Source organism: Paraburkholderia phenazinium (assembly GCF_900100735.1).
GTDB lineage: Bacteria > Pseudomonadota > Gammaproteobacteria > Burkholderiales > Burkholderiaceae > Paraburkholderia > Paraburkholderia phenazinia.
The window spans coordinates 342705-457035 of record NZ_FNCJ01000004.1 but is presented as its reverse complement, the minus strand read 5'-3'; the positions used below and the strand labels follow the sequence as shown (position 1 = coordinate 457035).

The following is a 114331-nucleotide window of genomic DNA, read 5'->3' as shown; positions in this document are numbered from 1 at the left end:
TCGAACTTGATGATACGGCTGCGATTGGTGAAGCCGCGCGCGAGACGCAGCGCGCTCATGGTGGCTTCCGTGCCGCTCGAGACCATGCGGACCTGTTCGATCGACGGCACCAGCTTGCAGATTTCCTCGGCGATCTCGACTTCGGATTCGGTCGGCGCGCCGAACGAGAAACCGTTGCCGAGCACCTTCTGCACGGCTTCGAGCACTTCCGGATGGACGTGACCGAGGATCATCGGACCCCAGGAGCCGATGTAGTCGATATAGCGCTGGCCGTCCGCGTCCCAGAAGTATGCGCCCTGCGCGCGCTCGATGAAGCGCGGCGTGCCGCCGACCGAGCGGAAGGCGCGCACGGGCGAGTTGACGCCGCCGGGGATGGTGAGCTGGGCGCGTTCGAAAAGAGCTTCGTTCCGGGAATTGCTGGACATGGACGTTGGACCTGCCTGATAGGAGTGCACAGAGGCGCGCGGAACCGGCCGGCGGCCGGGGTTGCGCCCGGCCTGTCCGCCCGCTGCGCGGCGGCTGAATGGTTATCTGAAATTGTACCGGACTCGCGCGGAGTCGGCCCGCGGCGGGCGCAGAAGGGATTGCGGTGAATTGTCCCGGTGCCGCGGGCTTGCGGGGCGGCAGTGGGGACGGCCCGGCACGGGCGGTCCTCGCATGGCCCCCAATGGACGGCCCCCCGCACGGGCGACCCCCGCACGGGCGACCCCTGCACGGGCGGCCCCCGCAAACGGCGCGGCGGGTACGGGCGGGTCTACGACGCGAGTTTGGTCTACGGCGCGGGCTTGTTCTTTGACGCGGCTCGCTTTGCCCCGGCTCGCTTTGCCGCGGCATGGGCCGAAACCTTGGAAGAGTGCGTTGGCCCCGTTGGCGCGGTGAGCGGGGGCGGCTTGCGCTTGCCGGTCAGCTCGGCCCAGCGCTTCTCCAGCGGTCCCTCGGCCATGGGCTTGATGGAGGTGCCGGAGGATTGTGCGTCCCAGGTCTGCACGGAGAAGGGATGCACGCGCAACGCGTCGCGGGAGATGACGACCTCCTGATGCGCGTCGACCAGCCAGTCATAGACGAAGTCGATGCATAAGCGGAAACCGCGCTTGGAGTTCGCGTCGGGCACTTCGTAGGGTGCCCGGGTGACGTAGCCGGAGCCGAACACGCCCTTGGGTTCCTGGGTGACCCGATGAAGAAAGACGCGGTCGCCCGGCAGGATGCTGCGGGCGACGCCGCAGCCCCACACATCCGTCACCGCCTCACCTGCGGCGACGCGTTTGGCCACCTCGGGCAGTTCCGGCCAAGGCCATTTCTTGGGGCTCCAGATCAGCAGGAAGGCGGTCATGACGGTGTAGGGGCAGGTGCGTTGGGATGGCCGGTGGGGATTAAGGCGGGAGCTTAACCGATTGTCCGGCGTCCCGGGTTTGTCGCCCGCCCAGGCTTGGCGATGGACGTACCGGTTGAGCAAGCGCACGACGTATGGTTGACCCGTCAAGTAGAATTACGGTTGCAAATGCATTCGCTTTCACCGTTTCCCGCGGTCCGACACATGTGTGGACGGGCTGCTTCTTCTGGATTCCCATGTCTCACGTCACCCGACGCCGGCCCGATGGCCGGCTGATCCTGTTGCTTGGTGCGCTGGCCGCGTGCGGGCCGATTTCCATCGACATGTACCTGCCGAGCCTGCCGTCGATCGCGCAGGCGTTTATGGTCAGCACCGGCGCCGCGCAGACGACGTTGACGAGTTTCATGCTGGGCTTTTCGGTCGGGATGTTGCTGTACGGCCCGCTGTCCGATTCTTTCGGCCGCCGGCCCGTGCTGCTGGGCGGGATCATCATGTACGCGCTGGCGAGCATTGCCTGCGGCCTGTCGTTTTCGATTGGCTCGCTGGTGACATTCCGCTTCGTGCAGGCGCTCGGCGCGGGCGCCGCGTCGGTGCTCGCGCGGGCGATTGCACGCGACGCGCACGAGCCGGCCGATGCGGCGCGAGTGTTATCGATGCTGGCAATTGTGACGTCGATTGGGCCGCTGCTGGCGCCGCTGATTGGCGGGCAACTGTTGTTGCTGGGTGGCTGGCGGGTGGTGTTCGTGGCATTGACGCTATTCGGCACGGTGTGCGCGGTGACGGCTTACCTGAAGGTACCGGAGACGTGGCCACCCGAGAAGCGCAAGCATTCGGCGGTGCTGCAATCGTTTGGAGCGTATGGAAAGTTGCTGCGCGACCCGGTGGCGTGGGGGCACATGTTGTGTGGCGGGATGGCGTTTGCATCGATGTTTGCGTACATCACGGCGACGCCGTTTGTGTACATCGAGTATTTCCACGTTTCAGCGCAGCATTATGGGTTTTTGTTTGCGTTGAATATTGTCGGCATCATGTTCGGGAATTTCATGAACACGCGGTTGATTGGGCGGTTGGGGTCGTTGCCGATCATTTCGTTTTCGGCGACGGTCAGTTGTGTGGCGTCGTTGTTTGTTGCGTTGGTTTGCCTGACCGGCTGGGGTGGGTTGTGGTCGATCGTGGCTGGGTTGTTCTTTGTGGTTGGGGTGGTGGGGTTGTTGTCGGCGAATTGCACGACTGATTTGATGCATCGGTATCCGCATAATGCGGGGGCCGCTGCGGCGGTGTTTGGGGCAGTCCAACTTGCGTTGGGGGCTGGGGCTAGTCTTGCTGTTGGGCTTTGGGGAGGGGCTTCACCTACAGGTATGGGCGTTACTATTGGTGTTGCCGGGGTGCTTTGTTATTGCGGGCGGATTCTTGTTGTGCGGTGGCATGGGAGGGGGGTTCCTGGGGGTATTGCTTAGGGTTCTGTTTTTGCCTGTGCGGCGTTTGTCGTTGTTCTTAGGGCGTTGGCCTTTCCTTGTGTTCTTCGTGGTCTATTAGGTTCGCCCCTGTGCGGGGCGGCACCTACTTTCTTTGCCGCCGCAAAGAAAGTAGGCAAAGAAAGCGGGCTCACCCCGCTAGCGAATAGCGAGCCATCTCGGCCCACTACCGGGAACGGCCCAAGACGAGACCTGCTCTCGCACATTCCCACTCAGTGACACAGCAGTCATCCGTTCCAGCGTCGCGCTGCGCGCTCCGCCGTCGGGTATAACGCTTTCTGTATAACGTATAGGTATGCTAATTATGTTGGTTTGGCTTACTTGTAAAAGATGTGGCCCTTGAGTGTTTCGTGTCCTGGTGTCCGGCGCCGCTCGATCTACGGCGTCAACCGCGAAACCGGTTTCCCGAGCAGACCCATCCGCAACGCACGGAGTGCGGAGTGGGGTGGATGAGCGCTGTGTCACTAACGTGAGAAATGCGACGGCAGGTCTCGTTTAGGGCCGTTCCCGGATCAAGTACGAAGACGGCTCACTACGAGCTGGCGGTGTGAGCCCGCTTTCTTTGCCTACTTTCTTTGCGGCGGCAAAGAAAGTAGGTGCCGCCCCGCACAGGGGCGAAGCTAATAGACCACTAAGAATACAAGGAAAGGCCAACGCCCTAAGAACAACGCCAAGCGCCGCAGGCAAAAAAACCACTTAATCCCGCGCCGAAGAAGCGGCCCCATGACTTAACCAATCAAGCACCGCAGTAGCATCATCATCCGCGCCACCACGCACCTTAGCGACGGCTTCAGCCACATCCTCACTAGGCAAAGCCCGCCGAATGGCGACCCCAACGGCAAGAATATCTATCATCACCAGATGCAAAATCCGCGAAATCATAGAAAGCTGCGACTCACGAATCTCAATGTGATCAGTCTCCAGCGCCACCGTAGCGCGCTTAGCCAACGGCGTATTGCTAGAAGTAATCGCAATCACCTGCGCCCCAGCCTGCATCGCTACATCCAGCACCCGCAGCAACTCAGGCGCACGCCCTGACTTCGACACCGCAACAATCACATCCCCCTTGCCAAGCAGCGCCGCCGACGCCGCCTGCATGTACAGATCGCCATAAGCAATCGTAGGAATGCCAAACCGGAAGAACTTGTAATGCGCATCCTGCGCGACGATGTTCGAATTGCCGAGCCCATAAAACTCGATCCGCCGCGCGCCGTTCAACAAATCGATCGCCCGCTCGACATGCTCGAAATTCAAATGCTCACGCAACTGCAAAATCGCAGAGATCGTGTTGTCCAGCACCTTCGCGCCGAAGTCCGTCGCCGTATCACCCAGATGAACCTGGCTGTGGCTTACCGGAATCGTTCCCGTCAACCCCGTCGCCAGTTTCAGCTTGAAATCGGACAACCCTTGGCAGCCCAGCGAGCGGCAAAAACGGATCACCGTCGGCTGGCTCACGTCCGCTTTGCGCGCAATGTCCACAATCGGATCGTTAATGATCGATCGCGGATGATTCAAGGCCAGATCCGCCACGCGGCGCTCGGCCGGCGTCAACGCGTCACGCATCTGGCGGATCCGCTCGAACACCGCGGAAGAGCTTCCGCCCGCGCGATTCGACAGTTGCTCCGCCAGGATCGCCGAGACGCCGAGGAATGCCGGGTACTCCGCCGTGATCACGTAGGTCGGCACGTTCTGCAGATAGGTCTCGAAGCGCCCCTTCGCCTCAAAGCGCTTACGGAACGACGAGCGCGCAAAGACTTCGCCAAGGCGCGGCACGACGCCACCGCCAATGTAGATGCCGCCCAATGAACCCAGCGTCACCGCAATGTTGCCGGCGAATGTGCCGAGAATGCCGCAGAACACATCCACCGATTCCGCCGCCAGCGGCTCGCCGTCGAGCGCACGCTTGACCACTTCGGACGTGTCGAAGTTGGCCGGTACGCGCTTCTTGTCGCGCGCTGCCAGTGCCCGGTAAATCACCTCGATGCCTGGGCCCGCGCAAACGCGTTCGAACGACACGTGCGACCACTTTTTACGGGCGTACTGCAGCACCAGATCTTCGCGCTCGTCAGCCGGCGCGAAAGTGGCGTGGCCGCCTTCGCTGCCCAGCGCAATCCAGCGGTCGTCAGCCGGAATCAGGCCGGAAACGCCGAGGCCCGTGCCCGGACCCAGCAGACCGATCACGCTGTTGGGCCGGCGTGCACCGCCGCCCACCTGCACGCGCTGCGAGTCGGTCAGGCCCGGCAATGCCATCGCCAGCGCCGTGAAGTCGTTGACGACCAGCAGTGTGTCGAAGCCCAGCGCGCGGCGCGTGGCTTCGATCGAAAAGGTCCAGTCGTGGTTGGTCATGCTGACCTGGTCGCCGTCGACCGGGTTCGCAATCGCAATCGCCGCGTGGTTCACGCGGCCGATCTTCGTGTCCTTCAGGTACTTCTTGATGACTTCGGCGACGCCCGGGTAGTCGGCGCACGGATACACCTGTACCTGGCCAATCTCGCCTGGTCCGGTCTCCAGTGCAAAACGCGCATTGGTGCCGCCGATGTCGGCCAGGAGCCGCGGTCCGTCGGCGTGCTGACCCGCACCCGGGACAGCGTTACTTTTCACACCAGTAGACATCGAGTCTCACTCCCTTGTCGTTTGCCAGCTTTGAGATGGCATTTTTTTGTGGCGCAGCGGCGGCGGCATTCAGCACGTCCAGCTTGCGCGGTCCTGCAATCAACAGAAACAGGCGGCCCATCTGCTTCAACGCGGACATCGACCAGCTCACCCGTGCATGCGGCGCGCTGCCCGGATGTACCGCGACAAAGCGCTCGGGTGTCGTGATGGCGAAGTCCCACTCCGGCGCGTCCGCGAAGATCGACGCCGTGTGGCCGTCCTCGCCCATGCCGAGCACGGCGACATCCGGCAGCGTGCGGCGTGGGTCGGCGTTCAGCGCGGCAACGTGCGCTTCGAGCGATTGGGTCGTATCCACCAGCGGCCAGAAAGCGGCGCCCTGCGCGGCGTTCTGCAGCAGCGTCTCGTGCGCAAAACGCGAATTGCTCGCGCTGTCCGTTTCGGGAACCCAACGGTCGTCGACCAGCGTCACGGCAATGCGCGCCCAGTCGAACGGTTGCGTAGACAAGGTCTGCAGGAACGGACGCGGACTGCTGCCGCCCGACACTGCAAGCGTGACGTGGTCCGCGCCAGTGGCGGCGGTTGCCTTAGCGGCAAGGGACGCTTGTAATGCGTCGCCCACCGCTTTCGCCAGCGCGTCCGATTGGGCGCGCGGGTCGTCGAAAGCGTGAAGCTCGATCACTTCTCCTCCGTACTGCTTTTTTGTTGGGTCTGCGGAATATGCCGTCACGTTTGGCAAAGGCTGCCCGCGGAACACCAATCCCGCTCGCTGCCATTGCCTTTGCCGTTACGGCGCCACCCCGTTCAGTCCATCGGTGTCATGCACACGGCGGACGCGGCGCGGTCTTCCTGTCGCGCTGCGCCGCCGCATTTCAGTTTTCTTCTTCCAGCCAGTACGTGCCGTGCTGCGCCAGCATCGCGCTGGAGGCCGCCGGCCCCCACGTGCCTGCTGCGTATGGCTTGGGCGGCTTGTTAGCGGCTGCCCATTCGTTCAGGATCGGTTCTACCCAGCGCCATGCGGCCTCCTGCTCGTCGCGCCGCACAAACAGCGCGAGGCGCCCGTTGATCACGTCGAGCAACAGGCGCTGATAAGCCTCCATCTGCCCTTCGCGGAAGAACTGGTCGAACGCGAGGTCGAGGTGGACGCTGGCGAGATTCATGCCCTCGCCGGGTTGCTTGGCGAGGCAATACAGACGAATCGTTTCATTCGGTTGCAGCCGGATCACCAGCCGGTTCGCGCCCGGACGCAAGGCCGTCGGCCCAAGCGCCGAATGCGGCACCGCACGGAAATTCACCACGATCTCGGCGACGCGGTCGGCCAGGCGCTTGCCGGTGCGCAGGAAAAACGGCACGCCGGCCCAACGCCAGTTTTCGATTTCCACCTTCAGTGCGACGAAGGTCTCGGTGTTGGAGTTCGCCTTGACGCCAGGCTCGGTCGCGTAAGCCGGCACCGACGTGCCGCGGATTACGCCCGAATGATACTGGCCGCGCACAGCGACCTTGCCGATGTCGCGCGGATCGATGGGTTTCAGTGCCCGCAGCACGCGCAGCTTTTCGTCGCGCACGGAATCCGAATCCATCGAATGCGGCGGTTCCATCGCCACAATCGAGAGCAACTGCAGCAAATGGTTCTGCACCATGTCGCGCAGCGCGCCGGTATTGTCGTAGAAGTCGCCGCGCGCTTCTACGCCCAGTTCTTCCGCGATCGTGATCTGGATACTTTCCACCCACTCGCGGCGCCACAGCGGTTCGAACAGGGCATTGCCGAAGCGCAGCGCCAGCAGGTTCTGCACCGGCTCTTTGCCGAGGTAGTGGTCGATCCGGTAGATCTGTTCTTCGGCGAAGATTTCGCCCACTGCGTCGTTGATCGCGTTGGACGACTTCAGGTCGTAGCCGAGCGGCTTTTCCAGCACGATGCGCGAATTCGTATTGAGGCCGACAGCGGCGAGCGCGCGGCAGATCGGCACGAACAGCGAAGGGCCCGTGGCGAGATAAAACACGCGGATGCCAGGCAGGCCGGCGACCGCATCGCGCAGCAGCGCGAAGTCTTCGGGTTTGCCCAGGTCGAGCTTGACGAACTGGATGCGTTCAAGGAAACCGGCCCAGGCGCTTTCGTCGAGACCGTTCTTCGAGACGTACGGCTTGACGTGTTCAATGACCCACTCAAGATAGTCCGCGCGATCTTCCATGTGACGCGCTACAGCGACGATCTTGCCGCTTTCCGCCAGCATGCCTGCACGGTGTGCTTCATACAGTGCCGGGAGGATCTTGCGCATCGACAGATCGCCAGTTCCGCCGAAGAGAACGAAGGTGAAGCTTGAGTCCGTAAACATGAGTCTCCGTCGATGTCCAGGGGCCGCCCGGAGCGACCGTAGTCCGATAAAATTTTTTTTGACACTGAATTGTAGTTTAACTACAATCCAAATCAAGAGGTAGCGCTAATTCGATGAAAAAAGCGTGCGCAGCGAAGCAAGATGCGCGTTTTCCCGAATCGGCAGGCGTCCCCTTCATGTTAATGGACATTGCGTTTTTGCATGTGCTGGCTGCCTTGGCGGCGGCTCACAGCGGCGCGGTATCAGGGTTAACGTGTGAGGCACCTCGAGTCTGCCGCGCGCGACGCGGGCAGGCAAAAATCAAAAGAGGAGACAGTCAGTTGCATCCCGAACCACTCATCTTCTGAGCTTCCAGCGGCCGAACGACGGCTCGCCGGCACATGCACGCGCATGCGCTTGCCCGAAGCTCGATCGCCCAGTGTTTTGCCTGTTTGAACCAACCACAGCACCCTGGAGAATCAGGGGCCATTCGTTTTTTGTTCAGGTGTCTGGAGGAGATAAGCAATGAAATTCCGCGCGATCATGGGCGCTCTGTGCGCCGCAGGTCTGATGTGTGGCGTATCCGCAGTGCAAGCTGCCGAGTCGATCGAAGTGCTGCACTGGTGGACGTCAGGCGGCGAATCGAAGGCCGTCGGCGTGCTGAAAGATGACATGCAGAAGCAGGGCTACACCTGGAAGGACTTCGCGGTTGCGGGCGGCGCAGGTGCGGCGGCCATGACGGCACTCAAGACGCAGGTGATCTCGGGCAATGCGCCGAGCGCTGCGCAGATCAAGGGTCCGCTGATCCAGGAATGGGCGGAGCAGGGCGTGCTGGTGCCGATCGATTCGGTCGCGGGTGACTGGAAGAAGAACCTGCCGCCGCAGATCGACAAGATCATGCACGCTGACGGCCACTACGTCGCAGCACCGTTCTCGGTGCACCGCGTGAACTGGATCTGGATCAACAAGGCAGCCCTGGACAAGGTTGGCGCAAAGCCGCCTACCACGTGGCCGGAATTCTTCGCCGTGGCTGACAAGCTGAAGGCTGCCGGCATCCAGCCGGTCGCAGCTGGCGGACAACCGTGGCAAGACCTGACGCTGTGGGAAGACGTGGTGCTGTCGCAAGGCGCTGACTTCTACAAGAAGGCGCTGGTCGACCTCGACCAGAAGACCCTGACGTCGCAACAGATGGTCGGCGTGTTCGACACGGTCCGCAAGATCGAGTCGTACATGGACAACGGCCGTACCGGCCGCGACTGGAACCTCGCAACGGCCATGGTCATCAACGGCAAGGCCGGCATGCAGTTCATGGGCGACTGGGCGAAGGGCGAGTTCGCGAACGCGAACAAGCAGCCGGGTACGGACTATATCTGCGCACCGGTGCCGGGCACCTCGAAGTCGTACACGTTCAACGTCGACTCGTTCGTGTTCTTCCAGCAGAAGGGCGCGAAGGATGCAACGCCGGGTCAACTGGCGCTGGCCAAGACGATCATGAGCCCGGACTTCCAGGAGCAGTTCAGCCTGTACAAGGGTTCGATTCCGGTTCGTCTGGGTGTGAACATGGACAAGTTCGACGCTTGCGGCAAGCAGTCGTACGCGGATGAGCAAACGGCCATCAAGGCTGGCGGTTATGTTCCGTCGCTCGCGCACGGCATGGCTCAGCCGGACGCAACGGCGGGCGCCATCACCGACGTCGTGACGAAGTTCATGAACTCGGATCAGGATTCGAAGACCGCAGTTGCAGCGCTCGCGAAGGCTGCGAAGACGAAGTAAGTCCAGTAGCAAAGCGCCCGGTTGCGACTCCACGCGTTGCCGGGCGCCCCCTTGAGCATGAAGGTTTACCCAGAGTCACAGCCTATGCCGGTCCAGCGTTGCGCATTGCTTGCGCAGTGGCGGGCAGCACAGTTTCAGGAGTCGAGTAGTGACTGCTTCTCTTAGCGGAAACGGGAAATCCACGGCCTCCGTGACCCGCCGCACGTCGCCCATGGCGGCGCTCGCCGACCGCTGGATTCCGAAGCTGGTGCTTTCTCCCAGCATCGTGATCAGCCTGGTCTTCGTTTACGGCTTCATCTTTCTAACCGGTTATCTGTCGCTGTCGAATTCGCGGCTGATGCCACGCTACGATTTTGTCGGCCTCGACCGTTATCGCGAGCTGTTCGATAACGATGTGTGGTGGACCTCGGCAGCTAACCTCGGCTGGTTCGGCATTCCGTTCATCGCGATCTGCGTGGGCCTGGGCCTCTTCCTCGCCATCCTGCTCGATCAGCAGATCCGCAACGAAGGCGCTTTGCGTGCGGTGTTCCTGTATCCGATGGCACTGTCGTTCATCGTGACCGGCACGGCATGGCAATGGATTCTCAACCCCAATCTCGGCATGCAAAAGGTGTTGCACGACTGGGGCTGGACGAGCTTCCAGTTCGACTGGCTCGACAATCCGGATCGCGCGATTTTCTGTATCGTGATCGCGGCCGTCTGGCAATCGACGGGCTTCGTGATGGCGCTGTTCCTCGCCGGCCTGCGCGGTGTGGATGCGGAAATTTTCAAGGCGGCACAAGTGGATGGCGCAACGCTGCCCACTATTTACCGCCGGATCGTGATTCCAAGCATGCGGCCGGTGTTTTTCTCGGTACTGCTGATTCTCTGCCACATCACGATCAAGACCTTTGACCTCGTCGTCGCGTTGACGGCGGGTGGCCCGGGTACCTCGTCGTCGCTGCCCGCGATGTTCATGTACACGTTTTCGTTTAACCGCGGGCAACTGGGCGTCGGCGCAGCGTCGTCGATGATGATGCTCGCAACCGTCGTGGCCGTGCTCGTGCCGCTGATGTATATGGAATCGAGGAGCACGCGTAATGCAGCCTAAGATGACGATCAGCCGTGCCGTCATTTATGCGGCCTTGATTCTGTTTGCGTTGTACTTCCTGTTCCCGCTGTACGTGATGCTGTCGACGTCCTTCAAGGACATCGATCAACTGCGCACCGGCAACCTGCTGACGCCGCCCTCGCACCCGACGTTCGCGCCGTGGATCAAGGCATGGAGCCAGGCGTGTACCGGCGTGCGTTGCGACGGTATGGAACCGTTCTTCATGAACTCGGTGCGCATGGTGATTCCGGCCGTGCTCATCTCGTCGATCATCGGCGCGTTCAATGGTTACGTGCTGACGCACTGGCGCTTCCGTGGCGCCGACATCGTGTTCACGATGCTGCTGGTGGGCTGTTTCATTCCGTTCCAGGCAATCCTGTTGCCGATGGCGCGTTTTGAAGGCTTCCTCGGCCTGTCGAATACGGTAGGCGGACTGGTGCTGGTGCACGTGGTGTACGGCATTGCGTTCACAACGATGTTCTTCCGCAACTTCTACGTCAGCATTCCGGCGGAGCTGGTGAAAGCGGCGCGTATCGATGGTGCTGGCTTCTTCCTGATCTTCACGAAGATTCTGCTGCCGGTGTCGCTGCCGATTTTCATGGTCTGCCTGATCTGGCAATTCACGCAGATCTGGAATGACTTCCTGTTCGGTATCGTGTTCTCGGGTGTCGATTCGATGCCGATCACGGTGGCGTTGAACAACCTCGTGAATACGTCGACCGGTGTGAAGGAATACAACGTCGACATGGCAGGCGCAATTATCGCGGCGCTGCCTACGTTGCTCGTCTACATCATCGCCGGCCGATACTTCGTGCGCGGCCTGACGGCAGGCGCAGTGAAGGGCTAACCCAAAACGATTGCCGCAGCGCGCCGGGTGGCCGCTGCGGTGCGAACCGGCATCCGGCCAGCGCCGCCTGAGTGCGACGCACCTGAAGCTGTACCAGAGACAAGAGGATTCACAGCATGGCAAGCCTTTCCATCCGTGACGTGTACAAGACCTACCCGAACGGGGTGCCGGTCCTGAAGGGTGTCAACATCGACATCGAAGACGGCCAGTTCCTGATTCTGGTGGGCGGCTCGGGCTGCGGTAAGTCGACGCTGCTCAACATGATCGCCGGTCTCGAGACCGTGACGAAGGGCGAGATCCAGATCGACGGCAAGACGGTGAACAACCTGTCGCCGAAGGATCGCGATATCGCGATGGTGTTCCAGTCGTACGCGCTGTATCCGTCCATGACGGTGCGGGACAATATTTCGTTTGGCTTGGGTATCCGCAAGGTGCCTAAGGATGAGCAGGCGCAGATTGTCGATCGCGTATCGAGCATGCTGCAGATTCAGCATTTGCTGGATCGCAAGCCGGGGCAGCTCTCCGGTGGTCAGCGGCAGCGCGTGGCAATGGGCCGTGCGCTGGCACGCGATCCGGTGATGTTCCTGTTCGATGAGCCGTTGTCGAACCTGGATGCGAAGCTGCGGATCGAGATGCGCTCTGAGATCAAGTTGCTGCATCAGCGTCTTGGGACCACCATCGTTTATGTGACGCACGATCAGATCGAAGCGATGACGCTGGGCGATCGGATTGCGGTGATGAAGGATGGCGTCGTGCAGCAGTTCGGCGCACCGCAGGAGATTTATGATTCGCCTGCGAACCTCTTCGTGGCTGGGTTTATTGGCGCGCCGCCGATGAACTTCATCCAGGGCAAGCTGGTTGAGCAGGGTTCGGGTGTTGGCGTCGAGATCGATACGGGGATCAAGCGTTCGGTTCTCAATCTGCCTTTTACCTCGGCCAAGGTTAAGGGGCATGTGGGCAAGGAAGTTATCCTGGGCCTGCGGCCTGAGCGCATCACCGACGCTCGTAGCGCGCATAACGTTGAAGACGCGCAGTTGCAGCCGATCGAAGTCAAGATTGATGTGATCGAGCCTACTGGGCCGGATACTTTGGTGTTTGCTGAGGTTAATGGCAAGCGCGTGGTGAGCCGCGTGCACCCGGCTTCGAATCCGCAGCCGCTGAGCAATATGACGCTGTTGTTTGATGTGTCGAAGGCGGTGTTGTTTGATCCGGCTAATGAAGAGCGGATTGCGTAGGCACTAGCTGTCACCTCGACCAAAGCGACAAAGCCCCATGCGTTGTGAGATGCATGGGGCTTTGCCTTTCTCTGTGGCTTGCTCCGCTACGAACCCCGGCCGCAAAAATCCACGATGGCACTCGCAACTTCATCCGGCGCTTCTCTCTGCGGAAAATGACCGATGTGCTTGAGCAGTTCGCGCTGATAGGGTCCGGTGAAAAAGCGCTCCTTGCCGGCAGAGCTATCCGGATGATTGCAGGCGTCTGCATCGCCATGCAGAACCAAGGTGGGAACCGACAACACGGGAGCCGGATTCAAGCGGGCCTCGTCCTGCGCAGATGAAGGATCACCAGGCACAAAGCCCCATCTATGTCGATAGGAGTGCAACACAACGTTAGCCCAGTCTGGATTGTCGAACGCTGCCGCTGCCTGCTCGTAATCGTCTTCCGTGTACCAGTTGGCAGGAGACCACGTATCCCACATCAGTCGCGTGAAACCGCGTCTATCCTCTTCGACGGCGCGTTGCCCTCGCGGGGTGGCCATGAACCAGTGATACCAGTAGTTGCGCGCCTGCAAGAAAGTCAGCGGCTGTTGCGGATCGTTTGTGCCATAGCCAACCGAAAGCATCACCAGATGGGATCCTGCTCCCTCACGCAAGCCGCTGGCGTTGGCTACGGCGCGTGCTCCCCAGTCATGCCCGACCAGAATGGGCCGATGCAAATCCAGGGCGTCGATAAATTCCAGCAGATCGCGCCCAAGCGCCGCGAGTTGACCGCTGCGCGGCGTGTCCGCGCTATGAAAGCGTGTCGGTCCGAAGCCGCGCAAAGCAGGGCATAAGACCCGATAACCGGCCTTCGCCAGATGCCCTGCAACTTGTTGCCACCCTTCCGGACTGTCTGGCCAGCCGTGGACCAGTACCGCGGTGCGTTCTCCGGCGGGGTTCCATTCCAGGTAACCCACCTCCAGCAGCGGCGTGCTGACGAACGAGTATTCCATCATCGTGTTCTCCCGCGACCAACGTCGAAGCTCAGTGTCGAAGCGTTCAGATTAGGTTATTTTTGCTAGCGAATTCGTGAAGAGTGTGGTGATATTGTTCACGTTTTAAAATAAATTCTGGTGCCACAGTGAACATCGAATCGCGCGCCGCCGGGTTGGAACTGGTCCTGTTGCGGACCTTTCTTGAGGTCGTCGACACGGGCGGCTTTGCGCTCGCTGCAGACCAACTGGCCTTGACTGCGCCTGCGGTCAGCGGCCATATCAAGCGCCTTGAACAGGCGGCGGGAACGCCTTTGCTGTTGCGAACGACCCGCAGCTTTCGGCTGACGCCGGCGGGTGAAATGCTGTACACCTACGCACGCAACATCGTCAATCTGGAGCGGGAAGTACGTGCTCGCCTTCGCGATGCGCATACGGCCGAGCGTCTGCGAATCGGCGCATCGGAGGACTTCACCGGGGCGTGGCTACCTGGCATTTTGCAGATGTTCCGGCGCACGCACCCTGGCGCATCTGTAGAACTGAAAGTGGGGGTGACCGCCGATCTGGTGAACGAGCTTCAGCGAGGTCATTTCGATGTTGTGTTTGGCAAGCAATGCGCGCGGATGCCAGGCAACGGAATGCTGCTCTGGGGGGAGGAACTGGTGTGGGCATTCGATGCTGGAACTGCCTTCGACCCCGACGACGAAATACCCATCGCGGTCTTCCCCGAGCCCTGCGCCTATCGTGAGGCGGCTATTGCCGCACTGACCCATGTTGGGAAGTCATGGCGAGTAGTATTCGAGAGCGGCAGCATGGCGGGCTGCCTGTCCGCGGCGCACGCTGGTTTGGCTGTGACACCCGTTGCACGCAGTCAGCTACGCGACGGGCTGCGTGTATTGACCGTGTCCGATGGAATGCCTGCCCTGCCCGACGTGCAGTTCTATGCGTTCGCGAATACGACTTCGCGTGCGACTCGCGAGCTGATCGCTGCGGTGGAGAAATCTGGCAGGCACGCGAGGTTTCATATGCCGGCAGTTGGTAGGAGGTAAAAATGGGTGCCGCTCAATGCGGCAGACGTATGTTGAATTTGAACGTGACAAGCCGCGTGAGCAGGATGAACCCTGTGGAGATAAGCACGCTATAAACGCTATCGAAGTTGAAGTAATCAAGCAGCAGATACAACCAGCACCCAACAAACGCGCAGGTCGCATACGGCCGCGAATCCTTCAAAATCAGCGGCACTTCGTTGCAAAGCACGTCGCGAATCACACCGCCAAATACCCCGGTCAACACACCGAGAATCACCGACGTGAACCAAGGCATCTGCGCATCGAGCGCCAGCGAAGTACCGGAAATGCTAAAGAGCCCCAACCCAATCGCATCCGCTACCAGCAACACGCGCTCCGACAACAGCCTCGACGTCATCCTCAGCAACATCGGCGCAAACAGCGACATCACAAAGATCGCGATCACATATTCCTGATGCTCGACCCAATAAAACGGCCGTCTCTCCAGTAACACATCGCGCACGGTCCCACCACCAAACGCCGTCGCCATCGCCACCAGAAAAGTCCCCACCGCATCAAGCTGCCGCGTGCGTGCTTCAATAAAACCCGAGATCGCATAGGCGAAGATCGCTAGCGCCTCCATGATGGTGAGCGCCAGCGTGAGCCTCGGATGCATTAACGACACCCCTTCAAGGCTTGGTATGGGGCGCCTGCGCCCCCGGCTGCAACAACACGAGCACCGCCCCCGCACCGCCGTCATGCGCTCTTGCCTGGCAGAACGCGATGACCTCGTTTTTCTGCACCAGCCAGGCCCGCACCTTGCCCTTCAGTACCGGCTCCTTGCCGATCGACCCCAGCCCCTTGCCATGAATCACCCGCAGGCAACGCAACCCGCGCTTGACCGACTCGCGAATAAACTCGGCCAGCGCCTCACGCGCCTCTTCACGGCGCATCCCATGCAGATCCAGCTGAGCCTGCACAATCCAGGCCCCGCGCCGCAACTTACGCACGACCTCCTGGCTGATGCCAGGCCGGCAATACGAAAGCGTCTCATCCGTCTCAAGCAAAACCTCCGGATCAAACTCATCCGAAATCGCCTCGTGCAACACAGCCTCTTCGTCAAGCTTGGTCTGCGCCGGCACGGGCGAGGGCGGGGTCCGCGCGGGCGGCACCCTTGGGGGCACCACTAGCGGCGCGACAGCGCCAATCTCACGCCGGAATAGATCGGCATCCGCCGACGCTTCACGCTGAGCCTGAGCAGCAGCCGCGCGTTCGCGCTCGCGCCGCTCGGCGTCGCCTTTCAGAGCGGCCCGCAACGCACCCAAACCCGCAAGGCCGGCGGCAGGCTCGATCTGCGGTTTGGTTGGCGTGACAGGCACGGGCGTTGGCTTAACGGCCGTCGAGCGAGGGCGTTTCGGTTCGCCAGGGTGAGGCAGGTTCTTCGCCATAACGGTGACAAGCGGTAGAGAAGTCAATCGTCGCGCGCCCTGATCGCGGGTCGCGCCATGTATCCACCCGTGCGTCGAATCCGGCGGACGGATCGGATGGATGCGCATCAAAGCACAAAGGGCCGCCAGCTTTCCAGCCGCGGCCCTTTCCAGAGTGTTGCGTGCGGTAACCGGTAAGTGCTCAGGCCGAAGCCCGAGCGTCATTTTACCGTTCCCGCTTCACGAAACCGGCCTGCTTGCGCCGATCAACGCTCAGCTTCAGCGCTCATCACGCGCTCGCCGATCATCTCATCGATGGTTTCGAGGTAACGCTGAGCATCCAGTGCAGCCATACAGCCCGTGCCGGCGCTGGTAATCGCCTGACGATAGACGTGGTCCTGCACATCGCCGGCGGCAAACACGCCCGGCACACTGGTGCCCGTTGCGTTGCCCGACAGCCCGCCGTTGGTGATGATGTAGCCGTTCTTCATCTCCAGCTGGCCTTCGAAGATGTCCGTATTCGGCTTGTGGCCAATCGCGACAAACAGGCCCTGCAGCGCGATGTCCGTCGTTTCGTCGGTCTTCGTATTCTTGATGCGCAGCCCGGTCACGCCCGACTGGTCGCCCGTCACTTCATCCAGTACATGATTCCACTTGATCTCGACGACGCCTTCCTTTTCCTTCGCCAGCAGACGGTCGATCAGGATCGGCTCGGCGCGGAACTTGTCGCGGCGGTGGATCACCGTCACTTTCTTGGCGATGCCGGCGAGGTAGAGGGCTTCCTCGACCGCCGTATTGCCGCCGCCGATCACCGCCACGTGCTGCTGCTTGTAGAAGAAGCCGTCGCAGGTTGCGCAGGCGGACACGCCCTTGCCCATGAACGCTTCTTCCGACGGCAGGCCGAGGTATTGCGCCGACGCGCCGGTCGCGATGATCAGCGAGTCGCAGGTGTATTCGCCCGAGTCGCCAATCAGGCGGATCGGCTTCTCGTTGAGCTTCGCCGTGTGGATGTGGTCGAAAATGATTTCGGTGTTGAAGCGCTCAGCGTGTTCCAGAAAGCGCTGCATCAGTTCCGGGCCTTGCACGCCGTTGCCATCGGCCGGCCAGTTTTCGACGTCCGTCGTGGTCATCAGCTGACCGCCCTGGGCCAGACCCGTGACGAGTACCGGGTTCAGGTTGGCGCGCGCCGCGTAGACGGCGGCGGTATAGCCTGCGGGGCCGGAACCGAGAATCAGGACTTTGGCGTGTTTCGTGGTGGATGCGGGCATGATCGAAATCCGTAAAAAGCGCCCGGCTCGCCCATGCGAGGCCGCGCGGCTACAGCTGAACGTGAACTGAATCTGTAGATGGGTATCAGACCGGCATTATAAAGGTCGGCAAGCGGGGCTGCTTCATGAAGCTTCCTGATCGTCCCGATAGCCTGTTGCCGCCGTTTGGCCCGAAAACCACGCCGGCTGGCTCCAGTTACCGTCATTTACAGCCTTGCGCACGACACTGCGTTTACAATAGGCCGGATCGAACGACCCGGCGGCCACGACCGGGCGCCCAGCACCGCTTGGGGCCGCGCATTTGGCCGCTGATTGGCCACACCCGCAACAGGATCAATGGCAAAAGCTCCTTATTCCGCGAGCGCGCAGGCATTGCCGCACCGCATGTCGCGCCTCTTCACCGAAATCCGCTGGATCCTGCAGGTCGCGCTCGGCGTTTTCCTGCTGATGGCGCTTGTCAGCTACAGCCGGCACGATCCGAGCTGGACGCACGCCGCGCAGGTCGACCGCATCGCCAACTGGGCCGGCCGCGTCGGCGCCTGGACCTCCGACATCCTGCTGCTCCTGTTCGGCCTGTCCGCCTACTGGTGGGTGGTGCTGCTCGGCCGCAGCATTTCGGCCAACTATCGGCGCATTAGCCGTCACGAGGAGCCTCCCGAGGACAAGCCGCGCGACGCAAGCTGGCTCGCCGAGATTTTCGCCTTCGTGCTGGTGCTGCTGGCAAGCGACGGCATCGAGGCGCTGCGGATGTGGTCCCTCAAAGTGCAATTGCCGCGCGCGCCGGGCGGCGTGATCGGCGAGGCCGTGGCGCGCGGCGTTTCGCACGCGCTCGGCTTCACGGGCGGCACGCTCGCGCTCCTGCTGGCGCTCGGCATCGGCTTGTCGCTGTATTTCCGTTTTTCCTGGCTTTCCGTGGCTGAACGGGTCGGCGAATCGATCATTTCCGCCGTCACCTTTGCCCGCCTGCGCCGCGAAGCCGGGCGCGACCGCAAACTGGGTGAGGCCGCCGCCGTCAAGCGCGAAGGCAAAGTGGAGCAGGGCCGCGTGCGGATCGAAGAGCACGAACCCGTCATGATCGTGCCGCCGGTGGTCACCCCGGCCAAGTCCGAACGCGTCGAGAAAGAGCGCCAGGTGCCGCTCTTTACCGATCTGCCGGGCGATTCCACGCTGCCGCCCATTTCGCTGCTCGACGCCGCGCCGGCCGCGCAGGAAACCATCTCGCCCGATACGCTCGAGTTCACCTCGCGTCTGATCGAAAAGAAGCTGAAGGACTTCGGCGTCGAAGTGAGCGTGGTCGCAGCCTACCCGGGCCCGGTCGTCACGCGCTACGAAATCGAACCCGCCACTGGCGTGAAGGGCAGCCAGATTGTCGGTCTGGCGAAGGATCTGGCGCGCTCGCTGTCGCTGGTGTCGATCCGCGTGGTCGAAACCATCCCCGGCAAGAATTTCATGGCGCTGGAGTTGCCGAACCAGCGTCGTCAGACCGTGAGCCTCTCCGAGATTCTCGGCTCGGCCGTGTATGCCGACGCCGCCTCGCCGCTCACCATGGGCCTCGGCAAGGACATCGGCGGCAAGCCGGTGTGCGCCGATCTCGCCAAGATGCCTCACCTGCTGGTGGCCGGCACGACCGGTTCGGGCAAGTCGGTGGGGATCAACGCCATGATCCTGTCGCTGCTCTACAAGGCGAGCGCCGAGCAGGTCCGGATGATCCTGATCGACCCGAAGATGCTCGAAATGAGCGTCTACGAAGGTATTCCTCACTTGCTGTGTCCGGTCGTCACGGACATGCGCCAGGCCGGACATGCGCTGAACTGGGCGGTCGCCGAAATGGAGCGCCGCTACAAGCTGATGAGCAAGCTCGGCGTGCGTAACCTTGCCGGCTACAACAACAAGATCGACGAAGCCGCCAAGCGCGAAGAAAAGCTGCCGAATCCGTTCAGCCTGACGCCGGACGATCCGGAGCCGCTCACGCGCCTGCCGAACATCGTGGTCGTGATCGACGAACTGGCCGACCTGATGATGGTGGTCGGCAAGAAGGTCGAAGAGCTGATCGCGCGGATCGCGCAGAAAGCGCGTGCGGCTGGCATCCACCTGATCCTGGCGACGCAGCGTCCGTCCGTCGACGTCATTACTGGCCTGATCAAGGCCAACGTGCCGACGCGGATGGCCTTCCAGGTGTCGTCGAAGATCGACTCGCGCACCATTCTCGACCAGCAGGGCGCGGAATCGCTGCTCGGCATGGGCGACATGCTCTATCTGCCGCCCGGCAGCGGCTTGCCCGTGCGGGTGCACGGCGCGTTCGTCTCTGACGAGGAAGTGCACCGCGTCGTCGAGAAGCTCAGGGAGCAGGGCGAGCCGAACTATATCGAGGGCATTCTCGAAGGCGGCGTGACCAGCGCTGGCGACGAAGGTTCTGCAGGCGCCGAGGGAACTGGCGCAGGTGGTGGCGAGTCGGACCCTCTATACGATCAGGCGGTGGAAGTCGTCATCAAGAATCGTCGTGCGTCGATTTCGCTGGTGCAGCGGCATTTGCGGATCGGCTATAACCGCGCCGCCCGCCTGCTCGAGCAAATGGAACAATCCGGGCTGGTGTCGGCGATGTCGTCGAACGGCAATCGCGAGATTCTGGCGCCCGCGCGGGAAGCCGAGTAGGCGGCCGGCAGTGAAGCCAGTGGCGCCCGCTGTGCGAGCGCCCCGGCCGGCCCGTGGCTCCGAAGCCGGGCCTTTCCCGGCAGCCGCTACGGCAGCCCACCCAACATAGACCGGCGGCGACGCTTACCCAGCGTTGCGCCGCCTCAGACCTCGGTCCGATTCAATTCAGGGAGAAAAATATGCAGCAATACGCCGGGCCCCGCGCCCATTCTGGCCGCTTGGGTCATCTGGTCCGAACGCTTGCGCGCAGCGTGGGCAGCGTGGCGATCGGTGCATCGCTGCTGGTCGCGCAGCAGGCGTTCGCAAGCGGCACCGAGCAGTTGAAGGCGTTTGTCGCGCAGGTTCATTCGGCACGCGGCGATTTCGTGCAGCAGGAAGTTCGCGCGCCGAGCAAGGCACAAGGCGCAAGCGATGCCGCACAGGTCATGCCGAAAAACACCACGTCGAGCGGCACATTCGTGTTCGCGCGTCCGGGCAAGTTCATCTGGTCGTATGAGAAGCCGTATGAACAGATCCTGCAGGCCGATGGCGACAAGCTCTACGTCTACGACAAGGACCTGAACCAGGTGACGGTGCGCGCGCTCGGCGGCGCGCTGGGCGCAAGCCCGGCGGCGATCCTGTTCGGCAGCAACGATCTGGACAAGAACTTCACGCTGCGCGACGCGGGCGTGAAGGCTGGCATCGACTGGCTCGAGCTGATTCCGAAGGCGAAAGACACACAGTTCCAAAGCGTTGGCATTGGCTTTCGCGACGGCAATTTGCAAGCCATGGAACTGCACGATGTGTTCGGCAACGTGACCTTGCTGACGTTCTCGAACATCCAGAAGAATCCGCCGCTGCCCGCGGATGCGTTCAAGTTCACGGTGCCTAAGGGCGCGGATGTGATCAACGGCTAAGCGTCCTATTCGTCAGCTTCATCGCCGCGCGGCGGATGCGCGGCTTTCATATCGTCGATAAACGCTTCGACGATATCGCTGCGATGCTGGCGCGCTCGCGTGACCATATGGAACGCCACGCGGTACTTCATCTGCGCCGGGTTTAGCGCGGCCAGCAAGCCCTCCTTCACGTATGGCGCCGCGAAATGCCCCGGCAGATAGCCGAGGTGATGGCCCGACAGCACCAGCATCGCGACTGCCTCCATGTTGTCGGCCACGGCCGTTACGTTGTGCGGTGTCGTCGAACTTTCGGCCTCGGGCAGCGGATAGCTGCGCCACGCCCACTCATGCTGGGCGGCTTCCGCTGGCGCCACCTCGCCGGCGCGCGCGAACAGGGGATGGCCGTTTGCGCAATAGGCGAACTGATCCTCGGCAAACACCTCCGTGTATTCGAGCGACGGCACCCGGTGCCAGAAATAGCCAATTCCCACCTGTATTCGCCCATTCAACAGCAGTTCCTCCAACTCGCCGGGTGAGCGCACCAGAATCGAAAACCGCACGGACTGATCGCGCGTGCGAAACCGCCCGATCGCATTGCTGATGCGTGCGCTCGCCGACACCGGCGTGTGCCCGATCATGCCGATGTCGAGCGTGCCGACCAGCTTGCGGCCGACATTGCGCGCCTGCATGCCGAAGGTATCGACGGCGGCGAGCAGCGCTCGCGCCGCCTCGATGAACTGCTCGCCGCGCGCCGTCAGGCTGAAACCGCTGCGGCCGCGCTCGCACAGCCGGTAGCCGAGGCGCGTCTCCAGCGTCGCAAGCTGGGTGCTGATGGTCGATTGACCAACGTTCAGCGTTGCCTGGGCCGGCGAGACGCCGCCGGCGTCGACGATTGCGAGGAAAACGCGGATCAGGCGCAGGTCGAGATCGGTGAGTTGCGAGAACATGGGCGTGGATACATCGCTATCAATCGATGTGAGGTTTATTCCGTGAGCATTTTATATTGATGTGAAGTGCTCAAAAATGAGAATTCATCCAGCCAATTGGCCGATTTGACGCGGTCTTTGCTGGCGAGCTTTCTCATTGCCGAAGCACGATGAATATGATGAATACCTCCTCCTTTATTTCTCCCGACCTCACCGAACGTCCCCAGCCGCTGTCCGGCAATGTCATGCCCCGCTGCGGCGGCATTGCAACGATGATGCGCTTGCCGAATGTCGGTTCGGCGGAAGGGCTGGATGCATGTTTCGTGGGCGTGCCGTTCGACCTCGGCACCTCGAACCGTACCGGTGCGCGTTTCGGGCCGCGCCAGATCCGCAGCGAATCGGTGCTGCTGCGACCGTACAACATGGCCACGCGCGCCGCGCCGTTCGATTCGCTGCGCGTGGCGGATCTGGGCGACGTGGCCATCAACCCATACAACCTGCTCGATTCGATCACGCGTATCGAAACCGCCTACGACGAGATCCTCCAGCACGGCACGAAGCCGATCACGCTCGGCGGCGACCACACCATCGCACTGCCGATCCTGCGTGCGATCCACCGCAAGCACGGCAAGGTGGGGCTGATTCACGTCGACGCGCATGCGGACGTCAACGATACGATGATGGGCGAGAAGATCACCCACGGCACACCGTTCCGCCGGGCGGTGGAAGAGGGCTTGCTGGATTGCGAGCGTGTGGTGCAGATCGGGCTGCGCGGCACTGGCTACGAAGCGGAGGACTTCGACTGGTGCCGCGACCAGGGTTTCGAGGTGGTGCAGGCCGAAGCGTGCTGGAACCAGTCGCTGGTGCCGCTTATGTCACGCGCGCGCGAACGGATGGGGGGTGCGCCGGTGTATATCACGTTCGATATTGACGGGATCGATCCTGCGTTTGCCCCCGGCACCGGTACGCCCGAGATTGCCGGCTTGACCGTTCCGCAAGCGCTGGAGATTATTCGCGGCTCGCGTGGCCTGAACATTGTGGGCTGCGATCTCGTCGAGGTTGCGCCGCCATACGATCCATTCGGGACGACCGCGCTGTTGGGCGCTAACCTCGCATTCGAACTGCTCTGTGTGTTGCCGGGCGTGGAATATCGCCCCGCGAAGCGCTGAAGCGCTGAAGCGCTGAAGCGCGGTGAGGCCTTATGCAACCAGGGCTTCAAGCTGGCGATTGACCTGCGGCTCGAGTTCGCGCGCTTCTTTTGCCAGGTTGACCTGCTTGGCGGATTTTGACACTTCGAGGATGTCCGGCTTGATGTCGTAGCCACCGCGTGTGTTTAACCACGCAAGGACGTCCCACAAATGCCACACCGACGGGTTGCCCTCATGGACCGGGATCGGGAAGTCCGCCGCATGGCTGAGCATCAGCTTGCGCATGTTTTGGCGCGACACACCAGCGACGTCGGCGACATCCGTGAGGCCAACGAAGTCCGGCGCGGCTTCGACGAGGCGCGCGGACGGCACGGCGCGCTTCACGTCTTCGAGCGCGCTCATGAGCGCCTGAAGTGCGCTGGAGCCTTCGCGAGCGAAGACGAGCGCGATGCGCCCCGGCAGCCCGATGCCGATGGTTGCGTCGTCGCATCCTGCTTCAGCGAGGCGTTCGACGATCTCGTCGTGGTCGCAGTCTTCTGCTGCCAGCTGGTATTTCAGCGTGAAGTCGTATTCCATTATTTACTCCTGCTTGTCGGCGTGCTGACGTGTGCCTTGCGGCGCACGCTTGTGCCGATGTGTCGTGCAATTCTCGACCACCCTTCTGAGAAGCCGGGCGTGATTCCCTGGATTCTTGGGCGTGCTCCAGACACTGGTGATGCAGAACTCTCCGCACCGGCATTCCGAGTCGTTGTACGGACAGTACATTTTTCCCCAGGCGTGCCCTTTGCCGCCGCTCTTGACGCGCCAACCGGATGCTTCGGCATAGGCCAGTGCGTCTTCTACTTCCTTCTTGGAGTGCGTCCCTCGAATCATCAATGACCTCATCTTAAGTTTTGGGATGTTGGTTGTCAAGTGACAACCAATCTTGATGGAGGCACGCCGAAATGCGTCAGTGATTCGTTTTCGGAAATCAAGAAAGGTGAGTGAATCTATCTCGCAAATGTGCGCGCCAGATAGTCACTACACCATGCTGGGAGGCCTTCCGCACCCTGAACGGAAGTTATAGGACGAACGGAATTTCGGGGGGCGGGTGTAGCGCAGGGAGGAGAATGCGGCGCCCGGAAAAGCAGGCAGACGGCCCGCGTTGCACGGGCCGTCGAGTTGTCTATCGTTACGCGTAGGCGGTTTTGCGCGCCGACACCATAGCGAAATAGCAGAGCGCGCCGATTGCGAGAGCGGGCAGCGTCGCGCCGAGATTCGGCAGCCATTGATTGATGGCCTGATAGGCGCCGATCCCGATCGCCCACGAGATGAAAGCGCTCAGATGCCATCCGCCCGAGAAGCCGTAGCGGCCCTGCAGGTCGCCGAGCGCGGCCGCTTCGATGCGGCGCTTGCGCACGATGAAGTGGTCCACCAGCACGACCCCGAATAGCGGCGCGAACACCGAGCCGATCAGCAGCAGGAAGTTTTGGTACTTCGCCATCGGCACGAGCAGGGCGATCGCCGTGCACAGCGCACCGAACGCGGCCGACAGCAGCGGCACCGTCGCGCGGGTCCAGAACGTGCCGGTCGAGACGGCCGCCGAGTGGATATCGGCGAAGGCGTTGTCCACTTCGTCGATCAGGATCAGCAGCAGTGCAAGGCCGCCGCCCGCTTGCGCCAGCGCGCCGGTCAGCAGCGCATCGCCGCCGCCTGCCGCGAGGCCGTAGATTGCGCCGAGTGCGTAAAACCAGAGATTCGCAATCCCGTAGCCGAGCAAGGTGCCGCGGAACGATTCGCCGGCGCGGCGGCCGAAGCGCGTGTAATCGGCGATCAGCGGCAGCCACGACAACGGCATCGCGACGACCAGGTCGATTGCGCCGCCGAACGACATGTCGCCGGTGCCGGGGCGCCGCATCAGCGCCGCCAGGTCATGCCTGGCCAGCAGATTCCACGACAGCCACGCGGCGCCTGCGAGCAGCAGCCAGATGCCCCAGGTCCGCAAAAAGCGCCGCACGAACGACAGCGGGCCGCTGATCGCCAGCAGCGTCGCGAGCAGGCCGAAGACGATGGTCCAGATGAGCGGCATCGACAGGTGAAAGGCCTGCTTGGCGAGCGCATCGGCGGAATCGCGCATCACGATCACTTCGAACGAGCCCCAGCCGACCAGTTGCACGGCATTAAGCACGGCGGGCACCGAGGCGCCGCGCACGCCCAGTGTGGGCCGCAACGACGACATCGCGGCGAGACCCGTATCAGTGCCGATCACGCCGGCGAGCGCGAGCAGCACCACGCCGATCACGCTGCCGATGCCGATGGCCGCCAGTGCATGCGGCAGCGACAGCCCCGGCACCAGCAGGGCGCCCGCCTGGGCGACCAGCAGGCCGATGCCGAGCGAGAACCACAACGCGAAGGCGTCGCCGGTGCGAAACGCGCGGCGCGCGTCGGGCACCGGCGTGAGCGGTGCGTAGGTGGAACCGGCGTCGCCGGCGAGTGGATCTTGTGCCATCTGGTGTTGTTCCTGTTGGGTGGCGAATCTCAGCTTGCGCACACGTCCGGCTCGTCACGGCGCTGTCACTGTCATAATGCATGACCGTGCCGCAGCCTGCGCGCCAGCTTTTTCGCTGGCCGGGCGCGCGTCCTGCTGGGCTCGCCTCAGGTGGCCGAGCCATGCCGGAAAGCCGAGATTATCCACAAAACGCCATGTTTGAAGAAACCCGTGCCAACGTCCCGCTCGCCGAGCGTCTGCGCCCCCGCAATATCGACGAAGTCATCGGCCAGAAGCATCTGCTGGGGCCGAACAAGCCGTTACGGGTCGCGTTCGAGTCGGGCGAGGCCCATTCGATGATCCTTTGGGGGCCGCCCGGCGTCGGCAAGACCACGCTCGCGCGGCTGATGGCCGATGCCTTTCATGCCGAATTCATCGCTTTGTCGGCGGTGCTCTCGGGCGTGAAGGATATCCGCGAAGCCGTCGAGACCGCGCAAGTGCATCGCGCGCATGGGCACCAGACGCTGGTGTTCGTCGACGAAGTGCATCGCTTCAACAAGAGCCAGCAGGACGCTTTCCTGCCGCACGTCGAATCGGGACTGTTTGTGTTTGTCGGTGCGACGACCGAGAACCCGTCGTTCGAGGTGAACAGCGCCTTGCTGTCGCGAGCGGCGGTCTACGTGCTGAAGAGTCTCGATGACGACGAGCAGCGCGAGTTGCTCGATCGTGCCCAGAAAGAACTCGGCGGCCTGACGTTCACTGACGAAGCGCGTGATGCGCTGATCGGCTCCGCCGACGGCGACGGCCGCAAGCTGCTCAACAACCTCGAAATCGTCGCGCGGGCCGCCGCGCAGCAGAAAACCACCGAGATCGACGGCGCGCTGCTCGGCAGTGCGCTTGCGGAGAACCTGCGGCGCTTCGACAAAGGCGGCGACGCCTTCTACGATCAGATCAGCGCGTTGCATAAGTCCGTGCGCGGCAGCAATCCGGACGGTGCCCTGTACTGGTTCTGCCGGATGCTCGACGGCGGCGCGGACGCGCGTTATCTGGCGCGCCGCATCGTGCGGATGGCGTGGGAAGATATTGGCCTTGCCGATCCGCGCGCCGCTCGCATCGCGCTCGATGCCGCCGAAACCTATGAACGCCTGGGCTCGCCCGAAGGCGAACTCGCGCTGGCTCAGGCGCTGATCTACCTGACGGTGGCGCCGAAGTCGAACGCCGGCTATATGGCGTACAACGAGGCGCGGCGCTTTGTCGGCAAGGACCAGTCGCGCGGGGTGCCGGTGCATCTGCGCAACGCGCCGACCAAGCTGATGAAAGAACTCGGCTACGGTCACGAATACCGTTACGCACACGACGAACCGGATGCCTACGCCGCAGGCGAGACCTATCTGCCCGACGGCATGCGCGAGCCGCACTGGTATGAACCGACGCCGCGCGGCCTCGAAGGCAAGATCGGCGAGAAGCTGGCGCGCCTGGCCGATCTCGACGCGCAATGGCGCAGCGAGAACAAGCCGAAAAAGAACTGAGCCCCCGATGCGCCGGCAGCCCGCGCCGGTGCGCTAAAATCCTAGCTTCATACAACGAACTTCCGCCCCAACCCATGCTCGACATCCAGTTGCTGCGCAAAGACCTCGACGGCGTCGCCAAGCGCCTCGCCGACCGCGGCTATACCCTCGACGTGGCGGCTTTCACCGCCCTCGAAGCGGAACGCCGCGCCGTTCAAACCCGTACCGAAGAGCTGCAGGCCCGCCGCAACAGCCTGTCGAAGCAGATCGGCGCGATGAAAGGGCGCGGAGAGGATACTTCGGCGGTGATGGCCGAAGTGGGTGGCATTGGCGACGAAATGAAGGCGTCGGCGCTACAGCTCGACGATATCCAGAGGCGGGTGTCGGACCTGATGCTGGGCATGCCGAACCTGCCGCACGAAAGCGTGCCGGCGGGCAAAAGCGAAGCCGAGAACGTCGAAGTGCGCCGCTGGGGCACGCCGCGCCAGTTCGACTTCGAAGTGAAGGATCACGTGGACATCGGCACGCCGCTCGGCCTCGATGCCGAGACGGGGGCGAAGCTCTCCGGCGCGCGTTTCACGATGCTGCGCGGACAGATTGCGCGTCTGCATCGCGGGCTCGCGCAGTTCATGATCGACACGCACACGTTGCACCACGGTTATACGGAAATCTATACGCCGTATATCGTCAATCCCGAGATTCTGGTCGGCACCAGCCAGTTGCCGAAGTTCGCCGACGACATGTTCCGCGTCGAGAAGGGCGGCGGCGAGAACACGGTGACGCAGTATCTGATTTCCACCTCGGAAATTTCGCTGACCAACACGGTGCGCGAAAGCATCGTCGAAGCCGACGCATTGCCGATCAAGCTGACCGCGCATTCGCCGTGCTTCCGCTCGGAAGCGGGCTCGTATGGGCGCGACACACGCGGGATGATTCGCCAGCATCAGTTCGACAAGGTCGAAATGGTGCAGATCGTCGCGCCGGAAACGTCGTACGACGCACTCGAACAGATGGTCGGCCACGCCGAGGCCATTCTGCAGAAGCTCGAGTTGCCGTATCGGGTGATTACGCTGTGCACGGGCGACATGGGCTTTTCCGCGACGAAGACCTATGACCTGGAGGTCTGGCTGCCGGCGCAGAACACCTATCGCGAAATTTCGAGCTGCTCGAACACCGAGACGTTCCAGGCGCGTCGCATGCAGGCGCGTTATCGCAACGCGCAAGGCAAGCCGGAACTCGTGCATACGCTCAACGGTTCGGGGCTGGCTGTGGGCCGTACGCTCGTCGCCGTGCTGGAGAATTTCCAGAACGCGGATGGCTCGGTGACGGTGCCCGAAGCGCTGCGCCCGTACGTTGGCGGCATGGCTCGCCTCGAAGCGGTGTCCTGAACGGCGCCTCGCCGCCGTTCAGGACCTGCGAATTTTCCGAGCCTCGAAATTTGTTCGGAAGAGGGCTTGTAAAATTCAAAAAATGTTCTATAATCCTCGCTTCTCCGGTCGCCGACCAATACCGGAGAGGCAGTAAGGCAGTATCCGGAGAGGTGGCAGAGTGGTCGAATGTACCTGACTCGAAATCAGGCGTACGGTTTCCCCGTACCGTGGGTTCGAATCCCACCCTCTCCGCCAAGATTCTAAAAAGCCCCGCAGAAGAAATTCTGCGGGGCTTTTTGCCATGTGTCTTTGCTATTCAACCGCATCGTCCATGCGGCTCACCGACGCATGCCGCGTGATAAAACACCGTCCAGTCGCCGAAGAACCGTCCGTCATACGGAATCGTGCTTTCTACGATATCGATGACGATCTCATCCTGCAGGCCGATAACGGGGTCCTGTCCTTGCGGCGCGCACGCCCCCGGGAAGAACAATTTCGCAGTCGCCCAATCCGCGAAGCGCAGGTAGAGATGGGCGGCATACGCGGTCCTTACGTGACGCAGCGGACCGATGGCCGGGCCCGGGTAGCCCAGTTTGTCCAGGTGGCTATCGAGGTGGTTACGGCCATGGAGCAGGCCGAGATATAGCCCCTCTGGCGCATCCTTCATCGAGCCATAAAGCGGCAGCGCACGGTCGTCGCTACAAAGAAAATACGTTTGCTGGACCGAATGACCGTTGCCCTGGACGACCGATGCAGGTGTTGGTGTGGCGATCCCGCAGTGTCGCGACGTGGCATGTCCGTCGGCAGTTGGATCCTGGCGCTTCGCACCGGACAGCAAGGAGCAGGTTGTGGCCGCGAAGCCATGCACGGCTTCGCGATGCCGATGTTGCCTTAGAATAGCGGCAGCCATGGGGATTCTCTTGTTAAAGCTTCTGTGGTGAGGTTGATGCCGGTGCTCGCAACACCTGCATCAACCGCTTGTTTATCCGTCCAGCACGACGTCGCCCGGAACGTTACCCAATCACGCCGCGAGATGGTTCTCTCGCCAGGACCTGATCCGATCGTGGGCGGAGCTCGCCCGACACACGCATCGCGACCACTGTCGCAACGCTACTGCCGTAGACATTGAGGGCGGTTCGGCCCATGTCGAAGAACGCGTCGATTCCGAGAATCAGCACGACGGCCTCCGCAGGCAAGCCGACTGCAGCCAGGATGACGGTGATCGCGACGACTGCGCCGGACGGAACGCTCGCGGCTCCATCGATTGTGACGATCGCCAGCACCACAATCGTCAGCATCACCGACCACGTCCAGGCGAGGTGATAGGCGTCTGCCATATAGCCCACAGCCAGAGCGGTATAGAGCACGGCCCCATCGCGATTGAATACGTACGATAGCGGCAGGATCGTCGAGGCGACGGTAGACGGAACTCCGATTTCGTTGAGCTTCTTCAAATGAACCGGAAACGTGATTTCCGACGAGCGTGTGGTGAAGGCGAGAATCAGCGGCTCACTCACATGCTTGATCAGCGCGAGCGGCGACAGACCGATCAGCCTCACAATCAGGCTGAGTACCAGGGCAAGAATGGCCATGCCGAGATAGGCAATACCGAGCAGTTTGATCAGCGGCGCGATGCCGGAGAGGCCCTTTGCGCCCAGCAAGGCCGCCATCCCCGCGAAAATGGCGAGCGGCGAGAGTCCGATAATCCACTGGATCATTTTGAATAGAGCGGCCAGCATGGACTCGAGCACGGCGATGAGGGGCGCGGCCCGCTCCTCTATTGCCGATAACGCGGAACCTAGCAGTACGCCAAAGACGAGCACCGGCAGTGAATTGCCTGCCGCGAGCGCCGCCACGATATTGGCGGGCACCAGGTCGACCAGGAACTTCGTCCAGTCGATGTCATGAGCCAGATCCGCGGGCATCGCCGCAGTCTGAGCGAGACCCGCCCCAAGACCGGGCCGGAAGAACATGTTCAGCCCGAGGCCGAGGACGCTTGAAAACAGCGTCATCGCCACGAAAAACCCAATGCACAGTACCGTCGTTCTGCCGAGACGCCCGCGTTCCACACCCATCTTGAACACGCCGACGGTGACGGACAGCAAAATCAGTGGCATGACTACCATCTTGATAGCATGTCCAAAAATTGTGACGAGAAAGGCAATTTTCCCACCAACACTCGGGGCAAGAAATCCGGTCAAAACACCTAGGACCAGGGCGGCCAGCATTTGTATCGGAACGGAGATTTTTTTAGTTTGAAGATTCATGTTGACCTCGAATAATCTGGATCCGTGCGTCGGTTCCATCCACAATGTGATTCCACATATGCCGTCGCGCTTCTTCCGGCTCTTTCGCCGCTATTGCGTTGTAAATGTTGAGGTGCTCCAGGGTTCCCCGGCGAACAGTGGCGGCATCGCTGCGAGGCAGTTCGTTGAGCGCCAGGCCGGTTTGTGCCCGTAGCCCTTTGTAGGTCACGAGTAGCCGATCGTTATGGGCGGCGGCAAACATCTCATGATGGAAGGCCCAGCCGGTGCGCTGCTCGTTCATCAGGTCAATTGCTTCATTACCGAGCAGTTCCTGCAACTGGCCCACGACGCGGGTCAGACCATCGGTTGCCCCATTGATCGCGGCAAGGTAGGCGGCAGTGCTTTCCAGTGCGAGGCGCACCTCGAAAATCTCGCGCAGATCGTTCGCGGTCGGCGCGGCGACGTAGGTGCCTTTGCGTGGCACCACCTTCACCAGGCCCTCGACAACCAGGCGTTGTATTGCAGAACGCACCGGCGTATGCCCTAGCATCAGTTCGTCGGCCATGTTGCGGGGCGACACCGGATGATCGGGCGCCAGCCGACCATCGAGAATGCGCGAGCGAATCTGGGTGTATGCGATCTGGGTATCGGATAGGTCGTTTTGCTGCATCTGAGATCTCAGTTGAACTAATGACCCGCTCTGTCGTTCGGACCGGGCGAGAGTAACGCATGAGCGCTCGCCACGCACCTGTTAGATCTAACAGGGTGAGTGACTGCGGCTCGCGAAGTTTGCCGGCTGGTATTGCGCAGTTCCGGCGGACCCGGTAAGTTCGCTCCGATTAACATCTTGGATGCCTGCCGCCGGCGATTTCGCAATGCGCCAGACGGTTATCGGTGATTGAATCTTTTGACATTGCGGTGTAGATATCCTCGAATCATGTCCTACGATCCCACGCTTTTCTCGGTTCGCTCCGTTGCGGCTGAACGGGTGTATCCGCTACGAAGCGCAGTGCTACTGGACGGGCATTCGGAGTCCTGCCGCTTTCACGGTGACGACGAGGCTTCGACCTTGCACCTCGCGGTCTATCAGAACGAACGGATCGTCGCTGTTTCGACCATCTGCCGTGAGGCGCTGCGCGGGGCCACTAGCGATACCCAGTGGCGCTTGCGCGGCGTTGCCGTCGAGTCAGAGTGGCGCGGCCACGGACTGGGCCGGCTGCTCGTCAACATGTGCCTCGACCACGTGCAAAAAGAAGGCGGGCAACTCGCCTGGTGCACTGCGCGAGAGTCGGCGCGAACGTTTTATGAGTCGCTGGAGTTCGTTGCCTCCGCGCCGCCGTTCACGCTGCCCTCGCGCGGTGATGCCCGCTTTTACGAAATGCACCATGTCATGCCTGGCGGACACGGGGCGCGAGCCACTTTGTAAGCACCTCGCGCTTCCCGCGCCCCCTGTGGTCCTAAGCCAACGGTTCGATCCCGAATTTCTTCAGCAGCAGATCTGCCGTCTGCAAGGCGCCTTCAACCCAGCCCTGCGCATCCGAATAAGCTTCGCCGCAGATGAATAGCGGATGGTTGGCAAGCGGCTGCACGATCTGCTGTTTGACCTCCCAGCTCTTGACCCCGATGTTCCAGCTGTTCCACCCGCCGCCATACGGATCGTCGCCCCAGTCCCGGAAGGCGGCGTTGCGCACCTCCGGCGTATACGACAAGCCGTGCACGGTGGCCAACTGCCGCGCCGCTTCGGCAACCATCCGCCGCGGCGCCCGATAGGTGGACCACTCCAACTCCTCGGCCCGGTCGTTATCGACGCCGATAAATGGATCCGCCAGCAGCGGCACTTCGTGATTGCCCCGGCGCGGCTGGCGGCGCTGCGGCCGCAGGCCATCCCAGAACCCGATGTTGGTACCGTCGTCGTAGCTGGCCAATAACATCGACGGTCCTGCGGTCGCGGGCTTGCCGTTTGACTTCGGCCAGTAGTAAACCTGTCGCACGGGCAGATCCGTGACTGAGCGTCCTGCCTCGACCGGGATGAACTCCGAGGTGCCGGACGGGTTGGTCTGCGTGTACCCGGACGCCCGCCACCACGGGTTGTTGTAGGTCGTGAACAGCTTGAACAGCGGCCGCGGCGTCACGCTCGACGTCAGTCCCTGGATCTCCTGCAGCAGTGGGCTGGTCTGCTCCAGCAGGTCGATCGAGCGTCGCGGCATCGCCAGGATCGCTTGCCGCGCCCGGATCCGCTTGCCCTGTGCCTGAAACTCGAAGGCGCCGTCGACCCATTCGAGCCCCGACACCGACGCCCCCAGCCGCACCTCGCCGCCTGCGTGCATAAACAGGTTGGCCATCGACTTCGGCACTTCCTGGAAGCCCTTCGAAAAACCCCGGTAGCGCGCGTTGACGCCGAAGTCGGACAGGTACCAGGGAATCGCGTCGGCCGCGTTCCAGTTGGTCAGCGTCGAGTTGTAGCCGCCCGCGTCGACGCCGAGCTGGTATGCCTCGCTATTGATCACGCGCAGCAGCACGTTCCAGAAGCCTTGCTTGTACAGCGGCTCGCCTGCGAAGCTGGCCTGCTGCGCCATCTGCCGCCGCTCGTCTTCGGTCAGGTTGGATGCGGTGATCCCGGGGACGATCTGCTCGATGGCGTTGATGATGATGCTGCCTGCGGTTTCGCCGCGATCGAGGAACGACAACTGGTAGGGCACCTTGTGCGGCTCTTTGGTGAAATCCGCCAGCCGCAGATAGACGCCGCGCAAATAGGCCAGGTTGACCGGCTCGTCAACCGGGAAATCGTAGAGTTCGATCTGCTCGGCCGGCGGCAGGGTATCGTTCAGCGTCTTGATCAGTTGCGCAATCAACGGCTGCACGGCGGGCAGGATGCGCATGCCGCCGAGCTCCGCGACCATGTCCGGAATGTCGGGTGGCCGCACGGACAGCAGGCGCCCGCCGATCCGGTCGCTGGCTTCAAAGACCACGATCCTGCGGTTCGTGTCGGCCTGCTTGAGGCGCCACGCACTATAGACGCCCGACACTCCGGCGCCGATGACGGCGATATCGATGTTTTCGTCGGCCATGATTTCCAGTCCTCCTGTTGCGGATTGTTGTGAGCGGTGCTTCCGGTGGTCCTGAGGGGGTGCTCGTTGCTCATCGAGCGCACGGCGTGGAGCCGCGCGCATCGGCTTGCGACATCAGAAAATCACGGGCAGGTTCGGCGTCGGACCGTCTTCGCCGTTTGCCGTCAGTCTCATCAGCGCCTCGCGGTGGAATACGTCGAGCGGCGGCTGCTCGACGTAACGGCGCAGCGCCGTGCTGCGGGTTTTCTGGGTCGGCGGTGTGGGCGGCGGATCGCCCGCGGTTCGCATGTCGAGGATGTACGGTTGACGCCGCTGCAGGACATGGTCGATGCCCCGCCGCACGGCGGCGCGAACGTTCTCCGGATGCTTTACGGTTTCACCCTCGAGCCCGCCGAAGGCCTGGGCCAGCGACACGAAATCAGGTGCGGGCCGGCCGATCCGCAGATACTCGGGGTCATCGGTTTTGGGTTTCCAGCCATACCCCGGCGCCGAGCCGTACGCGGCGATCACCTGCTGCAAGCCGAGCTGCAAGGTGTGGTACTCGTGATTGTTGGTGATGATGTAGAGGACGCCGAGGTCGTGATGGCCGGCGGTCCACCACGTCTGCGGGTAGAACAGCGAGGAGCCGTCGCCAACCGCGTTGATCACGAGGTCGATGTCGATGCCTTGCCAGCCGCTTTGCTCGAGCTTGATGCCGAGCGAGGCGGGCATCGACCAGCCGAGCGAACCGCCGCCGACGCAGTAGTAGCTGATCGGCGCGGCGCCCTCGGTACCTAATGGCAGCAGGTACTGGAACGGCGCAGGGTCGGACACGGCCTCGTGGACATAGACGAACTTCTTGCCAAGGCCGCGCGCCAGGATCTCGTGGCGCAGCGCGTTGGCTATCGCCACCGCCCAGATCTCTTCCTGCTTCATGGCATCCGCGAGGTACCCATCCCACTGCACCCGGCGCTCGGCGTCAAGCTCGCGCAGCCGCGCGTTGCGCGCACTCGCGCCGTGCGGCTGCTGCTGGCGCACGAGATCGTTGATCAACGGCAGCGTGGCTTTGATGTCGCCGAACAGAGCGGCTTCGCCGTAGTAGTTCTTGCCGATGTCCCAGGTGTTGTTGCTCAGGTAGACCTGCTGGACATGGGGCGGGATGAGCGGGCCGTCCGAATACTTGAAGATCGTGACCTGCGCCTGGTTGCTGAAACCCACCAGGAATGCGACGTCGTGCTTGGCGAAGGTTTGTTGCACACCTGCCTGGGTGCCGGGCAGTTCGCCTTGCCAGTGGTAGTCGTCGTTGGGGAAATTGGCGACGCTGCTGAAGGTCTGCAGCAACACCGGTGCGCCGATCAGCTCGGCGAGCTGTTGTAGCTCCGGCCACGCGCTTGCATAACCGATCGCGTCGCCGCCGACGATCAGCGGGTTATTCGCCTGTGCGAGCAGGGTAGCGGCCTGAGCGATCGCGGCCGCATCGGCTGTGAAGCGCGGCGCGATCCGTGTGATGCCCGGCAAGCGATCCGCGTCGCTGATCCGGCGCATCGTAAATTCCCACGGGATCGACACGAACACCGGACCGTTCGGCGGGGCGATCGCTTCCTTGAACGCGCGCTGCAAAACCAGCGGCAATTCTTCGGCCGCGCGAACCTCATGCGCCCACTTCGTATATTGCCGCGCAATATCGACGAGATTCGAGGCGAGGATCGGCTCCTGGGTCACCAGCTCGTTCTGCTGCTGGCAGCAGAGGATGACAAGCGGCACCTGCGAGCGGCACGCATTGAACAGGTTGCCGATTGCATGCGCAATGCCGGGTGTCACGTGCACGACGACGACACCCGGCTTGTTGGTCATGCGTGCCGAACCCATTGCGGCACCCATCGCGATGTTCTCGTGCAGGCACTCGATGTACTGGACTTGATTCTCCGCATAAGACGTACCGTCGATGATCGGAATCTCATTGGTACCGGGCACGCCGAAGATGAAATGGATGCCGAGTTCGCGCAATGCATCGAACACATAGTCGCGCGCCCACCGTTGTTGCCCGTCCTGGGTCTCGCTTGCCATGGCTTCTCCTTAAGAGGAAATGCTGGTTTGACGCGCAGTCGGGTCGGGACGCTCGATGCCTGGGTTCGCTGACGGACAGAGGCATCGAGGCATGGCAGACATCCTCAGCGCGTGGTCATTACAGCTTGGCGGGGAGCCGGCCGTAACTGGAAGGTTTGACAGGTGGGGCGGGCGCAGGCCGGCGTGGGTCGCGCGGGATTCGATAGCACGACGGCCGGTTGGCCAGGTCGCGTACCGGGCCGCTACTGTCATCTCTGACAGTTACCCGCTCGATAGGTGGCCAGGATAATCGCACGTTGTGAGTAGGGCTGCAGGCGGTGCAATGCGATTAGTGATGCTCGCGCGTCGGCGAGCAAGAGTGCCGTCCTGCATTGCGCTAATAAGCATAGCGAAATAATATGCATGGAGCGAGACGACCATGAAAGCACACTTGTCGCTTATCGGCTGTGCGCGCCGTTGCCGCAGTGAATCGCTGACGTGCAGCCCAACGAGGGAAGTCGATGATTGCGTGGCAGGCTCAGTCTGGCCGTAGACAGCGCCTGTCGGCTTCGCCACAGCGGTGTTGAGAGACCCGCGACGGGTACTCGTGAACAACCCCCTCCCCAAGATTTTTTTACCTGACCGGCGAGTGCTTTACGGTGACGTAGGGCACTCGAAAGGGCAGTGTAAAAATATCAACTCCATCCACCCACCCAATGCACCGTTCCTTTTAATTCTCGATTGCGTCTGGGTACGCGCTTTTCAAGCGCTGCGGCCAATAAAGTAATAAGTCGTAATTTATGTCGATTGATGTGCTCAAGTGCACGTATATCATAGTCGCTTCTCTCAAGCGATCTCTAAAGCATAGGGCTGTCAATGCTGCATGCCTTTTGGCGGGCTGTGGCCGATCGGCTATGAATAATCGTGGAGTTTGCTCATAAATCAATTATGCATTGAGGCATGGCATACCAATCAGATAAATCGAACTCAGCAATTAAAAAATGCATCGCGCAAGCGATCGCGTAGAATAAATACTTATAATTTAAATTTATATTGAGCTATCATTGAATCTGTCGTTGCGGAGCACAGGAAGAGTAATGGAACCGCGCTTTCACGAGGCTTTTGAGCAGTTTCGTACGTCGAGGGACGAATGCCAGCTGTTTCAGAAGATTGCCGCTTTTGCCAGGCAGATCGGCTTCGAATACTGTTGCTACGGACTCCGGTTGCCAGTACCCGTATCCAAACCTGCTGTTTCCATTTTCGACACTTACCCCCGTGGCTGGATGGCGCACTACCAGGCCAGTGGCTTTCTGAACATCGACCCGACAGTCAGCGCAGGAATGCGTCGAACGGAACTGATCGTCTGGCCCGAAGCCGCGCGTGATGACGCGTCCCGCCTCTGGTCCGATGCGCATGATTTCGGCCTGACGGTGGGGGTGGCGCATTCGAGCTGGGCCGCGCAGGGCGCGTTCGGGCTTCTGACAATGTCGCGCCGGGCTGGTGTGTTGACGCCCACTGAGCTTGATTCGCTCGCGCTACCCATGAGCTGGCTGGCGAATGTGGCGCATACGCTGATGAGCAGATTTGTTCTGCCCACGCTTGCTCCCGAAAGCTGCGCGACGCTAACCGTGCGTGAGCGCGAAGTGCTGTGCTGGACTGCCGAGGGAAAGACGTCGCACGAGATTGGGCAGATCCTGAGTATTTCAGAACGTACGGTCAATTTTCACGTCAACAACGTGCTGCTGAAGCTGGCCGCCACCAACAAGACGCAAGCAGTCGTCAAGGCGATCGCAATGGGACTGATCCATTCGTCGTGATAGTACGACCAGCCACGCCACCCTGCCGGGCGGCCGCCCAGGTCGCTACCCGGCTGATAGCTCAAGCAGCAGTTTGCAGCGGAAACATCCAAGAACGTTGGCATCGCGATCCGTGATCGTGATATCGATGAGCGCTTCGACCGAATCGTGAGCGACGACGTGCGCGTGCCAGAAGTGATCCAGCGAATGGCGCCGCTCGGGCTGCATCGGGTCCTGGGTGTGTGGCACGAAGATCTCGGCCTTGTCATGAACCACCAGTTGCGGCTGCGTCAACGTTTGCTCATCGGCTAGCCGGATTGAAGTCAATAACACGGAATGCTCAGCACGCAGCGCCAGCGTGGCAAGCCGCAGTCGCAATTGCGATCCAAGCGGGGCGCTCACGCGGAACAGTCCGTTGTTGGTTGCCACCAGCTCGCCAGCTTCGGGCGCGAGACAGTAGCAGCAGTCGGCATCGGCCACAGACGGCGCATCGGGTGCGTGGCTCGCATCCGGATAGCGCGACAGCAGCGTGGCCGCATCGAAGACGAGCAGTGCATCGACGCCATGAGGCGTGGTGTCATGGTGGGGCTGCGATTGCGGCTGGGACATCATCGCTCCTGCTTTGACGGTGAGGGGAAGCGGTCGACCGCTGGCCGACCGCCTTGCGTGCGTCACGACCACGGGCCTCCTTCAAGGAGCCGCGATCGCGTAGCGCATGCTTAGCTGTTGCGGATGCTGATGAACGGATCCCATTGGTAGCAGCCGCACAGATTGCCGCTGCGATCGAGGATCATGAACTGGAAGTGATAGGTGACGCGGCCGGACTTGAGCGTTTCGCAGGACCAGAAGTAGTTCGAGACGGTCTGCTTGTTGGGCTGGGTCGGGTTCGACGGATTCGGCACCGGGATCGTCACCTCGGCCTGACGCGGCGACGGCGGCGAAATCAGGTCGTTGCCTTGATTGCCGATGAACTTATAGAAAATGCAGGTCTGTTCAAAGCCGAGCGAGAGCGAGGTTTCGCGCCAACGGATCACGTCGCCGACGGTAGCCGCGACATCGAGCTCTCCACCCGCCTGGCCGCTGACCACGTTATTTTGATTCACGATCATGAAGATGTGCTTGAAGTCGATAAGCGGCGGATTGTTCAGACTGTTGTTTCTGCCGTAGCGGTCGACAATCGTCTTGGTATCGATGCTGACTAACACGTCTGTGACTTGGGACATATGCGCTCCATGAAGGAAGAGTGAGACAACGTCAACGAACTGGACTGCGGTATGTTTATAGTTCGCGCCGACATGCCCGCCTAGCTGTTAGAAATCACAGGATGTGGCTCGCATTGCGTGAGTCGTTGTGGCGACTTCCAAACCTTCGCGCCACTCATCCGCCGGAGTAAAATTGCCGCATCGGCGACCCGCAACAAAACCCACTGGTGCAGCAATGAACACACCCCCCGACGAGCAGCGCCCGCGTAAGCGTCTTTCAAACCGGACGCTGACTATCCTGACGTGGCTGGTGGCGCTTCTGACGCTCGGCGCCGGCGTCGGCTGGCTCGTCTATAGCTACTTCGTCGATCTGGAAGTGCCTTACTTCGCCATTCCACTGGTCCTGTGCGTGCCGGTGATCGTGGCCGTCGCGTTCCGTAACATGTGGGACTAGCGTCTTAGGCTCCTTCGAGCCTGCGCGCCGCAAACGCCGCGTGGCTGCCGCCCCCTAAACCCAACGCCTTCTACGCGCGTTGGCTGGACCCGAGTTTCACGTACTCGAGTGCACTGTTCGACGCAATCCGCACCCAGGGCTTCGACGAAACGTTCGTGCGAACCTAGCGTCTGTATCTCGCGTATTGCGAGGCGGGCTTCGATGAAGGCCGTACAGACGTGATGCAGTTCGTGCTGGCCCCGGCGTGCTGAGATAACTCGTCGCAAAAGGCGATCAGCCGGCTTCGCGCGGCTCTTGCCGCCATCCTCTGTACAATTCCCTGATCCACGACCGGAGAAGGGGGGCTCGTGCGGGCGCCTGGCGCCGCCTTGCAACCCACCCGGTTCGCCTTCCGCACACGAACGCGGGCGCCGCTGTAGCGCCTTGCGTTCACGAACGAGTTCCGATTTCATGGCCATTACCTACAAGACTCCCGAGGACCTCGCCGCGCTGCGCATCGCCGGACGTCTCGCGGCCGACGTGCTCGCGATGATCGGCGAACACGTGCGCGCCGGCGTCTCGACGGACGACCTCGACGCGTTGTGCAACGACTACATCGTCAATACGCAGAAAGCGATCCCCGCGAACGTGGGCTACCTGGGCTTTCCGAAGACGGTCTGCACCTCGGTCAACCAGGTGGTGTGCCACGGCATTCCGAACCGCTCTGAAATCCTCAAGGACGGGGATATCGTCAATATCGACGTGGCGGTCATCAAGGACGGTTATTTCGGCGACACCAGCCGCATGTACTGCGTGGGCCAGCCGAGCACGGTGGCGCGCCAGCTGATCGATACCACCTATGAAGCGATGGTCGCCGGCATCCGCCAGGTGAAGCCGGGCGCGACGCTGGGCGATGTGGGTCACGCGATCCAGAAGATCGCCCAGCGCGACGGTTTTTCGATCGTGCGCGATTATTGCGGGCATGGCATCGGCAAGGTCTACCACGAGGATCCGCAGGTGCTGCACTACGGCCAGCCGGGGCAGGGCGTGCGTCTGAAGCCGGGTATGGTGTTCACAATCGAGCCGATGATCAACGCCGGACGGGCCGGCACGTCGGTCCTGCGCGACGGCTGGACCGTGGTCACCAAGGACCGCTCGCTGTCCGCTCAATGGGAGCATATGGTGGCGGTGACGGAGGACGGCTTCGAGCTGATCACGCCATGGCCGGACGGTACGGGCCACTACGAGGCGCCATAACAGGGCAGTCGCCGGCGGCGGGGCGCTCGCTCGATGGCCGCCAGGTGGCCGCTGTCAAGCTCGCCCGCACACAAATCGAGAAATAAGGATTTGACTCGCGCGCCGGTTCGGTTAAAGCTACGCCTTAGTGTTACAAGGGGTTTTCGTCTGCATGAGTCCGTCATTGACCGTTCGCCGTATCGCCGCTGATCAGGGCGCAGTTTTCCGCGAACTCCGTACTGCGTCGCTGCGCGAGGCGCCCTATGCCTTCGGCGAGACGCTCGAGGACGCGCTGTCGGCTGACGCCGCAAGCTTCGACTCCACCGCTGCAGATCACGCGGTCTCGCTGGTGGCCACCTCGTTCATCCTCTATACCGAAGGCCATCCCGCTGGTCTGATCGAAGCGCATTTCGAAGACACCGTGGCGCGCCGAGCGTTTGTCGGCGAGCTTTGGGTGGCGCCGGCGGTGCGTCATCTGCGTGGCGGCGAACTGCTTGTCAACACCGCCAGCGAATGGCTGGCCGCCGAGGGCGCTGAGGAAATCTACGCATGGGTGGCCGACGCCAACCGTACCGCCATGCGCTTTTACGAGCGCCTCGGCTTCGGTCCAACCGGCGAACACGCTCGTACCGCGCGCTGGCCCGACCAGTCTGAAAGCCTGCTGGTGCGCCACGTGCAGCGCGCCTCGCAAGCCTCCTCCCAGTGATCCGGCGAGCGGTCCCGCCGGGCGCCGCTCTCTTTCTCCCTGCGCTGCTACGGCGTCCGATGCCCCCGCCTGGGGCGCGGCCTTCTTTATTCCTATCGCCGAAAATACTGGCTCCCCGCGTGGACGCCTGTAAAATACGCAAAATTTTTTGCCGAACGCTATGTCGCCCAAGAAATCGCCATTTTTCGAACTCCGCAGTGGCAGTGTCGACACGCTCCTGTTCGTGGTCAAGACGACCGACCTCGACGCCATGCGTGCCGAACTGACCCGGCGCTTCGAGGCGACCCCCGAATTCTTCGCTAACGACGTCGTCGCCATCGACGTGCGGCGCCTCGCCGACGACGAGCGCGTGCCGCTCGCCGAGATCGCTGCGCTGCTCGACAGCGTGCGCATGCGCCCGGTGGGCGTGGTGGCGAACCCGCAGCAAGGCTGGGCCGCCGAGTCTGCGTTGCCCTTGCTCGAAGCGCGCGACCGGCGTGGCGCAGGCGCGAAGCCAGCGGGCGCAGAGGCCAATGAAGGCGCTGAGGATGGCGCGGCTGCTGGGCCGGCTCAAGGTGAACTGCCGATGGACGCGCCAGCGGCAGCAGCCGAGGCTGCGACAGCCGAGCCAGGCGCCGGTGCCCAGCCTGCCGCAGCCGGCGAAGCCGCCAAGCTCGTCACCTCGTCGCAGACCACGGTGGTCGACAAGCCGTTGCGCTCCGGCCAGCGCATCTATGCGAAGGGCGATCTGGTGGTGCTGGGCCTCGTCAGCTACGGGGCGGAAGTGATCGCCGAAGGCAATATCCATATTTACGCGCCGTTGCGCGGCCGGGCGCTGGCCGGTGTGCACGGCAACCACGACGCGCGCATTTTCTGCACCTGTCTGGAGCCGGAACTGATTTCGATCGCGGGAATCTACCGGACCACCGAGACGCCGCTGCCGGCGGATGTACTCGGCAAGCCGGTGCAGATCTGGCTCGATGAAGAAAAGTTGATGATTGAACCGCTGCGGCTCACCTGATCATCGGTTGCGCGCGCCGTGCCCGGCGCGTGCCTGATCCGGGCGCCGCCGGACTTATTTGAACGAATTTGACGAACACAGGGTAAGGGTAATGGCAAAAATCATTGTGGTGACTTCGGGCAAGGGTGGCGTGGGCAAGACGACCACGAGCGCGAGTTTTGCATCGGCCCTCGCGCTGCGCGGCAGCAAGACGGCCGTGATCGACTTCGATGTCGGCCTGCGTAATCTCGACCTCATCATGGGCTGTGAGCGCCGGGTGGTGTACGACCTGATCAACGTGATCCAGGGCGAAGCCAACCTGAACCAGGCGCTGATCAAAGACAAGAAGTGCGACAACCTCTTTATTCTCCCGGCTTCGCAGACGCGTGACAAAGACGCGCTGACCATGGAAGGCGTCGAAAAGGTCATCAACGACCTGATCGCGATGGACTTCGAATATATCGTCTGCGATTCTCCGGCCGGTATCGAATCGGGCGCGTTGCTGGCGATGCACTTTGCCGACGAAGCGCTGATCGTGACGAACCCGGAAGTCTCTTCGGTACGCGACTCGGACCGCATTCTCGGCATCCTGTCGTCGAAGACCAAGCGTGCGATCGAAGGCAAGGATCCGATCAAGGAACACCTCTTGATCACGCGCTACAACCCGAAGCGCGTCAGCGAAGGCGAAATGCTGTCGCTCACCGACATTCAGGAAATCCTGCGTATCGACCTGATCGGCGTGATTCCGGAATCGGAAGCGGTGCTGCATGCGTCGAACCAGGGCCTGCCAGCCGTGCACCTCGACGGCACTGATGTCGCTGAAGCCTACAAGGATGTCGTGTCGCGTTTCCTCGGCGAGCAGAAGTCGCTTCGCTTTACCGATTACCAGAAGCCAGGCCTCCTGCAGCGCCTCTTCGGCACCAAGTAAGGGGAGCGCACGTAATGTCGATTCTTTCGTTTTTGCTGGGCGAGAAGAAGAAGTCCGCGTCAATAGCGAAGGAACGCCTGCAGTTGATCATCGCGCATGAGCGCGCCGGCGGCCATGCGCCTGCCGATTACCTGCCTGCGTTGCAACGCGAACTCGTCGCCGTGATTTCCAAGTACGTGAAGATTTCCGATGAGGATATTCGCGTCAGTCTCGAGCGCCAGGACGACCTCGAAGTGCTCGAGGTCAAGATTGAAATTCCGCAGGCCTGAGTTCCGACGGTCTGTTTGCATGACCTCTGATCCCCACCCCTCGCCGTCGCGCTGGCGGGGTGGCAGCGTCCGTTCGCTGTGCTTTCCGCAGTGCGCCTTGACACGGGCTTGCCTTTGTTCTTTAACAGACTAGCCACAGCGGAAATATTCGGTTGCACTTGAGGGCAGCGCGTTACGTCTAGCGCGTCAGCCGAAATGACCTCTCGCGCATTAAACGGATAACGCCTCCACCGGCGCTTTTATAAAAGAGGGGAATATGAACAAAACTTTTCGCTTGCTGCTCGCCCAGGCTTTGTTGATCGCCGCGGGTGCCTCGGTTGTCGGTTCGGCCAGCGCTGCAGAAGTCGTCGTGATCGCGCCGTCGGCTCCGCCGCCGGTGCGTTATGAAGCGGTGCCGGCACCGCGCCATGGCTATGTCTGGGATCACGGCCACTGGCGCTGGGACCACGGCCAGTACGTGTGGGTGCCGGGTCACTGGCAGCCCGAGCGCGTCGGCTATCACTGGGTGCCGGGCCACTGGGTTGCACACGGTCCGAACTACCACTGGGTCGAAGGACACTGGGCTTAACACTACTCGGCGCCGCGTTGCGTCGGCAACGCGCGCACGCTGTCTGAGCTGCGTGGCGGGACTTGCCTGAGTGCATCCCGCGCGCGGCGCTGCGGGCCTGCTATGGCCCGCACCCCACCTAATCTGAGCATGCCGCCAAGGCCGCGCTTTATCCGCGCGTAGGCCGGTTGCGCGCTCGCGGAGAGAAGCAAATGAAACGGAATCTTTTGGCAATTGCCTTGCTGGCCATCACGCTGGCCGGCTGTGTGGTGGTGCCGGCGCGGCCGGTGTATGTGCGGCCTGCGCCTGTCGTCATCTATTGATTGAGTGGGTGAACTGGGTGGTGTCCGGACCAGCGCTTAGCGGCCCGGCGCCGGCCGGGCCTGCGCCGCGGCGGGCGCTGTGACGATCTACCGGGGCGGCGTATCGACGGGGCCGGCTGCGTTCGCTTCGGGCTCGTCGCCGATCAGCGCCTCGGGCACTTCCGGAACAGGAGCCGGCGCCGGTTGCGGCAGCGGCGCCATATAGCGCTGCGACAGCGCTTCATAAAGCGGTGGCGCAAAGAGCCGCGATACGCGGCTGGCGATCAGCGCAGTCGCCATCAACGAGATCACCAGCGCGTGGCCGTTGATCATCTCCATCACGATCACGAACGACGTAATCGGCGCCTGTGTGACGGCGGCCAGATAGCCGACCATGGCGAGCGCGATCAGCATCTGCAGTTGCATGCTGCCGAACACCATGTGCAGCAGGTTGCCGAAGCCCGCACCGATCGACAGCGACGGCGCGAAGATCCCGCCTGGGATGCCCGGCAGATACGAGCCGACCATCGAGATCATCTTCAGGAACGGATAGAACACCGACAACTGCTCGCGACCGTCGAGCAGTCCGCGCGCTTCCGCGTAGCCGCTGCCGAAGGTCACGCCGCCGGAGATCAGGCCGACCAACGCGATCGCGAGGCCGCACAGCGCGGCAAATGCGACCGGCCGTTCGCTATGCAGTTGACGTAACGGCGCTGGAATCCAGCGCCCGGTGTTGAGCAGCAGCCAGCAAAAAGAGCCGCCGGCGATGCCGGTCACGATGGCGGTGAGCACCACGGCCACCGCGAGCAGATCCGGAAAATGCGTACCGATCTGGATCGTGCCGAAATAGGTGTAATTGCCGTTCAGGCCGAGCGCGATCACACCGGCGATGATGATCGCGGTAATCAGCACGCCGCTCGCGCGCGCCTCGAAGCTGCGCGTGAGTTCCTCGATGGCGAAGACGATCCCGGCCAGCGGTGTGTTGAACGCCGCGGACAAGCCCGCCGACGCGCCCGCCAGCACCAGTTGCCGTTCGATCAGCGCGTTCGAGCGCGGATAGAAGCGCCGCAGGTTGAACATCAGGGCCGCGCCGACCTGGACCGTCGGTCCTTCGCGGCCAATCGTAAAGCCGCCGAGAATAGCGAGGAACGAGACGGCGATCTTGCCGAACAGGATGCGAAACGACAGAAGGCGCGAGCCGTATTCGCCGGGCCTCCCGTGCAAGGTGGCGATCACCTGCGGGATGCCGCTGCCCTCCGCGCCGCGAAAGAATTTACGTGTGAGCCATACGGACAAGGCCGCGACGGCCGGCGTGACGAACAGCGGCAGCCAGACGTGCTGGTGCTGGATGGCCTGGAACTGCGCGTAACCGAAGTCGATAAGCCGGGCGTAGAGGACGGCGACCAGGCCGACGACGATCGCGCCGAGCCAGAACACGCCGTACTGGCGCCACAGGCGGCGCGTGCGCCGGGCGACGTTGGAAGTCAGAGGTGGGAATGCCCGCATAAGACTTTTGCTCAGGCAAAACGCTGATTATAGCGACCGATCCACGTGCTTGTCCGGCTGTATGGAAATTGAAAAGAAATAGACAGGTGGCGCCGTCGGGTGATAATCGGCGTGCGCCGTGCTGGGCCGCGCCGCGGCAAATCCGCTGCGGCGTGTATGAGATGAAAGAATGGTCGGCTAAAATAGCGCTGCGACCGATACTGTAACGGGCTACTAATGAAGCGAATTCTTATCGTCAAGGTGACTTCACTAGGCGATATTGTGCAGGCCCTTCCGGTCATTGCCGACATCAAACGTGCCTTTCCGGGGGTGCAGGTCGACTGGGCTGCGGACGAAGCGTTTGCCGAAGTGGTGCATTGGAGCCAGAGCGTCGACCGCGTCCTGTGTGCACCGTTGCGTCGCTTCAAGAAAGCGCGCCGCTGGGCGGATTTCAAGGCGATCGCGGCGTCGATCGGCGAGTTGCGGGCCTACCGCTACGACTACATCATCGACATTCAGGGCGTCTACAAGAGCGCGATCATTGCCTTTCTGGCGCGCTCGTCGCGCCGCTTCGGCTATCGCAACAAGGATCTCGGCGAACGCGGCGCCGCGTTCGCCTATACGGGCCGCTTCGGTCCGCGTCCGCTCGGCAACGCCTGGCAAGGCATGCGCATCAGCGTCGGCGAGGTGCTGGGATACCAGCCCGAAGGCCCCGCCGTCTACGATCTGAAACTGCCCGAAGCCGGTGCTCCGGTGTTCGACGCGGCGGACTCGTCCGCTGCAACTGCGGCGCCGATCGCCGCGCTGTTTCACGCCACCTCCAAAGACGACAAGAAATGGCCGGTCGCGCACTGGGCCGCGGTGGGATGCGAACTGGTGCAGCGCGGGTTTCGTGTCGTGCTGCCGTGGGGTTCGTCCGGCGAGCGCGAGGCGGCCGTTGAAATCGCCGCGCAGGTGCCGGGGGCGACGGTGCTGCCGCAACTGAGCGTGACGGAGATTGCCCAGATGATCGACGCCTGCTCGCTCGTCATCGGCACGGATACCGGTTTCGTCCACGTCGCGCATGCCCTGCAAAAGCGCACGGTGATGATCTTTGTCGCTACCTCACCGGAGCATTTCGGCATAGAGGCGCCGTTCCGCTCCATTTCGATCGGTGACGGCCATTCCGTGCCGCCGGTCAGCGAAGCCTTGCAGGCCATCGACTACGTGCATACCTATCCGCTCAATGCCGCAGAGGTTGCTGCTGCCACGGCGGCAGCCGTGGCGCTGAAACAGTCCGCTACCGCCGCCTGAGTGAAACAGTCCGCTACCGCTGCCTGAAGCGGTTCTTTATACGGCCGCTGCGCGCGGCCGTTCCTCGCACCTGCGCGCCGCCATCCATCGCTGCCCATTGCTTGCCGCCAAAAGAAAAAAGGCGCGACGCACAGTTCGCCCAAGCCAATGAGCGCTGCCACGGCACGCCTCGGAAAGCGCCCGCGTTGGGAAACGACGAGCGCTGAGGATCCAGCAATGAACACAACAGAACTGCACCAGACAGACCCGTCGCCGCGCACCAAGTTCAATCATCCGTGGCAACCGCGTCTGCAGACGCTCGCCGTCGGGCGATCTTGCGCGCAACTGTAGCGGCGCATTACACGGCTGTTAAAAGTGTCGCTTTTCGTTGGCTGCATGCACGCTGCTTACGCGCGCGCAGCACGCGCAACGGCTCGTGCGCTGCCCCCATGCCTGCGAATGCCGCAAAACCTGTAACGCGGCGCACATCATCACTTACAAAATGCAACGCCCGCGCGAGGCCGCATCGTGTCCAATCGACAGCATTCGAGGTTCGCTCGAATACCACTGAAACGACGGGAGAACGACGTGAAACGCGACTTGAAACGCTTGACGATGACTTTGATTGCGGGCGCGCTGCTGGCTGCTGCGCTGGGAGGTTGCGTAGTCGCACCGGCGCCGGGGTATTACGGCGGGGGCTATTACCACCACGGCTACTACTACTGATAAACGGGGGAGTCGCGCATGCATTGCATGCAGTGGCATGGGAGGGAAGGGCTGAAAAGCCGGCAGCAGGTGACGCCGTCGCATGCCCGGTATGTGCCGGACATGCGACGCTCGCCTGCATAGCGAGCAGGCGTTCGGCCAAGCGTTGGGTTGGAGCTAGCTCAGCATCATCTCGAACGCGACCACCGCGACGATGGCGGCCGCATTCGCAGCGAGCGCTTCCAGCACGATGGCTTTCCAGCTCGCAGGGCGGAAGCGGATGGCCAGCAGCAGCGAACACAGCAGTGCCAGCGCAATGATCATCACGACGTCTGAGTTCTGGAGATAAAGCCGCATGGTGGCCTCCTGGCTTTTCGGGTAGCGGGCCGAGTATTTCTTTGGGTCCGCGACGAGTATCTGGCCCGAGTATAGGCGCGCCAAAAAGGCGTGCAAGACAGGGAACTCACCAGGTGGGCACGAGGTGGCCGCAAGGGGGAAGTGCGCGAGAAAATGCGCGCTGCGCTGCCCGCGCATGGCGGACAGCGAGCGCCGCAAGCGCGCTTACATCAGGTGCGCGTCGCGCGTCTCGCGCATGCACAGCACACCCAGCAGACTGACTGCCGCGGCAATCGAGACATACGCGCCGACCCACGTCAGCCCGCCGTGAGCAGCCAGCACCTGAGCAATGTACGGCGCCACCGACGCGCCGAGAATGCCGCCCAGGTTGTACGACACGCCTGCACCGGTATAGCGCACGTGAGTCGGGAACAGTTCCGGCAGCAGCGCGCCCATCGGTGCAAAAGTCACGCCCATCAGGAACAGTTCGATCACGAGGAACAGCAGCACGAGCGGCATCGAGCCGCTGCCGAGCAGCGGCGCCATCGTGAAGCCCGACAGGATCGCCGCGATGATGCCGGCGATCAGCACCGGCTTGCGGCCGTAGCGGTCGCTCGCCCAGGCGGACAGCGGCGTGGCGAGCGCCATGAACAGCACCGCGATGCACAGCAGGCCAAGGAAGCTCTGCCGCGGAATGTGCAGCACCGAGACGCCGTACGACAGCGAAAATGTCGTCGCGTTATAGAACAGCGTGTAGCACACCACCATCGCGAGGGCGCCCAGCAGGGTCGGCCAGCCGTGCTGCGCGAGCAGCGTGGCGATCGGCACGGCGACGCGCTCCTTGCGTTCGATGGCCGCGCGAAACGCTGGTGTCTCAGCGATCTTCAGGCGCACGTACAGACCGAGCGCGACGAGCACCGCGCTGACGATGAACGGCACGCGCCAGCCCCAACTGCGAAACTGTTCATCGGAGAGCGATAGTGCGAGGCCGAAGAAGAGGCCGTTGGAGGCCAGAAAGCCAATCGACGGTCCGAGTTGCGGGAACATGCCGAACCAGCCGCGCTTGCCGGCCGGGGCGTTCTCGGTGGCGAGCAGCGCCGCGCCGCCCCACTCGCCGCCAAGGCCGATCCCCTGGCCGAAACGCAAGATGCACAGCAGGATTGGAGCCAGGCTGCCGATCGAGTTGTAGCCGGGCACGAAGCCGATCAACGTGGTCGAGAGGCCCATCACCAGCAACGAGGCCACGAGAGTCGACTTGCGGCCGATACGGTCGCCGAAATGGCCGAACAGGAACGAGCCGATCGGTCGCGCGACGAACGCAATGCCGAAGGTGACGAAGGCGGATAGCGCCTGCGCAGTCGCCGAGCCATGCGGGAAGAATACCGGTCCGATGACGAGCGCGGCGGCAGTCGCATAGACGTAGAAATCGTAGAACTCGATCGCGGTGCCGATGAAGCTCGCAAAGATGATCCGTCTGGTGCTGTTTTGACCGGCCGCGTCGGGCCGGGTCGCGGAAATCGGCGAAGTGGACATTCAAGGTCTCCTGTTGCGTGACGCTGCGCGGCGCGCCTGGTGGGCGGCGTGCGGACACGGCGTCTTTTGTTTGGATTCGTATGCGCCGCGGCTAGACGGCCTGCGCCGGCAGGACGTTACACGGACAACGATGCGATAGCTTACAACGACCGGCGATGGCCGGCGTGCCGGCTCCGGCTAAGCCAGGGAAAGACCAGCGGGAGCGCTGCGGCAGTGCCGGCGCGAATGGCCGGACAGCGCGCTGCACAGCGCGCGGGTGGCGCGGCGACGCGAGGGACAGGCGGTGCGGCGCCCACGGGTGAGCAGGCGGCGACAGCCATGCCGGACGGGCCGGCGAAGGGATCGGAAAATTATAGCTTGCGGCGCTTCACTCGATGTTCTGAGCTTGCGGCGAGGCGAACTCGCGGAGCTGGAACTTGCCGTTGTCGTTGAACAGCCAATCCTCGAATAACTCCACCTGGCCGCGTGTGTTGAGCAGCTTGGCAGGCGGCTGCGGCAGCGGCGCCGCACGACGCAGTGTCGCGAGCGCGGTGCCTTCGGCTTCGTCGTCGCCATTGGTGCGGTACACCGCGGACTGGATTACCTGGCCATCGCGGTCGACGGTGAACGAGACCACTACCAGCGAGCGCAGCATCGGCTGTAACGTGCCTTGCAGCACATACGACGGATTGCGATCGAGGATGCGCCGTGCGACTGCGATGCGGTATTGATCGAGCGATGCGCTGTTCACGGCGGCCGGTGGCGTAATCAGCACCGGTCGCTCAGGCGGCGTGATGGTGCAACCGGCCGCTGCTGCCGCAATCGCTAGCGCGAGAGCTGCACCGCGTGCGCGCGATGGCCACGAAGCGTCGCGCGCGGTGTGTGAGGTGATGCTGCGAAGGTGGCGTGTGCAGGTAGGCATCGCAGGCTCCGCTCGGTAGCAGGATGTAGTTTCATGGTAGTCAAATCCGGCCAGGTTTCAATCCGAGTTGGCCCTGTAGTGTGGCTTGCGTAACGGTCGTATGCCGGACGTCGGATAGCACCAGGGGAAAACGATGGGTGTGGTCGCTCTGAGATTTTTGCCGGCCACTTCGGACGCGCCCGGTTGATACTTTCTTTCGGCTTTCCGTCTGCGCTGTGCCGGCATTCGAATGCTAGCTAAGCGCTTGCCGTACGACGCGCTGCAATGACTTGTCTATCGGCCGCACAGAAATAAAAGGACTTCTAAGAGTGGTCTTATTGAGACGCGTGTCTTGTATCAATAACGTTTCCGGTGTCAATCGGCCGACGCAGCAGAACACCGTGCGCGTCGATCCAGGATGCTCAACACAGACACCGAGGTATACGTTTGGAACTCCAGTCCTTCGCCTTGACCCAGACCCAGGCCCGCATGCTGGCGAGCAGCGACGCCGCTCACAACCGCTGCGCCGTCTACCAGCTCGACGGACATCCCGATACGGCGCGGCTCGGCGCCGCCATTGCGCAGATCGTGGCGCACTGTCAGCCGCTGCGCTGCCGGACCATCGAATCCGAACGCGGCACGCGCTTCATCGTCGAACCACAATCGCACACCGAGCTGAAAGTCATCGACCTCGACGAGCATGACGATTTCGCCGCGCATTCGCTGATCGAAGGATTGTGTGCGCGCAATTTCCGCATGGACACGGGCGTGCCCTGGTCTTTCACGCTGTTGCGCGCGGGCAAAGGAAGCTATCTCGTGTTCGCCTGTCACGCGGCATTGCTTGATCGCTTTTCCCTCAAACCCTTGTTTGAAGCGCTGTCATCCGCGTACAACGGGGATAGCCTTGGGCCGGAGCTCGGCATCGATCAGCAGGGCCTGCTCGATGCCGAGCAGTCGCTGCTGGCCTGCGAGCGCTTGCAAGCCGACCTCGATTTCTGGATCGGCCAGATCGGCGAATCGTCATTCGAGTGGCATGCGCCTCGCCATGAAAACGATCTCGCCGGAAGCAGCTTTACGCGGCATCTCGACGCGCACGCCAGTCACGCATTGCGTCGTGAGGCCGCGGCGCTCGGCATGGCGCCCGAAGTCTTGCTGCTGTTGTCCTTTCATGTCTTGTTGAAGCGCCTTGCGGGTACCTCGACGATCCTGACCGCTTATCATCAGCGTGGCCGCATGCAGGGCCGCGACGGCGTTGGCTACGATGAGCGCTCGCGCATCCTCAAGAGCGAGTTCGACGATGCGATGACCTTGCGGCAATTCTTACGGCACGCAGCGGCACGCTTCGAGATGGCCGATTTCCACGCTGAGATTCCAGCCCTTGAGGTCCTGCGCGAGATGGAGCGCCGCGTGCCGGGTTTCGCCAGTCCGACCAACGTGCTCTGCGAAGCCGATACGCTGCCGTACGATGCGCTACGACTGGGTTCGTTGGATGCGTCGTTGCTGGTGCCGTTTTCGCGGCGCGCCGCGCAGCACGACATGGCGGTGTATCTGGATGTGCGTGAGCAGATTTCGTTTCATGTCCATAGCCGCCATCCGCAGGAGCTGGATGGATTGGGCCTTGCCTTCGAGCACTACCTCGCACTGCTGACGCGCATTGGCGACAGTCTCGAGCAGAAGATCAATGGGCTCGACCTGTACACGCCTGCGCTGCATGAGCGGGGGTGCGGATGGTCCGACGGCGGTCCGATGGCCGCACCTGCGCGTGATGTCCTCGAGCTGTTTGCCGAATCCGTGGGCCTGCACGGAACGAGCCCCGCAGTCAGCGGACCGGATGCGGTCTACAGTTACGCGCAACTGGCGGACGCGGCGCGCCGGATGGCGGCCGGTGTCGCGCCGGTGGCGGCGCCGGATGCGCTGATCGGCATTTGCGTGTCGCGTGGCGCCAGGATCGTCCCCGCGATGCTCGGCGTGCTGGAGGCCGGGGCCGGGTATTTGCCGCTCGATCCGCACATGCCCGACGAACGGCTGCACTACATCGCGGACGATGCGCAACTGAGCGCGGTGATCGTCGACGATGCGACCCACGCACGGATCGCGGCTGTTGTTCGCTGCCCGGTTCTGGTGCTCGACGACCTGCTGGCGGACGCCGGAACCCAAAGCAGCCCGGTAAGCCCAGCGAGCGCGCGAGCTGCGCGCTTGCCGATTGCCGCAGCGACACATATCGCCTACGTGATCTACACGTCGGGCACCACCGGCCAGCCCAAGGGTGTGGTGATCGAGCGGGGCATGCTGGCTCATTTCGTCGCCTCGCTCGCGGGCCGCTACGAGACTGGCCCGGGTACGCGCTGGCTGCAATTCGCGTCGGTCAACTTCGACGCCAGCGTGGTGGAGATCTTCAATCCGCTCACGCACGGCGGCCACCTGATCGTGGCTCCAGAGGAGGTGCGTGCGGACGCCGAGGCGCTGTTCGGATTTCTGGAAGCACGGCGCATCACCCACGCCTTCCTGCCGCCGGCCATCCTCAAACTGTTGCCGCGCCGTGCGCTGCCGGACCTGACCAGCGTCCTGTGCGGCGGCGAAGCGAGCGATGACGAGACGATTCGCTTCTGGTCGAAGCTGTTGCGCCTGTCGAACATCTACGGCCCGACCGAAACCACCGTGATGGCGACCGAAAATACCTTCGGCTGGCACAAGCTGGCCAATCAACTCGGGCGCCCCTTGCCGGGCTATCAGATTCACCTGCTGGACGAAACGGGGCAGGTTGCGCCGCTCGGCGGCGTCGGCGAGATCTGCATTGGCGGGGCGTCGGTGGCGCGCGGCTACCTGCGGCGCGTCGAGTTGAGCGAGCAGAAATTCCAGCCCAATCCATTCGGCGCCGGACGGCTCTATCGATCCGGCGACCTCGGGCGCTTTCTCCCGGATGGCGAGCTCGAGTTTCTCGGCCGCAACGACTTCCAGGTCAAGATCAGAGGCTACCGGATCGAGCTTGGCGAAATCGAGTCGAGCATCGTCGAACAGCCGGAAGTGCGTGCGGCGTATGTCGGCACCTGTGAGCGGCAGGGCGGCACGGCGCTGGTTGCCTGGTATGTTGGCGACGCCCTGAATCCTGCCGCGTTGCGCCGCCGCCTGGCGAGCCGCCTCGCGCATTACATGGTGCCGTCCTTTCTGATCCCGGTTGCCGCGTTGCCGCTGAACCTGAACGGCAAGATCGACCGCACGCGCTTGCCGCCGCCGCAAACCGCTCCCCTCGACAGCAGCACGCGTGAATTCGACGAGTTCGAACAAACGGTGCGCGCGATCTGGGCGGAGATACTCGAAGTGCCGGTAGACAGCATTGCCGGGGACAGTCATTTCTTCCAGATGGGCGGCCATTCTCTGCTGGCGATGCTGGCGTGCCATCGTCTGAGTTCGGCGCTCCATGCGCAGGTTCAGGTCAAGGCGCTGTTCGAAGATCCGCTCTTCGATGCGTTCTGCGCGCGGCTACGCGACGCTAGCCCGAGCGAGGCCGGGTTGCCGCCGCTTGTCCCGGTAGCTGCGGGTGCTGCTGGAGATGTTAAGCCCGTGCCGGTTGCAAGCCGCCTTGTGCGGATGATTCACAGCCGCTCAGTCAGCAAACCGAACGACTGTGCCTACACCATTGTGGTGCGGGTCGACTTCAGTTGCGAAACGCACCCGCTACGCTTGCACCAGGCGCTGACGAACGTGCTCGCCGCCGATCCGGTGTTTCGTGCGCAATTTGCCGAATGCGACGGGGAACTGCTGCTTTTTGCGTCGGCTGTGGCGACGCCGCAGATCAGCATTGCGAGCTGCGACGCGCAAGCCATTGCGGCGCGTGCCGATGTGCTGCGTGAGACAGCTTTGCCGCTAGAGTGTGCGCCGCTGTGGAGGGCGGAGTTGTTGCTCTGCCCGCAACACGGCAGCACGACGCTGCTGTTTTGCATCCACCATGCCATTTTCGACGGCTGGTCGCTGAAGCTGCTGCTCGACGAACTCGCGCTGCGCTATGACGGCCATACGGCAGTGCCAAACCGGCTGTCGTGGTTCGACTATTGCCAGTGGGCTCCGCAACTGGCCGCGTCGGTCCAGTTCGCTACCGCTCGCGAGTATTGGACCTGCAAGCTGGAGCACGCCACGTTGCGCGTCGAACTGCCGTTCGACAGGCTGCATCGCGCCGACAACGCGAACCGCTCGCTCGCGTTACCTGTCAGGCCGGCGCAGGTGCAGCGTCTCAAGCAGTTCGCCGAGGCGTCCGGCATGACCTTGCCACCTGTGTTGTTTGCGCTGCATCTGCTATGGCTCTGGCGAATCAGCGGCCAGGCGCAGCTTGCTTGCGCGTATCCTTCGGCCGGTCGTCTCGTGGCGGGGAGCGAAAGCATCTATGGGATGTTTGTGTCGATGGCGGTGCTGGTGCAGGACATCCGGACTCGCCAGTCCTTCGCCGATCTCGCGCGCGCGGTCCAGCGCCAGATGCTCGACGACCAGGACCATCTGCTAGCGTCCCCTTACGACACGGATAATCCGCGGCTTGGCGCACTGAACACGATTTTTAGCCTGCAGAGCGGCCTCGAGCTCGACGGACGGATCGGCGGTGCGCCGTACAAGGCGCGGGAGTTGCCGTCGCTGAGCTCGAAGGCGGACCTCTGCGCGATCTACTATATGCGGCCGGACGGCGGCCTCGAAGGCCGGATCGAATACGATAGCTCGGCGCTTGGCGCAGCGTCGGTCGAACGGATGGCCGAGGCGTTCCAGACCTTGTTCGAGGCGGTCTGCCAGAATCCCGCTGCGCAGGCCGGCGAGCTGCGCTATCTGAGCGAGCGCCAACATGCGCAATGTCTAGCGTTTTCGCGCGGCGCGCCGGTACCGGATGCACCGATGTCGATCCCGGTGCGCTTTGCCCGGGTCGTGGCCGCACACGCTACCCAGATCGCAGTGCGCTGCGGCGATCAGCGACTGAGCTATGGCGAGCTCGACGCACTCAGTCACAGGATTGCCACTGGCCTTGCGGCATGCGTGCCGGCTGGCACGCGCGTCGGTCTGAGCATGCAGAAGGGCACGCTGCTCGTCGCAAGCGTGCTTGGCATCCTGAAGGCGGGTTGCGCGTACGTCCCTCTCGACCCCGCGTATCCAGCGGAGCGGCTGCGCTACTTCGCGAGCAATTGCTCGGTTGCTACCGTTCTCGCAGATCCGCCCAGTCGCGACGCGCTCGCCTCCGCGGGACTTACCCAGTTGCGCTACCTGGACCCCGCGGCGCTGGCTCAGGCCGATCCGGTGCGGCTCGCCCCGGTCGTACCGGACGCGCTCGCGTATGTGATTCACACCTCGGGTTCGACCGGCCAGCCGAAGGGGGTGATGGTCGAACACCATAGCGTGGTCAGGATGACGGCTGGTGCAAGTGTCGCGCTCGAGTATGGGCCGGGCAGCATCAGCACGCTTGCCGCGTCGACCAATTTCGATGCGAGTGTCCTAGACATCTTTCTTGCGCTGCTGCACGGCGGCACGCTGGTGGTGCTGCCGGAAGAGGCGCGCCGCGATCCGCTGCTGATGCATCGCCTGCTCAAGGACGCGCGCGTTACGCACGCGTCGCTCGCGCCGGTCGTGGTGCAAAACCTGCCGCGCGAAGCCCTTCCCGATCTGCGGCTGTTGGGTTTCGGCGGCGATACGCTCGACGAAGCGAGCGCCGCGTGGTGGGCCGCGCACACCCGCTTGTTCAGCTTGTACGGTCCCACCGAGACGACGGTCATGGCATCGTGCGGCCAGGTGTTGCCGGGTGGTCCGAGCCGCATTATCGGCAAGCCGTTGCCTGGCTACTGTCTGTATGTCCTGAATGGGCAACAGCAACTCGCGCCGCCCGGCACGGTGGGCGAAATCTATATCGGCGGCGAGAATCTTGCTCGCGGTTATGTGAACCAGTCGGCGATGACGATGGAGCGCTTCATCGTCGATCCGTTCAGCCGGACGCCTTATGCCTTGATGTACCGGACCGGCGATCTCGGCCGCTTCCTGCCTGACGGCACACTCGAATACTTCGGCCGCAACGACGCGCAGGTCAAGCTGCGCGGCTTTCGCATCGAGCTGGGTGAAATCGAGAGCTGCGTGGCGGCAGCGCCGGGCGTGGAGCACGCCGCGTGCGCCGTGTGGGGCGACGGTGAGCAGCGCTACCTGGCCGCGTACTACGTGGCAAAACCGGACGCCAACGTCGCTGAAGCGGCGCTGCGCGAGCACGCGCAGGCGCGGTTGCCCGAGTACATGGTGCCGGCATTTTTCATGCAGCTCGATGCCATCCCTGCGTCGGCTAACGGCAAGCTCGATCGCAAGGCCTTGCCTGCGCCGGCCCCGCGTTGCGGCGGCGCGCCGCCGCACGCCGGCATCGAGCGTGGTGTCGCCGACATCTGGGAGGCACTCCTGCAGGTGCGCGGCATTGGCCGGGACGACAGCTTTTTTCGCCTCGGCGGCAATTCGATTCTTGCGGTGCGGATGCAGGCCGAAGTGCGCAAAGCGCTTGGCCTCGATTTCCACATGGCGAGTTTCTATCGGTCACCCACCATTGCCGCGCTTGCCGCCGAGCAGCATCAGGACATGATCGGACTTGCGATCAACGACGCGGCGACGCCAATCGCCATCAGTGATCTGGCGCCGCCGCTCGCCGAACTCACGCGGGCGACGCACACGGTGTCGCCGCGCGCGGTGCTGCTGACCGGCGCAAGTGGATTTCTCGGCATTTACCTGCTGCATGAATTGAGCCAGCAGGTGGACAAGGTTTATTGCTTGCAGCGCTGCGACCAGGCTGCCGCGGGGCTGGAAATATTAGTGAAGAAAGCAGCCGAGGCCGGTCTGAAGATCGACTTCTCCCGCGTGGAGGTGATTCCGGCCGATCTCGCCGCCACGGCTCTCGGTCTGGATTCAGCCGCGTGGCGTAGGCTTGCCGATAGCGTCGAGGCAATTCTGCACTGCGGCGCGTTCGTGCATCACCTGCACAGCTACGCCGAAATGAAGCAGGCGAATGTAGGCGGCACCGAGGCGCTGCTGCGTCTTGCGCTAACAGGGCGGCACAAGCCGCTGTGCTTCGTCTCGACCATGTCCGTGCCTGAGACGCTGAGCGGCGCGAGGTGGATCGAGGAGCGGGTGAGCGGGGCGCTGCCGCAACGGGATAACGGCTACCTGCTGAGCAAGTGGGTCGGCGAACAGCGCGTCGCCGAATGTGCGCGGCGCTTCGGACTGTCAGCGGTGATTGCGCGCGCAGGCAATATCACCGGCGACAGCCGCAGCGGCTACAGCAACTACGCGCACAATCACTTCTGGCTTTACAACAAGGGTTGTATCCAGTTGGGTGCCTATCCCGGCACGGGCCAGCAGATCGAGATGATGCCGGTCGACCGGCTTGCAGAGGCGGTGACGGCACTGGCGCTCCATCCCCGTGATGGCTTGCGGGTGGCGAATTTGAGCAATCCGGAAAAGCTCGCCGTAGATCAGTGGTTCGATGCATTCGCGCAGGCCGGTTTCCGCTTGCGACGGGAAGCGCCGGAGCAGTGGCAGCGGCGCCTCGCCGACGTGGATCCCGCGAATGGCCTGGCGCTGATTCGCGACTTCTACATTGGGGACCTGTCAGCGAGGCCGCTGCCGGTGGAGCAGACCGGCACGTTGGCGGAGCTGGCGAAGTACGGGGTCGATCTGAGCTTCGATTACCGCAGCCTGATTCGCCTCTATCTGACGTATCTGCGCGCGCAAGGGTTCATTGAGGAGCCTGCCCCTGCCCAGACGCAGCTTGTTTGAGCGGTTTCGCAGCCGGGCGGCGGGAGGCGAAGCAGTCGCCTCGATCTCCCGCCGCCGGACAACGACTGAACGGCACACGTCCGCTTCCGCCATCCTGGCTGCTATTGACCGGCGTGGATGGTCACGCCCTGCCGTCTCTGTCAGAATCGCGAGGAGCATCGACTTGTGCGATCCACCCTTCGAACGACGCCATGACTGCCCCCGTCTCACTCGTGCTGTTCGACCTTGACGACGTGCTGTGCCGCTACGATCGTTCGGCGCGTATCGCCCATATCGCGGCGGTGGTTGGCCGCGACGCGCAGACGGTCCGCCAGGCCATCTGGGACTCGGGTCTCGAAGGGCGTGCCGACGCAGGCCTGGTTGGCGACGCCGACTATCTCGACGAACTCGGCGTGCTGCTCGGCTATCCGCTCACGCTCAACGACTGGCTCGACGCGCGGCGCGCGGCCATGACCCCGGATGCCGAAGTGATTGCCCTCGCCAGGGCGGTGGCGGGCCGCCATCGGGTCGCCGTGCTCACCAACAACTGCCGCCTGCTGGCCGATTACATCCATTACCTATGCCCCCCGGTTGCCGAAGTATTTGGCGCGCAGGTGTATGCCTCGGCGTCTTTCGGTGTTGCCAAGCCTTCGCCCGAACTGTACCGGCGTTGTGTCTCACACCTCGGTACGGCGCCCGACAAGACCTTCTTTATCGACGACGTCGAGGCGAATGTCGCGGGCGCGCTCGAGGCCGGATTGCATGGTTACCGGTTCGTCGGCACGGAAGCGCTCGCGAGCGAACTGGCTTACTATCGCTTGCTTTAACTTTCTCCCGAATCCCTCATGCCACTTTCGCCTGAAGCTGTCGTGCAGCGTCAACTGGACGCCTATAACGCGCGCGACCTCGACGCGCTGATCGCCACCTATGCCGACGATGCCCAGTTGTTCGAGCATCCCGCTACCTTGCTTGCCAGTGGCCAGGCCGCGGTGCGCGAACGGATGGCCGTGCGTCTGCAGGAGCCGAACCTGCACGCCAGGCTGCTCAACCGCATGGTGATGGGCAACCGGGTGGTGGATCACGAACAGGTGACCCGGACCTTTCCCGAGGGCCCCGGCCAGATCGACATGCTGATGATTTACGAAGTGGAGGCGCAGCGTATCGCACGCGCATGGGTGCTGGCCGGAAGCCGCACGCTGGATCAGGCCGGCTAGGCATGCCCGGCGCCGTTGGCGCGAAAGCTGGCCCCTTTCGCGCTTGCAGCCCATGAAAATGTAACCGCGTAACCGCGCGAAACAAGACCGTAGCCAAAGGATTGGCGCTAATCACTAGTATCTCGACATCGCCCATGCATCGACCAACGGAGGTGTCAGATGTTGAGCCATCACGAACTCGCGACGCTTATGTTGCTCCGGGACACCGGACGGCATCTGGAAGAACGCGATCCTGACGTTCTCGCGTTGCGCCGCTATGAACTGGTGGAAGTGCGCTCGCACGACCGGCAGGGCTTGACCGTCCAATTGACTCGGCGCGGCCGCGAATTGCTGCAGCGCCTCCATCTGGACGGCGGCCGGCTCCAATAACTACGCCCGACGCGTTTGGCAGCCGGCTCACCCGCTCGTCCCTGCTGCCATTCGTGACTGAAATATTTCGGTGTAACGGGCAGAAAAAATCTTGTGCTCTTAAGTAATTGTATTGCGGCTTAGAGTGGCATAGCGTTCAGTAGTACTGTGGGACACCATGTAGGTGCCACTTTTAGATGCCGATTTACGTCGTGGAGAATAGTTGTGAAAAGGGTGAAGATTTTGCTCGGCTTGTCCGCCGCCGCGATGGTTTGTGCGAGCGGCATGGCGCATGCAGCACATGTTGGGGTGTACATCGGGGGCGGGGGTTACTACTACCCGTGGGGCCCGGTGCCCTATTACTACCCGTATCCGCCGGCTGTGGCCGTGCCGGTGCCGGTTCCAGCGCAGCAACAGGAGTACGTGGAGCAAGGCCAGCCTGATGCGGCCCCGGCTCCGGCGCAGGCGGCCGGGCAACAGGGTGGCGGCACCTGGTACTACTGCGACGACTCGAGAACCTACTACCCGTATGTGAAGTCGTGCTCGTCGGGCTGGCGCCCCGTGCCGGCGCAGCAGTCGCAGTCGCCTTCAAACTAGAATCGCGTTACCGCAAAGAGAAGGAAATGAAATATTCAAGGTTTGCTCTTATCGCATCATTGAGCTTTCTCGGCGCCTGCTCGGTCATGCCGGCCGGTCCTAGCGTGATGGCGCTGCCCGGCACCGGTAAAACCTTCGATCAGTTTCGCGCTGACGATAACTCGTGCCGCCAGTTTGCGTTCCAGCAGGTGGGTGGGGTTTCGACCAACCAGGCGGCGACCGCCAGCGCGCTGGGTAGCGCGGCTGTGGGCACGGCGCTGGGTGCGGCGGCTGGCGCGGCGTTCAACGGCGGTAGCGGCGCTGCCGTTGGTGCAGGTGCTGGCCTGCTGGCTGGCAGCGTGTTCGGTGCCGGGGCCGCGCAAAGTTCAGCGTACGACGTTCAACGCCGCTACGACTATGCCTACCTGCAATGTATGTATGCATCCGGCGACCGGATTCCGGTGCAGGGCCGCATGCGCACCATGCAGTCCTCCGGTGGTGGCGGTTATGTGACTGCGCCGCCGCCGCCCCCGGGTTCGCCGCCTCCACCGCCGCCCGGCGCGTATTGAGCGTCGCGAGCTTGGCTTCACCTGTACGCGGCTGCCGTTTCCGACGGCAGCCGCGTTGCTTTTGGGCGCGGCTTATGGGGCGACAGAGATCCCCCGCGTGTAATTGAACGAAACATTGCTGCAACCCCAGAGCGTTCGAATCGCTCTACACTGCAATTGCCTCTCCCAAAGGAGGCATCGGTGGAAGGTCTTTATTTGCCCGCTTCGCGCGGGCATTCTTTTGTGCGGTTTAAGCCTCTCCACCGGCGTGCTTTAGCCGCATCGCGCCCCGCCTCATGCGCAACGATGCGCGTGCGCTTAACGGTGCCAACCACCGCCCCATCCGCCGCCAAACCCAACTCCCACATTCACCGCGGGGGCTGCATAGTAGCCATAGGCTGGGTAAGGCGCGTAGCCGTACGGCGTCGGTGCGACAACGCAGCCACCAAGGCTGGCGGCAAGTGCGATCAAGGCAAGAATTTTTAGCATGATGGATTGTCCTCCTGTTCTATAGGTTGGAGACGGGTAGGGCCGAGTGCGTTCGCCCCGTCGTGTGACCGTGCATTACGCATCGAATCACGCCTATCCGCTCTGCAGCCCGGCTGCACTGTGTGCACCGCGACAATGGGGGCGAGCCCTATTTACAGATGCTTACGTTCACCGTATGTCTGACGAATGCAGCCGTTCGAACGCACGCGCCTCTTCGAGCGGCGAAGACGTAGCGGAAAATCCCAGGTGTTGCGCGCGCGCTACCTTGCAACACACACAGCGTTGCTATGATGGAGACACTGTTCCTCGGAGCGGCAATCATGGCGATCAGAGATTTGACCAAAAGCGAGCGGCAGCACGCCGCCATCGCCGAAGCACGCAAGCTGGCCGATAGCGGCGCGTATCACGATTACACCGATATCGAATACGTCTTGCGTTTCGACCAGGGACTGTCCGATGTGTCGGCCTTGCTCGACAGTCAGGCGATGCACCGCGATTTGAATCGCCGTTGCGCAGATGCGCGAGAGAAGCAGGTGGTTTTCGCTGCGTGAACTCGCCGGCGCAGGTTCGGCGCGGCGCTAGTAAAAAGGCCCGCCGGGTCGGGGCGGGCCAAGCTGAGATTCACACAACAACCTCATGGGGAATGAGGCTACCCCAGTGTAGACGGGTGTGATGCATATTGGATTTCAGCCAATATTACAGCTATTACCGTTCGTGACGAGATGCGCAGGAGCGCTCGCTGCGCCGAAATCGCGTGCGGCCCTCCACCAGACGAGCGCGGCGACCAGTGCCACCGCGGCAGCGGTTTCGAGTGCGATGTGCATGGCCGTTTCGAAGGGGTGGACGGCGCTCATGAAGCCGCCAAAGATCGCCACACCCAACGCGGCGCCTGTCTGGCGGGCGGAATTGAGCACCGCCGCCGCGACGCCGCCACGTTGTTTCTCGACCGTACCCATTGCCGGTGAAGTCGCCGTCGGCGAGACGAAGCCCGACGCCAGCCCAATCGCGAGCATCGGCGCCACAGCCATCCAATACGGTACATGTGGCGTCGCCGCCAGCATGCCGAGCGAACCCGCCGCGTAAAACACGAACGCCGCGCACATCGAGAGACGGGAGCCGTAACGCTTCGCGAGACGATGCGAGGCGAGCCCGCCGATGGCGACCATCGCCGTCATCGGCAGAAACGCTAGGCCTGTTTCGAGCGCTGAAAAGCCGCGGATGGTCTGATAGCTGATGCTGAACGTAAACAGCAGCCCATAAAATACAAACGCGGACGCCATCGAAACGGCAGTCGAAGCCGAAAACAGCGGACTCCTGAAGAACGAGAGCGGCAGCATCGGATCGTAGCGGCGTTTCTCGATACCCAGGAAAAGCGCCCACGCAGTAACGCACAGCACCATGCCAAAGATGATCGGCGTCGAGCGCCAACCGATTTTCGGGCCTTCGATCAGCACCGCTATCAGCGTGCCAAGCGCGAAAATCGCAGCAACTTGGCCTGCGAGGTCGAAATGACGGCGCGGCGCCGGGCCGTCACGACCGATCGAGCGCGTTAGCCAAACGCCGATCAGCGCGATCGGGACATTGACAGCGAAGATGCTGCGCCAGCCGAACGCGTGGATCAGGATGCCGCCCACGAGCGGCCCGGAAGCCATCGCGATGCCGCCGCAGCCCATCCACACGCCGACCGCCGCGGCTCGCCGGGCCGGGTCGGGAAAGGCGCGATTGATCAGGGCCAGCGAGCACGGCACCAGCATCGCGCTGCCCACACCTTGCAGGGCGCGCGCGCTGGCGAGCGTCGCGAGGTTCGGCGCCATGCCGCATAGAGCCGATGCCAGCGCAAACAGCGCGAGGCCGGCAAGGTAGACATTCTTCGCGCCGAGCCGGTCGCCTAGCGTGCCGCCGCTCAGCAGCAGACTCGCGAAGCTCAGCGTGTAGGCGTTGACGACCCACTGCAAGCCCGTGACATTGCTGCGCAGCGTGGTGCCGATCTGTTCGAGCGCAACGTTGACGATCGATGCGTCGAGCAGAACGATCGTGTAGCTGATGCTGGTTGCGGCCAGCACCCGGCGCGCCATGGCCGAGTTATTTGTGAGCTGGGTCATATCAGGAGCGCTGCGTCGCGAGGCTGGCGGCAAGCGATCTGAAGCCGACCCAGCCCCAGTAGACCCGATGATGAACGATCAGGCCGCTGGCGATATCCATCATCTCAACGAGATCCACCTGGTTGCCCTCCGGCGTCTGCCGTGGATATTCCCAGGTGAGTTGCTTGCCGTTGGCGAAGAAAGTGCCGGTGCGGTACCAGCGGCCCAGATCATTCGGCGGGGCGCGCAGGCCGGCCGCGAAGAAGGGGGTGATTTCGGCCTTGCCGTGCAGAATGCCGTTCTGCCGGTCAGGCAAGGTGGCGAGGATCAGCGGGCTTTCGAGGATTGCTTCTTCGTCGTACAGCGCTATCAGTCCCGCTAGATCGCGCCGCACGACGCTCTCGTGCCACTGGTCGTAGATGTAGCGAATCTCGGCTTGCGTCGCCTCGGTCATGATCGGCTTCCGTCGTCGTGGTAGGACTTCGAGTCTAGGGTGTCCCCTGACGGAATGTTTCGATGCGTGCCGAACGATGCGGACGCCTCCGCGCCTTTAGTTTCGTGTCATGTCGTGCCCTGGCTATGTTTCCTGGCGACGTGTCTTAGTGGATGACCATCGCATTCGACTGCACGTTGCCCACACCCGAGACGATATTCACACCGACATTGCCGCTCACATGCGCCAGAGCGCCCGCACCGAGCGTCGCCGTACTGCGGCCGCTGACCGAGCCCGTGGCGTGGGCGTCCTGCAGCGTATTGACGTCTGCGGCCGGCGAGCTGACCAGCGCGACCTGATTGGCTTGCGCGTTCAGTGCGCCCGCCGCGACATTCACGCCGACGTTGCCGCTAGCGCCGCGAAGCACTTCCGACCCGACCGACGCCGTCGACATCGCGGCTGTGCCCGTGCCGCTGGTCTGTTGGACAGTCGTAAGCTTGGTGCCGCCAAACAGGGCAGCAGCATCCGGGTCCGTGGATGCCAACGCGTTGACAAGGGCCGGCGCCGCACCGATGGCGAGGGAGAACAGCAGGGTGATCAAGTGGCGAAGTTTCATGTCTGGCTCCCAGACGAGTTCCGACAAGACTCGTAACTGTGGTATCGGCTGGGCTAAGCGAAAATTGAGTCGGGGAAGTACGTAGACGTGACGCGTTGCGCGAGACGTGTGGTGCGCTTAGAGCAGCACTGTGCAGGGGGTGGCGGAGGCGGTGAGATTCGAACTCACGGAAGGATTGCTCCTTCGCCGGTTTTCAAGACCGGTGCCTTAAACCGCTCGGCCACACCTCCAAGCCCGAAATTGTAACCTGAAATTGCCCCGTCACGGCAAGTCCGCGTGACGCTCCACGCGGAATCGCTTACTGCGGGTCTTTCAGGAATAGCGCCTGCAGATCGTTGAGGAAGGCTTGCCCGAGCGGCGTTGGTGCAATCTTCTCGTGATCGCGCACGATCAGGCCGCGTTGTTCCGCTTCCTGCAAGGCCGGTTCGATGGACGTCATCGACAGGCCCGTACGCTCGATGAAGCGATGCACGGGAAACCCTTCCACCAGTCGCAACGCGTTCAACATGAACTCGAACGGCAGATCGCGCGAGCCGACTTCATGCTCTTCGTGCACCGGCGCCCCCGCTTTCGCCTGCTCGATGAAGGTGGTCGGATGCTTGTAGCGCATCTGTCGCAGGATCCGATTCGGAAACGACAGCTTCGTGTGCGCGCCAGCGCCGATGCCGAGGTAGTCGCCAAAGCGCCAGTAGTTGAGATTGTGCTGGCTTTGCCGATGCGGCTGCGCGTACGCCGACACTTCATAGCGTCCATAGCCGGCCGCCGCGGTGCGCGCGTGAATCCAGTCCTGCATATCGGCGGACGCATCGTCGTCCGGCAGTGCCGGCGGGAATTTCGCAAACAGCGTGTTCGGCTCGAGCGTCAGGTGATACAGCGACAGATGCGGTGGTGCGAACGACAAGGCCGTTTCGATATCCGCCTCGCACTCCGCGAGGGTCTGCTGCGGCAGGCCGAACATCAGGTCGAGATTGAAGTTCTCGAAGGTGGTGGCGGCCACTTCCACCGCATGGCGCGCCTGCGCCGAGTCGTGGATGCGGCCGAGCGCCTTCAGATGCGCCTCGTTGAAACTCTGGATGCCCACCGACAGCCGGTTCACGCCGCTTGCCCGAAATTGCGCGAACTTGTCCGCTTCGAACGTGCCGGGGTTCGCTTCCAGGGTGATTTCAGCGTCCGCGTCGAGCGGCAGGAGCGCGCGCACGTCCGACAGCAGCCGGTCGAGCCCCGCTGCCGACAGCAGGCTAGGGGTGCCGCCGCCGATAAACACGGTATGCACCTGACGGCCCCAGACGAGCGGCAAGGCGAGTTCGAGGTCGGTGCGCAAGGCGTCGAGATACTCGTTCTCGGGGAATGCATCGCCTTTCCACTCGTGCGAGTTGAAATCGCAGTAGGGGCATTTGCGCACGCACCACGGAAAGTGCACGTACAGCGCCAGCGGCGGCAGCGAGGTGAGATGGATGCTGCCCGGCGCGGTGAACGCCTGGATCACCCCGGCGCCGCTTTGGCCGACGGGTTTAATGGGAATCACGCTTCCTCCTTCAGACGCGCCAGCAGTTGCCGCAACGCCATTGCCCGATGGCTGCTGGTGTTTTTCACGGCCGGATCGAGTTCGGCCGCCGTTGCGTTCAGTTCGGGCAGGAAGAAGTGCGGGTCGTAGCCAAAGCCATGTGCACCGCGCGGCGCGTCGATGATCTCGCCGCGCCAGCGGCCTTCCGCGATCAGCGGCTCGGGGTCTTCGGCATGGCGCACGAGCGCCAGCACGCAGAAGTAATACGCGTGCCGGTCGGCTTCACCCTGCAGTTGCTCGACGAGGCGGGCATTGTTGGCGGCGTCGCTCTTCGGACCGCCCGCAAGCTGCGCATAGCGCGCCGAGTAGACCCCGGGTGCGCCGCGCAGCGCGCGCACGCAGAGTCCGGAATCGTCGGCCAGTGCCGGCAAGCCGGTAAGCCTGGCCGCATGGCGCGCCTTCGTCAGCGCGTTTTCGACAAAGGTCGGATATGGCTCTTCCGCTTCGGGCACGTTGAGCGTGCCTTGCGGAATCAGTTCGATGCCGGCCGCGCCCAGCAATGCCGCGAACTCGCGCAGCTTGCCCGCGTTGTTCGAGGCCAGCACCACCTTGCCGAGCGGCGCTGGCGTAGCGTTCGCCGCTACCGTTGCCGCAGCCGCGCCGCCGGCGTTTTGACGATCATTCACCCTTCAACCCCAGCGCTTCTTTCTGTTTCGCCACCAGCGTGCTGATGCCGTCGCGCGCGAGATCGAGCAGCGAGTTCATTTCGTCGCGCGAGAACGGCGTACCTTCAGCCGTGCCCTGGATTTCGACGAAACCGCCTGCGCCCGTCATCACGACGTTCATGTCGGTGTCGCACTTCGAGTCTTCGTCGTAGTCCAGATCGAGCACCGGCAGGCCGTTGTACACGCCGACCGAGATCGCCGCGACGAAGTCCGTAATCGGCGAGGTTTCGATTTTGCCGCTCGCGAGCAGCTTCGAGACCGCGTCATGGGCCGCGACGAAGGCGCCGGTGATGCTGGCCGTGCGGGTGCCGCCATCGGCCTGGATCACGTCGCAATCGAGATTCAGGGTGCGCTGGCCGAGCTTCTCGAGATCGAACACCGAGCGCAGGGCCCGGCCGATCAGCCGCTGGATTTCCTGGGTTCGGCCGGTCTGCTTGCCGCGTGCGGCTTCGCGGTCGTTGCGGGTGTTGGTGGCGCGCGGCAGCATGCCGTACTCGGCCGTGAGCCAACCCTGGCCGCGATCGCGCAGGAACCCGGGCACCGTTTCCGCAATGCTCGCCGTGCAGATCACCTTGGTGTCGCCAAACTCGACCAGCACCGAGCCCTCCGCGTGCTTCGTATAGTGGCGCGTGATGCGCACATCGCGCAGCTGGTCGGCGCGGCGGCCGCTGGGGCGTTTCGTTGTGTTGTTCATCGTTCGGGGTCTGGTGGGGAGAAGGGAAGGCGGGAGGGAAACGTCGATTTTACCGCTGATCGTGCGGGGCGGCTTAACCGTAGCCCTGAGCGAGCCCTCGCGCGCGAGCGGGGCATGACACGTAGTGCGGCCCGGCGTCTTGCCTGCTCCGGCACGCGCCGAGGGGAGGCAAAGCCGCGTACGGCGGGGCGCTCCGCCAAAAATGGGATAATGCCGGTTCCCCGCCCCGCGTCTCGTACACGCCGGGCGATTCGACTCTTCAGGCCATCCCCTCAGCGGCATGGTCTCTATCGCGAGACAAATGATGATCTACAGCATGACTGGTTATGCGAGCGCCACGCGCGAACTCGCGGCGACCTCAGGCAATGGCGGCGTGAGCGTGTCGGTCGAACTGCGCACGGTGAATTCACGCTTCCTCGATCTGAACTTCCGCATGCCCGAAGACGTGCGCGTCTGCGAGCCGACGCTGCGCGAAATGCTGATGAACAAGCTCTCGCGCGGCAAGGTAGATATTCGTATCAACCTGCAGCGCAGCGAACAGTCGGCCAACGCCGGCGCGATCAATCACGATGCGCTGTCGCAACTCGCGCTGCTCGAGCGCGCGGTGCTGAGCGCATTCCCGGAAGCGGGCCGCCTGCGCACCGGCGAAATCCTGCGCTGGCCGGGTGTGCTGGCCGAAAGCGGTGTCGCGGCAGAAGCGCTGCGCGACGCGGTGCTGGCATGTGGCAAGCAGGCGATTACCGATCTGATCGACGTGCGCGCTCGCGAAGGCGCACAACTGGCGACGATGCTGCTCGCCAACGTCACCGAGATGGAAACGATCGTCACCAGAATCACGCCGCTGGTGCCGGAGCTGATCACCAAACATCAACAGAAGATCGTCGAGCGGCTTCAGGAGGCGCTCGGCATCGCCGCGCCGGATACGGTGACGACGAGCATTTCGCGCGAGGAAATCGCCGAACGTATCCGTCAGGAAGTGACGATGTACGGCATCCGCATCGACATCACCGAAGAGCTGTCGCGCCTCACCGCCCACCTGAACGAAACGCGTCACGTGATCGAGAAGGGTGGCAAGGTCGGCAAGCGCCTCGACTTCATGATGCAGGAACTCAATCGCGAAGCGAACACGCTCGGCTCGAAGGCCGCCGCGAAGGAACTGGCCGATTCGTCGATGACCCTGAAGCTGCTCATCGAACAGATGCGCGAGCAGGTACAGAATCTGGAGTAATCCTCGAGCCCACTTTCGGATAACGATTGCAATGACCGACCACACACGCGAAAGCAGCGCACCGCGCAACCCCTACGCCGGCGCTTATCCCGGCAACCTGTTCATGGTGGTCGCGCCTTCGGGCGCGGGTAAATCGACACTCGTCAACGCGCTGCTTGCGCGCGACGAAGCGATCCGCCTGTCGATCTCCTACACGACGCGTCCGCCGCGTCCCAAGGAGAAGGACGGCGAGCATTACCACTTCACGAGCGTCGACGATTTTCTGAAGCGCCACGCCGAGGGCGAGTTCCTCGAAAGCGCGGAAGTGCATGGCAACTACTATGCGACTTCGCGTCTGTGGATCGAAGAGCAGATGAAAAGCGGCCATGACGTGCTGCTCGAAATCGACTGGCAGGGCGCGCAACAGGTGAAAAAGCAGTTTCGCAATGCCGTCGAAATCTTCATCTTGCCGCCCTCGCTCGAAGCGCTCGAAGAGCGTTTGAAGAAGCGCGGCCAGGATGAGCCGAACGTGATCACGCGCCGCCTGCTTGCAGCCGGTAGCGAGATCGCGCACTCGGCTGAAGCGGAGTACGTGGTGATCAACGAGAACTTCGACCGCGCACTGGCGGAGCTGCAGTGCCTCGTTGCCTCGACGCGCCTGCGCTTCGCCTCCCAATACGCACGCCACACGGACCTTTTTGTGCAGCTCGGCATCCACCTCCCGCACGCGTGATCGCGGCGAGGTATCGAGCACATAAGGTAGAATAAGCAACATACTGAGAAGGAACCCAACATGGCCCGCATTACCGTCGAAGACTGTCTCAAACAGATCCCGAATCGTTTCGAACTGGCGCTTGCCGCAACTTATCGCGCACGCCAGCTCGCACAAGGCCACACGCCGAAGATTGAAAGCCGCGACAAGCCCACCGTGGTTGCGCTGCGCGAAATCGCGGCTGGCCAGGTCGGCGTCGAAATGCTGAAGAAGGTACCGGTCTAAGGTACGCTTCAGTCGTTCTCGATAGCCATGTAATCACACACGCGTGCAGACCGGCGTCCAACCTGATACGGAGGCGAACATGAGCACCAATCCCTCGCCCCCCGTCACGGAAGCGGAACACGAAGCCCACGAAGGCGACTCACCGGCTTCTGCACGCAAGTACATCGACGCGGTCCTCGAACAGTCGTTTCGCCATCTGTTCGGGCCGACCGCCACGCCGGAGCAGCCGCGCCGGCATGACGTCGTTTCGATCGCCAAGCTGACTACCGCACTGTCCGGCTATCTTTCGCCGGAAGAGATCAAGGAAGTCAAGGCGGCGTTCCACTTCAGCGACGAAGCCCACCTCGGGCAGTACCGCCAAAGCGGCGAGCCCTACATCACGCACCCGGTTGCCGTCGCAGAGATCTGCGCCAGCTGGAAGCTCGACGCCCAGTCGATCATGGCAGCGCTGCTGCATGACGTAATGGAAGACCAGGGCGTGACCAAGGCCGAACTCGCCGAGCGCTTCGGCGCCAAGGTCGCGGAACTGGTCGACGGCTTGTCCAAGCTGGACAAAATGGAGTTTCGCAATCGCGAGGAAGCGCAGGCGGAGAATTTCCGCAAGATGCTGCTCGCGATGGCGCGCGACGTGCGCGTGATTCTGGTGAAGCTCGCCGACCGTCTGCACAACATGCGCACCCTCGGTGCCGTGCCGCCGGAAAAGCGCCGCCGCGTTGCGCGCGAGACGCTGGATATCTACGCGCCGATCGCTCACCGCTTAGGTCTGAACAATACCTATCGCGAGCTGCAGGACCTCAGTTTCGCCAACTTCAACCCGCACCGTTATGCCACGCTCGAAAAAGCCGTCAAGGCGGCGCGCGGCAACCGGCGCGAAGTGGTCGGCAAGATTCTGGAGTCGGTGCAGCGCGCGATTGCCGATGCGAAGCTCGACGCCGAAGTCACTGGCCGCGAAAAGACCATCTTCAGCATCTACAAGAAGATGCGCGACAAGCAGTTGTCGTTTTCGCAGGTGCTCGATGTCTACGGGTTCCGCGTGGTCGTCGAGAGCGCACTGGAGTGCTACACCTGCATCGGCGCGCTGCATGCGCTCTATAAGCCGGTGCCAGGCAAGTTCAAGGACTACATCGCCATTCCGAAGGTGAACGGCTACCAGTCCTTGCACACCACGCTGGTGGGCCCGTTTGGCGCGCCGATCGAGTTCCAGGTGCGTACCCGCAAGATGCATGAGATCGCCGAAGCGGGCGTGGCGGCGCACTGGCTGTACAAGAACGGCGGCGCCGACCTGAACGACGTGCAGAAGCGCGCGCATCAGTGGCTCAAGTCGCTGCTCGATATCCAGAGCGAAGCGGGCGATTCGAGCGAATTCCTCGAACACGTGAAGATCGATCTGTTTCCGGATGCGGTCTACGTGTTCACGCCAAAGTCGAAGATCATGGCGCTGCCGCGCGGCGCCACTGCCCTCGACTTTGCGTATTCGATCCACAGCGACCTGGGCAACCAGTGCGTCGCGGTGAAGATCAACAACGAACTGCTGCCGCTGCGCACCGAGTTGAAGAGCGGCGATATCGTCGAAGTCATCACGGCGCCGTATTCGAAACCGAATCCGGCCTGGCTCGGCTTTGTGCGAAGCGGCAAGGCGCGTTCGGCCATTCGTCACTATCTGAAGACGATGCGCTTGAACGAGTCGGTGCAGCTGGGCGAGCGTCTCGTCGACCAGGCGCTCAAGGGCTACGGCCTCGCGCTCTCCGACGTGACGCCGGAAGTCTGGGAAAAACTCGTCCAGTGGACCGGCAACAAGAGCCGTCAGGAAATTTTCGCGGATATCGGTCTCGGCCGGCGCGTGGCGGCGGTGATGGCCAAGCGCATCGAGGTCCTGATGAGCGGCCGCGATGCCGATGACGACAGTCCGCGCTCCGAGTCGGGCCACACGTCGCATGCGCCGCCGGTGGTGATTACCGGTACCGAAGGGATGTCCGTGCAGCTATCGGCCTGCTGCCGGCCGATTCCGGGCGACGACATCATGGGTTACATCGGCATCGGCCTTGGTATGGCCATCCACACCACCGACTGCCGGGTCGCCCAGCGTATCCACAAGCGCGATCCGGGGCGCTGGATCGACGTGGCATGGGCGCCGCAGCCGGGACGTCTGTTCGACGTGGCGGTGAAGGTGCTCGTCAAGAATACCAAGGGCGTGTTCGCACGTGTGGCGGCGGATATCACCTCCGCTGACGCCAATATCGTCCACATCGCGATGGACGAAGACCTGTCCCAGGAATCCACCGTCTTGCGCTTCGTGATTCAGGTGAGCGACCGGGTGCATCTCGCGAATGTCATGCGCCGGGTTCGCACGAATCCGGACGTGATGCGCATCTCGCGCGAACGGCCGAGCGAGGAAGGCCATCACCGTCACGACGGCGGGATGCGTATCGACCGCGAACGGGCCGATTACTGAGCGTACTTCCTGGGCGGCAGGCAGAGTTCGGGCGCGAGCCTGACACTGCGGTGCGGTCCGGGTCTCACTCTCTTCTGAGGGGGAACGCAATGAACGTAGCTGACCTGACCGGCATGGCGCTCGACTATTGGGTCGCCCGCAGCCTGCACGACTTCGTGCGCGAAATCTACTTTACCGATAGCGGGGAAACCGTTGCGATACGCGGCGAGGATCGCGGCCGTCCGTGGGATGGACGCTTTACGCCTTCGAGCTCCTGGGAGGCTGCCGCGACCGTCTTGGAGCGTGCGCAGCGGCTCGAGGTGCGCGAGCAGGTGCACCGGCAGCAGGCGCATTGCATTGCCGACTTCGAGGGCGGCCACAAAACGGTGGAGGGGCGCGGCGACACGTTACGCGAAGCACTGCTGCGTGCGTTCGTGGCGAGCCGTTTCGGCGATACGGTGGATGAGGTGTTGCATCAATCCCAAGGGCTGGCCGGCCTGAGGGCGGCGCCGGTCAGCGAGCAGATGTGGGCGTTTCCAGCCGAAGAGAGTCCGAATCCGGATGGGGAAGTTGGGGATATCCAGTCGGAGCCCCGTTGAGGGCAGGCGGCTTCGGATGTACGACACCGAAGCGGTAGAGAGGCAAGGGCCGGCGGTGTGCTTGCCGCTTGTGTAGACGCTTTGTACGACGCCAAAGACAAAGGGCCTTCCGTGAGGAAGGCCCTTTATGGGTGGTGCGGCTGGCAGGATTCGAACCCACGACCCCTTGGTTCGTAGCCAAGTACTCTATCCAACTGAGCTACAGCCGCACGCTAAACGGGTACAACGATAATACCGGGTGAAACGGAAGGGCCTCCCCGGAGGGAGGCCACTCGAATAAGTGGTGCGGCTGGCAGGATTCGAACCCACGACCCCTTGGTTCGTAGCCAAGTACTCTATCCAACTGAGCTACAGCCGCACGCAGAAACGGGATTATAGCAAAGCTCCGAGAAAAGGGAAGCCTCAAACTGCGATTTGTCTCATAGTCGTGATCGTGTAACCTTGCTAGGCAGGGTTTGCTGCAGTCAATGGAAGATCATGAACAAGGCCTTTGTCAAAGAGTCGAGCGAAGAGAACGATGACGATCTCGACGCCGCGCAGCCCGCGATTCCCGCAGGCGCGAAAAACTACATCACCCCCGCAGGCTATCGCCGCTTGCGCGATGAGCTGCTGCATCTGATCGATGAGGAGCGGCCGGAGGTCGTCAAGCTGGTGTCGTGGGCGGCGTCGAATGGCGACCGGTCCGAAAACGGCGACTATATCTACGGGAAGCGGCGCCTGCGCGAAATCGACCGGCGCATCCGTTTTCTGACCAAACGCCTCGATCTGGCGGAGGTGGTCGATAGCAGCAAGCAGGAAAACGTCGATCAGGTGTTTTTTGGCGCGACGGTCGACTATGCGACCGAAGATGGCGAGGTGCACACGGTGACGATCGTCGGTGTCGACGAGGTCGATCTGGACCACGGGCGGGTCAGCTGGATCTCGCCTGTTGCGCGGGCGTTGGTGAAGGCCAGGATCGGCGACCAGGTGACGCTGCATACGCCCGCAGGGCCGCAGCCGATCGATGTGATCGACGTCAGGTATCCGCCGCCGGATACAGGGGGCTAGAGGGCGGCTAGGGCGGCTAAATGCGGCTCGTGTGCGGCTTGTGGGGGCGCTAATGGGCAGCCAGTGCTCGCCGCTGCTCAACACGTACCGAAGACGGACGCCCGGCCGTTCATGCCACCTCGGGGCGTAAAACCTCGGGACGAAAAAAAGGCGCCGCAAGCGGCGCCTTTCTCCACTGCATTTACTGCCAGATGCTTTAGAAGCGGTGACGCAGACCTGCCGTCACAGCGACTTGGTTGTTGGTCGCCGAATCTTCGCCAACACCGTTGATGACTGCGTCGACGCCCGAACCCTTGTTCACGCGCTGATACACGCCTTGCAGGTACACGTCCGTACGCTTCGACAGCGCGTAGGCGGTTTGCAGGTTGAACTGGTTCCACTTCGGACGGATGCCGTCGATCGAAGCTTGCGTGTACGTATACGCAGCTGCGAGGCTCAGTGCCGGCGTCAGCGAGTAACGGCCGTTCACTTCGAAGTTCTGGAAGTGACCGCTGCCGCCGCCCAGGCTCAAACCGTTTTCCGTGCCCGAGTTGCTAGCGCCGATACCGACAGCCTGGTTCAGGTTCGTTTGCGTGTACACAACGCCGACCACTGCCGGGCCGAATGCGTAGTTTGCGCCAGCGCCCCACGTTTGTTGACGGCCAGCCACGAACGTGTTGTCGCCCGAGACAGCGCCGCTAGCGTTCGCGACGCCGTTCACGTTGCTGTTCAGTTGCAGGTAAGCAGCTGCAACGTTCAAGCCACCGTACGTGTACGAACCGCCGACGCTGTATGCGCGGTTGTTCGCGAAGCTGCCCGCATCGTTCGAGAAGCCATACAGGGCGCCGAACTTGAAGCCGCCGTAGTTCGCGCTTGAGTACTTGATCGAGTTGTTGATACGGAACGAGTTGTCCAGGTTGTCGTTGTCATACGGGTGGGCGAACTGCGTGCCGCCGTAACCCGTGCCCGTCAGAGCCAGCGGGCCGACGTAGTCAACCATGCTGTCATATTGACGGCCGAGGGTCACCGAACCGAATTGGTCGCTTGCCAGACCGACGAAAGCTTGACGGCCGAATTCACGGCTGTTTTGCTTGAGCGTGCCGTTGTTGATGCCGAAGCCGTTTTCCAACGTGAAGATTGCCTTCAGACCGCCACCGAGGTCTTCCGAACCACGCAGGCCCCAACGGCTGCCGTTAACCGAGCCGCTGGTTTCTTGCCAGTTGGAGTGACCGCCCTGGTTGTTCGTGTAGGTGATGCCAGCATCGATCAGGCCGTACAGCGTGACGCTGCTTTGTGCGTGTGCTGCAGTAGCAAAAACGCCCGTCAGGGCCGCGACCATGAGTGTCTTTTTCATCTTTGTAACTCCGAGAACAGGATGGGCTTTGGAAACCCAGGCTTCAAGGAAACGTCACGCTTACGCTGCGAGAGGCGCGAAGACCTGCGTGAAAACGCGCGGTACATCCAGCGCGCTCGTTTCCGGACAGGCAGAGTGTAAGGAGATGGTCGCCCGGCGGGCATTCCGATTTGCGCAATAAAGTATTACTTGACGCGCAATTATTGGAGATATTGGCGAAAGCCTTACTGGGAAAGGCTTTGTGAGCATCAGTCGGGCAGGACAGGGCGGTGTCAACCGCGACGCGTTGTTCAATTGCTACATCAATCGATGTAAAAAAACAACGCGAAAAGAATGAAAAAATCGATTGTTGTTATAAACGCAATAGATGATTGCCGATTACGTCGCGAATCATCTGATGCTTCGGCTGTATACTGAGATTTCTGCTTTCCGAAGCAGACTTTTTCGTTGACGAAAAAGATCTCCAAACCTTTGTCAGCGCGACTTCCCGGTCGCGCTTTTTTTTGCCCCTAATTTCCTGAATCTGTTCTAGCGGATCTGGGCGACCAGACCGGTGGGCGCGAAATCCACCTCACTCGTCACGCTCCAATCTTCCATTACATAGTGGCGAGCGTCCATTGGGGAGGACAGCAGGTTTTGCCAGTGATCGCCATGCCACATTGGATCGAAGTCGAACGCGGACGGTGCGCTCTGGGCGGCCCCGTCCACGGGCGTCTGGCGGAACGGGTGGGCAAGCCAGGCGGCAAGGCGGCGGAATTCATTCACAAGCATGGCTTTCTCCTCATACATACTGCCAATATGCATCTTGATACTGAGGATTTACTGCAGCAACTCGGACAAACACTTACGAATGACATGATTTGTTACAGATTGCGGGAAAAATTCCCGGTTTGTGCGGTGTGTAATTTGTCTCAGTAAAAATGACTCATCGATTATTCGGTTGTTACTTAAATGTGCTGTATCGTACTCAACTATTGCGCTGAGTCAGAGCGTATTCGTTATGGTTTGGCTTGATAAGCGATTGTTAAAAATTCGCTTGACGCCCGATCTTTGTTCCCCGTATAACGGCAATGCTGAATTTACGATTAGCAGGCGTGATGGCGCATGGCTAGCACGTCCCACTTTCAGGACGTATCGGTAATCGGCGTAAGGGCATTGCCCGTCTTAATCAAAAAATCTCGAGGGAAACTGGAATATGGAAACCGGTATCGTAAAATGGTTCAACGATGCTAAGGGCTTTGGCTTCATTACATCGGACTCCGGCGGTGACGACCTGTTCGCGCACTTCTCGGAAATTCGCACCGAAGGGTTCAAGTCGCTCAAGGAAAACCAGCGCGTTTCCTTCGAGGTGAAGACCGGCCCGAAGGGCAAGCAGGCTGCGAACATTCAGCCTCTGTAAGTCAGGCGGCTTGCGTAGTCGTAATAGCTGCGCGGTACCAAGGAAAAGCCCTCGCAGAGCCGAGGGCTTTTTTACGGGCGTCAGCAAGCCCGTCGGCCGGATAATCGGATCAATGCTGCGCATAAGCGATGCCTGTTATCAACAGGTTTATGCTCTGGCGATATAGCGGGCCTGCGTGCCTGAGTGGCTGTACCCTGTGTCGCTCAGGGTTTTCCAGTATAAAAATCCCAGGTTTTATCGCAATCGAGTCATAAAAATATAATATCGCCCCAGGGTTTATACCAACTAAAAGGTCACGAATAAGTTTCCCCGGCCGCAAGGCAGATGCATTAAAAACCGCCACGCCGCCCGCATGTCCGGGTGCCAACTGGTGCATACTTGCCGCAAGCCACGCACCGAAACCTATCCTTGCCCATGTCTGAAGTGTTTTTGCAGAACCCCGCGATCGATGCGCCGATCGTGTTTGTCGACCTTGAAACCACCGGTGGTTCAACCGGCGAGCATCGTATTACTGAAGTCGGCGTTGTTGAAGTCGGACCAGAGGGCGTGTCCCGGTGGAGTACGCTGGTCGACCCGCAGCAATCCATCCCGCCGTTTATCCAGCAACTGACCGGTATCACTGATGCGATGGTGCGCGGCGCTCCTACTTTCGATGCGATCGCACCCGCGCTGTTTGAGCGCCTCGACGGCAAGCTGTTTATTGCACATAACGCAAGTTTCGATCGCGGCTTCCTGCGCAGCGAGTTCCGCCGCGCGGGCCTGGCGTTCAATCCTGATGTCCTTTGCACTGTGCGCCTGTCGCGCGCGCTCTTTCCGGCAGAAAAACGCCATGGACTCGACGCGCTGGTCGAGCGCCACGCCCTCGTGCCGTCCGACCGGCACCGCGCACTGGCCGATGCCGACCTGCTGTGGCAGTTCTGGCAGCGTTTGCACGGGCTGGTGTCAGTCGACGTGCTGCGCACGCAAATCGACCGCACGCTGCGGCGTTACCGGCTGGCTGGCGACATCACCGAAGACCTGCTCGATACGGCGCCGGCCGGCTGCGGCGTCTACGCGTTCTACGGGGAAGGGGATCTGCCGCTCTACGTTGGTCGTAGCGTTCGGGTCAGGCAGCGTCTGCGCTCGCATCTGACTGGCGAGCGCCGTTCGTCGAAAGACCTGCGCCTCGCGCAGCAGGTGCGCCGGGTCGAATGGCTCGCGACAGGCGGCGAACTAGGCGCGATGCTGGCAGAGGCGCAATGGATCGCCACACTGCGTCCCGGACAGAATCGCCTGCCGCGAGTGGCGAAAAGCGATCCTGTCGATGCACCCTGGCCGTTCGATGGCCCGATTGTCTTTGAGGAACGCGACGAGGAATTGCAGGCTCGCGCCTTTCATGTGGTCGACCGCTGGCGCTATGTCGGTCACGCGCCTTCGCTCGCGCAGGCGGCGAGTCTGCATGCGTCGAGTGTGGCGGGCTCGTTTGAACTGTCGACCTACCGCATCCTGCAGACTCATCTGGCGCGCGGCCTGCGCGTCATGCCGCTCGGCGTTTCCGTCAACGCGGGGACGGCAAGCGTTGCCTAGCCGGTTGCGCCCACTCCGCCCGATTCGCATACATGACCCAGCGCGTGGGTCAGAGCCCCCGAGCGCGCGGAGTCATAGCGCGTCAACGACTTCCAGTTAGCAATACCCTGCGCCACACGCGATGGACAGTCCGGCGCTGTGCGCAGCGTTTGCACGCGCGCGAGGCCGGCGATCATCGACTTGGTCAATTGATCGAGCTGGGGCCGGATGCTGGTGACGAGGTCGGGTGCTGCGCCTTCCGGCGGCCGGCCGCTGCGCCAGTTGGCGAACAAGGCGTTCTGCACTTCCTTGCTCGCATCGATCTGATCCTGGAAGAAGGCGCGCGCAAACTCGGGGTCCACTTGCGCTGCCGCGGCGCGTTTGGCGACGTCGGCGAGCAATGCGGCCTCCCGCGGCGCATCGGTGATCGCCTGATGGTTGGCCCATTTCCAGCGTGCGACCGGTTCGGCAAGCGAGAGTCTTTGCGATACCAGCGAAATCAGATTGGTCAGAGCAGTGTCGTCGCTGTCCGCGCGAGCGGTGGCGGGCGTCAGCGTGAGCGTCAACGCGGCACATAGCGCGAGCGCGCCCGCTACGCCGGTACGATACAAACGGTTCATGTGGAAGGAGGTGACCGAACGGTCAAAGCGGAAAGCCAGAAGAATAAACGATGCGCAACGCGCGCGGCGTGTATCCGTTTTCGAGGCGCGCGATAAACCGCGCCGGTGTCTGATCCAGCGCGTGCCGAACGGCTAGCGCGACCCGTAGCAACCTGTGTGACGTGCGCGCGCATGCACGGGCGTCGCGCACTGTGTGCGTGACCCCGATGCTGCGGTGCGCCAGCCTGGTATTACTTGGGCTCGCACGACTTGCGTTGTTCGTCAAAGAACGCGCGAACATGCTCGGGCAGTTCGGCGCCAAGGAACTCAACGCCAGCGGGTTCCGGATCCGGGCTGAACACTTTATCCGGGGTCGGAATCTTGGGCGGTTTGGCATCCATGATATTTCTCCTTTACGAACCGATTATCTGCCTCGGTCCCCGATTTGCACCAGTGCTGCAAAGCGATAACGTTGCTTTTCATTGGCGATTTGTTGCTTTAACGGCACAACGCCACTTTGCTTGAATTCGTTTGAATAAACTTTAACGGTTGTCCCGCAGTTGCGAACGATCGGACTAATCAGAACAATACCTTCTGCATAGTTCAGACCATGCCTGCAAGCCTCGATGCGGCACTTCTTGCGCTTCACCTGGCGCCCTACACTTCGCGCCCTTCGCCGCAACAATCCGCCACATCCAGTAGTGACACCGCCAAACCCTGTCGCCGTCCAGGCCAAGCCGGTTGCGCCGCTTCGCCTGCTGCTGCACAGGGCCGCATGGTGCGTTGCAGCGCACGATGTTGCGCGTCGTAGACGTATCCTCTGGCGAGCCGGTCAGCTTCGCCTGGCCTTCGTTGCAGCGCGCAGCATGACAAAATGCTATTGGCTTTCTCTAAGGCGGATCACTTCTCAGGACCCTTAAACAATCCGTTTCGCTGCACTGCACATAGGCTGGCGAATGATGCCGCATATATCGTTCCCGGGCGTGGCCCAATTCGAATGCATCGAATTGCACCCTCAATCTTTTTGTTAACGAAGGATTACCTGATTCCGTTGACGCGTCTGACGTTCTTTTACGTATGCATATGAAAAGACGAATGCACGTCGCATCTCCACAGAGCGCGGCGTGCATTGGTTTGGAAGCACAGAGCTTCTTTCGGAATAGCCTGAGGAATTGCCAGGCGAGCCCATGAGCTAACGTCGGGCCTTCCTGGCAACGCTTGCCGCGTTCGGGACGTCGTCAGGAGGCGTCGGCGGTCGGGGCCGGTACTCGCACAGGGCGGTCGAACGCCACGGGCTTGTCGGTCACCTCGACCTGGCCGTGAATGCGCGCCTGATGACCGTCGGCAAACATGTAATACGGAAATGGACGGGTAGGTTCGGACACAGCGTCAAGCCGCGCGGTCAATTCCGGCGCGAGTGTGAAGTCGAGCGAGCCGAGCGATTCCTGCAGTTGCTCGGGCCGGGTTGCCCCGACAATGATGCTCGATACACCGCGCTTCTGGTGCAGCCAGTTCAGTGCAACCTGGGCCATCGGCCGGCCTGCTTCGCGAGCGACGACTTCCAGCACAGCGACGATCCGGAAGTTGCGTTCGGTCAGCTTGTCAAAGCCGGGAGGCGGATTGCCAGCGAGACCCGCCAACCGGCCTTCACCCGCGATGCCGTAGCTCGCACCGTCCTGCGAGGGCCGATACTTGCCCGATAGCACTCCCATGCCGAGCGGACTCCACGGCACGAGTCCCATCCCGAGATTGGTGGCGAGATCGGCGAACTCATTCTCAGCGTTGCGCTCGATCATCGAATATTCGAGCTGCATGGCCGCCACCGGTTCGAAACCGCGCCAGTCGGCGAGCGTCTGAGCCCGTCCTGCGAACCAGGCGGGCGTATCCGACAAGCCGACGTAGCGGATTTTCCCGGCCCGCACGGCGTCGTCCATCGCGCGCATGACTTCGTCGACGGGCGTGACCCGGTCCCAGGTGTGCAGGTAGTACAGATCGATGTAGTCGGTGCCGAGGCGCTTTAGCGAGCCGTCCAGTGCGCGCATCAGGTTCTTGCGGTGATTGCCGCCGGCGTTCGGATTGCCGGTCTCGGCGTTGTAGCCGAACTTGGTTGCAATCACCAGCCGGTCGCGCAGGCCGCGTGCAGCGACAAACTTGCCCACCCACGTTTCGCTGGTGCCTTCCGTATAGAGATCGGCGGTATCGATGAAATTGCCGCCAGCATCCACGTACAGGTCGAACAGACGTTGGGCGGATTTCTCTTCAGCGCCCCAACCCCATTCGGTGCCGAACGTCATGGTGCCGAGTGAGATGGGGCTGACGCGCAGGCCGGAACGGCCGAGCAGGGTGTACTGATGCATCGTCATGGCGGTTGTTCTCCGGGTGGTGAAGTGATGGAGGTATCGTGCGCCGATTCTTTGCTTGGAAAAATAGCTGTTGTCTGCAAGGATTATGAAGTTGAACTTCATAATCGAGAGGACACTTGGATCCTGCACAGTTACCGGCATTGATGGCCTTCGCTTCCGTAGCGCGGCACGGCAGTTTCACGCGAGCGGCGGGCGAGTCGGGCGTCTCCGCCTCGGCGTTGTCACAATCGGTGCGCACGCTGGAAACGCAACTCAAGGTGCGGCTGTTCAACCGGACTACGCGACGCGTTGCCCTCACCGAGGCGGGTGCGCAGTTTCTGGAGCACGTGCGGCCCGCACTCGCCGCGCTCGAGTCCGCTTTCGACGCGCTCGACGAAACCCGCGGCCATCCGGCTGGCACCTTGCGGATCAACCTCTCGCGGGTGGCCAGCGAGTTGCGGGTACTGCCGCACCTGGGTGAGTTCGCGCGCCTCTATCCACATATCGGCCTGGAGATGGTGCTCGACGACGGACTCGCGGATCTCGTGGGCGACGGATTCGATGCGGGCATCCGGCTGGGCGAACGCCTTGCGCAGGACATGGTTGCGATTCCGTTGGGCGGCGAGCTTCGCATCGTGGTAGCCGGCTCGCCCGATTACTTCGAGCGCTATGCGCCGCCGCAAACCCCGGACGACCTGGCTGGGCACGACTGTCTGCGTTACCGGTTTTCGACGAGCGGCGGCATTTATCGCTGGGAGTTTGCGCAGCCGCGCGATCCGTCGCGGGTGTTCGAGGTAGACGTGCGCGGCAGCTTCGTGACCAACGATTTGCGCACGATGGTGCGCGCGGCGGAGCAGGGTATGGGGCTGCTGCACGTGACGGACGAGTATGTCCGGGAGCAACTGGCTGATGGGCGGCTCGTGGCGGTGCTCGATGCGTGGTGCCCGCGTTTTGCGGGCTTCTATCTGTACACGGCCAGCCGCGCGCAGATGCCGCTCAAGCTGCGCGTGCTGATCGATTTCCTGCAGGGCAAGTACCGCGAGCGGACGCAGCGCTGACCGCCCGCCGTCTCAGACCTTGCGCCTGTCGAGCAAGACGGCGTTGCTTAACCGAACGCTATCGGTTACGGCCGAGTCTCAGCGGGACGCTATTAGCGGACTGTCCTGACTCGCGTTCCGATTGTCCGGTTTGCAAGAAAAGTGATTTCATTAATTAGGTATTTACCCTAGGCATCCACCTTCCTAGACTGTAGTCACTGGCTGCACACAAACCCGTTTGCAGCGCCGTGCAAAACAATCTCTGGAGGTAGTAATCATGAACTCGCTTATCAAGGCTGTCGCTCTTGCTGTTGTTCTCGCCGCTCCTGTCGCTTCGTTCGCCCAGTCGAACCAACCGGTGACGCGCGCTGAAGTTCGTAGTCAACTGGCCCAGCTCGAGAAGGCCGGTTACAACCCCGCAGTCGCTGACAACGCTACCTATCCGGCCGACATTCAGGCTGCGGAAGCGCGCGTTGCTGAGCGGAATGGCTCGACGAGTGGCGTTGGTGGTGTGGTGAGTGGATCGTCGGAATCCGGCGCCCCTGCTGTCTCAGTCTTTACCGGTTCGCGTTCGCTTTACTCTGGTCACTAACTAGTCTGACGGGCGAGTCGTTTGCGGCTCGCCCGGTCGTGAAGTTTGCCTGCACCGTCCTGATCGAAGTTACGAGATTGAATATCCCGAAGATGGAGCGGGCACGAAGGGAATTGAGAAAGCAAAAAGCCCAGTCGCAAGGACTGGGCTTTTTGCTTGAATCTTTATGGTGCCGGAAAGAGGAATCGAACCCCCGACCTTCGCATTACGAATGCGCTGCTCTACCGTCTGAGCTATTCCGGCATCAGGAGAAACGAGATTATAGGGACTTCGTCAACGCTTTGGCAAGCCCCTGGGCTCAGTTTTTTGTTTCGAGATGGTAGCGGGTTACCCGATCGACCTCGTTCTTCGAGCCTAGGAACACCGCCACGCGCTCGTGCAGGCTTTTCGGGACGATGTCCAGAATGCGCTTCTCGCCGTTGGTCGCGGCGCCGCCAGCCTGTTCGACGATGAACGCCATCGGATTCGCCTCGTACATCAGGCGCAGCTTGCCCGGCTTGTCCGGGGTGCGCTTGTCTGCCGGGTACATGAAGATGCCGCCGCGGTTCAGGATACGGTGCACGTCGGCTACCATCGAGGCGATCCAGCGCGTATTGAAGTCGCTCTGACGCGGACCGTCCTTGCCGGCCTTCAACTCGCCGATGTACTTCTGGACCGGCGGATACCAATGGCGCTCGTTCGAGCCGTTGATCGCGTATTCGCGCGTTTCCACCGGAATGGTCATGTCGCTTTGCGTAAGCACCCACGAGCCCAGCTCACGGTCCAGTGTGAAGCAGTTCACGCCGTTGCCAGTGGTGAGCACCAGCACGGTCTGCGGACCATACACGGCGTAGCCGGCCGCAACCTGTTGTGTACCCGGCTGGAGGAACGACTGTTCGGTCGGCTGCTGGCCATCCGGGCAGCGCAGGACCGAGAAGATCGTGCCGATCGACACATTCACGTCGATGTTCGACGAGCCGTCCAGCGGATCGAACACCAGCAGGTACTCGCCCTTCGGATAGTTGGCGGGAATCGGCGAGAACTTCTCCATTTCTTCGGACGCCATGCCGGCCAGATTGCCGCCCCATTCGTTCGCTTCGAGCAGGATTTCGTTCGACAGGATGTCGAGTTTCTTCTGCACTTCGCCCTGAACGTTCTCGCTGCCCGCAGTGCCGAGCGCATCGCCAAGCGCGCCCTTGCTGACGTGATAGCTGATCGCCTTGCACGCCCGTGCGACGACTTCGATCAGCAGGCGCAGATCCGCCGGCAGGTTGTTGGTCTCGCGCTGCTGCTCGATCAGGTACTTCGTAAGAGTGGTACGACGTTGCAAAGCCATTGCAGTACTCCGGTAAGGCGAAGGAATCCTGCGATTTTACCTGTTCGCTGTGTCTTTCCTGTGCTTTTGAGACGGAAAGCCGCGAAGAAAGCATGCTCGGCGTTGGCGCCAGGCTCAGGGCTTGCGCCGAGGTTTGACGGCTGCTGTGTGGCTGACGCTGGCTGCGAGGGCGGCCGCGCGGGTGTGGCTGCGGGGGGCTTGGGGCAGCTTGGGAAGCTCCGGGCGGGGCAATGGTTCGATCTCGCTGGCGATCTGGTCGCCGGCGCCTTCTCTGGCGACGCGCAGATCGTAGTCGATCTGCAAATTGAGCCAGAACTCGGCACTGACGCCGAAATAGCGTTCGAGCCGCAAAGCTGTATCCGCAGAGACAGAGCGCCGCCCAAGCGCGACGTCGTTGATGCGTGGGGCCGGGACGTGTAACGCCTTTGATAGCGCATTCACCGACATACCGAGCGGCTCAAGGAATTCCGTGCGCAGAATTTCACCGGGGTGTACGGGCGGGATGACTTCGCCGGTATCTATATCGGAAAAGTCGATGCTGTCCAGCTCGGAACGTTTGATGACCATGGCGGTTTCCTAATCAATCAGTGATAGTCGACGATTTCTACATTCAACGCCTCGCCGTCAATGAAGTTGAAGCATATGCGCCACTGCGCGTTGATGCGGATACTCCACTGCCCGATGCGCAGGCCTTGCAATGCTTCGAGGCGATTCCCTTGCGGCACGCGTAGATCCTCAACCCGTAGCGCCGAGTTGATTGCCCTCAATTTTTTGTGCGCGAGGGCCTGGATATGAAGAGGCAACGACCGCACAAAGCGGCCTCCGAATACCCGTGCTGTAGCCTTGTCCGCGAACGATGTGATCGTGGGACGATATAACGCGTCGCGTTAAACGTAAACCATTGGAGAAGAGGGGTTTACTTTGATCCCGTTGAGAAGACTTAAAAAGTCATCCGGATGGCTAACTAATTCCTACAGACCCTTATCCTGAAGGCTTGTACGCGCGCTGCAGACAAAAAAAGCCGGCAACAAGTGCCGGCTTTTTCCTACACCAAAGCGCCGCCTAAAATCAGCCTAGCGCCTTTTGCACGATCTCCCGCACATCGCGAGATTTCACCTGGCCTGCCACTTTCTCCAGCGCCGCGCGCATGCCGTCGCGCAGCTTGGGCGTGAAGCGCCGCCACAGCTCCAGCGAGCGAGCCAGACGCGCAGCGACTTGCGGATTCAGTGCGTCGAGCGCGATCACCTGCTCGGCCCAGAACGCATAACCCGAACCGTCTTCAGCATGGAACTGGGCCGGGTTGGCCGCGCAGAAGCTGAAAATCAGCGAACGCGCGCGGTTCGGGTTCTTCAGGTTGAACGCCGGATGCGCCATCAGCTTGCGCACGATCTCGATCACCGGCCGCTGCGCGGTGCCGCGCTGCGCAGCCTGCATGGCGAACCACTTGTCGATTACGAGCGGCTCGTTCTCGAAGCGGCGGTAGAAGTCGTCGAGCGCGTCCTGCGCTTCTTTGCCGCCGCCCGTTGCCGCTGCGTTGAGCAGGGCGAACAGGGCGGCCGAGCGGTCGGTCATGTTGTTGGCGGCCGCGTATTGCGCGGAGGCGAGCCGCACTGCGTCAGCCGGGTTGTCCAGTTCGGCGAGGTAAGACAGCGCCAGATTCTTCAGCGCGCGATGACCGCTTGCCGTCGGCGTGGCTTCGTACTCGCCCGGCGTGTGGTGCTGCTCGTAGATGGCGAGCCATTCGTTCTTGAGCGCCGTGGCGAGGCGATTGCGCACGAACTGGCGGGCGGTATGCACCGCAGCCGGATTCGATTCGGCCATCTGCTCAGCCAGATAGGCTTCCGACGGCAGGATCAGCGCCAGTTCACGGAACGCCGGCGAGAGCGACTCATCGGTCAGCACGCGCGCGAACGCGGCAACTATCGAATCGTCCAGTTGCAGCGGCACACCGGTCGCGGCGCGCCCGGCCAGCGCAAGCAGTTCCCGCGTCGCAAGGCGTTGACCGGCCTCCCAACGGTTGAACGGATCGCTGTCGTGCGCCAGCAGGAAGGCCAGCTCGTCGGCGGTGTAGTCGTATTCGACGATCACCGGCGCCGAGAAATTGCGCAGCAGCGACGGCAGCGGCTCTTGCGCGACATCGATGAAAGTGAAGGTCTGCTCGGTCTGCGTGAATTCGAGCACGCGCGTGGTGCCGGGCGCAGCGCTCGCTTCGCCTTCGAGGCGCAGCGGCAGATCCGCGCCGTCCTTGCCGATCAGGCCGATGGCGAACGGAATCAGCAGCGGACCCTTTTGCGTCTCACGGGCGGCCGGGGCGGCATCGCCATAGCCTTGCGTGAGCGTTACGCGGTAGCTGCGTTGCGCGGCGTCGTAATCGGTCTTGACGGTGACGCGCGGCGTGCCGGCCTGGCTATACCAGCGCTCGAACTGGGCAAGATCGCGCCCGTTCGCGTCCGCCATCGCGTGGCGGAAGTCGTCGCAGGTCACCGCCTGGCCGTCGTGGCGCTTGAAGTACAGGTCCATGCCCTTGCGGAAGCCTTCGCGGCCGAACAGCGTCTGATACATCCGCACGACTTCCGAGCCCTTCTCATACACGGTCATCGTGTAGAAGTTGTTGATCTCGACATAGCTTTCCGGGCGCACCGGATGCGCCATCGGACCGGCGTCCTCGGCGAACTGCATCTGGCGCAGCACCCGCACGTCCTCGATCCGCTTGGTGGCGCGCGCGGCTTCATCGGTCGCGCCGCCGGCCATGTCGGCGGAGAATTCCTGGTCGCGGAACACCGTCAGGCCTTCCTTCAGGCTCAACTGGAACCAGTCGCGGCAGGTCACGCGGTTGCCGGTCCAGTTGTGGAAATACTCGTGGCCGACCACCGCTTCGATATTGGCAAAATCGGTGTCGCTCGCTGTTTCGGGGTTCGCCAGCACGTACTTCGTGTTGAAGATGTTGAGCCCTTTGTTCTCCATCGCGCCCATGTTGAAGTCGCTCACGGCGACGATCATGAAGCGGTCCAGATCCAGTTCCAGCCCGAAGCGCTCCTCGTCCCAGCGGATCGAGTGGATCAGCGAGTCCATCGCGTGACGGGTCTTGTCGAGGTCGTGCGGTTCGACCCACACTTGCAGCAGCTTTTCCTTGCCGGAGCCGCTCTTCACACGTTCTTCGACACGCACCAGCTTGCCCGCCACGAGCGCGAACAAGTAGCAGGGCTTGCGGAACGGGTCTTCCCAGCGGGCAAAATGGCGGCCGTCGGGCAACTCGCCTTCCTCGAGCAGGTTGCCGTTGGAGAGTAGCACCGGGTACGCCGCCTTGTCTGCGCGCAGCGTGACCGTGTAGGTGGCCATCACGTCCGGGCGGTCGAGGAAGTAGGTGATGCTGTGAAAGCCTTCGGCCTCGCACTGGGTGAAGAAGTTGCCGCTGGACACGTAGAGGCCCGACAGCGTAGTGTTTTCAGCGGGGTTGCAGGTGTTGGTGAGCGTCAGTTCGAAGGCGTCCGGCACGTTCTCTACCGTCAGCCCGTGCTCATGCGCGCGCACGGCGGTGTACGGGGCGCCGTCGATGGCGGCGCTGACGAATTCGAGCCGCTCGCCGACCAGTTCGAGGTGCGCCGCATGGGCGGCGTCCGGGTTGCGGCGCACGCGCATCGTGTTCTTGACGACCGTGCGTTCGGGAACCAGATCGAATTCGAGGTTGACCGTTTCGATCAGAAAGGCGGGCGGCGCGTAGTCGGCGCGGCGGATCACTGGAGGTGTTGCGGTATCAGCCATGGCAATTTTGTAAGAATAGGGTCTAAAGCCGGCCGCGCATCCAGTGCGCACCGGTATGTCGGACCATTGTACAAAGCCCGGCGCCCTCTGCGGGTCGAACTTTTTGCCTAAGGGCCAGGTCAGCGTATGATCGGGCCGCCGCAGTTGCGTGCGGCGACAACACGTAAGGATGAGGAAGACCATGAAATCAGACCGTTGGACCCGGCGCGCCATGCTCATGCTGGTGGCGCTGGCAGCAGTGCTGTCCGGCTGTACCACTTATGTGACGACCCAAGTGACGGCGTTCTCGGACTGGAGCGGCAACGACGCCAGCCGCACTTATGCGTTTACGCGCGGCGCAGCGCAGCAGAACAGCCTGGAGCAGGCCACTTACGAACTGCTGGTCGCCAACGAACTGGCGACCCACGCCTTCAGGCAGGTCGACCCGCAGCAGGCGCATTACCTGGTCGGCCTGTCGTACGGTACCAAGACCGATACGGTGAGCGTGAGCCAGCCGGCGTTTTACAGCAGTCCGTGGCCGGGACCGTACTGGGGCCGCCCGCTGGACCCCTGGGGGCCGTTTGGGCCGTTCCCGCCTGCCTATGTGACTCAGGCGTATCCGGTGTTCACGCATACGCTCGGCATCCGCATCACGGAGCGTACGAGCGGCAAGGAGGTCTACAACGTGTTGGCGCGTAACGCCGGTGACGAACAGTCGCTGGTGCGCGCCATGCCGTATCTGGCGCGCAGTGCGCTGGCCGACTTCCCGCTGGGCAACGGTGCGGTGCGCACGGTCAAGATGCCGGTGGACAAGAACGCCGGGGTGTCGAACGAGGCTGCGGGTGCTCCGGCGCCGGTGCTGCCGGCCTCGACGCCGACCGCCGTGCAGTAACGCGAGAAGTGGTCGAGTGCTGAGCGCCGACCGCGTCCAAGGACGCAAACAGAACGGCCCGGCAGGGATAACCTGCCGGGCCGTTTTGCGTACAACTGAGATAGACGTGGTGAGTTCCGTCTTCGACGCGTCCCGCAGGCGCGTTCAGACGGCGTTCAGGCGGGAGGTCGGCAGCACTTAGGCGGCAATTTTCGCCTTGCGGGTGGCGTGCTGGCGCGCCGCTTCGCGTTGATGCACGCGCATGCCGGCCGCGTAGGTTTCGAAGATCGCGCGGTCGTCGCCGAGCAGCGCAAAGGCGAACAGCAGCTCTTCGAGCGACTCGGTGCGCGCGGTGCGGCGCGCGAGCAGCGGCGTCGCCTGCGGATCGAGCACGACGAAATCCGCCTCCGACTTCGGCGCGAGCGTGCCGACCTTGTCCGCCAGGTCGAGCGCAACGGCTGCGCCAGCTGTGGCAAGCCAGAACATCCGTGTGGCGGTGAGGTGATGACCGGTGAGGCGCGCCACCTTGTGCGCTTCGTTCATGGTCTGCAGCATCGAGAACGAGGTGCCGCCGCCGACGTCGGTGGCGAGCGCGATCGGCATGCCGGCCTCGTCGGCTTTGTCGAAGTCGAACAGGCCGCTGCCGAGGAACAGGTTCGAAGTCGGGCAGTGCGAAGCGACTGTGCCAGTCTGCGCCATGCGCTTGCGGTCTTCCTCGTCCAGGTAGATGCAGTGGCCGTACACCGCGCGGCGGCGCAGCAAGCCGTAGTGGTCGTAGATGTCCAGATAGCTGCGGTGGCCCGGGAACAGGTCGGCCACCCACTTCACTTCGTCGGTGTTTTCGGCGACGTGGCTCTGGATGAAGATATCCGGATGCTGGCGCGCCAGCACGCCGCAGGCTTCGAGCTGGGCTTCGGTCGAGGTCGGTGCGAAACGCGGCGTGAGCGCATACATCTGGCGCCCGCGGTTGTGCCAGCGGCCGATCAGCTCGGCGCTGTCGTCGTAGCCCGACTGGGCGGTGTCGCGCAGGAACTCGGGGCAGTTGCGGTCCATCAGCACCTTGCCCGCGACCATGCGCAGGTTGCGTGCTTCGCTTTCGGTAAACAGCGCGTCGGCCGATTCCTTATGGACCGTGCAATACACCAGCGCCGTGGTCGTGCCGCAGGCGAGCAGTTCTTCGACGAAGAAGCTGGCGGTGTCCTGAGCATAGGCCGGATCGGTGAAGCGGCGCTCGGTCGGGAACGTGTACGTGTCGAGCCACGGCAGCAGACCGGGCGCGGGCGAAGCGATCATATCCGTCTGCGGATAGTGGATGTGGGTGTCGATGAAGCCCGGCACGATCAGCTTGTCGCGCATGTCCTGTACCTGTGTGCCGGGGGCGAGCTGCGCCGCTAGCGCCGCATACGCGCCTGCCGCAACGACGTGGCCGTCTTCGACGATCAGCAGGCCGTCTTCATTGAAGACCGCCGCATTGGACGATTGCGCCGGATCGCCGTTGAACGTCAGCAGTTGTGCGCGGAATGCCGATTGTGGCGATTGTGCCGAGTGAGTCATGGGAAAAACCGTCTCCGTTATATGGGAATGTAGGGGGGGCGCAGGTGACGGCGCGCTTGAATTGCAACGCGCACCGTTCCTATTGGTCAGTCGCAGGCGCGCCGCTCAGTTCGCCTCAGTGGCCTGCCAGTGCGTGTCGAGCTTCTCGATCAGCGCAGCGCGTTCCACAGGCGTGACAAACGCTGCTTCGAAGCTGTTGCGGATGATCGTGTAGACCTCGCCGTCGGTGAGCTTAAGTGCATCGATGGTGGCAAGGTAGTTCGCGTTGACGTAGCCGCCGAAGTAGGCCGGGTCGTCGGAATTCACGGTCACGGCGACGCCCTTGTCGAGCAGTGCCTTCAGCGTGTGTTTGGTCAGGTCGTCGAACACGCACAGCTTGAGGTTCGACAGCGGGCACACGGTCAGCGCGACGCGCGTGTCGGCCAGCCGCGTGACGAGCGCCGGGTCTTCGATGCTGCGCACGCCGTGGTCGACGCGATCCACCTTCAGCAGATCCAGCGCTTCGTAGATGTACGACGGCGGACCTTCCTCGCCTGCATGCGCGACGAGTTTCAGGCCCTTCGCCCGCGCTTTCGCAAACACCCGCTCGAACTTCGAAGGCGGATGGCCACGCTCGGACGAATCGAGACCGACGCCGATCAGCCGATGCTTGTACTGATCGAACAAAGGCAGCGCCTCGTCGAAGGTAGCGAGCGCGTCTTCTTCGGAGAGGTGGCGCAGGAAGCACAGGATCAGCTTGCTCGTCAGGCCGCGCTTCTCAGCATCGGCGAGCGCGCGCTCGATGCCGGCCACCACGGTGGCGATCGACACGCCGCGTTCCGTATGGGTTTGCGGATCGAAGAAAATTTCGGTGTGAATGACGTTGTCCGCGAGCGAGCGCTCCACGTAAGCCATCGTCATGTCGTAGAAATCCTGCTCGTGCAGCAGCACGCTCGCACCGGCGTAATAGATGTCGAGGAACGACTGCAGATCGGTAAACGCATAGGCGGCGCGCAGCGCTTCGATCGAGTCGTAGGCGAGCTTTACGCCGTTGCGCTCGGCGAGCGTGAAGATCAGCTCGGGTTCAAGCGAGCCTTCGATATGGATATGCAGTTCGGCCTTCGGCGCGCCTGCTGCCTTGTCGGCGAGAGTAAGAGCGGTCGTGGTAGTCATGTTCGATTGTTGGTCTGGTTTGATTCGGAAGGAGTCGATCCGTGCCGGATGGATGTCGCAAGGCAATGATCCATCATGCCGCCTGGGTTGCGTGAGCGTTCGCCTCGACCGCCTGCAACACCTGCGCAGCCGCGGAAATCGCGATGATCTCCGGCGACTTGTCGATGATGCCATCCACGCCGAGCGGGCAGTGCATCCGCGCAATCTGCGCGGGGTCGATGCCGCGCGCGGCAAGCCGGTGCTCGAACTGCTTGCGCTTGGTATGCGAGCCGATCATGCCGAAGAACGCAAAGTCGCCGCGCCGCAAGATGCGCTCGGCGAGTTCGAGGTCGAGCGTATGGTTGTGCGTCATCACGATGAAATACGTGTGCGGCGCAGCCTGGTCGATGGCCTCGTCGGGCGCGTCGTTCGGGTCGATCGTCACGTTGGGCGCCTGCAGCAGCGCGGGCGACGGAAACTGCGCGTCGCGCTCGTCTACCCAGCGCACGTGGCACGGCAGCGTCGCCAGCACACGTACCAGCGCCGCGCCCACGTGACCGGCGCCGAACAGCACCACGGCGAAGTCGCGTGGTGCGATGGTCTCGGTGAGCAGCGAACTGCTCTCGTCGAAACCGGCGCCGTCCCACAGCAAGCAGTCGGCGCCTTCGACGCCGGGTTCCGGGTCGGACAGCATCACCGCATCCGGTGCGGGCCCGAATGATACGCTACGCACCGTCGAAAGACCTGCCGCGACGCGCTTGGCGAGCGAGGTGACCCAGCCGAGATCGCCGACGTCGAGGCGCTCGAACGCGAGCACCACGGCGCCGCCGCAGCATTGGCCGAGACTCGGGCCGAGCGCGAAGCGTTCGAGCCGGCGCAGATGCGGCACGCGCATGCCTTCCTTGAGGACCTGGCGCGCGGTCTCGATGGCTTTCCATTCGAGGTGGCCGCCGCCGATCGTATGCCGCGCCGAATCTCGCGTGACGATCATCTTGGTGCCGGCTTCGCGGGGCGCCGAACCTTCGACGCGCGCGACCGTCACCAGCACGGCGGCGTCGCCATGTGCGAGCAGTTGTTGCAGATCGGGTAGCCAGGCTTGCATCCGGCGGTTCTCCATCTATGGCCGCGCGGGGTGTCCGTGCAGCCGGTTAAGCGTGGTGCGGCGCGTTCGTGTCGCGCAGCCCTTGAAAAATCATGTGGCGGTGTCGATGCTGGCTGGGGCGTTCGACGGAGTCGCGCTCGCCGCAGGAGCCGGCTGCAACACGGGCTGCATGGCTTCCAGCGCGTCCAGAATCGCCTCGGGCGTCGCCGGTGCGCGCAAGGGCGGCGCCTGACGTGCCTCGGGCGCGCTTGCAGCAACCGCATCGCGGATCGCCAGAAACACCGAGAACGGCAGCAACAGCGGCGGCTCGCCGACCGCCTTCGAGCGGAACACTGTCGGCTCCGCGTTCTCGTTGCGATACAACTGTACGTGAAAGGCCGCGGGGGTATCGCTGACCGCCGGGATCTTGTACGTCGATGGCGCGTGCGTCATCAATCGACCCTCGCGGTTCCACCAGAGTTCCTCGGTGGTGAGCCAGCCCATGCCCTGGATGAAGCCGCCTTCGACCTGGCCGAGATCGATGGCCGGGTTGATCGATTGCCCGGCGTCGTGCAGCACGTCCGCGCGCACCAGTTTCCACTCGCCGGTGAGCGTATCCACCACCACCTCGGATACCGCAGCACCATAGGCAAAATAGTAGAACGGGTGACCGGTCAGCTTCTTCGCGTCCCAGTGCACCTTGGGCGTGGTGTAGAAACCGTCGGACCACAACTGCACACGGGCCAGATACGCGGCGTTGACGAGGTGCGCGAACGGCATCGCGACGCCGTTCGCATGCACCATGCTGTCCTTGAACTGCACGGCCTCGGGTTCGCCGCCGAGTTCTTTGGCAGCCAACACGGCCAGCCGGTCACGGATCGTGCGCGCCGCCGCTTCGGCCGCTTTGCCGTTTAGATCGCTGCCGGTGGAGGCCGCTGTAGCCGAGGTGTTCGCCACCTTGGAGGTGTCCGTCGCCGTAGCGCGCACCCGCGAGAGCGGCACGCCGAGTTCGTTGGCGACCACCTGGGCGACCTTCGTGTTCAGCCCCTGGCCCATCTCGGTGCCGCCGTGATTGACGAGGATCGAGCCGTCCTTATAGACATGCACGAGCGCGCCGGCCTGATTAAGGAAGGGCACGTTGAACGAGATGCCGAACTTCACCGGCGAGAAGGCGATGCCGCGCTTGAGCACCGGACTCGTGGCGTTGTATGCGGCCAGTGCCGCGCGGCGCGCGCGATAGTCGCTGGTAGCAAGCAGTTCATCGGTGAGCGGCGCAATCACATTGTCTTCGACGCGCTGACCATACGGCGTCACGTCGCGTTCGCCGATGCCGTAGTAATTGGCGAGCCGCACATCGAGCGGATCGCACTGCAGTTGCCGGGCGATGCTGTCGAGCATCACTTCCATCACGAGCGCGCCCTGCGGGCCGCCAAAACCGCGAAACGCAGTGTTCGACTGCGTATTGGTCTTGCAGCACAGCGCGAGGATTTCCACGTCGGACAGGTAATACGCGTTGTCGAAGTGGCAGACGGCGCGCGTGGCCACAGCGCCGGAGAGGTCTGCCGAATAGCCCGCGCGCAGTGCGATCTCGACACGCGCGCCGAGAATGCGGCCGGTCTCGTCGAAACCGGCTTCGTATTCGTAGACGGCGTCGTGACGCTTGCCGGTGATCATGAAATCGTCGTCGCGATCGGCGCGCACTTTCACCGGGCGCTTCAGCAACTGCGCGGCGAGCGCCGCGACGCAGGCGAACAGCGCCGATTGAGATTCCTTGCCGCCGAAGCCGCCGCCCATGCGCCGGCATTCGCATACGACGCTATGCGCTGGCCAGTCGAGCATATGCGCGACCACCTGCTGCATTTCGCTCGGGTGCTGCGTCGAACTGTAGACGAGCATGCTGTCCATCTCTTTGGGGATCGCGTAGGCGACTTGCCCTTCGAGATAGAACTGTTCCTGACCGCCCACTTCGAAGCTGCCCTGGATCTGGTGCGGGGCGGCGGCGATTTTCGCGGCAGGCTCGCCGCGCTTCAGATGCAGCGGCGGTAGGACGAACTGCTTTTTCGCCTTGGCTTCGGCCGGCGTCAGCACGACTTCCAGGGGTTCATAGCGGACCACGTCGTCGCTTTTCGCGAGCGCCGCGGCGCGTCGCGCGAGTTCGTGACTTTCGGCGATCACCGCGAACACCGGTTGGCCGAGATACAGCACTTCGCCGTCGGCCAGAATCGGATCGTCGTGCAGCACCGGGCCGCAGTTGTTCTCACCGGGGATGTCGGCGGCGCTTAGCACCGCGATCACGCCCGGGGCGTTGCGCACCGCGCTCAGATCGAGCGAGACGATTCGCGCATGGGCATGGCGTGACAGTCCGAGCGCTGCGTGCAGCGTGCTCTGGAGTTCCGGCAGGTCGTCGGTATAGGCCGCTTCGCCGCTCACATGCAGCGTGGCGGACTCGTGCGGCAAGGGCGTGCCGATGGTGGCGGTCCCCGCGCGATCGGCGGCATGTCGGATGAAAGCATCGGTTTGCTGGTTCATCACAGCGGCTCCTGCGCGGGCGCCGTGTCCGCCACGCCGGCTTCGAATGCGAAGGCATTGACGTCGAACAGGGCGAGCGGCGCGTGATCGCGCGTTTCCAACTGGAAGCGCCGCAGCAGATTGCGCGCGACCTTCAATCGATAGGCGCTCGACGCACGCATGTCGGTGAGCGGCTGATAGTCGGCGGCGAGGGCCTCCATGGCGCGCTGGGTCGCCGTGTCGTCCCAGGCGGCGCCGGTCAGCGCGGCTTCGGCATGGGCGGCGCGCTTTGGCGTCGCCGCCATGCCGCCGAAGGCGAGGCGCGCTTCGACGATCGTGCCGTTCGCGATGCGCAGAGCGAACGCGGCGCAGACCGCCGAGATGTCCTGATCGTAACGCTTCGAGACCTTATAAGTGCGAAAGCGCAGATCGGGCGCCGGACGCGGCACGCGAATCGCCGCGACGAATTCGCCGGCGGCGAGCGCGGTCTTCTGATAGCCGAGATAAAACGCATCGAGCGGCAGCATGCGCGTTTTGGCGCCATGCCGCAGCACGACCTCGGCGCCGAGCGCCAGCAGCGCCGGCATCGAATCGCCGATCGGCGAGCCGTTGGCGACGTTGCCGCCGAGCGTGCCCGCATTGCGGATCGGCAGCGACGCGAAACGGGTCCAGAGCTCGGCGAGTTCCGGGTAGTCGACGGCGAGCGCGGCATAGGCGTCTTCCAGCGTGACGGCAGCGCCGATTGTCAGAGTCTGCGCGTCGCGTTCGATGCCTTTCAGTTCGGCCACGTTGCCGAGGTACAGGATGTCGCCGAGGTCGCGGAACTGCTTGGTGACCCACAAGCCGACATCGGTGCTGCCGGCGAGGATGCGCGCGTGCGGATGCTTGGCGCGCAGCGCCGCGAAGGCGTCGAGTGTAACGGGTGCGTAGAACGTGGGTGTGCCGAAGGCACTGCCGCGCACATCGCGGGCGCGGTATTCGAAGGTGTCGCGGCGCTGTAGCCCGTCTAACGCCTCGGCGACGGCAGCACGGTCGAACGGCACGCGCGGATAGTGGGCGTAGTCGAACATCTTCTGCGCCGCTTCGACGATCGGCCGGTAGCCGGTGCAGCGGCACAGGTTGCCGGACAACGCAGCATTGATCTCGTCGCGGGTGGGCAGGCCGGCGGCGGCCGGCTGGTTCTCGTACAGCGCCCACATCGACATCACGAAGCCGGGTGTGCAAAAGCCGCATTGCGAGCCGTGACAGTCGACCATCGCCTGCTGGGCCGGATGCAGCGCGCCATCGGCGGCGCGCAGGTCCTCGACGCTAAAGAGCGCCCGGCCGTCGAGCGTGGGCAGGAACTGGATGCAGGCGTTGACGGCTTTGAGCGCGAGTGCGCCGTGGGCGTCGAGTTCGCCGAGTACGACCGTGCATGCGCCGCAATCGCCTTCCGCGCAACCTTCCTTGGTCCCCGTGCAATGCAGGTCTTCGCGCAGGTGCTGCAGCACGGTGCGCGTCGCCGGGACGTCCTGAACCTCACGGACGGCGCCACGGTGATAGAAGCGGATGGTTTGCGTTGTCATGGCGAATCCGAAAGACATTGCGGACCGGGCGCGCGTTACGCATGGGGTCGCGCCGTAGCCGGCCTCGCGCACGTAGATCGCCATCCATATCCGAAGATAGCACTCCCGCGTCCCAAAAAGATTTCCCTTGGGTGATGCGGGTTATTCGCGGCTGGTCATGAGCGTGGGCGGGCTGGAGAGCGGCCGGGGGCTGGTGGGGGAGCGGTGAATTGTGCGCAGAGCCGCGCGGAGTGGGGCGTAGCGGGGAGCTTGGGGGCGCGGTGCGAGGCGTCAGGGGCGAACTGCCACGCGTAATGGGCGCGAAACGGGGGTAAAACCGAGGGGAGATTTTTACAACGACGGGACGCGGATTTTAGGGCCCGCATCTCTCGTATTTAGGCTGCTGCGTCTCGAAATGAGCAAAATGAGCAGTGAGGGGCCGACGCGGCGCCCCCACCCAGAACCGTTCAGCCGCGCGCCGAACTCAGGCAATCCGGCGGCGGTTGCGCACGAGGCTCAGCGCCAGCGGCACGAACGCCACGATAAAGGCGATCAGCGACCAACCCGGCAGCGAAATGCCGAAAATCGGCGGATAAGCCGTTTCGCACAGCCCCGCGACCTTGAACACGCCCGGCAGCCAGTGAGCCGGCGGCAGGCTGTCGACTACCGGTTGCAGCGCATCGAAGCCGCAGCTAAAGCCCGGATTGGCCTGCACGTAAACATGCCTTGCCGCCGTCACGATTCCGGCCAACGCCGAGATGGCCGCCAGCGTTTCGAGCAACCTGACGCCGCGCCAGCTATTGAAACGCGCGCCGAGGAACGCAAAAATTGCGATCAGCAGGAAGAAATAACGCTGCAGGATGCACAGCGGGCAGGGGTCTTCGCGCAGGCCATATTGCATGTACAACGCGCCGGCAACCAGCGCAACGCAGATCAGGGCAAGCAGAACCAGCAGGGTGCGCTCGCGGCGCAGCATCGCATTGTCGTTATTCATGGATCATGTGGCGGTCGAGAGTCGGAAATCCGCAGGGCGGCTGCCCGCGATTCTAGCGCGAACACCGCCTGCCTGTTTCTCGTCTAACGAATTGAGTTGAGCACCGCTTCGGCGGCGCGGCCGATTGCCAGCAGCGCGTCGTCGCCGTGCGGCGCGCCCGCCAGCATCAGCCCGACCGGTGCGTCGCCGCGCCGATGGCAGGGCAGCGACAGCGCACAGGCGTCGAGGAAGTTAAAGGCGCTCGGATTGCGCAGGATCAAGGCATTGGTGCGGCCGAAGGCGTCGTCGTCATCCACGAGGTCCGCCACGCGCGGCGGCAGGACCGGCACCGTCGGCGCGACGATGGCGTCGAAGCGTTGCCAGAGCGTGTTGCGGGCGGCCTCCAGCAGCGCGGCGCGCTCGGCCACCAGGTCGAGATAATCGGCGGCGCTGGCCGGCTGGCCCTTGAGGATGCGGGCCAGCACGCGTGGGTCGTATTGGTCGCGATGCTTTTCCAGCAGCGGACGGTGCCACGCATAGGCCTCGATCGGCGAAAGGCCGAACCGGTTGATCTCCGGCAGGCGATCCAGCGGCGCAAAACGCACTTCGCTGACAATCGCGCCGGCGGCTTCCAGATGCTTGAGCGCTATGTCGATGGCGGCGGCTACGGCCGGCTCGACGCCGTCCGTCACGTAGTGGGTGAGCACGCCGAGCCGTACGCCTTCCAGCGGGCGCACCGCCGGGATGCGTGGCTCCAGCCCGGCCAGCATGCGGTCGACCAACGCGCAGCAGGCCACCGAGACGCCGATCGGCCCGAACGAATCGAGCGTCGGCGAGAGCGGCACGCCGCCTTGCTTCGGGATCCGGTCGGCAGTCGGCTTGAAGCCGGTCAGGCCGCAAAGCGCGGCGGGGATGCGGATCGAGCCGCCGGTGTCGGTACCGAGCGCAACGGCCGCCATGCCGTCGGCCACCGACGCCGCCGCGCCCGAGGACGAGCCGCCCGAAATCCGTTCGTCGCCTTTGACGCCGCGCTGATACGGCGACAGCGGATGGCCGTAGTGAGGGTTCAGCCCGAGCCCGGAAAACGCGAACTCGCTCATATTGGTGCGCCCGACGATCACCGCGCCCGCACGCTTCAGGCGGGCCACGGCGACGGCATCGGCGGTGGCGGGCGGCGCTTCGGCGAGCGCGCGCGAACCGGCGCGCGTCACCTGGCCTTCGATGTCGAACAGGTCCTTGACCGACACCGGGATACCGGCGAGCGGCGAGAGCACCGCGCCGGCGGCGCGCAGGCGGTCGTGGCCGTCGGCGGCGGCGCGGGCGCTCTCGGCATCGACATGCATGAAGACGGTCGAGCCCTGGCCGGCCGGATCGGCAATGCGTTCGAGCGCGATTTCGACCAGCTTGCGGCTGGTGGTGCGGCCCGCGGCCAGATCGGCGGCGAGTTGGGCGAGCGGCGGAAAGGGCATGAATTCAGTGGCCATGGTCGTTCGGGTCCGGTTAGGGGCGATGCAAATTCGATTAAATCTGCGCCTGGATCCGCGCTTGAATCCGGCTAGATCCGGTTGAACAGGGTCGCGCGAAACGCTTCGATATGGCGCTGCACCGACTGGCGGGCGCCCTCGGCATCGCGCTCGCGCAGCAAGTGAAACAGTTCGAGGTGTTCCTCGTGGACGTCCTCGAGATGATGTGGCTCGGACAGCGAGATAAACCAGAAACGCAGCGAACGCTCATGCAACCCGCGCAGGATGTCGGCCAGTACCGGATTGCGCGAGGCCGCCGAAATCGCCAGGTGGAATTCGCGGTCGATCTCCATCATGCCTTCCACATCATGCGCCGCGACGCAGACCTTCGAGCGCTCGAGCAGCGCTTCCATCACTTCGTAATCGTGCGCCTGTGCGTGGCGCGCCGCCAGTTCGACGCAATGGCCTTCGTTGATCAGACGCACGTCGATGATGGCGAGCACGTCGTCGAGCGAGACCGGGCGCACCATGATGCCCTTGCGCGGCATGATCGTCAGCATGCCTTCGTGGACGAGCCGGTGCAGCGCCTGATGCACAGGGGTGCGGCCGATGCCGGTCAGCGCCATCAGTTCGGCTTCGTTGAGCACCTCGCTCGGGCGCAAACGCATGGTGATGATTTCGCGCTTGACGAATTCATAGGCCTGCTCGGCGAGGCTCGCCCCGTTTTGCCGGGCGGCCGTGGGAGTGCGGGAAGTTTGCGAAAGCGTCATGAATAAGGCGTGCGGGCCGGCTGAGAACCAAGGGTGAGACTCATTCGCCCGCATTGTAGAACAAGGCTTCCGGCCGCCGGCAGCGTCACGCCAGCTCCGCCACCCCGTGCGGCGCCTTGACCCGCGGCATCAAGAGCGTCACGAGGCCGCCGACAATCAGCGCCCCGGCAATCAGCACGAGGCCGAAGGTCACGCTATGCGTCGCATCCTTGACCACGCCGAGCACATAAGGGCTCACGTAGCCGGCCAGATTGGCGATCGAATTGATCACGGCGATGCCGGCCACGGCCGCAGTGCCTTGCAGGAAGGTCGTCGACATCGACCAGAAGATGCCGAAGCCCGCGAGGATGCCGACGTAGGCAATCGACAGGCCGGTGACCGCCAGCGGGATCGAGTTCGTCACCGAAGCGCTGCCGAGCAACCCCGCCGCGCCGATAAAGCAGCACACCGCATAGTGCCAGCGCCGCTCGCCGGTGATGTCCGAGGACCGGCCGATCAGGATCATGCCGATGCCGGCTGCCAGATACGGAATCGCCGTCACAAAGCCATTGCTGACGAGGTTCGTCACGCCGAGATCCTTGACGATCTGCGGCAGCCAGAACGAGAAGCCCGCATTGCCGGTGACGAGGCAGAAGTAAATCAGCGTCAGCAGCCAGAAACGCCCCGAGCACAGCGCGGCCCGCAGGTTGTGTTCGGCGCCGGCCGCGGCCGCCGCGCTGTTTTCGCGCGCCAGCCTGGCGAGGACGACGCGCTTTTCCTCATCGCTAAGCCAGGCGGCTTCGGCGGGCGTATTGCGCAGCACCGCCAGCGCCCAGCAGCCGGCGAGGATCGACGGAATACCTTCGATCAGGAACATCCACTGCCAGCCGCGCATTCCATGCGCCTCATGCAGCGCCGACATCAGGAAGCCCGAGAGCGGCGCACCGATGATCCCGGCCACCGGAATCGCCGCCATGAACACCGCGACCATGCGGGCGCGCCGGTCCGACGGAAACCAGAACGTCAGGTACAGCACCACGCCCGGCACCAGCCCCGCTTCGGCCAAGCCGAGCAGGAAGCGCAACACGTAGAACATCGTTTCCGAGCGCACGAACATCATCAGGCAGGAGAGCGCACCCCATAGCATGGTGATGCGGGCGATCGTCGCGCGGGCGCCGAATTTCCTCAGCAGCAGGTTGCTCGGGACTTCGAAGACGAAGTAGCCGAAAAAGAAGATCCCTGCGCCGAGTCCGTAGGCCGTGTTCGACAGCCCAAGATCGCTGGTGAACTGCAGTTTCGCGTAGCCGATGTTGACCCGGTCCAGGTACGACAGCACGTACACCAGGAACAGGAACGGCATGATGCGCCAGGTGATCTTGCGCAGCGCGGCCGCTTCGATAGCGGCATCTTGAGCGGTGCTGGCGGAAGCCGCGGCGGGCTGCATGGCTGGGGACGGGGCAGGGCTCATGGGCGGCTCATTCGACGATGGGTAAGGTCTGCACGCGGTAGGCGTGGCGCAGGGTGCGGTTCAGCACCGGGTCATGCAGTTCGAGTTCGAGCGCGTCGCCATCGGCCATGCCGACGATGCCGCCTTCGACCGCGAGTGTGCCGCAGAACATGGCGGCGCCCGCGGCGAGCGGTGCGCGTTCGAGCAGATCGGCCGCCGCCAGCAACGAAGCGACGCTGCCTTGCTGATAGACCCGTCGCACGCCGCCGGCGATCGCAAAGGCGCGCAACTGCAACTGGTCCCAGTGCCCCGCAAGGTCGTCGAAGCGCCACGCCTCGCGGGCGAGCGGCTTGGGACACACCTGCTTGGAGACGGTGACGCCGTAGGCCTCGACCTGGCGATCAGTGTGGTCCGAACCGACGGTCACCAGCAGGCCGGCCGTGGACTGCACCAGCACGCACTCCGCCTCGCCGCTCGAATGATTGCCGACGACATCGATCTGTTTGGCCTGCGTCAGCAGTTCCGCGCCGAGGCGGTAGAAGCAGGGCGTGGTCGAGGGGCGCTTCACGCCCAGTTCGGCGAGCTCGGCAATGTGGTGCTCGATCGCGGCGCGGTCGCGCCCCGCCCAGCCGGCGATGGCCAGGCGATCCACCTCGACCGTAAAAGGGGCGCTGGCTCCCGCGCGGCCGATTACGTTGAACGATACCTGCGTCATTGCTGCACTCCATCGTCTGAATATGCAATAGATATTATTGTGATATTTCACAAGAGTCCAGCGTGTCAAAAACATTCCGGCACGGATGAACCTGCGAAATTGGCCTGCCGCCAAGGTGCGTTACTATTGGGCGTTTATATTACTTTTTGTAAGGAAACTCGGCCTATGCACCACGGAATCGGCTTCATTCAGGACCTGGCGGTGGTCATGGCGCTGGCCGGCGTCGTCACCGTGCTGTTCCATCGCCTGAAACAGCCGGTGGTGCTCGGGTATATCGCGGCGGGTGTGATCATCGGGCCTTACACGCCGCCGTTTCAGTTGATTCACGACGAGCAGACCATCCAGACGCTTGGCGAACTCGGCGTGGTGTTCCTGATGTTTTCGCTCGGGCTGGAGTTCAGCCTGCGCAAGCTGTTTCAGGTCGGCGCGACGGCGATCGTCGCGGCGCTTTCCGAGATTGTGCTGATGCTGTGGATCGGCTACGAGATCGGCAGCGCGTTCGGCTGGAATTCGATGGATTCACTGTTTCTCGGCGCGATCCTCGCCATCTCGTCGACCACCATCATCGTCAAGGCGCTCTCCGAGTTGGGTCTCAAGCGGGAGAATTTCGCGCAACTGGTGTTCGGGATTCTGATCGTCGAGGACATCCTGGCCATTGCGATGCTGGTGCTGCTGTCCGGCATTGCACAGACCGGAGAGTTGAGCGCGGGTGTCGCACTCGTCACGCTCGGCAAGCTGCTGCTGTTCATGACGGTGTCGCTGGTGGTCGGCATTCTGGTCGTGCCGCGTGCACTGAACTACGTAGCGCGTTCGGGCAGCGACGAGATGCTGCTCGTGTCGGTGCTCGGCTTCTGCTTTGGTTTCTGTCTGCTGGTCGTGAAGCTCGACTACAGCATCGCGCTTGGCGCATTCCTGATCGGGGCGATCATGGCCGAGTCGCGCCATCTGCATCGCATCGAACATCTGATCGCACCGCTGCGCGATGCCTTCTCGGCGATCTTCTTCGTCACGATCGGTCTGATGCTCAATCCACATGTGCTGGTCGACTATGCGTGGCCGATTGCGGTCATTACTGTTGCCGTGATCGCCGGCAAGATCGTCTCGTGCGGTCTCGGCACCTTTCTCGCCGGCAAGGACGGGCGTACGGCGATGCGGGTCGGTATGACGGTGTCGCAGATCGGCGAGTTCTCTTTCATCATTGCCTCGCTCGGCCTCACGCTGAAGGTGACGAGCGCATTCCTGTATCCGATTGCGGTGGCGGTGTCTGCGCTGACGACGCTCTTCACGCCGTACCTGATCCGCGCCGCCGACCCGCTTACGCAGCGGCTCGGCCACGCGATGCCGCGTACCGTTGCCAATGTGTTTGGGATGTATTCGCAGTGGCTCGGCAGCTTGCGGCCTGCCAGCGGCGGGCCGACGCTATTCGGCATCACGCGCCGGATCGTCCTGCAGATTGCGGTGAATCTGGCGCTGGTGGTGGCGATCTTTCTGGCCGTATCGTACGGTGCGCCTTACGCAAGCACGCTGCTCGCCCATTGGCTGCCCTCCGAACCCCTGCAACGCGTGGTGCTGTGGAGCGTGGCCTTGCTTTTCTCAATGCCATTTCTGGTCGCCGTGTATCGCAAGACCAAATCGCTCGCGCTGCTGCTCGCCGAACTGAGCGTGCAGCCGGCGAAGGCCGGACGCTTTACGCGTACGATCCGTTCTGCGATTTCAGACCTCGTGCCGGTGGTCTCGATGGTAGGGGTGTTTCTGCTGCTGGCAGCGCTCTCCGGGGGCATTCTGCCGCCCACCGGACTGCTCGTCGTGGTGCTGGTGTGCGCCGCTCTATTAATGACGCTGCTGTGGCGCTGGTGCGTCAAGATCCACGCGACGCTGCAGATCGCCCTGCGCGAAACCTTCGATGAGCAGCCCGATCCATGAGTGAAGGCGGCTAGCGCCTGGATTAGTGTGGATTGGCGCGGATTGATCTGCGAGGGGTAACAATGTGAGCAATTGTGTGCAGGTTTGCTGCCCATCGCCCGGTAGCGGATAATCAATCCATATCCATCCGTTCGCGTGGAAGGCGCCCGTCCGACAGTCATGAGCGAAAACAAGCCCGAGAATGCCGGTACGCCCGGCACCCCATCCCCGTCCGGCACGCCGGCTGAGGTTTCGAAGCCCGACATCGCAACGTCTGAAGTATCGCAGCCTGAGACGGCGCCGGCATCTCCGAAGGCCGGGTTGCCACCCTCACACGAGGATGCCATCCAGTCGCCGCTCAAAGATTTGCCGCCTGATTCATCTCCCTCAACGCCTCCTCAGGCCGCGGCGCCTACGCCGGCGGCGGAAGAGGCGGCCGCGCGCTCCTCGACCGACGACCCTATCAGCGCATCGGCTGTCACGCCCACGGACCCAGCCTCGGCGCAGCAACGCGACGCTGCCGAAGCACGCGCCTCTGCTGCGGCTTCGACCGCCAGGCAGGAGGCCGCGGTGCATCAGCAACGTGACGCTGCGCAGGCAAAGTCTGGTGCCACGCAAGCGGCTTCGGCATCGGGCTCGGCTTCCGCTTCGGCAACCCCGGGGGCAACGGATGCTACGGCTGCGAAGCCAGCCGCCGCGAGCGCTTCTACCGCGGCGCCCGATGCGCGTGGCGCAGCCGGTTCGCCGCCGCCCGGATTCGGCGCGGCACCCGACTTCAGCGCCTCGAACCCGCCCCCGCCCAACGCGCTGCCGCCTTCACCGCCGCGCTATCTGAAGCAGACCGACTCGGCCTGGTCGGTGTTCGGCCGCGTCATCGCGGCGCGGGCCCGGCGCATCTTCGACCGGGCTGGTCAACGGATCACCCAGCGGACCTTGCGCATCGGCGTGTCGGCGCGGATCTTCCACCCGGAGCCGGGCGCGAAAGGCTTGCGCGGCAAGACGCTGCAGTATCTCGAGGAATCGATTGCGCACTGGGTGATGTCACGCGACGTGCTGGTGTTCATGATTCCGACAGTTGGCCACGAGGGCATGCTGCATCCAAGCAATATCCGCCTGCGCGATTACGCGAAGCATCTCGACGGCTTGCTCCTACAGGGTGGCGCGGATGTGTCGCCGCAGTCCTACGCCGAACAGGCGACAAGCCCCGAATGGCCCGGTGACCGCGTGCGCGACATGTATGAACTGGAACTGCTGCATGAATTCATCGAGTCGGGCAAACCGGTGCTCGGGGTCTGCCGCGGCTGTCAGTTGATCAACGTGGCGTTCGGCGGCACGCTTTACCAGGATATCGCCACGGATGTGCCGACCGCCGGCGTTCACGTCAATGAGCACTATGACCAGCACCGTCACGGCATTCATTTTCCGGACGGCTCGACGCTCGCCAACATGTTTCCTGGCCGGCGCGACGCGATCGTCAATTCGATTCACCACCAGGCGGTCAAGACACTCGGGCGGGATCTCAATATCGAAGCGGTGTCGGCCTCGGACGGCATCATCGAAGCGGTCCGCTATCGACGCGCGCCGTTCGTGATGGGCGTGCAGTGGCACCCGGAGTTTCATCGCGCGGGCGGCCCGGAGTTGCTTGATTGCACGCCGCTGCTCGATACCTTCCTGCGGGTGGCGCGCGAAACGCGTTTTTAGTCGCGCGCATGCCGCACGGCGTTGTCGTGCGCGATAGATGCACTGGCAGGGCACACAAGGACGGCTCCGTTTTTGAACGGAGCCGTTTTTTTACGTGTACGGACTGTGTCACCGGGATAACGGCGCGCTGCGCATCCGGGGGCAAGTTATTAACAAGATAATCAGCTAATCCAGATGGCAAACCTGTCAATCAGCTGAGTTGACGTTTAGAGAAACAATCGTCTCGATCGATTCGCTCCGTTAGACAATCGATAGTCAGGGATCGCATAGGGGTTTCGTCGCGGTGCCGCACGGGCTATCCTTTCTTTTTTCATGCATAAAGCGGCGCTTTTTTTCGCGACTCGCAAAACGATTTACTGGATTCTTAAGATTACTATCTATCTCGATTTAAAGTGTTGTCGCACGACACAGGAACGCTTCGCTTAAGCGCAAATCCGCGCGATAATCCACGGCTGTTTGAAATTCGCATGGAGCATGCACGTATGAAGTACCTCTTAACTGTACGGCGCGCAATGCTGCTCGCGACCACGTGTGCGTTGCTGCAGCATGGTGGTCTCGTGCTGGCAGGAGAGGGCGCCGGTTCAGCGGATTCGGTGCCGGTCGTCGGAACCCGTCCGGCCATGAATGCGCTCACGCCGCAGCCGGTAGCCGCTGCGTTGCAAGCGGTCGCCGCTCCCGCCTCGGGCGTTGGCGCCGGCAGCGATGCGCAAGGCAATGTTGCCGAACTGATGCAAATGATTCACGACTCGCAACTCACGGAGTTGCGCACCACCTACAACGGCAGCTACGGGGCGAGTCTGTTTTTCTATCCGCAGGAAATGACGTACTACGTAGCGTTGTTCCAAGACAAGCATTTCTGGCGCGTGATCAAGTCACAGGACGATGTCCGTGCCGAGGCGGTCTATGCCGGCTTCGTGCAGCAGACTGCACAACTGGCCGAGGTGGAAATCCGTCGCGCGCAGTTGCAGGCGCAGAAGGCGTTCATTGAAGATGTCATCGCACTGTCGGAAGACCGCGCAAAGCGCCTGCAGGCCGATCTGAATGTGGCCCGTACGCAGCAGGCAAGGGTCAACGACTATCAACGCCAGACACAGACCGAGGCAGTCGCGTTGCGCGCCGAGAAGGAAAAGGCCCAAGTCCAACTGCGTCAGGTGCAGAACGAAGTGCTGCAGCTACAGCGCCAGAGCGAGTCGGGTTTGCCGGCGCCGCGTTAGGCTGGCCGTCATCCTTTTTGTGGTTCGAAAAGCAAACAGCCCGGTATATTGCCGGGCTGTTTGCTTATGCGCCTGGAAGCGCGCAAGTCGGCTGCGTCAGGATCCGCTCGTATCGCGCGGGCGGTCCAGCCGGTACACGTAGCGCAGCGCAGTGATATCCACGCCGCCCATGTGATCGGGTTCCGCACCCGCGAACTGCCAGCCCTGACGCTCGTAGAAACCGATCGCCGGTGTATTGCCCTCGAGTACATATAGATAAAGCTGGTTTTCGCCTTGCGCGGCGGTCCAGTCGATGGCGGCGCGCAGCAGCAGTTTGCCGACGCCGATTCCCTGGTGGCCGGGCAGCGCATGCAGGTTGTCGAGCAATACGCCCCAGGCCGAGTCCGGTTGCTGCTCGACGCAGACAAAACCGATTGGCTCGCCCGAACGCTCAGCGATCACCACGCTGCGCCGGTCGGCGCCGGGCGCGTTCAGGCGCGCTTGCCAGTAAGCGGCGCGCTCACGAGTGACTTCGCCGTCGAGAAAGTCGTCGGGCAGCAGACCGCGGTAGGTGGCCTGCCAACTGCTGGAATGGATCGCGGCGATCAGACCAGCATCGGCGGGCGTTGCGGGGCGCAACAAAAGAGCACTGGCGGTGGACATCAGTTGGAGCGTTACGTAAGGGTCAGTCTCGAAGTGTACTGCGAGCCGTGCCAAGGGGCGCGATCAGTGTCCATCTTGACTGCACGCTCGCGTCAGGAACGGTAACATTCGGCTTGGCATGGGGGGGACGCCGGGACCCCTAGGTTTACCCTGATATCGGCGTAATACGGGCAGCATCAAAATGCAGCGCCCCCGGCGCATTCGTTTCAGGTTCTCCCTCGCCAGTGGTATCTGCTTGCCGACGCGGTGAAGTGTTGTCAACCGCCCAATCGTGCTGGACTCAATCCGGCACCGGGCCAATTCGAGAGTGTCATGTCTACTGCGTCTCACGCATCTTCCAACGAATCCAAATTCCGGACAGTTTTCCGCGTCGTCAGCGGCAACTTTCTGGAGATGTACGACTTCATGGTCTACGGTTACTACGCCTCGGCGATCGCCAAGACCTATTTCCCCGGGGGTAGCGACTTTGCTTCGCTGATGCTGTCGCTGTCGGTATTCGGCGCGGGTTTCCTGATGCGACCGCTTGGCGCGATCGTGCTCGGCGCGTATATCGACCACCACGGCCGTCGCAAGGGCCTGATGCTGACGCTGGGCCTGATGGCGCTCGGCACGTTGACGGTTGCGGCCATTCCTGGCTACGCGACAATCGGCATCCTCGCGCCGATTCTCGTGCTGCTAGGCCGGCTGCTGCAGGGCTTCTCCGCGGGTGTGGAACTCGGCGGCGTGTCCGTCTACCTGTCGGAGATCGCGACCAAGGGCAACAAGGGCTTCTACTGCTCATGGCAGTCGGGCAGCCAGCAGGTCGCCGTCGTGTTCGCGGCGTTGATCGGCGTGTTCCTGCACCAACTGCTGCCGGTCGAGCAGATGAGCGTGTGGGGCTGGCGCGTGCCGTTCCTGATCGGCTGTCTGATCGTGCCGTTCCTGTTCCTGATCCGCCGTTCGCTGCAGGAAACCGAAGAGTTTGCTGCCCGCAAGCATCGTCCGAGCATGGGCGAAATCATGAAGTCGATGCTCGAGAACTGGGGCGTCGTGCTCGGCGGCATGGGCATGGTGATCATGACCACCGTGTCGTTCTACATGATTACGGCTTATACGCCGACCTTCGGCAAAGAAGTGCTGAAGCTGTCGTCGATCGACTCGCTGGTGGTCACCGTCTGTATCGGCCTGTCGAATCTGGTCTGGCTGCCCCTGTCCGGCGCCGTGTCGGATCGCATCGGGCGCCGTCCAGTGCTGCTGGTGTTCACGATCCTGACAATCCTCACGGCCTATCCGGCGGTGCAGTGGCTGGTGGCCGACCCATCGTTTGTGCACCTGCTCGCCGTCGAACTGTGGCTCTCGTTCCTGTACGCCAGCTATAACGGCGCGATGGTGGTGGCGCTGACCGAAGTGATGCCGGTCGAAGTCCGTACTGCGGGTTTCTCGCTGGCCTACAGTCTCGCTACGACGATTGGCGGCTTCACGCCTGCCATTTCGACGCTGCTGATCCATTCGACCGGCAACAAGGCTGCCCCTGGACTGTGGCTCGGTCTCGCGGCAATCTGCGGTTTGATTGCGACGCTTGTGCTGTATCGCACGCCGGAGTCGCGCAACCAGTACCGCACGGCCTGACGATCAAGCGGCACACGGTGTCGCAGGCTCAAATGAAAACCCCCGCGGCTCGCAAGAGCGCGGGGGTTTTCTGTTGCAGACCGTAGGACGCGCAAGCGTCGCTGCGAATCTGAAAACCTGCGGGCCTCTTACGCGTCGCGCAGCTCGCGTGCGACGTTTTCCACCACCTCAGCCCATGCACCAGGTTTCGGCTGACGCACGAGGCGGGCGCCGGGATACCACGGGCTGCGCGATTCGCCGATAAACCAGCGCCAGTCGGCGGCAAACGGCAGCATCAACCAGAGCGGCTTGCGCAATGCGCCGGTCAGATGGGCGATCGAAGTGTCGATCGAGACGACGGCATCGAGCCGTTCGATGATCGCCGCGGTGTCGGCAAAATCGTCGATCCGCTTGTCGAAACGATGAATCGAACCGGCGCGCGGATGGGCCTCGAGCGTCGCGCGTTCCGCGGCGCTGAGATTCGGCTGCAGGATGATCCAGTCGATACCCTCCAGCGCGAAAAGCGGTTCGAGCGCGGCGAGCGGCATCGTGCGGTTTTCCTGCTGCTGCACGCGCCCGGACCATGCGAGGCCGATCTTGCGCTTCGCATGGCCGCCAAGCGAGCCGCGCCACTTGCGCCGGTAAGTTGGCGGCACGCTGAGGTAGGGCGTGCGGGTGGGAATCGTTTCGAGATCGGTGCCGAGCGCAAGCGGCAGGCTCAGCAGCGGGCATTGCAGATCCGCCGAGGGACGCGGGGTGCCTTGCGCGATTAGCGTGACGCGCCACTCGAGCGCGGCAGGCGCGAGAATCGGCACGAGTTGCGGCTGTACCTCGAGTACGACGCGTGCCGCACGCTGGGCGACAAGAGGCACGAAGCGCACGAATTGCAGCGTGTCGCCGAAGCCCTGTTCGGCGTGCACGAAGAGGGTGCTTTGCTCGATCGGCTCGCCTTGCCAGCGCGGCAGCGTCTGCGTGTCACGCTGGGCCATGGTTTTCAGGCGCCATTCGTATTCGGGCAGCCCGCGCGTGAAATCGCCTAGCGTGAGCCAGGCGAGCGCCCGGTTCATATGCGCGGAGGCGAGATCGGGCCGCAGCCGTAACGCCTGATCGAAGGCACGCACGGCCGCCTCGTGGGCGCCGAGCGCGTGGTGCGCGGTGCCAAGACTGAGCCAGGCCAGGGCGAATTTCGGATCGAGGCCCACCACGAGTTCAAAACGCGGCAGCGCTTCACGGTGACGCCCCAACGCCGCGAGCGCATTGCCCAGACCGAATAGCGCGGGCGGAAATTGCGGCTGCAGCGATAGCACCACTTCGAATGCGCCGAGCGCCTTTTCGTGCTGGCCGGTTGCGTCCAGCGTATTGGCGAGATTGAAGTGCGCAGCGACAAAGCGCGGTTGCGCGGAAATTGCCGCACTGAACTGCGCGATCGCCTCGTCGGCCTTGCCGAGCGCATTGAGCGCCATGCCGAGGTTGTTGTGCGCGCCCGCATGGCCCGGCTGCAGTTCGAGCGCACGCTGAAACGACGCGATCGCTTCTTCGTGGCGGCCGAGCGCGTGCAGCGCGTTGCCGAGGTTGTTGTGCGTCGACGCGTTATTCGGTTGCAGGCGCAACGACTTCTGGAACGCGTCGGCGGCGTCTTCGTGGCGACCCGCCAGCGCGTACGCGTTGCCCAGGTTGTAGTGCGCCAGCGGAAACGCCGGTGCCAGCGTCAGGGCGTTGCGAAAACGCTCGATGGCCCCGTCGAGCTGGCCCAGTGCCTTGAGCGCGTTGCCGAGATTCAACTGCAGCGCGGCATCCTGCGGACGCAGGTCGACCGCGCGGCCGACGAGGTCGGCCGCTTCGGCATGCTGGCCGAGCTGATGACGCAGCACGCCCAACAGATGCAGCGCGTCGACGTGCGCGGGATCGACATCCAGCGTGGCGCGGTAGCCGCGCTCGGCATCGTCGAGGCGGCCGTCACGATGCGCCGCGTAGGCGCTCTCAAACAGGGGTTCCATGACGGGAAGGACAGCTCTTGTAAGGCAAATGTCGCATTTTCCCACACTCGCCGCCTCGCACCCATCGATTGACCTTTTCGAGATGGATCTATAACATATGAACAACTGTTCATATGTTTAAAGACGATGCTGCCTCTATCCACCAACGTCAATGACGACCGCGTCGTGCCGCTTGCCGACCTGTTCCGTTTGCTGGGTGATCCAACCCGCCTGCGTATCGTGCTGGCCTGTCTCGACGAGCAGCGCGCGGTGGGCGCGATTGCCGAATCGTTGGGTTTCTCGCCTTCGCTGGTGAGCCATCACCTGCGCTTGTTGCGCGCAGCGCGCATCGTGCGGGCTGCGCGCCAGGGCAAGCAGGTGTTCTACCTCGCCGCGGACCGGCACATCAGCGGCATGCTCGCAGGCATGCTGGAGCACGTGGCCGAACCGCCAACCGACTTCTCCTTGGACTCGTAATGAATAAAATCCCACGTCCTGACACGGCCGCCGAGGAGCGCGAAGACGATCACGCGCCGGTCTGGCTCGACGGCCAGGATGGCGACGATGCACCTGCCAGCGAGCCGGTTGCGGACCCTGCGCAGCAGGCTGGCGCAGAGCATGATCACGCGGGTTACGATGAGGCGGGCCTTGCTCACTCAGACGGCGAACGTCCTTCACATGACCACGCCGGGCACGCTCACGCCGCGCATGAACAAACGGCGCATGCCGACGACAGCACTGGCGCGCACAAGCATGCGGGACATGCAGGGCACACGCATTCCCATGCTGATGGCGAAGACCCGCACGAGCACGCGGAGCACGACGGGAAAGCCGGCCATGCGCACGCCAAGGGGCATTCTCACAGCCATAGCCACGGCCAAGGCGGCCACCATCACCACCACGCGCCGGTCGCGGGTCATGGGCGCGCCTTCGCGATTGCGATCGCGCTGAACATCGTCATCGTCCTGATTCAGGCCATCTATGGTGTGATCGCCCATTCGACCGCGCTGCTCGCCGATGCCGGCCACAACCTGTCAGACGTGCTGGGTCTCCTGCTGGCCTGGGGCGCCACGTGGCTCACCGCACGCCGGCCGTCGGCGCGCTACACCTTCGGTTACGGCAGCACGTCGATCCTCGCGTCGCTGGCGAATGCGGGGCTGCTGCTGTTTGCGTGCGGCGTGATCGTCGCCGAAGCGATTGACCGTTTGCTGCATCCCGCTCCGGTCGCCGGGCTGACGGTGTTCGTCGTCGCTACCGCAGGCATGCTGGTCAACGGCTTCTCCGCGTGGCTGTTCATGCGCGGTCAGAAGGAGGACCTCAATATTCGCGGCGCCTTCCTGCACATGGCGAGCGACGCGCTGATCTCCGCCGCTGTGGCGATCAGCGGTCTGGTGATTCTCGCTACCAGCTGGACCTGGCTCGACCCGCTGATGAGTATCGTGGTCGTCGCGGTGATCGTGTACGGCACATGGGGACTGCTGCGCGATTCGGTGCGGCTCGCGCTGGATGCGGTTCCGCCGGGCGTCGACCTGCAGCGGATCCGCGATTATCTCGCCGGCCAGCCGGGGGTCACGGATGTCCACGATCTGCACGTATGGGCGCTTTCCACCACCGGCAATGCGCTGAGCGTGCATCTCGTGATGCCGGCCGGTCATCCTGGCGATGCGATCGTCGACGCCATCGTCCTGACGCTGCGCGAAAAGTTTGCGATGCAGCACGCCACGCTGCAGGTCGATCTCGGCACCACCGACCACCATTGCGCCCTCGACCATCCGCACGCCGATTGAGCCCGGATTGACGCACCGCACCTTCAGGCAGCGGGGCAGCGGCGTACACTAGGCGGGATGTTGGTCTCCGGAGTTCCGCATGGCCGCCGCTTCATACGACGCGTCGCCGGTGCTGATCGTTGGGGCGGGCCCGACCGGGCTTGCTGCCGCAATGAGTCTGGCGCGCGCACATATTCCCGTGCGCCTGATCGACAAGGCGTTGCAGCCGGATCCGCATTCGCGGGCCATCGGCATCCAGGCGCGCACGCTTGAGCTGTTCGAACAGCATCGCGTAGTCGAGCCGTTTCTGGAACTGGGTCATCGGGCTCGTGCGGCCAATCTCTATTCGAACGGGCAACGCCTCGCGCGCCTCGACTTCGATCCGCTACAGACGCGTTACCCCTATCTGCTGTTTCTCGATCAGTCCGTCACCGAGCGTCTGCTGACCGAGCAGTTGGCGACGCTCGGCGTAACGGTCGAGCGAGGTGTCGAACTAACTGAGTTCGTGCAGGGCTCCGCTGGACTCAGCGCGTCGCTGCTGCGCGCGGACGGCCGCAGCGAGACCATGCATCCTTCGTATCTGATCGCGGCTGACGGTGCGCATAGTGCGATTCGCCACCGGCTCGGCATGAGCTTCGCGGGCAAGACCTTCGAGCAGACTTTTTTGCTGGCCGATCTGCAGGCGGAGACCGGATGGCCCGACGACGAATTTCATATCTTCGCCTCAGGCGAGGGACTCGCGGCGCTGTTTCCGATGGGTGGCGAGCGTTACCGGCTGATCGCCGATCATTCTCCGCAGCCGGACTCAGCCGAGGCGGATGCGGCGCCGGCCGATCCAGACGTGGCGCCTGGTACTGAGGCATCGGCAGCGCCTGCCAGCGGAGCGTCTTCGTCATTCGCGTCTGCGGTATCACCGCCGCCGCCATCGCTTGGCGAATGCTGCGCGATCGCCGAACGGCGTATCCATCACCCGGTGAAATTCACGGAGCTCGGCTGGTCGGCGCATTTTCATTTGAATAGCCGGATGGTCGAACAATTACGGGTCGAGCGTGTGTTCCTTGCCGGCGACGCCGCGCATGTGCACAGTCCGGCCGGAGCCCAGGGAATGAACACTGGCATTCAGGAGGCGTTCAATCTGGGTTGGAAACTGGCTCGCGTCCTGAAGGGGGCTGCGCCGGACCGCCTGCTCGATTCCTATCACCTGGAACGGCATCCGATCGAACGTGAAGTGTTGCGGCAGACGAGCTTCGTCACGCAGCTTGCCGAAGCCGACCACGGGCCGCTCAAGCTGCTGCGCGAGCGCGTGATGCCGGCGCTGGCCGCACTCGGCCCGTTGCGGGATGCCGCGCGTCTCACCGTCAGCGAACTGTCGATCCAGTATCGGCGTAGTCCGCTGACGCTCGAGCGGATTCTCGACGGCGGCCCGCGGGCAGGGGAGCGGGCGCCGGACGCGCTGGTGCATGTGGTGGACGGGCCGCTCGGCCGCGCGCCGGGCATCGGCTGCATTTTCGATCTGCACGACCCAGCCTTTTTCTCGCTCTTTCTGATGGTTGCGCCGAGTGGCGCCGAAGATGCGCCGCTCGATACCTCTGCGGGCCGCATCGCTGCGGCGAATGCGGCAGATCTCGACCGGATGGGCGCGGCCGTCGAGCGTCTGTTGCGCGGCGCCGTGCGGATCTGGCGCGTCACCGATGTTGCGGGCGAGGGCGCGCCGCCGCTGTCCGAGTCGTATGGGCGGACCCGGCCAGCGTTCTACCTGGTGCGGCCCGACGGCTACGTCAGCGTTCGCGGACGGCCTGCATTCGATCTGAATGCCTTGCTGCGCCATTGCGAGGCCTGGTTTGCGGGGTAAGCGTCGGTAACAAGGCACGCGGCGCGCGCGGCTGCGTTGCGGTGCGGTATGCGATACTCTTGATCCTTCTGCTTAGCCTCAACTGCGCGGCATGCCGCGCCGGATCGACATGAACGTTCTACTGAAAGCCTGTGCCGTGGCTGTCGCGGCCGGCACGCTGTGCGCCACGGTTTCCATCGCGTTTGCGCAAAACTCGCCGGGAGTGCCGGGCGGCATCCTGCCGGACGAATTCCATCTGCAGGAACACCCGCAATTGCCGTTTGCCGCTTC

General features: G+C 62.9%; 101 protein-coding genes, 5 tRNA genes and 1 pseudogene (2 of these 107 only partly in view). 50 read left to right on the top strand and 57 right to left on the bottom strand.

The features are described 5' to 3' along the window. Together hemL and BLQ92_RS12430 are read right to left on the bottom strand one after the other, a co-directional pair. Positions 1-425, bottom strand: the 5' portion of a protein-coding gene (hemL, locus tag BLQ92_RS12435; RefSeq protein WP_090684771.1) for a glutamate-1-semialdehyde 2,1-aminomutase. It extends 868 nt beyond the left edge of the window; the window shows 425 of its 1293 coding nt (coding positions 1-425); it begins with the start codon at positions 423-425; its stop codon lies beyond the left edge, outside the window. 347 nt (positions 426-772) lie between these two features. After that, positions 773-1330, bottom strand: coding sequence for a hypothetical protein (locus BLQ92_RS12430; protein WP_090684769.1), 558 nt, complete (start codon positions 1328-1330; stop codon positions 773-775). Between the two features lie 236 nt (positions 1331-1566). Between BLQ92_RS12430 and BLQ92_RS12425 the strand changes: the two genes are divergently transcribed. Beyond that, positions 1567-2787, top strand: coding sequence for a Bcr/CflA family multidrug efflux MFS transporter (locus BLQ92_RS12425; RefSeq protein WP_090684767.1), 1221 nt, complete (start codon positions 1567-1569; stop codon positions 2785-2787). Between the two features lie 714 nt (positions 2788-3501). On the opposite strand, the gene BLQ92_RS12415 is transcribed toward BLQ92_RS12425, so the two are convergent. The 3 genes from BLQ92_RS12415 to zwf form a co-directional block, all read right to left on the bottom strand. Continuing rightward, entirely contained in the window at positions 3502-5418 is a 1917-nt protein-coding gene (locus BLQ92_RS12415; RefSeq protein ID WP_090684763.1) for a bifunctional transcriptional regulator/glucokinase, read from the bottom strand. After that, on the bottom strand, positions 5396-6097 hold the full coding sequence (pgl, locus tag BLQ92_RS12410; protein WP_090684865.1) for a 6-phosphogluconolactonase: 702 nt from the start codon (positions 6095-6097) through the stop codon (positions 5396-5398). Before pgl ends, BLQ92_RS12415 begins: the two co-directional genes overlap by 23 nt. A gap of 190 nt (positions 6098-6287) precedes the next feature. Next, positions 6288-7748 carry a glucose-6-phosphate dehydrogenase gene (zwf, locus tag BLQ92_RS12405; RefSeq protein ID WP_090684761.1) on the bottom strand — a complete coding sequence of 487 codons (1461 nt, stop codon included), beginning with the start codon at positions 7746-7748 and terminating at the stop codon, positions 6288-6290. 504 nt (positions 7749-8252) lie between these two features. On the opposite strand from zwf, the gene BLQ92_RS12400 reads away from it, so the two are divergent. The 4 genes from BLQ92_RS12400 to BLQ92_RS12385 all read left to right on the top strand — a co-directional run bounded on the left by BLQ92_RS12400 (position 8253) and on the right by BLQ92_RS12385 (position 12672). Continuing rightward, positions 8253-9500, top strand: coding sequence for an ABC transporter substrate-binding protein (locus BLQ92_RS12400; protein WP_090684758.1), 1248 nt, complete (start codon positions 8253-8255; stop codon positions 9498-9500). A gap of 148 nt (positions 9501-9648) precedes the next feature. Then, positions 9649-10590, top strand: a complete 942-nt coding sequence (locus tag BLQ92_RS12395) for a carbohydrate ABC transporter permease (protein ID WP_090684756.1) — start codon at positions 9649-9651, stop codon at positions 10588-10590. Beyond that, positions 10580-11437 carry a carbohydrate ABC transporter permease gene (locus BLQ92_RS12390; RefSeq protein WP_090684754.1) on the top strand — a complete coding sequence of 286 codons (858 nt, stop codon included), beginning with the start codon at positions 10580-10582 and terminating at the stop codon, positions 11435-11437. Before BLQ92_RS12395 ends, BLQ92_RS12390 begins: the two co-directional genes overlap by 11 nt. A gap of 116 nt (positions 11438-11553) precedes the next feature. Then, positions 11554-12672, top strand: coding sequence for an ABC transporter ATP-binding protein (locus tag BLQ92_RS12385; RefSeq protein ID WP_090684752.1), 1119 nt, complete (start codon positions 11554-11556; stop codon positions 12670-12672). An 86-nt stretch (positions 12673-12758) separates the two neighbouring features. Here BLQ92_RS12385 and BLQ92_RS12380 read toward each other — a convergent pair whose 3' ends face one another. Beyond that, positions 12759-13652, bottom strand: coding sequence for an alpha/beta fold hydrolase (locus BLQ92_RS12380; protein WP_090684750.1), 894 nt, complete (start codon positions 13650-13652; stop codon positions 12759-12761). Between the two features lie 125 nt (positions 13653-13777). Here BLQ92_RS12380 and BLQ92_RS12375 point away from each other — a divergent pair, with 125 nt between their 5' ends. Next, positions 13778-14677 carry a LysR family transcriptional regulator gene (locus BLQ92_RS12375; protein WP_090684748.1) on the top strand — a complete coding sequence of 300 codons (900 nt, stop codon included), beginning with the start codon at positions 13778-13780 and terminating at the stop codon, positions 14675-14677. A 13-nt stretch (positions 14678-14690) separates the two neighbouring features. Here the strand turns inward: BLQ92_RS12375 and BLQ92_RS12370 are convergent, their stop codons facing one another. From BLQ92_RS12370 to trxB, 3 genes are all read right to left on the bottom strand, one after another. Continuing rightward, positions 14691-15311: a trimeric intracellular cation channel family protein gene (locus BLQ92_RS12370; protein WP_090684746.1), complete on the bottom strand. Its 621-nt coding sequence runs from the start codon at positions 15309-15311 to the stop codon at positions 14691-14693. A gap of 13 nt (positions 15312-15324) precedes the next feature. Next, positions 15325-16083, bottom strand: a complete 759-nt coding sequence (locus BLQ92_RS12365; protein ID WP_090684744.1) for a Smr/MutS family protein — start codon at positions 16081-16083, stop codon at positions 15325-15327. 245 nt (positions 16084-16328) lie between these two features. Next, a complete protein-coding gene (gene trxB / locus BLQ92_RS12360; RefSeq protein ID WP_090684742.1) occupies positions 16329-17330 on the bottom strand; it encodes a thioredoxin-disulfide reductase in 1002 nt (333 codons plus the stop codon). A 336-nt stretch (positions 17331-17666) separates the two neighbouring features. Between trxB and BLQ92_RS12355 the strand changes: the two genes are divergently transcribed. Both BLQ92_RS12355 and lolA read left to right on the top strand, forming a co-directional pair. Further along, positions 17667-19982 carry a DNA translocase FtsK gene (locus BLQ92_RS12355; protein ID WP_090684739.1) on the top strand — a complete coding sequence of 772 codons (2316 nt, stop codon included), beginning with the start codon at positions 17667-17669 and terminating at the stop codon, positions 19980-19982. A gap of 179 nt (positions 19983-20161) precedes the next feature. Then, positions 20162-20878, top strand: a complete 717-nt coding sequence (lolA, locus tag BLQ92_RS12350; RefSeq protein ID WP_090684736.1) for an outer membrane lipoprotein chaperone LolA — start codon at positions 20162-20164, stop codon at positions 20876-20878. Between the two features lie 5 nt (positions 20879-20883). Here the strand turns inward: lolA and BLQ92_RS12345 are convergent, their stop codons facing one another. Next, a complete protein-coding gene (locus BLQ92_RS12345; protein WP_090684733.1) occupies positions 20884-21804 on the bottom strand; it encodes a LysR family transcriptional regulator in 921 nt (306 codons plus the stop codon). 158 nt (positions 21805-21962) lie between these two features. Here BLQ92_RS12345 and speB point away from each other — a divergent pair, with 158 nt between their 5' ends. Then, positions 21963-22952: an agmatinase gene (speB, locus tag BLQ92_RS12340; protein ID WP_090684864.1), complete on the top strand. Its 990-nt coding sequence runs from the start codon at positions 21963-21965 to the stop codon at positions 22950-22952. 30 nt (positions 22953-22982) lie between these two features. On the opposite strand, the gene BLQ92_RS12335 is transcribed toward speB, so the two are convergent. The 3 genes from BLQ92_RS12335 to cytX form a co-directional block, all read right to left on the bottom strand. Further along, complete coding sequence (locus tag BLQ92_RS12335; RefSeq protein ID WP_090684731.1) at positions 22983-23507, bottom strand: helix-turn-helix transcriptional regulator; 525 nt, start codon at positions 23505-23507, stop codon at positions 22983-22985. A 3-nt stretch (positions 23508-23510) separates the two neighbouring features. Continuing rightward, complete coding sequence (locus BLQ92_RS40645) at positions 23511-23804, bottom strand: hypothetical protein (protein ID WP_090684729.1); 294 nt, start codon at positions 23802-23804, stop codon at positions 23511-23513. 298 nt (positions 23805-24102) lie between these two features. Then, entirely contained in the window at positions 24103-25419 is a 1317-nt protein-coding gene (gene cytX, locus BLQ92_RS12325) for a putative hydroxymethylpyrimidine transporter CytX (protein WP_090684727.1), read from the bottom strand. Between the two features lie 194 nt (positions 25420-25613). Between cytX and BLQ92_RS12320 the strand changes: the two genes are divergently transcribed. From BLQ92_RS12320 to BLQ92_RS12310, 3 genes are all read left to right on the top strand, one after another. Next, positions 25614-26927 carry a replication-associated recombination protein A gene (locus tag BLQ92_RS12320; RefSeq protein WP_090684723.1) on the top strand — a complete coding sequence of 438 codons (1314 nt, stop codon included), beginning with the start codon at positions 25614-25616 and terminating at the stop codon, positions 26925-26927. A gap of 74 nt (positions 26928-27001) precedes the next feature. Next, positions 27002-28294: a serine--tRNA ligase gene (gene serS / locus BLQ92_RS12315; RefSeq protein ID WP_090684721.1), complete on the top strand. Its 1293-nt coding sequence runs from the start codon at positions 27002-27004 to the stop codon at positions 28292-28294. 146 nt (positions 28295-28440) lie between these two features. Then, positions 28441-28531: transfer RNA gene (locus tag BLQ92_RS12310), tRNA-Ser, on the top strand. Between the two features lie 61 nt (positions 28532-28592). Here the strand turns inward: BLQ92_RS12310 and BLQ92_RS12305 are convergent. From BLQ92_RS12305 to BLQ92_RS12295, 3 genes are all read right to left on the bottom strand, one after another. Continuing rightward, positions 28593-29186 carry a hypothetical protein gene (locus BLQ92_RS12305; RefSeq protein ID WP_090684719.1) on the bottom strand — a complete coding sequence of 198 codons (594 nt, stop codon included), beginning with the start codon at positions 29184-29186 and terminating at the stop codon, positions 28593-28595. 103 nt (positions 29187-29289) lie between these two features. Beyond that, entirely contained in the window at positions 29290-30543 is a 1254-nt protein-coding gene (locus tag BLQ92_RS12300) for a dicarboxylate/amino acid:cation symporter (protein WP_090684717.1), read from the bottom strand. Beyond that, positions 30527-31192 (bottom strand): GntR family transcriptional regulator, encoded by a 666-nt coding sequence (locus BLQ92_RS12295; protein WP_090684715.1) that lies wholly within the window; start codon positions 31190-31192, stop codon positions 30527-30529. Before BLQ92_RS12295 ends, BLQ92_RS12300 begins: the two co-directional genes overlap by 17 nt. A 267-nt stretch (positions 31193-31459) precedes the next feature. On the opposite strand from BLQ92_RS12295, the gene BLQ92_RS12290 reads away from it, so the two are divergent. Next, on the top strand, positions 31460-31948 hold the full coding sequence (locus tag BLQ92_RS12290) for a GNAT family N-acetyltransferase (protein WP_090684713.1): 489 nt from the start codon (positions 31460-31462) through the stop codon (positions 31946-31948). A 31-nt stretch (positions 31949-31979) separates the two neighbouring features. On the opposite strand, the gene BLQ92_RS12285 is transcribed toward BLQ92_RS12290, so the two are convergent. Beyond that, positions 31980-33590: a flavin monoamine oxidase family protein gene (locus BLQ92_RS12285; RefSeq protein ID WP_090684711.1), complete on the bottom strand. Its 1611-nt coding sequence runs from the start codon at positions 33588-33590 to the stop codon at positions 31980-31982. Between the two features lie 114 nt (positions 33591-33704). After that, positions 33705-35636 (bottom strand): thiamine pyrophosphate-binding protein, encoded by a 1932-nt coding sequence (locus BLQ92_RS12280; protein ID WP_090684709.1) that lies wholly within the window; start codon positions 35634-35636, stop codon positions 33705-33707. Between the two features lie 1076 nt (positions 35637-36712). Here BLQ92_RS12280 and BLQ92_RS12275 point away from each other — a divergent pair. Then, positions 36713-37432: an autoinducer binding domain-containing protein gene (locus BLQ92_RS12275; RefSeq protein ID WP_090684707.1), complete on the top strand. Its 720-nt coding sequence runs from the start codon at positions 36713-36715 to the stop codon at positions 37430-37432. A 45-nt stretch (positions 37433-37477) separates the two neighbouring features. On the opposite strand, the gene BLQ92_RS12270 is transcribed toward BLQ92_RS12275, so the two are convergent. After that, entirely contained in the window at positions 37478-38020 is a 543-nt protein-coding gene (locus BLQ92_RS12270) for an AidA/PixA family protein (protein WP_090684705.1), read from the bottom strand. 110 nt (positions 38021-38130) lie between these two features. Further along, positions 38131-38634, bottom strand: a complete 504-nt coding sequence (locus BLQ92_RS12265; RefSeq protein ID WP_090684703.1) for an inclusion body family protein — start codon at positions 38632-38634, stop codon at positions 38131-38133. 214 nt (positions 38635-38848) lie between these two features. Here BLQ92_RS12265 and BLQ92_RS12260 point away from each other — a divergent pair, with 214 nt between their 5' ends. The 8 genes and pseudogenes from BLQ92_RS12260 to BLQ92_RS12230 all read left to right on the top strand — a co-directional run bounded on the left by BLQ92_RS12260 (position 38849) and on the right by BLQ92_RS12230 (position 43732). Next, a complete protein-coding gene (locus tag BLQ92_RS12260) occupies positions 38849-39067 on the top strand; it encodes a hypothetical protein (protein WP_090684700.1) in 219 nt (72 codons plus the stop codon). Between the two features lie 110 nt (positions 39068-39177). Next, a pseudogene (locus BLQ92_RS40640) lies at positions 39178-39318 on the top strand (SAM-dependent methyltransferase); the annotation flags it as partial. Between the two features lie 199 nt (positions 39319-39517). Further along, complete coding sequence (gene map / locus BLQ92_RS12255) at positions 39518-40303, top strand: type I methionyl aminopeptidase (RefSeq protein WP_090684698.1); 786 nt, start codon at positions 39518-39520, stop codon at positions 40301-40303. A gap of 151 nt (positions 40304-40454) precedes the next feature. Beyond that, positions 40455-40988, top strand: a complete 534-nt coding sequence (locus BLQ92_RS12250) for a GNAT family N-acetyltransferase (RefSeq protein ID WP_090684696.1) — start codon at positions 40455-40457, stop codon at positions 40986-40988. 160 nt (positions 40989-41148) lie between these two features. Then, positions 41149-41988: a septum site-determining protein MinC gene (minC, locus tag BLQ92_RS12245; RefSeq protein WP_090684694.1), complete on the top strand. Its 840-nt coding sequence runs from the start codon at positions 41149-41151 to the stop codon at positions 41986-41988. A gap of 91 nt (positions 41989-42079) precedes the next feature. Continuing rightward, entirely contained in the window at positions 42080-42895 is an 816-nt protein-coding gene (gene minD, locus BLQ92_RS12240; RefSeq protein ID WP_090684692.1) for a septum site-determining protein MinD, read from the top strand. 14 nt (positions 42896-42909) lie between these two features. Then, a complete protein-coding gene (minE, locus tag BLQ92_RS12235; protein ID WP_074263652.1) occupies positions 42910-43164 on the top strand; it encodes a cell division topological specificity factor MinE in 255 nt (84 codons plus the stop codon). A gap of 256 nt (positions 43165-43420) precedes the next feature. Beyond that, entirely contained in the window at positions 43421-43732 is a 312-nt protein-coding gene (locus BLQ92_RS12230; protein WP_090684690.1) for a YXWGXW repeat-containing protein, read from the top strand. Positions 43733-44121: 389 nt separating this feature from the next. On the opposite strand, the gene BLQ92_RS12225 is transcribed toward BLQ92_RS12230, so the two are convergent. Then, positions 44122-45519 (bottom strand): chloride channel protein, encoded by a 1398-nt coding sequence (locus BLQ92_RS12225; protein ID WP_090684687.1) that lies wholly within the window; start codon positions 45517-45519, stop codon positions 44122-44124. A 216-nt stretch (positions 45520-45735) separates the two neighbouring features. Between BLQ92_RS12225 and waaC the strand changes: the two genes are divergently transcribed. Beyond that, positions 45736-46791, top strand: coding sequence for a lipopolysaccharide heptosyltransferase I (waaC, locus tag BLQ92_RS12220; protein ID WP_090684684.1), 1056 nt, complete (start codon positions 45736-45738; stop codon positions 46789-46791). Positions 46792-47358: 567 nt separating this feature from the next. Next, positions 47359-47496 (top strand): hypothetical protein, encoded by a 138-nt coding sequence (locus tag BLQ92_RS39960; RefSeq protein ID WP_175772264.1) that lies wholly within the window; start codon positions 47359-47361, stop codon positions 47494-47496. A 156-nt stretch (positions 47497-47652) separates the two neighbouring features. Here the strand turns inward: BLQ92_RS39960 and BLQ92_RS12210 are convergent, their stop codons facing one another. From BLQ92_RS12210 to BLQ92_RS12200, 3 genes are all read right to left on the bottom strand, one after another. Continuing rightward, positions 47653-47832 (bottom strand): hypothetical protein, encoded by a 180-nt coding sequence (locus BLQ92_RS12210; RefSeq protein ID WP_090684681.1) that lies wholly within the window; start codon positions 47830-47832, stop codon positions 47653-47655. Between the two features lie 204 nt (positions 47833-48036). Next, on the bottom strand, positions 48037-49344 hold the full coding sequence (locus BLQ92_RS12205; protein WP_090684679.1) for an MFS transporter: 1308 nt from the start codon (positions 49342-49344) through the stop codon (positions 48037-48039). 367 nt (positions 49345-49711) lie between these two features. Then, positions 49712-50245: an energy transducer TonB family protein gene (locus tag BLQ92_RS12200; RefSeq protein ID WP_090684676.1), complete on the bottom strand. Its 534-nt coding sequence runs from the start codon at positions 50243-50245 to the stop codon at positions 49712-49714. A gap of 426 nt (positions 50246-50671) precedes the next feature. On the opposite strand from BLQ92_RS12200, the gene BLQ92_RS12195 reads away from it, so the two are divergent. From BLQ92_RS12195 to BLQ92_RS12170, 6 genes are all read left to right on the top strand, one after another. Further along, positions 50672-57994: a non-ribosomal peptide synthetase gene (locus BLQ92_RS12195; protein ID WP_090684673.1), complete on the top strand. Its 7323-nt coding sequence runs from the start codon at positions 50672-50674 to the stop codon at positions 57992-57994. 191 nt (positions 57995-58185) lie between these two features. After that, positions 58186-58800: an HAD family hydrolase gene (locus BLQ92_RS12190; RefSeq protein WP_090684671.1), complete on the top strand. Its 615-nt coding sequence runs from the start codon at positions 58186-58188 to the stop codon at positions 58798-58800. 18 nt (positions 58801-58818) lie between these two features. Further along, positions 58819-59187, top strand: a complete 369-nt coding sequence (locus BLQ92_RS12185) for a nuclear transport factor 2 family protein (protein WP_090684669.1) — start codon at positions 58819-58821, stop codon at positions 59185-59187. Positions 59188-59346: 159 nt separating this feature from the next. Beyond that, entirely contained in the window at positions 59347-59556 is a 210-nt protein-coding gene (locus BLQ92_RS12180) for a hypothetical protein (RefSeq protein WP_090684667.1), read from the top strand. A 204-nt stretch (positions 59557-59760) separates the two neighbouring features. Next, positions 59761-60132 carry a hypothetical protein gene (locus BLQ92_RS12175; protein ID WP_090684665.1) on the top strand — a complete coding sequence of 124 codons (372 nt, stop codon included), beginning with the start codon at positions 59761-59763 and terminating at the stop codon, positions 60130-60132. 26 nt (positions 60133-60158) lie between these two features. After that, positions 60159-60680: a hypothetical protein gene (locus BLQ92_RS12170; RefSeq protein ID WP_090684662.1), complete on the top strand. Its 522-nt coding sequence runs from the start codon at positions 60159-60161 to the stop codon at positions 60678-60680. 297 nt (positions 60681-60977) lie between these two features. Here BLQ92_RS12170 and BLQ92_RS39955 read toward each other — a convergent pair whose 3' ends face one another. Continuing rightward, positions 60978-61148, bottom strand: coding sequence for a hypothetical protein (locus tag BLQ92_RS39955; protein WP_175772269.1), 171 nt, complete (start codon positions 61146-61148; stop codon positions 60978-60980). Between the two features lie 320 nt (positions 61149-61468). Between BLQ92_RS39955 and BLQ92_RS12165 the strand changes: the two genes are divergently transcribed. Next, positions 61469-61699: a hypothetical protein gene (locus BLQ92_RS12165; protein WP_090684659.1), complete on the top strand. Its 231-nt coding sequence runs from the start codon at positions 61469-61471 to the stop codon at positions 61697-61699. Positions 61700-61834: 135 nt separating this feature from the next. On the opposite strand, the gene BLQ92_RS12160 is transcribed toward BLQ92_RS12165, so the two are convergent. The 7 genes from BLQ92_RS12160 to rph all read right to left on the bottom strand — a co-directional run bounded on the left by BLQ92_RS12160 (position 61835) and on the right by rph (position 67201). After that, complete coding sequence (locus BLQ92_RS12160) at positions 61835-63250, bottom strand: MFS transporter (protein ID WP_090684656.1); 1416 nt, start codon at positions 63248-63250, stop codon at positions 61835-61837. Between the two features lies 1 nt (position 63251). Further along, a complete protein-coding gene (locus BLQ92_RS12155; RefSeq protein ID WP_090684653.1) occupies positions 63252-63683 on the bottom strand; it encodes a nuclear transport factor 2 family protein in 432 nt (143 codons plus the stop codon). Positions 63684-63828: 145 nt separating this feature from the next. Then, on the bottom strand, positions 63829-64278 hold the full coding sequence (locus BLQ92_RS12150; RefSeq protein WP_090684650.1) for a hypothetical protein: 450 nt from the start codon (positions 64276-64278) through the stop codon (positions 63829-63831). Between the two features lie 140 nt (positions 64279-64418). Next, positions 64419-64508: transfer RNA gene (locus tag BLQ92_RS12145), tRNA-Ser, on the bottom strand. A 68-nt stretch (positions 64509-64576) separates the two neighbouring features. Next, entirely contained in the window at positions 64577-65794 is a 1218-nt protein-coding gene (gene hemW, locus BLQ92_RS12140; protein WP_090684863.1) for a radical SAM family heme chaperone HemW, read from the bottom strand. Positions 65795-65799: 5 nt separating this feature from the next. Beyond that, positions 65800-66390: an RdgB/HAM1 family non-canonical purine NTP pyrophosphatase gene (gene rdgB, locus BLQ92_RS12135; protein WP_244106191.1), complete on the bottom strand. Its 591-nt coding sequence runs from the start codon at positions 66388-66390 to the stop codon at positions 65800-65802. A gap of 70 nt (positions 66391-66460) precedes the next feature. Then, positions 66461-67201, bottom strand: a complete 741-nt coding sequence (rph, locus tag BLQ92_RS12130) for a ribonuclease PH (RefSeq protein ID WP_090684645.1) — start codon at positions 67199-67201, stop codon at positions 66461-66463. 304 nt (positions 67202-67505) lie between these two features. Between rph and BLQ92_RS12125 the strand changes: the two genes are divergently transcribed. The 5 genes from BLQ92_RS12125 to BLQ92_RS12105 all read left to right on the top strand — a co-directional run bounded on the left by BLQ92_RS12125 (position 67506) and on the right by BLQ92_RS12105 (position 72435). Further along, positions 67506-68429: a YicC/YloC family endoribonuclease gene (locus BLQ92_RS12125; RefSeq protein ID WP_090684862.1), complete on the top strand. Its 924-nt coding sequence runs from the start codon at positions 67506-67508 to the stop codon at positions 68427-68429. 31 nt (positions 68430-68460) lie between these two features. Continuing rightward, entirely contained in the window at positions 68461-69141 is a 681-nt protein-coding gene (gmk, locus tag BLQ92_RS12120) for a guanylate kinase (RefSeq protein WP_090684642.1), read from the top strand. 60 nt (positions 69142-69201) lie between these two features. After that, positions 69202-69405 carry a DNA-directed RNA polymerase subunit omega gene (rpoZ, locus tag BLQ92_RS12115; protein WP_006025620.1) on the top strand — a complete coding sequence of 68 codons (204 nt, stop codon included), beginning with the start codon at positions 69202-69204 and terminating at the stop codon, positions 69403-69405. Positions 69406-69484: 79 nt separating this feature from the next. Then, positions 69485-71857 carry a RelA/SpoT family protein gene (locus BLQ92_RS12110; RefSeq protein WP_090684640.1) on the top strand — a complete coding sequence of 791 codons (2373 nt, stop codon included), beginning with the start codon at positions 69485-69487 and terminating at the stop codon, positions 71855-71857. Positions 71858-71946: 89 nt separating this feature from the next. Then, positions 71947-72435: a phage protein NinX family protein gene (locus BLQ92_RS12105; protein ID WP_090684638.1), complete on the top strand. Its 489-nt coding sequence runs from the start codon at positions 71947-71949 to the stop codon at positions 72433-72435. Between the two features lie 132 nt (positions 72436-72567). Here the strand turns inward: BLQ92_RS12105 and BLQ92_RS12100 are convergent. Further along, positions 72568-72644: transfer RNA gene (locus tag BLQ92_RS12100), tRNA-Arg, on the bottom strand. Between the two features lie 72 nt (positions 72645-72716). Next, positions 72717-72793 (bottom strand) — tRNA-Arg (locus BLQ92_RS12095). Between the two features lie 119 nt (positions 72794-72912). On the opposite strand from BLQ92_RS12095, the gene greB reads away from it, so the two are divergent. After that, positions 72913-73482: a transcription elongation factor GreB gene (greB, locus tag BLQ92_RS12090; protein WP_090684636.1), complete on the top strand. Its 570-nt coding sequence runs from the start codon at positions 72913-72915 to the stop codon at positions 73480-73482. Positions 73483-73678: 196 nt separating this feature from the next. Here greB and BLQ92_RS12085 read toward each other — a convergent pair whose 3' ends face one another. Together BLQ92_RS12085 and BLQ92_RS12080 are read right to left on the bottom strand one after the other, a co-directional pair. Further along, positions 73679-74815: a porin gene (locus BLQ92_RS12085; protein ID WP_090684634.1), complete on the bottom strand. Its 1137-nt coding sequence runs from the start codon at positions 74813-74815 to the stop codon at positions 73679-73681. A gap of 528 nt (positions 74816-75343) precedes the next feature. Beyond that, on the bottom strand, positions 75344-75586 hold the full coding sequence (locus BLQ92_RS12080; RefSeq protein ID WP_090684631.1) for a hypothetical protein: 243 nt from the start codon (positions 75584-75586) through the stop codon (positions 75344-75346). Positions 75587-76010: 424 nt separating this feature from the next. Here BLQ92_RS12080 and BLQ92_RS12075 point away from each other — a divergent pair, with 424 nt between their 5' ends. Both BLQ92_RS12075 and BLQ92_RS12070 read left to right on the top strand, forming a co-directional pair. Beyond that, positions 76011-76214: a cold-shock protein gene (locus BLQ92_RS12075; RefSeq protein ID WP_090684629.1), complete on the top strand. Its 204-nt coding sequence runs from the start codon at positions 76011-76013 to the stop codon at positions 76212-76214. A 414-nt stretch (positions 76215-76628) separates the two neighbouring features. Further along, on the top strand, positions 76629-77780 hold the full coding sequence (locus BLQ92_RS12070; RefSeq protein WP_090684627.1) for an exonuclease domain-containing protein: 1152 nt from the start codon (positions 76629-76631) through the stop codon (positions 77778-77780). Here the strand turns inward: BLQ92_RS12070 and BLQ92_RS12065 are convergent. The 4 genes from BLQ92_RS12065 to BLQ92_RS12060 form a co-directional block, all read right to left on the bottom strand. Continuing rightward, entirely contained in the window at positions 77777-78379 is a 603-nt protein-coding gene (locus BLQ92_RS12065) for a chorismate mutase (protein ID WP_090684625.1), read from the bottom strand. The two genes, BLQ92_RS12070 and BLQ92_RS12065, sit on opposite strands and share 4 nt — an antisense overlap. A 230-nt stretch (positions 78380-78609) precedes the next feature. Next, on the bottom strand, positions 78610-78759 hold the full coding sequence (locus tag BLQ92_RS39950) for a hypothetical protein (RefSeq protein WP_166660758.1): 150 nt from the start codon (positions 78757-78759) through the stop codon (positions 78610-78612). A gap of 23 nt (positions 78760-78782) precedes the next feature. Further along, on the bottom strand, positions 78783-79007 hold the full coding sequence (locus tag BLQ92_RS39325; RefSeq protein ID WP_143016564.1) for a hypothetical protein: 225 nt from the start codon (positions 79005-79007) through the stop codon (positions 78783-78785). 589 nt (positions 79008-79596) lie between these two features. Continuing rightward, the gene (locus BLQ92_RS12060; RefSeq protein ID WP_090684624.1) at positions 79597-80721 is read right to left on the bottom strand and encodes an aldo/keto reductase; all 1125 of its coding nucleotides are present in this window, start codon (positions 80719-80721) and stop codon (positions 79597-79599) included. 116 nt (positions 80722-80837) lie between these two features. On the opposite strand from BLQ92_RS12060, the gene BLQ92_RS12055 reads away from it, so the two are divergent. Beyond that, complete coding sequence (locus BLQ92_RS12055; RefSeq protein ID WP_244106179.1) at positions 80838-81758, top strand: LysR family transcriptional regulator; 921 nt, start codon at positions 80838-80840, stop codon at positions 81756-81758. Between the two features lie 256 nt (positions 81759-82014). Beyond that, entirely contained in the window at positions 82015-82329 is a 315-nt protein-coding gene (locus BLQ92_RS12050; protein WP_090684619.1) for a DUF4148 domain-containing protein, read from the top strand. Between the two features lie 167 nt (positions 82330-82496). On the opposite strand, the gene BLQ92_RS12045 is transcribed toward BLQ92_RS12050, so the two are convergent. The 5 genes from BLQ92_RS12045 to pepN form a co-directional block, all read right to left on the bottom strand. Continuing rightward, positions 82497-82572, bottom strand: a tRNA-Thr gene (locus BLQ92_RS12045). Positions 82573-82627: 55 nt separating this feature from the next. Then, positions 82628-83644 (bottom strand): class 1 fructose-bisphosphatase, encoded by a 1017-nt coding sequence (locus tag BLQ92_RS12040; protein WP_090684616.1) that lies wholly within the window; start codon positions 83642-83644, stop codon positions 82628-82630. A 114-nt stretch (positions 83645-83758) separates the two neighbouring features. Next, positions 83759-84211, bottom strand: a complete 453-nt coding sequence (locus BLQ92_RS12035) for a HigA family addiction module antitoxin (protein ID WP_090684614.1) — start codon at positions 84209-84211, stop codon at positions 83759-83761. A gap of 17 nt (positions 84212-84228) precedes the next feature. After that, positions 84229-84507, bottom strand: a complete 279-nt coding sequence (locus BLQ92_RS12030) for a type II toxin-antitoxin system RelE/ParE family toxin (RefSeq protein WP_090684612.1) — start codon at positions 84505-84507, stop codon at positions 84229-84231. A 205-nt stretch (positions 84508-84712) separates the two neighbouring features. Further along, on the bottom strand, positions 84713-87406 hold the full coding sequence (gene pepN / locus BLQ92_RS12025; RefSeq protein ID WP_090684610.1) for an aminopeptidase N: 2694 nt from the start codon (positions 87404-87406) through the stop codon (positions 84713-84715). 181 nt (positions 87407-87587) lie between these two features. Here pepN and BLQ92_RS12020 point away from each other — a divergent pair, with 181 nt between their 5' ends. Further along, positions 87588-88277 carry a DUF4136 domain-containing protein gene (locus BLQ92_RS12020; protein ID WP_090684608.1) on the top strand — a complete coding sequence of 230 codons (690 nt, stop codon included), beginning with the start codon at positions 87588-87590 and terminating at the stop codon, positions 88275-88277. Between the two features lie 177 nt (positions 88278-88454). On the opposite strand, the gene guaD is transcribed toward BLQ92_RS12020, so the two are convergent. From guaD to BLQ92_RS11970, 10 genes are all read right to left on the bottom strand, one after another. Beyond that, on the bottom strand, positions 88455-89810 hold the full coding sequence (gene guaD, locus BLQ92_RS12015; protein ID WP_090684605.1) for a guanine deaminase: 1356 nt from the start codon (positions 89808-89810) through the stop codon (positions 88455-88457). Positions 89811-89915: 105 nt separating this feature from the next. Further along, positions 89916-90962 (bottom strand): adenosine deaminase, encoded by a 1047-nt coding sequence (locus BLQ92_RS12010; protein ID WP_090684602.1) that lies wholly within the window; start codon positions 90960-90962, stop codon positions 89916-89918. Positions 90963-91035: 73 nt separating this feature from the next. Then, positions 91036-92043, bottom strand: a complete 1008-nt coding sequence (gene xdhC / locus BLQ92_RS12005) for a xanthine dehydrogenase accessory protein XdhC (RefSeq protein ID WP_090684600.1) — start codon at positions 92041-92043, stop codon at positions 91036-91038. 90 nt (positions 92044-92133) lie between these two features. Next, on the bottom strand, positions 92134-94551 hold the full coding sequence (gene xdhB, locus BLQ92_RS12000; RefSeq protein ID WP_090684598.1) for a xanthine dehydrogenase molybdopterin binding subunit: 2418 nt from the start codon (positions 94549-94551) through the stop codon (positions 92134-92136). Beyond that, a complete protein-coding gene (gene xdhA, locus BLQ92_RS11995) occupies positions 94551-96095 on the bottom strand; it encodes a xanthine dehydrogenase small subunit (protein WP_090684861.1) in 1545 nt (514 codons plus the stop codon). The genes xdhB and xdhA overlap by 1 nt, the downstream gene beginning before the upstream one ends. 463 nt (positions 96096-96558) lie before the next feature. Further along, positions 96559-97068: a disulfide bond formation protein B gene (locus tag BLQ92_RS11990; RefSeq protein WP_090684595.1), complete on the bottom strand. Its 510-nt coding sequence runs from the start codon at positions 97066-97068 to the stop codon at positions 96559-96561. Positions 97069-97151: 83 nt separating this feature from the next. Beyond that, on the bottom strand, positions 97152-98531 hold the full coding sequence (locus BLQ92_RS11985; RefSeq protein WP_090684592.1) for an amidase: 1380 nt from the start codon (positions 98529-98531) through the stop codon (positions 97152-97154). A 71-nt stretch (positions 98532-98602) separates the two neighbouring features. Further along, the gene (locus tag BLQ92_RS11980) at positions 98603-99280 is read right to left on the bottom strand and encodes a GntR family transcriptional regulator (protein WP_090684590.1); all 678 of its coding nucleotides are present in this window, start codon (positions 99278-99280) and stop codon (positions 98603-98605) included. An 85-nt stretch (positions 99281-99365) separates the two neighbouring features. Continuing rightward, a complete protein-coding gene (locus BLQ92_RS11975) occupies positions 99366-100727 on the bottom strand; it encodes an MFS transporter (RefSeq protein WP_244106181.1) in 1362 nt (453 codons plus the stop codon). Positions 100728-100734: 7 nt separating this feature from the next. Then, a complete protein-coding gene (locus BLQ92_RS11970; protein ID WP_090684583.1) occupies positions 100735-101421 on the bottom strand; it encodes a DUF2848 domain-containing protein in 687 nt (228 codons plus the stop codon). 165 nt (positions 101422-101586) lie between these two features. Between BLQ92_RS11970 and BLQ92_RS11965 the strand changes: the two genes are divergently transcribed. From BLQ92_RS11965 to BLQ92_RS11955, 3 genes are all read left to right on the top strand, one after another. Next, a complete protein-coding gene (locus BLQ92_RS11965; protein WP_090684580.1) occupies positions 101587-103344 on the top strand; it encodes a cation:proton antiporter in 1758 nt (585 codons plus the stop codon). A 159-nt stretch (positions 103345-103503) separates the two neighbouring features. Next, positions 103504-105024, top strand: coding sequence for a gamma-glutamyl-gamma-aminobutyrate hydrolase family protein (locus BLQ92_RS11960; RefSeq protein ID WP_090684577.1), 1521 nt, complete (start codon positions 103504-103506; stop codon positions 105022-105024). Between the two features lie 482 nt (positions 105025-105506). Next, the gene (locus tag BLQ92_RS11955; RefSeq protein WP_090684574.1) at positions 105507-106238 is read left to right on the top strand and encodes a DUF2968 domain-containing protein; all 732 of its coding nucleotides are present in this window, start codon (positions 105507-105509) and stop codon (positions 106236-106238) included. Between the two features lie 96 nt (positions 106239-106334). On the opposite strand, the gene BLQ92_RS11950 is transcribed toward BLQ92_RS11955, so the two are convergent. After that, positions 106335-106880: a GNAT family N-acetyltransferase gene (locus BLQ92_RS11950; protein ID WP_090684572.1), complete on the bottom strand. Its 546-nt coding sequence runs from the start codon at positions 106878-106880 to the stop codon at positions 106335-106337. Positions 106881-107192: 312 nt separating this feature from the next. Here BLQ92_RS11950 and tcuC point away from each other — a divergent pair, with 312 nt between their 5' ends. After that, the gene (gene tcuC, locus BLQ92_RS11945; protein ID WP_090684569.1) at positions 107193-108488 is read left to right on the top strand and encodes an MFS transporter; all 1296 of its coding nucleotides are present in this window, start codon (positions 107193-107195) and stop codon (positions 108486-108488) included. Between the two features lie 128 nt (positions 108489-108616). Here the strand turns inward: tcuC and BLQ92_RS11940 are convergent, their stop codons facing one another. Beyond that, positions 108617-110464: a tetratricopeptide repeat protein gene (locus tag BLQ92_RS11940; protein WP_090684567.1), complete on the bottom strand. Its 1848-nt coding sequence runs from the start codon at positions 110462-110464 to the stop codon at positions 108617-108619. Between the two features lie 126 nt (positions 110465-110590). Here BLQ92_RS11940 and BLQ92_RS11935 point away from each other — a divergent pair, with 126 nt between their 5' ends. The 4 genes from BLQ92_RS11935 to BLQ92_RS11920 all read left to right on the top strand — a co-directional run. Continuing rightward, positions 110591-110920, top strand: a complete 330-nt coding sequence (locus BLQ92_RS11935; protein WP_090684564.1) for an ArsR/SmtB family transcription factor — start codon at positions 110591-110593, stop codon at positions 110918-110920. Beyond that, positions 110920-112230, top strand: a complete 1311-nt coding sequence (locus BLQ92_RS11930) for a cation diffusion facilitator family transporter (protein ID WP_090684562.1) — start codon at positions 110920-110922, stop codon at positions 112228-112230. Before BLQ92_RS11935 ends, BLQ92_RS11930 begins: the two co-directional genes overlap by 1 nt. A gap of 79 nt (positions 112231-112309) precedes the next feature. Continuing rightward, positions 112310-114061, top strand: a complete 1752-nt coding sequence (locus BLQ92_RS11925) for an FAD-dependent monooxygenase (protein ID WP_090684560.1) — start codon at positions 112310-112312, stop codon at positions 114059-114061. A 109-nt stretch (positions 114062-114170) separates the two neighbouring features. Continuing rightward, positions 114171-114331 carry the 5' portion of a hypothetical protein gene (locus BLQ92_RS11920; protein ID WP_090684860.1) on the top strand. It continues 106 nt past the right edge of the window, so only the first 161 of its 267 coding nucleotides appear in the window; its start codon is at positions 114171-114173; its stop codon lies beyond the right edge, outside the window.

Excerpts from the sequence above, each read along its gene's own strand:
- BLQ92_RS12430 (WP_090684769.1), bottom strand. The coding sequence starts at position 1,330 with ATGACCGCCTTCCTGCTGATCTGGAGCCCCAAGAAATGGCCTTGGCCG.
- BLQ92_RS12425 (WP_090684767.1), top strand. The coding sequence starts at position 1,567 with ATGTCTCACGTCACCCGACGCCGGCCCGATGGCCGGCTGATCCTGTTG.
- BLQ92_RS12415 (WP_090684763.1), bottom strand. The coding sequence starts at position 5,418 with ATGTCTACTGGTGTGAAAAGTAACGCTGTCCCGGGTGCGGGTCAGCAC.
- zwf (WP_090684761.1), bottom strand. The coding sequence starts at position 7,748 with ATGTTTACGGACTCAAGCTTCACCTTCGTTCTCTTCGGCGGAACTGGC.
- BLQ92_RS12400 (WP_090684758.1), top strand. The coding sequence starts at position 8,253 with ATGAAATTCCGCGCGATCATGGGCGCTCTGTGCGCCGCAGGTCTGATG.
- BLQ92_RS12390 (WP_090684754.1), top strand. The coding sequence starts at position 10,580 with ATGCAGCCTAAGATGACGATCAGCCGTGCCGTCATTTATGCGGCCTTG.
- BLQ92_RS12385 (WP_090684752.1), top strand. The coding sequence starts at position 11,554 with ATGGCAAGCCTTTCCATCCGTGACGTGTACAAGACCTACCCGAACGGG.
- BLQ92_RS12380 (WP_090684750.1), bottom strand. The coding sequence starts at position 13,652 with ATGATGGAATACTCGTTCGTCAGCACGCCGCTGCTGGAGGTGGGTTAC.
- BLQ92_RS12370 (WP_090684746.1), bottom strand. The coding sequence starts at position 15,311 with ATGCATCCGAGGCTCACGCTGGCGCTCACCATCATGGAGGCGCTAGCG.
- BLQ92_RS12365 (WP_090684744.1), bottom strand. The coding sequence starts at position 16,083 with ATGGCGAAGAACCTGCCTCACCCTGGCGAACCGAAACGCCCTCGCTCG.
- trxB (WP_090684742.1), bottom strand. The coding sequence starts at position 17,330 with ATGCCCGCATCCACCACGAAACACGCCAAAGTCCTGATTCTCGGTTCC.
- BLQ92_RS12355 (WP_090684739.1), top strand. The coding sequence starts at position 17,667 with ATGGCAAAAGCTCCTTATTCCGCGAGCGCGCAGGCATTGCCGCACCGC.
- lolA (WP_090684736.1), top strand. The coding sequence starts at position 20,162 with ATGCAGCAATACGCCGGGCCCCGCGCCCATTCTGGCCGCTTGGGTCAT.
- BLQ92_RS12345 (WP_090684733.1), bottom strand. The coding sequence starts at position 21,804 with ATGTTCTCGCAACTCACCGATCTCGACCTGCGCCTGATCCGCGTTTTC.
- speB (WP_090684864.1), top strand. The coding sequence starts at position 21,963 with ATGAATACCTCCTCCTTTATTTCTCCCGACCTCACCGAACGTCCCCAG.
- BLQ92_RS12335 (WP_090684731.1), bottom strand. The coding sequence starts at position 23,507 with ATGGAATACGACTTCACGCTGAAATACCAGCTGGCAGCAGAAGACTGC.
- BLQ92_RS40645 (WP_090684729.1), bottom strand. The coding sequence starts at position 23,804 with ATGATTCGAGGGACGCACTCCAAGAAGGAAGTAGAAGACGCACTGGCC.
- cytX (WP_090684727.1), bottom strand. The coding sequence starts at position 25,419 with ATGGCACAAGATCCACTCGCCGGCGACGCCGGTTCCACCTACGCACCG.
- BLQ92_RS12320 (WP_090684723.1), top strand. The coding sequence starts at position 25,614 with ATGTTTGAAGAAACCCGTGCCAACGTCCCGCTCGCCGAGCGTCTGCGC.
- serS (WP_090684721.1), top strand. The coding sequence starts at position 27,002 with ATGCTCGACATCCAGTTGCTGCGCAAAGACCTCGACGGCGTCGCCAAG.
- BLQ92_RS12305 (WP_090684719.1), bottom strand. The coding sequence starts at position 29,186 with ATGGCTGCCGCTATTCTAAGGCAACATCGGCATCGCGAAGCCGTGCAT.
- BLQ92_RS12300 (WP_090684717.1), bottom strand. The coding sequence starts at position 30,543 with ATGAATCTTCAAACTAAAAAAATCTCCGTTCCGATACAAATGCTGGCC.
- BLQ92_RS12295 (WP_090684715.1), bottom strand. The coding sequence starts at position 31,192 with ATGCAGCAAAACGACCTATCCGATACCCAGATCGCATACACCCAGATT.
- BLQ92_RS12290 (WP_090684713.1), top strand. The coding sequence starts at position 31,460 with ATGTCCTACGATCCCACGCTTTTCTCGGTTCGCTCCGTTGCGGCTGAA.
- BLQ92_RS12285 (WP_090684711.1), bottom strand. The coding sequence starts at position 33,590 with ATGGCCGACGAAAACATCGATATCGCCGTCATCGGCGCCGGAGTGTCG.
- BLQ92_RS12280 (WP_090684709.1), bottom strand. The coding sequence starts at position 35,636 with ATGGCAAGCGAGACCCAGGACGGGCAACAACGGTGGGCGCGCGACTAT.
- BLQ92_RS12275 (WP_090684707.1), top strand. The coding sequence starts at position 36,713 with ATGGAACCGCGCTTTCACGAGGCTTTTGAGCAGTTTCGTACGTCGAGG.
- BLQ92_RS12270 (WP_090684705.1), bottom strand. The coding sequence starts at position 38,020 with ATGTCCCAGCCGCAATCGCAGCCCCACCATGACACCACGCCTCATGGC.
- BLQ92_RS12265 (WP_090684703.1), bottom strand. The coding sequence starts at position 38,634 with ATGTCCCAAGTCACAGACGTGTTAGTCAGCATCGATACCAAGACGATT.
- BLQ92_RS12260 (WP_090684700.1), top strand. The coding sequence starts at position 38,849 with ATGAACACACCCCCCGACGAGCAGCGCCCGCGTAAGCGTCTTTCAAAC.
- map (WP_090684698.1), top strand. The coding sequence starts at position 39,518 with ATGGCCATTACCTACAAGACTCCCGAGGACCTCGCCGCGCTGCGCATC.
- BLQ92_RS12250 (WP_090684696.1), top strand. The coding sequence starts at position 40,455 with ATGAGTCCGTCATTGACCGTTCGCCGTATCGCCGCTGATCAGGGCGCA.
- minC (WP_090684694.1), top strand. The coding sequence starts at position 41,149 with ATGTCGCCCAAGAAATCGCCATTTTTCGAACTCCGCAGTGGCAGTGTC.
- minD (WP_090684692.1), top strand. The coding sequence starts at position 42,080 with ATGGCAAAAATCATTGTGGTGACTTCGGGCAAGGGTGGCGTGGGCAAG.
- minE (WP_074263652.1), top strand. The coding sequence starts at position 42,910 with ATGTCGATTCTTTCGTTTTTGCTGGGCGAGAAGAAGAAGTCCGCGTCA.
- BLQ92_RS12230 (WP_090684690.1), top strand. The coding sequence starts at position 43,421 with ATGAACAAAACTTTTCGCTTGCTGCTCGCCCAGGCTTTGTTGATCGCC.
- BLQ92_RS12225 (WP_090684687.1), bottom strand. The coding sequence starts at position 45,519 with ATGCGGGCATTCCCACCTCTGACTTCCAACGTCGCCCGGCGCACGCGC.
- waaC (WP_090684684.1), top strand. The coding sequence starts at position 45,736 with ATGAAGCGAATTCTTATCGTCAAGGTGACTTCACTAGGCGATATTGTG.
- BLQ92_RS12210 (WP_090684681.1), bottom strand. The coding sequence starts at position 47,832 with ATGCGGCTTTATCTCCAGAACTCAGACGTCGTGATGATCATTGCGCTG.
- BLQ92_RS12205 (WP_090684679.1), bottom strand. The coding sequence starts at position 49,344 with ATGTCCACTTCGCCGATTTCCGCGACCCGGCCCGACGCGGCCGGTCAA.
- BLQ92_RS12200 (WP_090684676.1), bottom strand. The coding sequence starts at position 50,245 with ATGCCTACCTGCACACGCCACCTTCGCAGCATCACCTCACACACCGCG.
- BLQ92_RS12190 (WP_090684671.1), top strand. The coding sequence starts at position 58,186 with ATGACTGCCCCCGTCTCACTCGTGCTGTTCGACCTTGACGACGTGCTG.
- BLQ92_RS12185 (WP_090684669.1), top strand. The coding sequence starts at position 58,819 with ATGCCACTTTCGCCTGAAGCTGTCGTGCAGCGTCAACTGGACGCCTAT.
- BLQ92_RS12180 (WP_090684667.1), top strand. The coding sequence starts at position 59,347 with ATGTTGAGCCATCACGAACTCGCGACGCTTATGTTGCTCCGGGACACC.
- BLQ92_RS12170 (WP_090684662.1), top strand. The coding sequence starts at position 60,159 with ATGAAATATTCAAGGTTTGCTCTTATCGCATCATTGAGCTTTCTCGGC.
- BLQ92_RS39955 (WP_175772269.1), bottom strand. The coding sequence starts at position 61,148 with ATGCTAAAAATTCTTGCCTTGATCGCACTTGCCGCCAGCCTTGGTGGC.
- BLQ92_RS12165 (WP_090684659.1), top strand. The coding sequence starts at position 61,469 with ATGGCGATCAGAGATTTGACCAAAAGCGAGCGGCAGCACGCCGCCATC.
- BLQ92_RS12160 (WP_090684656.1), bottom strand. The coding sequence starts at position 63,250 with ATGACCCAGCTCACAAATAACTCGGCCATGGCGCGCCGGGTGCTGGCC.
- BLQ92_RS12155 (WP_090684653.1), bottom strand. The coding sequence starts at position 63,683 with ATGACCGAGGCGACGCAAGCCGAGATTCGCTACATCTACGACCAGTGG.
- BLQ92_RS12150 (WP_090684650.1), bottom strand. The coding sequence starts at position 64,278 with ATGAAACTTCGCCACTTGATCACCCTGCTGTTCTCCCTCGCCATCGGT.
- rph (WP_090684645.1), bottom strand. The coding sequence starts at position 67,201 with ATGAACAACACAACGAAACGCCCCAGCGGCCGCCGCGCCGACCAGCTG.
- BLQ92_RS12125 (WP_090684862.1), top strand. The coding sequence starts at position 67,506 with ATGATCTACAGCATGACTGGTTATGCGAGCGCCACGCGCGAACTCGCG.
- gmk (WP_090684642.1), top strand. The coding sequence starts at position 68,461 with ATGACCGACCACACACGCGAAAGCAGCGCACCGCGCAACCCCTACGCC.
- rpoZ (WP_006025620.1), top strand. The coding sequence starts at position 69,202 with ATGGCCCGCATTACCGTCGAAGACTGTCTCAAACAGATCCCGAATCGT.
- BLQ92_RS12110 (WP_090684640.1), top strand. The coding sequence starts at position 69,485 with ATGAGCACCAATCCCTCGCCCCCCGTCACGGAAGCGGAACACGAAGCC.
- BLQ92_RS12105 (WP_090684638.1), top strand. The coding sequence starts at position 71,947 with ATGAACGTAGCTGACCTGACCGGCATGGCGCTCGACTATTGGGTCGCC.
- greB (WP_090684636.1), top strand. The coding sequence starts at position 72,913 with ATGAACAAGGCCTTTGTCAAAGAGTCGAGCGAAGAGAACGATGACGAT.
- BLQ92_RS12085 (WP_090684634.1), bottom strand. The coding sequence starts at position 74,815 with ATGAAAAAGACACTCATGGTCGCGGCCCTGACGGGCGTTTTTGCTACT.
- BLQ92_RS12080 (WP_090684631.1), bottom strand. The coding sequence starts at position 75,586 with ATGCTTGTGAATGAATTCCGCCGCCTTGCCGCCTGGCTTGCCCACCCG.
- BLQ92_RS12075 (WP_090684629.1), top strand. The coding sequence starts at position 76,011 with ATGGAAACCGGTATCGTAAAATGGTTCAACGATGCTAAGGGCTTTGGC.
- BLQ92_RS12070 (WP_090684627.1), top strand. The coding sequence starts at position 76,629 with ATGTCTGAAGTGTTTTTGCAGAACCCCGCGATCGATGCGCCGATCGTG.
- BLQ92_RS12065 (WP_090684625.1), bottom strand. The coding sequence starts at position 78,379 with ATGAACCGTTTGTATCGTACCGGCGTAGCGGGCGCGCTCGCGCTATGT.
- BLQ92_RS39950 (WP_166660758.1), bottom strand. The coding sequence starts at position 78,759 with ATGGATGCCAAACCGCCCAAGATTCCGACCCCGGATAAAGTGTTCAGC.
- BLQ92_RS12060 (WP_090684624.1), bottom strand. The coding sequence starts at position 80,721 with ATGACGATGCATCAGTACACCCTGCTCGGCCGTTCCGGCCTGCGCGTC.
- BLQ92_RS12050 (WP_090684619.1), top strand. The coding sequence starts at position 82,015 with ATGAACTCGCTTATCAAGGCTGTCGCTCTTGCTGTTGTTCTCGCCGCT.
- BLQ92_RS12040 (WP_090684616.1), bottom strand. The coding sequence starts at position 83,644 with ATGGCTTTGCAACGTCGTACCACTCTTACGAAGTACCTGATCGAGCAG.
- BLQ92_RS12035 (WP_090684614.1), bottom strand. The coding sequence starts at position 84,211 with ATGGTCATCAAACGTTCCGAGCTGGACAGCATCGACTTTTCCGATATA.
- pepN (WP_090684610.1), bottom strand. The coding sequence starts at position 87,406 with ATGGCTGATACCGCAACACCTCCAGTGATCCGCCGCGCCGACTACGCG.
- BLQ92_RS12020 (WP_090684608.1), top strand. The coding sequence starts at position 87,588 with ATGAAATCAGACCGTTGGACCCGGCGCGCCATGCTCATGCTGGTGGCG.
- guaD (WP_090684605.1), bottom strand. The coding sequence starts at position 89,810 with ATGACTCACTCGGCACAATCGCCACAATCGGCATTCCGCGCACAACTG.
- BLQ92_RS12010 (WP_090684602.1), bottom strand. The coding sequence starts at position 90,962 with ATGACTACCACGACCGCTCTTACTCTCGCCGACAAGGCAGCAGGCGCG.
- xdhC (WP_090684600.1), bottom strand. The coding sequence starts at position 92,043 with ATGCAAGCCTGGCTACCCGATCTGCAACAACTGCTCGCACATGGCGAC.
- xdhB (WP_090684598.1), bottom strand. The coding sequence starts at position 94,551 with ATGAACCAGCAAACCGATGCTTTCATCCGACATGCCGCCGATCGCGCG.
- xdhA (WP_090684861.1), bottom strand. The coding sequence starts at position 96,095 with ATGACAACGCAAACCATCCGCTTCTATCACCGTGGCGCCGTCCGTGAG.
- BLQ92_RS11990 (WP_090684595.1), bottom strand. The coding sequence starts at position 97,068 with ATGAATAACGACAATGCGATGCTGCGCCGCGAGCGCACCCTGCTGGTT.
- BLQ92_RS11985 (WP_090684592.1), bottom strand. The coding sequence starts at position 98,531 with ATGGCCACTGAATTCATGCCCTTTCCGCCGCTCGCCCAACTCGCCGCC.
- BLQ92_RS11980 (WP_090684590.1), bottom strand. The coding sequence starts at position 99,280 with ATGACGCTTTCGCAAACTTCCCGCACTCCCACGGCCGCCCGGCAAAAC.
- BLQ92_RS11975 (WP_244106181.1), bottom strand. The coding sequence starts at position 100,727 with ATGAGCCCTGCCCCGTCCCCAGCCATGCAGCCCGCCGCGGCTTCCGCC.
- BLQ92_RS11970 (WP_090684583.1), bottom strand. The coding sequence starts at position 101,421 with ATGACGCAGGTATCGTTCAACGTAATCGGCCGCGCGGGAGCCAGCGCC.
- BLQ92_RS11965 (WP_090684580.1), top strand. The coding sequence starts at position 101,587 with ATGCACCACGGAATCGGCTTCATTCAGGACCTGGCGGTGGTCATGGCG.
- BLQ92_RS11960 (WP_090684577.1), top strand. The coding sequence starts at position 103,504 with ATGAGCGAAAACAAGCCCGAGAATGCCGGTACGCCCGGCACCCCATCC.
- BLQ92_RS11955 (WP_090684574.1), top strand. The coding sequence starts at position 105,507 with ATGAAGTACCTCTTAACTGTACGGCGCGCAATGCTGCTCGCGACCACG.
- BLQ92_RS11950 (WP_090684572.1), bottom strand. The coding sequence starts at position 106,880 with ATGTCCACCGCCAGTGCTCTTTTGTTGCGCCCCGCAACGCCCGCCGAT.
- tcuC (WP_090684569.1), top strand. The coding sequence starts at position 107,193 with ATGTCTACTGCGTCTCACGCATCTTCCAACGAATCCAAATTCCGGACA.
- BLQ92_RS11940 (WP_090684567.1), bottom strand. The coding sequence starts at position 110,464 with ATGGAACCCCTGTTTGAGAGCGCCTACGCGGCGCATCGTGACGGCCGC.
- BLQ92_RS11935 (WP_090684564.1), top strand. The coding sequence starts at position 110,591 with ATGCTGCCTCTATCCACCAACGTCAATGACGACCGCGTCGTGCCGCTT.
- BLQ92_RS11930 (WP_090684562.1), top strand. The coding sequence starts at position 110,920 with ATGAATAAAATCCCACGTCCTGACACGGCCGCCGAGGAGCGCGAAGAC.
- BLQ92_RS11925 (WP_090684560.1), top strand. The coding sequence starts at position 112,310 with ATGGCCGCCGCTTCATACGACGCGTCGCCGGTGCTGATCGTTGGGGCG.